This is a genomic window from Pseudomonas sp. H1_D04 (assembly GCF_054683855.1).
Window position 1 is genome coordinate 4,676,001 of the sequence record NZ_CP162826.1, and the last position, 112,518, is coordinate 4,788,518.

Sequence of the window (112,518 nt, forward strand, 5' to 3'; positions counted from 1 at the left end):
GCCGAGCCGATTCACGACATTGAAACCCTGTTCAACCCGAACGTGGTGAAGGTGGTCAGTGATGTGAATGGCCTGGCGTTGACCTTCAGCCGTTCCACCTTGCCCTGGGCGCGTGACGCCTTTGCCAAGAACCGAGACGTGTTGCCGGAGGGCGTACCGTACCGCCGGCATATCGGCATCTATGCCTACCGCGCAGGTTTCCTGCATGACTTCGTCAGTTGGGGGCCGTGCTGGTTGGAAAATACCGAATCCCTGGAACAACTGCGGGCCCTGTGGCACGGCGTGCGTATTCACGTAGGCGATGCGTTGGAAGCGCCGCCTGCCGGTGTCGATACCCCGGAAGACCTTGAGCGCGTCCGTCGCCTGCTGGGGGCCTGATGGAGGTTCTGTTTGTCTGCCTGGGCAATATCTGTCGCTCGCCCACCGCTGAAGGCGTCCTGCGCCATAAATTGCGCGAAGCCGGGCTGGCCGGGCAGGTCGAGGTTGCTTCTGCTGGCACCGGCGACTGGCATGTCGGTAACCCGCCGGACCAGCGCAGCCAGCGTGCAGCGTTGGTCCGCGGTTACGATTTGTCGGCCCAGCGTGCCCAGCAGGTCTCCCGTGCTGACTTTGCGCGTTACGACCTGATCCTGGCGATGGATAGCAGCAACCTGCGTAACCTCAAGGCGCTACAGTCAGGGCAGGGTAAGGCCGAACTGGATTTGTTTCTGCGCCGCTACCATTCGGAAGTGGACGACGTGCCAGACCCGTATTACGAGGGCGAGCAAGGCTTCGAGCGGGTGCTGGACCTGATCGAGCGGGCCTGTGATTTATTGGTGATCGAATTGAAGGGGCGGTTATGACCTTGCAAGTGCATGCGCAGGTTTCGCTCAAGCCATTCAACAGTTTTGGCATCGACGTGCGCGCCCGGCTTTATGCCGAGGCCCGCAGCGACGCCGATGTGCGAGAGGCATTGGCTTACGCTTCGGCCCAAGCGTTGCCCTTATTGGTGATTGGCGGTGGCAGCAATCTGCTGCTGACCCAGGACATACCTGCGTTGGTGCTACGTATGGCCACCCAGGGCATTCGCGTGCTGCACGATGACGGCGTGCATGTGGTGGTTGAAGCCGAAGCGGGCGAGGCGTGGCACCCATTTGTACTTTGGACATTGGCGGAGGGCTTTTGCGGTCTGGAGAATCTCAGTCTTATCCCTGGGACCGTTGGGGCTGCCCCCATGCAGAACATTGGCGCCTACGGTGTGGAGATCAAGGATGTATTTGCCGGCCTGACCGCACTGGATCGTCACACCGGTGAGCTACGGGACTTCAGCCTGCAAGAATGCAACTTTGCCTACCGTGACAGCCTGTTCAAGCACGAAACCGGACGCTGGTTGATCCTGCGGGTACGCTTTGCCCTGAGCCGCGTCAGCCACCTCAAACTCGACTACGGTCCGGTACAACAGCGCCTGGCAGGGCAGGGCATCACTGACGCGACGCCAAGCGATGTCAGTCGCGCGATTTGCAGCATTCGCAGCGAAAAATTGCCAGATCCGGCAGTACTGGGCAATGCCGGCAGCTTCTTCAAGAATCCGCTGGTGACCAGGGCATTGGCTGAAGAACTTCGAGCGCAGTATCCGGACCTGGTGGCCTACCCCCAGGGGGATAGGCACATGAAGCTTGCCGCCGGTTGGCTGATCGACAAGGCCGGCTGGAAGGGCTTTCGTGAGGGTGACGCGGGCGTGCACAAGCTGCAGGCGCTGGTGCTTGTCAACTATGGCAACGCCACAGGGCATGATATTGCGCACCTGGCCCAGCGTATCCAAAAGGATATCGTTGAGCGTTTCAAGGTCGAACTGGAAATGGAACCCAACCAGTACTGATGCCTTGCTGCTGATAAGTAAAAAATAAAAATGCCCCGTATCTTTCGATACGGGGCATTTTTTATTCGGCTAACAATCAGTCATCGCGGCTCATGATGCCGAAGATCTGCAACAGGCTGATAAACAGGTTGTAGATCGACACATACAGGCTAACAGTGGCCATGATGTAGTTGCGCTCACCGCCATGGATGATGGCGCTGGTCTGGAACAGGATGCACACCGAGGAGAACAGCACAAACCCCGCGCTGATCGCCAGTTGCAGGCCACTGATCTGGAAGAACATGCCTGCAACCACTGCCGCCAGCAACACGAAGAAGCCTGCGGTGATAAAGCCGCCCAGGAAGCTCATGTCCTTGCGGGTGATCAGCACGTAGGCCGACAGACCGCCAAATACCAGGGCCGTCATAGCAAACGCCGAGCTGACCACTTCCGCTCCGCCAGCCATGCCGAGGTAACGGTTGAGGATAGGGCCGAGGATGAAGCCCATGAAACCGGTCAAGGCAAACGCCGACACCAGGCCCCAGGCCGAGTCACGCAGCTTGTTGGTCAGGAAAAACAGACCATAGAAGCCAATCAGCACGACAAAGATATTCGGATAGCCGACGCGCATCTGCTGCGCTACGAACGCCATCACGCCGCTGAATGCGAGGGTAAGGGCGAGCAGGCCATAGGTGTTGCGCAACACGCGGCTGACTTCAAGCTGCTCAGCCTGCGCGTTACCATTCACTGCGTAATTCTGTTCGCGCATGGCGACACTCCTTCGGTTTTGAAACGTTCAGTCGCAAAGATCATAACAGACGCTCTGTAACAAGCGATGGCGAGAGTTTGACAGTGTGTTTCATTCGGGTATTATGGCGCCCGCTGAGACAGGATGACCTACTATAATCCTGTGACGCAAAAGGGAAATTGGCAGAGTGGTTGAATGCACCGGTCTTGAAAACCGGCGAACGTTAATAGCGTTCCCAGGGTTCGAATCCCTGGTTTCCCGCCAAGATTCAAACGAAAGCCCCCGCAAATGCGGGGCTTTCGTGTTTCTGGAGTTCTGGTTGCGGAAGACGGTTAGTCATAGGCATGCCTAAATTTGCCTATTCGAAGGATTTGAGGGTTGCATATCTCCTTCTGTAACCCGTTTGGTAACCGCCTGCTCACCGTGCACCAGTGGCTGACTCGGGTCGCCCATGTCGATAACTTTCGATGCTGTCTTGGGCCGTCTATCACGAAGTTGAAGCCACCACAGTGGCTTAGTAGCCGCGTTGTACCTCCTTTTTCTTCCTGACGCGTCGGTCCGGATTCACTCGCTCAGCATCCCCAATCAGGGGGCATGCTTAGTTTGGTCCCATAAATTGTCCCAATAATTTTGTGGCTTTTCTGAAGAGCTTTTACTCGTCATCTTTTTGTTTTTTTACTATTATCGCTCATCTGTGCACTCAAGGAAGAGAGGCTGAGCGCCTTGAGTCTGGTAGAAAATTTACACTCGATCACTGAATGAGTTATGACTTTTACCCAGAACCTAACGACTCAGCCAACCGTAATTACTTCTTGGTGAAACCGATGGATAAAATGTGTGGCATCGTTGTAGTGGTAGGACTTGCCCTCTCGGGATGCGCTACGAAAACTCCAGAAAAACCTAACGTGACTCCACCCCCTGCCGTGGTCCATGAAGCACCACCTGAAGTCGCCCATTCGACACCAGAAAATTGGACTGTGCGTTATGAAGCTGCACCTGCTGCGAACGCCAGTGCTGAATCCCCAGTCCATGCCTCTGCTGAAGCCGCTCAGTCAGAATCAGAAACAGACCTAAATCAAAATCGCGCTGAGCAATGCCGTAAAGAGCTGGATGTTTTAAAGGTTTACAACAAAGCGTCTTACGCCAAATATGAAGCGGAATACCAAGCCATTGCTGCCAAAACTGCTAAATACATGGAAATTAAAGACTCGTTAGGTCCCGATTTAAACTACATGGTTATGCCCGCTTATCAATTTCAAATTCGCGAGTTCTGCTTCCGAGTTAAAACTCGTCTCGTCGGAGCTTGTGCTTCGCCAAGCCAAATAATGACTCCACGTTAGGGGCGGTCTTTTTCCAGTAAAGGAAGCGCTGAAAAAGACTTCCGTCTCTGGTGAAGTACGTGCCTCACGGGACTCGAATGGTTGAGCGCCGATGAAGTATATGTTCTTCGCGGTTGCCGAATGCGCTGGCAAGCATAAGTAGATCCAGCATGGGCACTTCTTGGCCTAGAGAGGCTATGGGGTGTCCAAGAAGCGCTCGAATCCCTGGTTTCCCACCAAGATTCATACGAAAGCCCCGCAATGCGGGGCTTTTTTGGTTTTGGGATTTTGGAGTCAGGTGGGCAATACCTCTCACTGCCACACCCGCAGCCACTGTTAAAGGCAGTTTCTCATCTCAATCAGCAGAAAAGCTGAACCACCGAAAGCAGGCAAATCATCTGGGCAAACATCTGTGCTCGAATTGGATGCTTCATCGCCGTCACCTCGTAGGCAGTTGCTGGTGGTAGTGCCGTAGGCAATGTACATATATGCGCCAGAACGCTCGAAAATGGAAATGCAACCCTGGCTCGCCAACAACACATTCAACTGCTTCCAGAAGTATAGACCCTGTGACGAATTCGTCACGAAGCGCTCTGGCACACACTTCGAACACAATCTGCCGATATCGGTCGCACTTTTTTTGATTTCTCGGCTCTATCCTTGTCCCAGCCCCGCCGATTCCCCGCGAGGGCAGTAGAACAAGATCGGGTTTCGATGGATCGTACGTTTCCTCTTTCAATCATTCGTCGCCTACGCCGGCCACTGCTGTTGGTTGCGATGTTTGTACTCGGCGCCACTGGTTGCACCCAGCAACAGGGGCAGGACATTGCCAAGCAGTTCAGCAATGGAAAGCCCGATGAGTTCTTTCAAACCAGTGTCGATCGTATGGCGACCCTGGGCATGCGTGACAACCTGCAAAGTTTGTATTTACTGATGAGCAAGCTCTATCTGCGCAATCCCAGCCAGTGGCGACAGTCGGGTTACCCGGATGCGGTGAGTGCCGAGCGAGAGATTCGCCAGGCGATTGAGCAGCGACGACCGCTGCCCGCCTTGGGCGAGCGTCGCGATCTGGTCGCCTTGAGCTACTCCTTGAGCCCAGAGTTTCAGGGCGATCGAGTCGGTGCGTTTATCTATGCGATCGGCAGCATGCTGGTGACAGCCCATGGTGGACGCACCGAGTTCTACATAACCGACTCGATCAATCCACAGTTTGTCAGCAATGCCGCGCGCAATATCGAGAAGGCCACATGGCTGCTCAGCAAGCGCCAGGATGCGAATGGCGTGTTGCTGTTGTTTTCCAATGAGATATCGGAGGAGGGCAGCAACCTTAGTTTTGCGGTGGAATTTGGCAAGATCGTGGCGCGCCTCGATCTGCTGACACAGATGCTTGATGAACGATACCGGCGTATAGGTCTCAACTATGCGCAAAGCTTATTGCTGATGAATTTCCTGCCAGTACAGTGAGCTGCCAGCAGGCAACGCGGTAGCGTCAGCCCGATATGCACTACCCTAATCCTCGTGCAGGTAAGGTCTTTCTCTTTTGGCTGTAGGAAACAGCCTATCTTGCGCCCCCGTGCTTGAAACACCCCGACGTCGGCAATAGCCTCGGACTTTTCCGAAAAAGTGAGGCCCTACCTTGGGGAAGCGAAAAACGGTGTGGCCGACGGACCGCGAGATACGCCTGCGCTTTATCCTCTTTGCGGTGATCAACGCCGCGAGTATCGAGGGAGTTTCCGCCGAGTTGTTATTGCCTGCGCACAAACTGCTGCGTGACTCACCCACCGAGGCGCAGTTGATCGAGGCCCTTCGGGAAATACTGGCGGCTGATGAGATGTACGGGTTCAGGTTTGCGGTGGGATCCGAGGCAGACGATCTGATGCAGGCACTGGATAAGCCCGGCGATTAATCCATCTTCGTTGAGCGGAACAACTGAGGGGCAAGTGACTATTCGTCGGCCTATGCTTAAGCCGTAGGCCGCATGGCCGATGCAGTGATGACTACCCCAGGGACGCCGCCATGTTTAATCGCCGTTTGAAGAAGGATCTGCAGGACCGGGACGACGAGCTTTTCCAGTTACGACAGCTTGTTGCGCAGTATGACCGTGGCATGCTCTCCATATGCCTGGATGCCGACTTGCGGCTTACGGCCGTCAACGAGGATTTTGCCCGGGCTTTGGGCTACTCCCGCGAACAGTTGCAGGGTCGACTCCTGAGTGAAATTGTTCCGCCTTACGTCATGGATTTACCCTGTTTTCGTGACTTCAATGCAGCAATCGCCCGCTCAGAGCCGGTGAGTGACGATTACCGCTTCCTGCGCAGTGACGCCAGCCTGGCGTGGATCAACCTGACATGGTGCCCGATCAGAGGGCGTGACGGCCGGCTGTCGCAGATCCAGGGCTACGGCACCGAAGTCAGTCGCGCCATTGAGCAAGCCAAAGAAAACGAAGCGTTTATCAACGCGTTGATACGTTCGACGGCCGTCATCCAGTTCCGACTGGACGGAACGGTGGTCACCGCCAATACCCAGTTTCTTGACGCCATGGGCTACACGCTCGATCAGATCGTCGGCAAAAAACACAGTATGTTCTGCACCACGCAGGAGGCCGCTTCGAGCGGTTACGCCGCGTTCTGGCAAACCCTCAATCGCGGCGAATTTGTCGCCAGCCGCTTCAAACGCGTGGACAGCCGTGGCAACGAGGTGTGGCTCGAAGCTACCTACAACCCGGTGCACGATGCGGAAGGCAAGCTGTGCAAAGTGGTCAAGTTTGCCAGCGTGGTCACCGACCAGGTCTTGCGCGAGTCCGAGGTCAAGGCCGCCGCCGGCGTGGCCTACGAGGTGTCGCTGCAAACCGATGTCACGGCCGAACGTGGCGCCGCGGTGGTGCAGAACACTGTACAGACCATGCAAAACATTGCTCTGCAAATGCAATCCGCCACCGGGAGCATTGAGGCGTTGGGCAAACAATCGTTGCTGATCAGCGCGATTGTGCAGACCATCGGGGGCATCGCCGCGCAAACCAATCTGCTCGCGCTCAATGCCGCAATTGAGGCCGCCCGAGCGGGTGAACAGGGCCGTGGATTTGCGGTCGTAGCTGATGAGGTAAGGCAATTGGCCAGCCGTACCAGCACTGCAACCGAAGAGATCGTCAGCGTGGTCCAGCAGAACCAGCGCCTCGCCGACGAAGCCATCACAGAAATGTTCAGCAGTCGCGAGCAAGCTGAGCAAGGCCTGACACTGGCCAACCAGGCCGGCGCCGTCATCACCGAGATCCAGGGTGGCGCCAAGCAGGTGGTGAACGCGGTGGGGCGTTTTGCGAATGAGCTGCAATAGCCCAGGTATAGGGCTGCTTGGTTTTATTTGAGAATCAGGAGAGCGCTATCAAACCTTTAACCTCTGAAGAACTGGCGGTCATCGCCGAGATAGAAACGGCGTCCAATATTCTGCGGCTGACTACACGCCTGACGGATATGCGCTTCTCGGCGATCTCGAAAATGACCGATACCCATTGGGTGGCATGTGCGGTGTACGACGAGCTGCATTTTGGCGTGGAGGTCGGCTATGAATTGCAGCTTGAAGCCACGCTGTGCAACGGTCTGCGTGCTAATCCCACCCCCATCATCATCGAACACGCCAGCAAGGATCCGGTTTTCTGGCAAAACCCATTGCCCAGGGAGCATGGCTTCGAAAGCTATATCTCACTGCCGATTGTCTTCTCCGACGGCAGCGTCTTCGGAACCCTATGCGCGTTGGACGTACTCCCCAAAAAACTGGAAAACCCGCAAATGGTCGAGATACTCACCATCTTCACTCGCCTGATCAGCACCACGCTGGAATTGCAGTACAGCCGGACCTGATGCTGATGTTTCTGAGCCAGCGTTAGATCGTTTATTTCCTTAAGGTTGGTGGGTATTCCTGGTTCGAATATCCATCACATCGATTACGCTGTTTTGATTTACCAAACCGTTGTCATCACAGCGCAATCCCGGTCATCACATTACGTTTCGCTGTTGCGGTTGACTAAGCGGGCTGCGCAACACCCATTCCCGCTGCTCTGCCGTCGTCTTGTGCAGCGCTCCGGCATCACTAGAATCGGCGCCAGAACTTAGCCATTTCCTGTCGATTACGGAGTTTCGAACATGATGAACGCAATGCAGATGCCGATGAACACCGCCATGCCAATGATGCCGATGATGGGCATGCCGATGATGATGGCGACCATGAAGTGCGAAATGGCCGGTGACGCGATGATGTGCACCATGAAGCCTGCCGCCGGCATGGACATGGCTCAGTTCAAGACCAACGCCGAGATGATGGCGATGATGATGAACTGCGGCATGCCGATGATGATGCAGTGCGCCAATATGTCGATGATGTGCCTGTCGGCCGACGCCATGGCCATGATGGCGAGCATGAATATGCCGATGATGATGCCGATGGGCATGTCGATGCCGATGATGAAGTGCGTGATGGAATGCACGATGCAGGCCGATGGCATGCTGTGCAAAATGATGCCGATGCCGGGCATGAGCATGGCCATGATGGACAACTGCTGCATGCTCATGAACAAGTTGATGAGCGATTGCGCCATGCCGATGATGATGAGCTGCAACGGCATGCCAATGATGTGCTGCACCTGCTGACAGGTCCCGCGCAACCAAAAACGCCCCGAATAGTCGGGGCGTTTTGCATTCAGTCCAACCGTTCTGGGTAGGTGATCACCAGGAACGCCACCGCCTCGCTGTCCGCCGGGTTGCGGTAGCGGTGGGGCTGGTCGGCGTAGAACAGGATCGAATCGCCGGTAGACAGCAAGTAGCGCTCTTCATTGACGCTGACTTCCAATACGCCCTGGGCGACCACCAGGTTTTCCTGGATGCCTGGGCCATGGCCTGCGGACACTTCCTCACCCAGAGCGCGCAGGCGGATCTCGTAGAACTCCGACTGGCGCGCCGTATCGTAGGGGAACAACGCTCGACTGATAAACGCCCCATCGGCACTCACCAGGCGTTTGCTCTGTTGCGCCGGCAACACCTCGACCCCTTCGAATGCGCGGTCTTCCAGGAACGCCGCCACCGACACTTTCAATCCTTTGGCAATCTTGCACAGCACCTTGATCGACGGCACGCTGCGCCCGGATTCGATCTGCGCCAGCATCGCCCGGCTCACGCCACAGGCACGGGCCAGTCCGTCCAGTGACAAATGGCGCTTGCTGCGCAGGCGTTGCAGGTTATGTGCGACGCACAGGCTGATTACATCGTCGTCCGTAGTCGTTTTGGGTAGTGGGGCGGGAGGTTCGGGAAGCACATGCAGGAAATTCATCGGCCTACGCCCGGCGGGTATCGCTGGGCGTCGCAGCGTGGTTGGTAAACACCGCCAACCCTGCGCGTGCCGCGTACATCGTCCACATCAACTCAGCCGCTGCGCGGGCCTGGCGGCGTTTGCGGTGAAGGGTAAAGTCAATGACGTTCGCGGATGTTGGCATCAGGGTGATCTCGTAGGTGACTCAGTGGCTCCACAATAATGGTTAGTGGTTATTTCTTTAAATACTGAGTTTGCATGTGTTAATTCGTTTTTGGACTTAAAAAGAAAGCGGGTCCGAAGGTGTTGTGGGAAGGGTCTGGTCCATTAAAAAGGCGTGACTTGGTGATCATCGTTGGCTTCCCATCACTGTTCGCGTGACGGCCCAGCCGTCACGCCCCCGCATTTCAAGGACTCACCCATGCTGCTGCGCCAACCTCCATTCCTGTTTGCCGCCCTGACCTTAAGCTCGCTGGTGCATGCCGAAGACTTGCAGCTGGCACCGGTCGAAGTCACCACCGCTGAAGCCACGGCTGGAGAAGTCGCTCAGGCACAGCTCAAGAGCGTGCCCGGCGCCACCAATTACATCGACATGAGCAGCGTGCAGCAGGGGCGGGTGAGCACCAACGAAGATGTGTTCAAGTACCAGCCGGGGGTGTACGCCAAGGCGGCGAATAACGAAGGGGTGAAGCTGTCCATTCGCGGTTCGGGCCTCAACCGCAGCCCTGGCTCCCATGCGTCGGGGCTCTACGAGATGTTCGATGGGCTGCCGCTGACCGGCCCCGGCGGCACACCTTATGAGCTCAAGGATCCGTTATGGCAAAGCCGGGTCGAGGTGCTACGCGGCGCCAACGGTTTTGATCAGGGCGCCCTGGCGCTCGGTGGCGCGGTCAACTATGTGACCCGAACCGGCTACGACGCACCCAAGCTGCAGGTGCGCTATGAGGCGGGCAGTCGTGGCTACGCCCAGCGCGAGATCAGTTCGGGGCAGGTGCTGGGGGATGCGGACTACTACATCAGCCTGACTGACTCGGAATCCGACGGCTACCAGCGCCAAAGCGCGGCCACAGGCAAGGGCGTGGCTGCCAACTTCGGCTATCGCTTTAACCCGAATCTGGAAACCCGCTTTTATTTCCGTTACCGCGAAACCACCAACGACACACCCGGCAAACTCACCCGCGACCAGATCAGTCACGACCCGCGTGCCGCCAACAGCCTCAACGCCGCTCGCGACTCCAAGCGCCTGCAACCCGGCTCAACCTGGATCGCCAACAAGACCACCCTGCAACTGGACGACAACTCCCGCCTTGAAGTTGGCCTGGCGTATCACGATTACCCGATGGACCTGCGCGAGGGCACTATCCGTCTGAAAGTCGCCTACACCGACGTCAGCAGCACCCTCAATTACATCCGCCAGGACACGGTGTTCGGTCACGACAGCAAAACCACCCTAGGCCTGCGCACCACCCAGGCGATGCCCAATAACGGCGGTGCCGAGTATGTGCGCATTCCCGCTGGAAACACGGCCAGCTACGCCCCCGGCACCAAGACCCGCGACTACAGCTACCTCGGTTCCGACACCGTGTTGCATATCGGCAACGACCTGGAACTGATACCGGACCTGTGGCTGACCACCGGCCTGGCCGCCATCTACACCCGTCGCGAAACCCAGGTCAGCTATCCCGAAGGCCAGGCGCCGCTCAGCCAGCACGATTGGGACTACGCGCCTCGCATCGGGCTGCGTTACGACTTCAACCCGCAATTGCAGGTGTACGGCAACCTCAGCCGCTCGGTCGAGCCGCCGCACGCGTGGTCGATGATCTGGGGTTCCAACAAGTATTTCCCTGCGGGCAGCGGACCGGCCACCGGATTGGCGCGTGAAGGCGTCAGCCTGAAAAACCAGACCGCTACCACCCTGGAAGTCGGCGGTCGCGGTGAAGCGTGGCTCGGCCAGTGGGACCTGGCGCTTTACCGCTCCGAAGTGCGCCACGAACTACTCACTGTAGAAACTCAAGCCCAGACTTCAACCAGCAATGCCATCGTTGCCGAATCCAACGCCAGCCCCACCGTGCATCAAGGTGTGGAACTGGGCCTGCTCAGCCCGCTGTGGGATGGCGGCCGCAGCGGCAAGCTTGACCTGCGCCAGGCCTACACCTTCAGCGACTTCCATTACCGTGACGACGACCGCTTCGGTGGCAACACCTTGCCGGGCATCCCCAAGCACTACTATCAGGCGCAACTGCGCTACAGCCACCCGACCGGTTTCTACACCAGCCTCAACACCGAGCATTCATCAAAGGTGGCGGTGGACTACGCCAACTCCTACTACGCCGCGGCCTATACGATCGTCGGCGCAACGTTCGGCTACGACGCGCCAAAGCAGGATTGGCAAGCTTGGGTTGACCTGCGCAACCTCACTAACCGCCGTTACGCCAACACGGTCACGCCGGGCTATGACGACAAAGGCCTGGATGTTGCTCGGTCTACACCCGCGGATGGTCGTGGCATCTACACCGGCGTGTCGTGGAGCTGGCGCTAAGCGGACACACCTGTGGGAATGGGCTTTCAGAGAATGTGAGCCCGCTTGCCCCAACGCTGTTTTACTGGCATTGTTTGCGCAATTGGTAACACTTCCCATTTGAGAATTTTTTGCGCATGCATGACATTCCGGCCGCGCTGGGAGACTCAGCGCGTCAGCAGGCCTTTACGGCGATGTACCGCGAGCACCATGGTTGGTTGCATGGCTGGCTGCGCAGGAAACTCGGTTGCTCCCAGCACGCTGCCGACTTGGCACACGACGCATTCATCCGTGTCCTGATGCTGGCCGAGCCGCAAGCTATCAAGGAACCCCGGGCCTTCCTGGCCACCACGGCAGGGCGCCTGCTGATCGACGGCGCCCGTCGTCGGCGTATCGAAAAAGCCTATATGGAAGCGCTGGTCATCCAGTGCGAAGACGCCGGCATGCCCGACCCGGCGGCGATCCATGTTGCGCTACAAGCCTTGGAACGCATCGCCGAAATGCTCGCCGGTTTACCGACCAAGGCCCGCGAGGCGTTCCTGTTGAGTCGCCTCGATGGGTTGACCTACAGCGAAATCGCCGCACGCCTGGCGGTGTCCCCCAGCACCGTCAAAAACTACATTTCCAGCGCCCTGGTGCACTGCTATCACAGCCTGCACGCGGCGGATCCACTGACATGAACTCCGAACAGATCATCCAGCAAGCAGCGAATTGGCTGACGCGCCTGCACGATGAGGATGTCACCGACGCTGACCGTCAGGCCTTCACTACCTGGTGCGAGGCCGACCCGCGCCACGCCGTGGCCATCGACCGCATGCGCGCCTTATGGGGCAGCCTCGACAGCGTGCCGGCGCAACCGGCTCGCCTCGCCCTTAACCGCGCATTTGCCCCGCAACGGGCGCGCAGCGCACAGGTGCTGGGAGTGCTCGGCGTCGTGTTCTGCGGTTGGCTGAGCCTGGAGCACCTGCCGGTGTGGATGGCCGACCAGCGCACCGGCGTCGGCGAGCGCCGTCAGATCGCGCTCGAAGACGGCAGCCAGTTGCAGCTCAACAGCAACTCGGCGGTGGACGTGAAGTTCGACGGCCACCAGCGGGTGATCGAGCTGCTGCAAGGCGAACTCTGGGTAGACGTGGCCAAAGATGCGCAAAGGCCGTTCGTGGTACGAACCGACCAAGGCACGGCGACCGCACTGGGTACGCGTTACCTGGTCAAGCGTGCGCCGGACGGCACAACAGTGGTCACTGTGATCGAGTCCACCGTGGCGGTTAAAGGTGAGGTCGAGGAGGGCGTCAAGGTCACCGCCGGCCAGCGCTCCGTTCTCGACCATGGCCGCGCCACGCCTGCGCAGGCGATCGGCAATGCCGACCCGGACGCCTGGACTCGCGGCCTGCTCAAAGTCAACGACCAGCCGCTGAGCGAAGTACTGCAAACCCTGGCCAGCTACCGTCCCGGCATGGTGCGTTTCGACCCACAAGCGCTGCGCGACCTGCGCGTGTCTGGCGTGTTCAAGCTGGACGATACGGCGGCGGCCCTGTCGACCTTGGCGGATAACCTGCCGATCCAGGTGGAGTACTTCACCGACTTGCTGGTGGTGATCAAGCCCCGCTAGTGCTGGCGCAGGCGTTTGTACAAGGTATTGCGGCTCACCCCCAGTTCCCGCGCCAAGTGGGAAATATTCCCGCCGGCCGCCTTCAAACGTTGGGTCAGATCAATGCTGTCGTCCAGGTACTCACTGGTCGGCAGCGGCGGCGCCACGTTCAAATCCACAAAAAAATCATCCGGCAGATGCTCCGCCCGTATCGGTTGCTCCTCGGCCATCGCCAGCGCCACCTGCAAAACGCTGCTGACCTGGCGCAAATTCCCCGGCCATGGGTGCTGCTCGAATAACGCCAACACCTCAGCGCTCAAACCGGCCCATTGAGTGGGCTCGCGGTGTTGTTGCCACAGTTGCTGGAACAGCGCCTGCTTGTCGGTACGCTCACGCAAGGGTGGCAACTCCAGGGTCAGGCCGCCGATGCGGTAGTACAAATCCTCGCGAAAGCGCCCAGCTTGCACCAGCTCGCGCAGTGCGCGGTTGGTCGCCGATATGATGCGCAAATCCACCGGGAACAACTCGCTGCTGCCCACCGGTTGCACGCAACGCTCCTGCAACACGCGCAGCAGGCGCGCCTGGGTCGGCAGTGGCATATCACCGATCTCATCGAGAAACAGCGTGCCCTTGTCGGCCTTGCGGATCAGGCCAATGCTGCCTTTTTGATTGGCGCCGGTGAACGCGCCTTTTTCGTAGCCGAACAGTTCCGATTCCACCAGCTCAGCGGGAATCGCCGCACAGTTCACCGCGATAAACGCCTTCTGGCTGCGGGAGCTGGCCTGGTGCAGGGCTTTGACGAACACTTCTTTGCCCACGCCGGTTTCGCCGTGGATCAGCAGCGGGATATCTTTTTCCAGCAAACGCTCGGCCTGGCGCACTGCTTTTTCTACGCGAGCATCCCCAAAATGCAGGGTGTTGAGACCAATCGTCGCCTGTTTCGAAACCACAGGCTCAGTGAAGACGCGCGCCTGCACTGGCATCTGCTTGGGGCGTTTCAATAAGCACTGAAACCGATTGCGTCCCGCCGCTTGCAACGAAAACGGCAAGCCCTCCGGTTGGTTGAGTAACTCCAGCAGCGACACTTTGAACAAGCTGTCGATCATCACCCGCGACAGGCTGATGCCCAGCAGGTTATCGGCGCGGCGGTTGGCCGACAGCACCTGGCCACTTTCATCAAAGATCAGCAGGCCCGCCCATTGGCTGTCCAGGTTGCTCAGGCCGGTGTTGAAGGTCAGTTGGAAATGCTCACCACGAAATAGATTGAGGATCAGCCGGTTCTCAACGGTCTGGCTCATCATCTTGACCATGCCCAGAGTGTGGGAGGGCGGCAGATAACTGTCGCTGGACACATCCAACACCGCGATGATCTCGCGCTGAGCATCGAAGATTGGCGCCGCCGAGCCGGTCATGAAACGGTTGGCCTTGAGGAAATGTTCGTCGTGTTCGATATGCACCGCCTGGGCACAGGCCAGCGCGGTGCCGATGGCATTCGTACCGCTGGAGCGCTCCTGCCAACTGGCACCGGCGCTGAATCCACGGGCCAGCTTGGGCTCGATAAAGCGTTGGGTGCCCCACGAGGTCAACACCTGGCCCTGGTTGTCCGCCAGCATGATCAGGCAGTTGGAATTGCTCAGGATGTTTTCGTAATAGGGCAGGACTTCCTGGTGCGTGGTCTGCACCAGGGAATGCTGGCTTTCCAGCAGTTGGCTGATGCCCTCGGCCGGCAATTGATCGAAGCTGGGCGTGCTTTGGTGGTCCAGGCCGAAGGCGCGGCAACGGCGCCAGGAGTCTTGGATGATGGTGTCGTGCGCCAAGGGTTCGGCCATCGGGCGACCTTCTGTTTTTATTGTTTTTATGGGGCCCCGCAGGCGCGGGGGCCCCATTAGTGTTGTTCAGAACTGTTCATTGTCAACCCCCCGAGTGTTCAGTTGTTCAGCCCGATTGTTCACTCCCGAACATCCCATTCACTCCATTTCCTTGTGGATCAAGCACCTGCCGTTTTTGGCACGAAACTCGCTCTGACGACTGGCCAGATTCATTCCAATAATAAAAAGGTCGTGTCATGTCATTGACCCTGGAACATGTCTCCCGCGTCGTCGAAGGCCAAACCTGGATCGACGATGCCACCCTGCGTTTCGAACCCGGTTCCTTTAACGTGCTGCTCGGTCGCACCCTGTCCGGCAAGACCAGCCTGATGCGCTTGATGGCCGGCCTGGACAAACCCGACAGCGGTCGCATCCTGATGAACGGCGTCGACGTCACCCACAAGCCGGTGCGCCTGCGCAACGTGTCGATGGTGTATCAGCAGTTCATCAACTACCCGACCATGACCGTGTTCGAAAATATCGCCTCGCCGTTGCGCCAGGCCGGTGTGTCCAACGAGGTGATCCAGAGCAAGGTGCTGGAAACCGCCAGGATGCTGCGCATCGAGAAGTTCCTCCAGCGCCACCCGCTGGAGCTGTCCGGTGGCCAGCAGCAACGCACGGCCATGGCCCGCGCGCTGGTCAAGGATGCCGAACTGATCCTGTTCGACGAGCCGCTGGTGAACCTGGACTACAAACTACGCGAAGAGCTGCGCCAGGAAATGCGCGAGCTGTTCCAGGCCCGCCACACCATAGCGATTTACGCCACCACCGAACCCAACGAAGCCCTGGCCCTGGGTGGCACCACCACCATCCTGCACGAAGGCCGGGTGATCCAGAGCGGCAAGGCTGCGGAGGTCTACCACCAGCCACAGACGGTGCTCGCCGCCGAGCTGTTTTCCGAGCCACCGATCAACCTGATGCCTGGGCGTATTGCTGGCAACGAGGTGAGCTTCGCCAATTTTGTGCACTTCCCGCTGAACGTCGACCTGCGCCCCATCGGCGAGGGCGAATTCCGCTTTGGCGTGCGCCCCAGCCATATCAGCCTGGTGCCGAGCAACGACGACGATCTGGAGCTGGCGGTAACCGTAGAAGTCGCCGAGATCAGCGGCTCGGAAACCTTCCTGCATGTGCGCAGCGAACACTTCCTGTTGGTGCTGCACCTGCCGGGGGTACATGAGTACGACGTCGACGCGCCGATCCGCGTGTATATCCCCACCCATAAACTGTTTGTGTTCGATGGCCAGGGCCGTTTGGTCCAGGCCCCCGGGCGCCGTGTCGCGAGGGTTGCCTGATGGCCGAGATCCATTTGCAGAACCTGGCGCACAGCTATAACCCCGCGCCGACCGGACCCGAAGACTACGCGATTCGGGAAATGAACCACGTCTGGGAACAGGGTGGCGCCTACGCTTTGCTCGGCCCGTCGGGCTGCGGCAAGTCGACCCTGCTCAATATCATTTCCGGCCTGCTCAGCCCGTCCGAAGGCCAAGTGTTGTTTGACACGAAAGTGGTCAACGACCTCACGCCCGAGAAGCGCAACATCGCCCAGGTGTTCCAGTTCCCCGTGGTGTACGACACCATGACCGTGTTCGATAACCTGGCATTCCCGCTACGAAACCAGGGCATGGCTGAGGCGAAAATTCACAGCAAGGTGCAGGAAATCGCCGAAGTCCTTGACCTGCAAAACCTGCTGAGCAAGAAAGCGCGCAACCTCACCGCTGACGAAAAGCAGAAAGTCTCCATGGGCCGTGGCCTGGTGCGTGACGACGTGTCGGCCATCCTGTTCGATGAGCCGCTGACAGTGATCGACCCGCACCTCAAATGGAAACTGCGACGCAAGCTCAAGCAGATCCATGAGCAGTTCAACATCACCATGGTCTATGTCACCCATGACCAGTTGGAGGCTTCCACCTTTGCCGACAAGATCGCGGTGATGTATGGCGGGCAGATCGTGCAATTCGGCACGCCACGGCAATTGTTCGAGCGGCCTAGCCACACGTTTGTCGGCTATTTCATCGGCAGCCCTGGGATGAATCTGATCGAAGTGCAGGCCGAGGCGGGCGGGGTGCGGTTTGCCGGCACCCACTTGCCATTGCCCGAGGCGTTGCAACAACGCATCGCCAGCACGGACTACAAGAAATTGCAGGTGGGTATCCGCCCGGAATTTATCCACGTGTGGGACGAGTACAACCCCGACGCCATGCAGGCCGAAGTCACACATTTGGAAGACCTCGGCACCTACAAGATCATGACGCTCAAGCTTGATGGCGCCACCTTGAAAGTGCGTTTGGCCGAAGACAAACCGGTGCCCGAAGGCACGGCCTCCATCAGCTTTCCCGCGCAATGGCTGATGCTCTACGCCGATGATTACCTGCTGGAGGTGCTGCCATGAACAAGGTGCAGAACAACAAGGCCTGGTGGTTGGTGCTGCCGGTTTTCCTGCTGGTGGCGTTCAGCGCGGTGATCCCGATGATGACCGTGGTCAACTATTCGGTGCAGGACATTTTCGACCAATCCAGCCGCTATTTCGTCGGCGCCGATTGGTACAAGCAGGTATTGCTCGACCCGCGGCTGCACGACTCCCTGCTGCGCCAGTTCATCTATTCGGCCTGCGTGCTGTTGATCGAAATACCCCTGGGCATCGCCATCGCCCTGACCATGCCGACCAAGGGCCGTTGGTCGTCCCTGGTACTGATCGTGTTGGCGATCCCACTGCTGATCCCGTGGAACGTGGTGGGCACCATCTGGCAGATCTTCGGCCGTGCTGACATTGGCCTGCTGGGTTACAGCCTCAACGCCATGGGCATCAGCTACAACTACGCGGCCAATACGGCGGATGCCTGGGTGACCGTGCTGGTGATGGACGTATGGCACTGGACTTCACTGGTCGCCCTGCTGTGCTATTCGGGGTTGCGGGCGATTCCGGACGTGTACTACCAGGCCGCGCGGATTGATCGTGCATCGGCCTGGGCAGTCTTCCGACATATCCAACTGCCCAAGATGAAAAGCGTGCTGCTGATCGCGGTAATGCTGCGGTTTATGGACAGCTTCATGATCTACACCGAGCCCTTCGTCCTGACCGGCGGTGGACCGGGTAACGCCACCACTTTCCTGAGTCAGACGTTGACCCAGATGGCCGTAGGTCAATTCGACCTAGGCCCGGCGGCGGCGTTTTCCCTGGTGTATTTCCTGATCATCTTGTTGGTGTCCTGGCTGTTCTACACCGCCATGACCCACTCTGACGCCAACCGCTGAGGCCGCTGACATGAGCAAACGCAAGCTTATTCCGCTGCTGATCTACATCCTGTTCCTGCTGGTGCCGATCTACTGGCTGTTGAACATGTCCTTCAAGAGCAACACCGAAATCCTCGGCGGGCTCACGTTGTTTCCCCAGGATTTCACCCTGGCGAACTACAAGGTGATCTTCACCGACCCCAGTTGGTACACCGGCTACCTCAATTCGCTGTACTACGTAAGCCTGAACACGGTGATTTCCCTGAGCGTGGCGCTGCCGGCGGCGTATGCGTTCTCGCGCTATCGTTTCCTGGGGGATAAGCACCTGTTCTTCTGGCTGCTGACCAACCGCATGGCGCCGCCGGCGGTGTTCTTGCTGCCGTTCTTCCAGCTGTATTCGTCCATCGGTTTGTTCGACACGCACATCGCTGTAGCCCTGGCTCACTGCCTGTTTAACGTGCCGTTGGCGGTGTGGATCCTCGAAGGCTTCATGTCCGGCGTGCCCAAGGAAATCGACGAAACCGCCTACATCGACGGCTACTCGTTTCCGAAGTTCTTCGTGAAGATTTTTATCCCGTTGATCGGCTCCGGCATCGGTGTGACCGCGTTTTTCTGCTTCATGTTTTCCTGGGTCGAGCTGCTCCTGGCGCGCACCCTGACGTCGGTCAACGCCAAGCCCATCGCAGCGGTGATGACGCGCACGGTGTCGGCCTCGGGTATCGATTGGGGCGTGCTGGCAGCGGCGGGGGTGTTGACCATCCTGCCGGGCATGCTGGTGATCTGGTTTGTTCGCAACCACGTGGCCAAGGGCTTTGCCCTGGGCCGGGTCTGAGGAGTCGATGATGGAATGGATGGCCTGGACCACCCCCACTGCACTGTTCTTTGGCGGCATCGCCCTGATTCTGGCGGGCATGACCACTTGGGAACTGCGTTCGCCGAGCATCCCCCGGCGCGGTTTGTTACCGATCAGCACCACCCGTGGTGATCGCTTGTTTATCGGTCTTCTCGGCAGCGCCTACCTGCATTTGCTGGTTATCGGCGTTACCGACTGGAGCATCTGGGTGGCGTCCGCGCTCTCCCTGGTATGGCTGTTGAGTGTGATGCGTTGGGGTTGATGCCCTTATAAATAAACAACCTGGAGGTCTCTATGTTGAATAAGAACAATAAGCTGCGACATAGCATTTCATTGGCTGCCGTACTGGCCCTCAGCGGTTTGAGCGCCACGGCTTGGGCCGATGCGTACGAAGATGCCGCGAAAAAATGGATCGGCAGCGAGTTCAAACCGTCCACGCTCACGGCTGAGCAGCAGCTTGAGGAGCTCAAGTGGTTTATCAAGGCCTCGGAACCGTTCCGTGGGATGAAGATCAACGTGGTGTCGGAAACCCTCACCACCCACGAGTATGAATCCAAGGTGCTGGCCAAGGCCTTCAGTGAAATCACCGGGATCAAGCTGACCCACGACCTGCTTCAGGAAGGCGACGTGGTCGAGAAGCTGCAAACCCAGATGCAGTCGGACAAGAACATCTATGACGGCTGGGTCAACGATTCCGACTTGATCGGTACGCACTTTCGCTATGGCAAGACCGAATCCATCACCGACCTGATGGCCAACGAAGGCAAGGACTTCACCTCGCCGACCCTCGACCTCAAAGACTTTATCGGCCTGTCCTTCACCACCGCGCCGGACGGCAAGATCTACCAGCTGCCCGACCAGCAATTCGCCAACCTTTATTGGTTCCGCGCCGACTGGTTCGAGCGCCCGGAGCTCAAAGCCAAGTTCAAGGAGAAATACGGCTACGACCTCGGCGTGCCGGTGAACTGGTCGGCCTATGAAGACATCGCCAAATTCTTCAGCGAAGACGTGAAGGAAATCGACGGCAAGCGCATCTACGGGCACATGGACTACGGCAAGAAAGACCCGTCCCTGGGCTGGCGCTTCACCGATGCCTGGTTCTCCATGGCCGGCGGCGGCGACAAAGGCCTGCCCAACGGCTTGCCGGTGGACGAGTGGGGCATTCGCGTGGAGGACTGCCATCCGGTGGGCTCCAGCGTGACCCGCGGCGGCGACACCAACGGCCCGGCCGCTGTGTTTGCTACGCAGAAATATGTGGACTGGATGAAAGCCTATGCGCCACCGGAAGCGGCGGGCATGACCTTCTCCGAGTCGGGGCCGGTGCCGTCCCAAGGCAACATCGCCCAGCAGATCTTCTGGTACACCGCGTTCACCGCCGACATGGTCAAACCGGGCTTGCCGGTGGTGAATGCCGACGGCACGCCGAAATGGCGCATGGCGCCGTCGCCTGTGGGACCTTACTGGGAAAAGGGCATGAAGAAGGGCTATCAGGACGTAGGCTCCTGGACCTTCCTCAAATCCACGCCTGAGAAGCAAAACTCGCGGCCTGGCTCTACGCGCAGTTCGTGACCTCCAAAACCGTCTCGCTGAAAAAAACCATCGTGGGTTTGACGCCGATTCGTGAGTCCGACATCAACTCCCAGGCCATGACCGACATGGCCCCCAAACTCGGCGGTCTGGTGGAGTTCTACCGCAGCCCGGCGCGCACCGAGTGGTCACCGACCGGCACCAACGTGCCGGACTACCCACGTCTGGCGCAACTGTGGTGGAGCAACATCGCCTCGGCCGCCAGCGGCGAGAAAACCCCGCAACAGGCGCTGGACAACCTGGCCAAGGAGCAGGACGCGATCATGACGCGCCTGGAACGCTCCAAAGTGCAACCGGTGTGCGGCCCGAAAATGAACCCCGAACGTGACGCGCAATACTGGTTCGACCAACCGGGCGCACCGAAACCGAAACTGGCGAACGAGAAGCCAAAAGGCGAGACCGTGAGCTACGGCGACCTGCTCAAGTCGTGGGAGGCGGCGCGTAAATAACAGGTCTGCTGGATTTCTGTGACGAGGGAGCTTGCTCCCGGTGACTGCGCAGCCGCCTCATTTTTGGGGCGCTTCGCGGCCCAACGGGGGCGGCTCCCTCGCCACATCTATCAGTGCCTCTCGGCGCCATTCGAACCGAACTCCACGGCGGTCAGAACAACTGACCATCGCCGCTGATCCGTACCTTGCCAACCCCGATTGAATTTTCCGCATACCCGCAGGTTCTGCATTTTAGAAGCGTGTGGTTTTCAGCGCTTCTTGCGGGGCCTCCTTGTCGGGAGGCCTGGTTGTATCGGACTTTGCGGAAACTGCCATCATGACGCTACTTACAGCGCTGTCGGGCCAACCGGCCTCTATCACCCACCCGGTTCACGGTCAGTATCGCGGGGTTTACCAGCAGCTCTATCGCGAAGCCCCGGGCGCTGAAGAGGCTGCGCGGGCGTTTCTGCAAGGGCAATTGAGCCAGGTGCGCGAGGCGTCGTCCGAGCTGCCGCCATTGCCTGAAGAATTGTCGGCCTGGATCGAGCAGCGGTGTGCCGATGTCGCCCAGGCCTACGCCGGGTACTTGGAACAACGCCAGCAAGGCCATCCAAGGCGCTACTTCCAGAACAAAGCTCAGGCGTTGTATTTCCTGCAACGCGTGGCGCCGACCAAACAGGTCGACGGCGCCTGGCTCAACGGTTTGCTGCGCTATTGGCAGGACCCGCGGTTCGACGGCCTGCTCACCACCTACCTGGAAGAATTGGGCGACGGCGAAGCGGCGCAGAACCATGTGCTGATCTACCGCAAATTGCTCAGCGACCACGACACCGACAGCGACGCCGGCCTCGACGACGCCCACTACCAGCAGGGTGCTCTGCAGCTGGCGCTGGGACTGTGTGCCGAAGCGTTTTTGCCGGAAATCATCGGCTACAACCTCGGCTATGAGCAGCTACCGCTGCACCTGCTGATCACCGCCTACGAATTGAGCGAGCTGGGGATTGACCCGTATTACTTCACCCTCCACGTCACCATCGACAACGCCAGCAGTGGCCACGCGTGCAAGGCGGCGCAGTCGGTGCTCAGCCTGCTGCCGCTGGGGGAGGGCCGTGCGGAGTTCTACCGGCGCGTTGCCGAGGGTTATCGCCTCAACGATCTTGGCCCTGGCACGCTGGCGGTGATCGACGCGTTTGATCTGCACGACGAGGTGGTCGCCATGCTCGAACGCAAGCGCACCTTCGGCCAGCACATGCATTCGGACTACTGCCGCTTCGAGGGCAAGACTGTCAACCAGTGGCTGGCCCAGCCGGGCCAGGCCGGCGCGTTTCTCAAGGCGATGGAAGACAAGGGCTGGATCAAGCGCCACCAGGACCCGGCCGACAGCCGCTTCTGGCAATTGATCGAGGGCGCTGGCGCTGCGATGTTCGGTGTGTTCAGCGGCTATGAGAAACAGGTGCTGCATGACTGGATCGCCGGCGACTGGATCAGCGGCGAGCGCATCGCGCCCGTGCGGCCGGGCGCGGCAGCCGGACTTCCCGCGAGCACCATCGCCCGGCCGACCCGGATATTCAGGCGCTGGTGGATTCGTTGTGGAATTTGCCCGATGAGCAGCAGCTCACCGCACTGTTGCCCTGGCTCTCGGCACGCCGCCACTGCACGCCTGCCGGGTTGTATGCGACTCGCCGATTTATCCAACTGCGCGCACGTCTGCGCTAAGGAATTCACCCATGTCTGCGCAACAACTCGCTGATCGCGCCCTGCTGAACCTGGGCCGGGGCTTGAAGGAAAACGGCTACCGTTTCATCACGCCGACGCCGTTGACCCATGAACGGTTTTACCAGCGTCTGGGGACGCCGCTGGCGGTGGACCTGCGTGACGTGTTCGGCTGGTCCATGCCGTTTGATCACGGGCTGTTACCTGATGCCTTTCGCGAAGAATTGCAGCAAGCCGATGTAGTCGAGCAGCACGATTCGCTGTGGCGCAGCACGGTGCGGTGGTCGAGCCTGAGTGATCTGTTGTTCGCCCATTCGGCGTATCCCACCACACAGGCGGATGCGGTGTTTTTCGGGCCGGACAGTTACCGTTTCGCGCAACTGATCGAGGCTCATCTGCAGCAGCGTTTCGAGCCGATTAAGCGCGTGGTGGATATCGGCTGCGGCGCAGGTGTGGGCGCGCTGATGATCGCCCGCGCGCGGCCTGACGCTGAAGTGCTGGCGGTGGATATCAATCCGCGCGCCTTGCGCCTCACGGCGGTGAATGCCGAGTTGGCGGGGCTGGTCAACCTCAGCGCGTACCACAGTGATGTGCTGGGCAGCGTCCAAGGCGAGTTCGATTTGATCGTCGCCAACCCACCCTATATGAACGACGACCGCGAACGCGCCTATCGGCATGGCGGCGGGGCGCTGGGTGAGGAACTGTCGGTGCGTATTGTCGGCGAGTCCCTCCCACGCCTGGCCTTGGGCGGCAGTCTGGTGCTGTACACCGGGGTGGCGATCGTCGCCGGGGAAGACCCGTTCCTGAAGGCGGTCATGCCTTTATTGGGCAGCGATGCAGTGGGCTGGACCTATCGCGAACTTGACCCGGATGTGTTCGGCGAAGAACTCGACAAACCGGGGTATGAGCGCGTGGAGCGTATCGCCGTGGTCGCGCTCACCGTTACGCGCTTGTTCTGACGCCGCCCAAGGCAGTGTCGCCGACACGCACGCCTGTCTGCGGCAGATGGTGGACCGTCTTCTGGCCCAGCGTCGGGGTGACTGCTGATCAGCTGCCGGCCCGAGCTGAAAGGTCAGGCTGCCGCTTGCGGTTGCAGATGGAGCTCGCCGTCGACCTCCTTGACCAATCCGCTGGCAAGGAACAACGGTGCCACGCGCTTGTGCAGCTGTGGCTCGACAAATTCCTTGACCGTATCCAGTGCCAACACGCCACTGAGCGGCAACTCGGCCTTGGAGTACGACAACCATGCCTTCTTCAGCGCCATCAGCACATCACTGCCCGCTGTGGAGGCAAAGCGGCGTTGCGTCGGTTTACTGTCGAAGTTGAAAGTGTGCTGGAACTCATAGCCGCTTTCATCGCCACCGCTGGCACTGCAGCGGATGCAGGTGCACGGGCCGTCACCGAAGGCGCTGCGCAGGTAGGCGTTGAAGTCCACCACGGGCTTGAGTGACAGACGCTTATCCACCTCGAACAGGTCCCCAGTCATTTTTTCGTCAGTGTTCAACGTGCATTTCCTCGCGGGTCGGTGGCCGTTTTTCAAAGCGCGGCACAATAGCAGCCGTGCGAAGTGTGGAACAGCATTTCCACGCAGAGCGGGCTGGTGCCTGGCATGCTACGTGGGTTGATCACTGAAACTTGCGGGGAGGAGGGGACCCGATGAGTATGGGGCTCTACACAACTCCCAGAGGCTGACACAACTCCCTGAGCCTCACATAACTCCTATAGGCTGACACATGACCCTGTGGTGAGCGGGCTTGCCCCGCGTTGGGCTGCGCAGCAGCCCCAAAACCAGACGCTGGGTTCTAACAGAAAATCCCCACTTTTGCTGGCTGAGTACATATCCGTTGCTGCGGTAACGGCCGCCTAGGGTTCTGCTCTTACAGCAGGTCTTTTTTGTAAAGGCCGGAATGCCAGCCCAGCCAAAAGTAACCAAAAGGCCTTCGCCCCACCACTCGGCACCTCGCCTAGGCTCGGTGTGCCCGTAATCCGACATTGATTTGGGGGGCCGCCGCCACGCGCCGTCCATGGCTCGGGGGGTAAACCGGCATCCCTGCCGGTTTACCCCCCAAATCAATGTCGAATTCCGGCCATCGTGGTTGACGGGGCGATTTCAGATCAAAAGCAAGGCCGCGGCGGCCTTAGAGCCGACCGGGTTCTCAGCTCCAACTCCGTCCAAATGTGGGAGGGGGCTTGCTCCCGATGAGGGTGTGTCAGTTGATGCAGCTGTGACTGACCCACTGCTATCGGGAGCAAGCCCCCTCCCACAGTTTGATCTCCATAGATCAGACAGATAGGTCCTAGCCTGCAGTTCTGCTTTTGCTCTGCTTTTGCTCTGCTTTTGCTCTGCTTTTGCTCTGCTTTTGCTCTGGCTTTTACATCCTTTTCACTGACGAAGTCAGCGGTCTGTTGATCTGCGCTTTTGATTGTGTGAATCGCCCCCGCCCACATTCGACCTTCAGTGCCTGAGGCGTCACCGAAAGAACTCCCCCGGCGTCGCATCAAACTGCTGGCGAAACGCATTGATAAACGCCGACGTCGACTCATACCCACACCCCAGCGCCACATCCGTCACGCGCTCGCCTTGCTCCAGGGCGGGCAGGGCGCTCAGCAGGCGTAGGCGCTGGCGCCAGGCGCGGAAGGTCAGGCCGGTATCCTTCAAAAACAAGCGGCTGAGCGTCTTTTCGCTAAGCCCCAGTTTTTCGCTCCATTGCCCCAGTGTGGTCTGTTGCTCCGGGCGCAGGTTCAAGCTGCGGTAGATCTGTCGTAAACGTGGGTCGAGGGGCAGTGGCAGCATCAAGTCCACCTGGGGCGCGGCGGCGAGTTGGTCGAGTACCACTTGGGCCAGGCGCCCCTCGGGACCGTCCTCGGCATATTCCACCGGCAGCTCGCTGAAGCTGCGGATCAATTCGCGCAACAGGCTGCTCACCTCCAGCACGTGGCAACACTCCGAGGCCCAGGCGGTCACGCTGCAATCGAGGTACAGGCTGCGCATTTCGGTGTGGGGCGAGCTGAACACTCGGTGCGGCATGCCCGCCGGGATCCACACCGCCCGCTGCGGCGGCGCGACAAAGCGGCCGGCGCTGGTCTGGATCTCCAGCACGCCTGAAATCGCGTAAGACAATTGCACCCACGGGTGACTGTGGCGCCGGGTCAACGCGCGATTGGGCAAGGATTCGGTGCGCCCGTACACCGGCCGTGGCAGGCTGGACAGCCCGGGGATGCTGCGGCGCACCGTTTTGTCATGTCCTTTAGGCTGCATTTACTGGCTCATTGGCGTTAGTCGGTAACAAGCCGTTACGTTAGAGTCGCGGTGACGCTCTTGGCAACCCCTGGAAGATCCGCTTATGACACGCCCTCGTTTTCTGCCCGACAACTTCACCCTGACCCTGATCGCCACGGTGATCCTCGCTTCCTTGCTGCCCGCCAGCGGCCAGACCGCCGTAGCCTTCGGTTGGGTTACCAACCTGGCCATCGCGCTGCTGTTCTTCCTGCACGGCGCCAAGCTGTCGCGCCAGGCCATCGTTGCCGGGGCCGGCCACTGGCGCCTGCACTTGCTGGTGTTCAGCCTGACCTTCGTGCTGTTCCCCTTGTTGGGCCTGGCGCTCAAGCCGGTGCTGTCGCCGCTGATCGGCAAAGACCTGTACATGGGCATGCTTTACCTCTGCGCCTTGCCGGCCACCGTGCAATCGGCGATTGCCTTCACTTCGCTGGCGCGGGGCAATATCCCGGCGGCGATTTGCAGCGCGGCGGCGTCGAGCCTGTTCGGTATCTTCCTTACGCCGCTGCTGGTGACGTTATTGCTCAACGTGCACGGCGAAGGCAGCTCCACGGTCGATGCCATCCTGAAAATCAGCGTGCAACTGCTGCTGCCTTTTATCGCCGGGCAAATCGCGCGGCGCTGGATCGGCGAGTGGGTGGGCCGCAATAAGGCCTGGCTCAAATTCGTCGACCAAGGCTCGATCCTGCTGGTGGTCTACGGCGCATTCAGCGAAGCGGTCAACGAAGGCATCTGGCATCAGATCCCACTGTGGGAACTGGGCGGTCTGGTGGTGGCCTGCTGCGTGTTGCTGGCCTTGGTGCTGGTGGCGTCGAGCGTGCTGGGCAAAGCGTTTGGCTTCAATCAGGAAGACCGGATCACCATTTTGTTCTGCGGTTCGAAGAAGAGCCTGGCCACCGGCGTACCCATGGCACAAGTGCTGTTTGCCGGGGCGAGCATGGGGGTGTTGATTTTGCCGTTGATGCTGTTTCACCAGATCCAGTTGATGGTCTGCGCGGCGTTAGCGCAGCGGTATGCCAAGCGTCCTGAAAGCGTTCCGGAGTTGATGGCGCAGGTAGATCCTTGATTCAAACCGACGAATAACCTCAAGTTACTGCTCAGCCCGGCGACTTACTGCTTACTGGCCCAAGAAGGAGTGTCGGCATGAGCAGTAAAGGTATTTCGGTAATCGCAGGCCTCCTCGGCCTATGGGCAAGTATATGCGGCGCGGCGCAGTCCGTGGGGCAGGGCACCATCGCGTTCAGTGGCAGCATCGTCGAGCCAGGGTGTGCGACAAATGCGCGCAGTGGGCTGGTGACGGAAGGCAAGGGCTGTGTCGCTTCCGGTCGCGCCAATCGCTTCGACGTGCGCAGTTTGATGCCGGTGGCGGGTGTCGCCGTTCCCCGGCTATCGCCTGTTGCAGACAGCGGCCTTGGGCGTGATCACGATCAGCGGTATGTGCTGGTAGACAGCGCCGGCCAGCCGATTGTGTCGGGCAAGTACGTCGTCACTGTGACCACACCGTGACAAAACTGAGGGTGTCTTGAGGGGTATCGGCGTCAACAGCCAGCCGAGAAACCTATAGAATGCCAAGCGGCGGCGCTTGTCCTGGGTGGCCGTTTGATCATCGCCAGAGTACCTCGCCTTTCAATGAGCATTTCAGCCGCAACCCCCCAAGCCAACTGGCAACCGGTCATCGCCCTTGCGCTGGCCGCGTTTGTGTTCAATACCACCGAATTCGTACCGGTCGGCCTGCTGAGCGCCATTGGTGCCAGCTTCGACATGCCCGTGTCCAGCGTCGGCCTGATGCTCACCATCTACGCCTGGATCGTGTCCCTGACCTCACTGCCGGTGATGCTGCTGACCCGTAACGTCGAGCGGCGCAAATTGCTGATCGTGCTGTTCGGCATGTTTATCCTCAGCCATATCCTTTCCAGCGTGGCCAACAGTTTTGGCTTGTTGATGGTCAGCCGGATCGGCATTGCCTTGTCCCATGCGTTGTTCTGGTCGATCACCGCGTCCCTCGCGGTGCGCCTGGCGCCGGAGGGCAAACAGGTGCAAGCCCTCGGTTTGCTGGCCACCGGTACGTCGTTGGCGATGGTGTTGGGGATTCCTCTGGGGCGTCTGCTCGGCGAGGCCATGGGCTGGCGCACTACCTTCCTGGTGATCGGCGCTTTCGCTGCCGCTCTCGTGTTCTGGCTGGCGCGCACGTTGCCGCCGTTGCCGAGCCAGAACTCCGGCTCACTGCGCAGCCTGCCGCTGCTGTTCAAGCGCCCGGCGCTGGTGGCGCTTTACGTGCTCACTGCGCTCACGGTGACCGCGCAGTTCACCGCCTACAGCTACATCGAACCCTTCGTCGAAGGCGTGGCCGGGATGGATGGCAGCGCCGTGACCCTGATCCTGCTGGTCTTCGGCGGCGCGGGCATCATCGGCTCGTTGCTGTTCAGCCTGGTGCACCGCTTCAACCCGCACCTGTTTGTCGTCGGCGCGGTGTTTATCCTGGCCGCGTGCCTCACGCTGATGCTGCCCTTGAGCGGCGCCGAGTCGTACCTGGTGATCCTGAGCATTTTCTGGGGCATGGCGATCATGGGCTTCGGCCTGGCCATGCAATCCAAAGTGCTGGTACTGGCGCCGGACGCCACTGACGTAGCCATGGCGATGTTCTCCGGCATCTACAACATCGGCATTGGCGGCGGCGCCCTGATGGGCAGTTGGGTCGGCAGTCACTTCGGTTTCGCCTGGATTGGCGTGGCGGGGGGGATGCTGGCGGCGGTGGCGTTGATCGGGTATTGCCTGGCGATTCGCAGGTTCGGCACGGGTGTGGCACAAAGCTGATGCAGGAGCGAGCCAGCTCGCTCCTACAGGTTGACGGCGTTACAGCCCAGCCAACAGCGCCTCCAACTTCTCCTGATCCCGCGCAAACTGGCGAATGCCTTCGGCCAGTTTTTCGGTGGCCATTGCATCTTCATTCGACGCCCAGCGGAACTGCGCTTCGGTCAACGGTTGGCGCGCTTCACCGGCCGCCCCAGGTTGCAGCTTGCGCTCCAGCGGCCCGTTGTCTTCGGCAAGCTTTTGCAGCAAGTCCGGGCTGATGGTCAGGCGATCACAGCCGGCCAGTTGTTCGATCTGGCTGAGGGTACGGAAGCTGGCGCCCATCACCACGGTCGGGATGGCGTTGGCTTTGTAGTAGTTGTAGATGCGCGTCACCGACTGCACGCCTGGGTCTTCAGCCCCGGTGTAGTCCAGGCCTGTGCTCTTGCGGTACCAGTCGTAGATGCGGCCCACGAACGGCGAGATCAGGAACACGCCAGCGTCGGCGCAGGCCTGAGCCTGGGCGAAGGAGAACAGCAGGGTGAGGTTGGTCTGGATGCCGGATTTTTCCAGGCGTTCGGCGGTGCGGATGCCTTCCCAGGTGGAGGCCAGTTTGATCAGCACGCGGTCGCGGCCGACGCCGGCCTGGTCGTACAGGCCGATCAATTGGTTGGCCTTGGCCCACAGCGCGTCTTCATCGAAGGACAGGCGCGCGTCGACTTCGGTGGAGATGCGCCCCGGAATCACCTTGAGAATGCCGCAGCCCACCGACACCGCGAAGCGGTCACACGCCAGGCCTACATCGCCTTTGGATGACGACACCGCATTGCGCAGCAATTCGGCGTATTCCGGGATCGCAGCGGCTTTGAGCAGCAGCGACGGGTTAGTGGTGGCGTCGACAGGGCGCAGGCGGCTGATGGCTTCCAGGTCGCCGGTGTCGCAGACCACGGTGGTGAATTGCTTGAGTTGTTCGAGCTTGGACGTCATGAGCGGCTGTCTCCAAAAAATAGGTTATTGGTTGAGGGCCTGTGCGGTATCCAGGTCGGTGATCAGGATGTCCAGGTAGCCGCCCTTGAGCGCGCCGCGTATTGCCTGGACCTTGTTCAGCCCGCCGGCCAGGCCGAGCACGCGGTGGATTGAGCGCAGCTTGGGCAGTGCCACCGACACCACGAATTCTTCATCTTCTTCCAATACCGGCTTGCCCTGGGCATCGAAGTAGCGCAGGCAGATATCGCCCACCGCACCGCGCTCGGCCAGCAGGCGCAGCATGTCTTCGGTGTAGTAGTTGCCGCTGTTGCGCAGCAATTGCGAGGGCTCCAGGTCGCCGATACCGACGATCGCCAGGGTGATGCTGTCAAAGCGTTGCAGCACTTCCTTGACCTCTTCCATCTGCACGATGCGCTGCTTGCTCTGCACCGATTGCTCGATGCTTTGGGACGGCAGCAAATACGCCGGGCAGTTGAGCAGGGTGGCCAGGCGTTGGGTCAGCAGGGTGGCTTCGAACGCGCCTTTGTTGCCGACGCCACCGAGCAGTTGCACCACTTCCTCGGCGCCTTGCTTGCCCGACTGAGCATGCAGGTGGCCGACCATGGCGCGAATGGTGCTGCTCCACGATGAAATGCCGATATGGTCCTGGGGCGACAGGCTGGTTTCCAGGTAGTGCGCAGCGGCCGAGCCGATGGCTTGCTTGATGCTTTCGTCATTGCCGGGCTCGGTGGCTTCCACCACGATCACCCGGCGCACGCCGTAGCGACGTTGCAATTGGGTTTCCAGTTCCAGGTGCAGGCCTTGCAGGCGCATCACGCTGATCTTCACTACGCCTTCCTGCAGCGCCCGGCGCAGGGCGCGGCTGATAAAGGACTGGGACAGGTCCAGCTGCGTGGAGATTTCGGACTGCTTGAGCCCTTCTTCGTAATAGAGGCTCGCGATCTTGGTGATCAGGCGCTGTTCTTCGATCTGGCTCATGAAAGCCTCAGTTATTGACACAATGGCCGTGAGGATACCAAACCCTTACGACATGATCAGGCCGCCGTCGATATTGATCGCCTGGCCGGTCAGGTAGGCCGCGTCATCCGAGGCCAGGAACGCCACCAGACCCGCCACATCCGAGGGCTTGCCGGCACGGCGCAGGGGGATGTTCTTGACCCACTCGGCCATCAATTCACCCTTGCCGTAGCGTTTTTCGTCGGTGCTGAGGATCTCGCCCCACACGCGGTCGTTGTAGTCCCACATCTCGCTTTCGATGATGCCGGGGCAAAACGCGTTGACCGTGATGTTATGCGGCGCCAGTTCCAGGGACAGGCTTTGGGTGATGCCGATCACGCCCATTTTGCTGGCGGCGTAGTGCGGTGTGTAGATAAACCCCTGGCGACCTTGGCCGGACGAGGTATTGATCAACCGCCCGCTGCCTTGCTTGACCATGTACTTGGCCGCTTCCCTGCACCCCAGCCACACGCCGGTGGTGTTGACCTGTAGCACCTTGTCGAAATCAGCGCGGGGCATTTTGTCGTAGTGGTCGATGGTGATGATGCCGGCGTTCTGCACCGACACGTCGATGCTGCCGAAGCGGGCGTGGCCTTCGCGGTAGAGCTTCTCGATATCGCTTTCGTTGGTGACGTCGATGCCGAGGGCGAGGGCGCTCACGCCGTATTCCTGGGCCAGTTGGTCGGCGGTGAAGGTCACGCGCTCCAGGTCATTGGAGGCCAGCACCAGGTTGGCGCCTTCCTGGGCGAAGCGCTCGGCAATGCCGGCACCAATGCCACGGCAGGCGCCGGTGATCACGATGGTTTTACCGCTGAAACGTTGCGACATCACAAGACTCCTTACCAGCACACAAAGCCGCCATCGACCAACAGGTCGACACCGGTGCAGAAAGATGACGCCTGGCTGACCAGGAAAATCGCCGGGCCGACCATTTCTTCCACGCTGGCCATACGGCCCATGGGCGTGGTCTGTTCAAAGATCTTCACCTGGTCGGCGACTTCCGGGCGCGAGTTCATCGGCGTGGCGGTGTAGCCGGGGCTGATGCAGTTGACGCGCAGGCCCTTGTCGGCCCATTCCATCGCCAGGCTTTTGCTCAGATGAATCACCCCAGCCTTGGAGGTGTTGTAGTGCGCCTGCAACAGGCCACGGTTGACGATGCTGCCGGACATGGAGGCGATATTGACGATGGCACCTTTGCCACGCGGCAACATCACGGCGGCCTGGGCTTGGCAGCTGAGGAAGATGCCGGTGAGGTTGATGTCCAGTGTGGTTTGCCAGCGTTGCAGTTCGAGGTCTTCGGCGGCCTGGGCGTTGGCGATGCCGGCGCAGTTGACGGCGACGCTGAGTGGGCCGAGTTCTTGTTCGGTTTGCGCGACGGCTGCATCCAGGGCGGCGCGCTCGGTGACGGTACCGCTCAACGCCAAGGCGCGCCGGCCCAGCGCCTGGATGCGCTCGACCGTGCTGGCAATACCGGGGCTGCCCGGAAGATCAAAGCAGGCAACATCTGCGCCGGCTTCGGCCAGCCCGACAGCGATGGCTTGGCCGATGCCGCTGCCGGCGCCGGTGACAAAGGCCACTTGGCCCTGAAGACTGAAAAGCTGCATGGATAACTCCGTTATTTGAAATCACAGTGGACCCGTGTGGGAGGGGGCTTGCTCCCGATAGCAGTGGTTCAGTGACAGATGCATCTACTGACACTCCTCATCGGGGGCAAGCCCCCTCCCACATTTGATCGCCATTGTTTGTGAGGACCTGGTTCCTAGGCGGTGGCCATTTCCATCACCGACACCGGTGTGGCCTCGCCACGCTCCAGAATCCCCATCTGCCGGCCTCGGCTCATCACCATCACCCGATGGGACAAGCCCAGCACTTCATCCAGGTCGGAACTGACCACGATCACCGCCATGCCCTTGGCGGCCAAATCCGCGATCACTTCATAGATCGCCGCCCGTGCACCCACGTCGATGCCGCGTGTTGGCTCATCCAGAATGAACACCTTGGGGTTGCGTGCCAGCCACTTGGCGATGATCACCTTCTGCTGGTTGCCGCCGGACAAACTGGAAATCCGCGACTGCGGCGAACCTTTCACGCCGAGCCGCGCCACCGCCGTTCGGGCGAATTCACGCAGCGGGGCAGGGAGCACCCAACCGCGTTTGTCCAGCAGGTCGGTGTTGCCGTAGACCAGGTTGTCTTCGATGCGATGTTCCACGACTACGCCTTGCTGCTTGCGGTCTTCAGGTACCAGCACTACACCGGCCTGAATCGCTTCAAACGGGGTGCGCAGCTGGCGCACTTCACCGTCCAGCACCATCTGGCCCTTGATGTCCTGGGCCGCACCGGCAATGGTGCGCACCAGCTCCGTACGCCCGGCGCCGACCACGCCGGCAATGCCGAACACTTCGCCGGCACGCACGCTGAAGTCGATGCCATGCAAGGCGAATTCGCGGCAGGTCAGGTCTTTGACCTGCAACATCACCTGCTCCTGCGGCGCCTGCAGCGCGGGGAAAATCCGCTCCAGGCTGCGCCCGACCATCTGCTCCACCAGCTCGCGCACCGGCACTTGCGCGGTGGCATGCAGGGCGATCTGACGACCGTCGCGCAGCACCAGCACGCGGTCGGCGATGCGCGCGATTTCTTCCAGGCGATGGCTGATATAGATAAACGACACGCCTTCTGCTTTCAGCCGTTCCACCTGCTTGAACAGCAACTCGGTTTCTTCAGCGCCCAGCGCTGCTGTGGGTTCATCGAGAATCAGCAAGCTGGCCTTCAAGGTCAGCGCCTTGGCGATTTCCACCAATTGCTGGGCCGCCACACTCAGGCCTTCGACCTTGCGCGACGCCGGCACGTTGAGCCCCAGGCGTTCCAGTTGGATCTGCGCCTGGGCCTCGATGTAGTCGCGATCGACCCGCCCGTAACGCATGGGCAGGCGACCGACGAAGATGTTCTCGGCGATCGACAGTTGCGGCAGCAGACGGATTTCCTGGTGGATCAGGCCGATACCTGCGCCCAGTGCCGCACCCGGCGAGGCGGGTGCATACGGAGCGCCGAGCCAGGTCATGCTGCCGCCAGCTTCGGGTTGCACGAGGCCTGCGATGATCGACGACAAGGTCGACTTACCGGCACCGTTTTCACCGAGCAGGGCCAGCACTTCACCGCGGCGAATATCCACATTGACCTGGGACAACACCTGCACCGGGCCGTAGGCCTTGCTGATATTGCGCAGGCACAGCACCGTATCGGCGCTGCTATCCAGAGCTGCTGCTTGCATGACGACCTCCAAGGCTTACGGGTGCTGTTGCAGGAACGGCGCGACGTTTTCTTTGGTGGTCAGCACGGTGGGCAGCAGTTGCTCCTTGGGCACGGCCTTGCCGGCTTTGAGATCAATCGCCGAGGCCACGGCCAGGCGCCCCATTTTCTGGGTCTGCTGAGTCATGGTGGCATTGAGCACGCCGCTTTCGACGGCCTTGAGCCCGGCGACGTCGCCGTCAAAACCGACGACCACGACCTTGTGATCCAGGTTGCCGACCTTCACCGCTTGGGCAGCGCCCAGGGCCATCGCATCGGCGCGGCCAAAGAATACGGTGATATTCGGATCACGCTGGAGCAGGTCCTGGGCCACGGCGAAGCCTTTGTCCTGAGCCCATTCGGCGGGTTGCTGGGCCACGACCTTGAGGTCCGGGAAGGCTTTCAGACCCTCCTCGAAACCCTTGGCGCGATCATTCTCCGGCGTGGTGCCGAGTTGGCCTTGCAGGATCGCAATGCGGCCTTTGCCGTCGGTGATCTTGCCCACGTACTCGGCCAGGGTCTTGGCGCCGGCCACGCTGTCGCTGGCGATAAAGGTGTCGCCTGGTGCGTCGGGGGCGTTGCGGTCCACGGCGATCACCGGGATGCCCGCGGCCTTGGCGGCTTTGACGGGCACACCGGCGGCGGTAGCACCGGCGGGGATGTAGATCAGCACGTCGATCTGGCGGGTGATCAGGTCTTCAATCTGGCTGACCTGGGTCGAGGAGTTGCCTTGGGCGTCCACGGTGATCACCTTGATCCCCTTGGCCTTGCCCTCGGCTTCCACCGATTGCTTGATCTGGTTGAAGAAGTCGGCCTGCAGGTTGGCCACGGCCAGGCCGATGGTCAGGTCCTTGGCCCAGGTGGTGCCGGCAGCGGTAAGGGTCGCGGCCGCCAGAGCAGTGGCGATAAGCAGTTTCTTGGGGCTGAACATGTCGGTGACTCCTGGTTTTATTGTTGGAGGGTGTCAACTGTCGAACAGGTTTAACGGGCAGTACTGGAACGGCGTCGCAGGGTGTCGATGGTTACGGCGAGGGCGATGACCACGCCGATCACCACTTGTTGAATAAACGGGGAAACGCCCAGCAGGTTGAGGCCATTGCGCAACACGCCAATGATCAGCACACCCACCAGGGTGCCGCCGATGCTGCCGACGCCGCCGCTGAGGCTGGCCCCGCCAATCACCACGGCGGCAATAGCGTCCAGTTCCAGGCTGAGGCCGGCACTGGGTTGGGAAGAGTCGAGGCGCGCCGCCAGGGTCACGGCGGCGATGCCGGCCAGCGCGCCGCTGATGGCGTACACCCACAAGGTAATCGCACGCACCTTGATGCCGGAAAGGCGCGCCACTTCAGGGCTGCCGCCCATGGCGTAGAGGTTGCGGCCGCCGGCACGAAAGCGCAGGAACACCCACGCCACCAGCAGCATCACCAGAAACAGCCCGACGGTTGCCGAGAGAAAGCCGAAGTGCCGCACCGTGGCCAGGCTGGTGAACCACTCCGGGTATCCGACGATCTGCCGGCCTTCGGTGAGGATATTCGCCAGGCCACGGGCCACCGACATCATGGTCAGTGTGGCAATAAAGGGCGGCAGCTTGGCGTAGGTGATCAACGCGCCGGACACCAGCCCGGCGAGCATCCCGGTGGCAATCGAGATCGGAATCGCGAAGCCCAGCGGCACTGCCTGATCCTGGTAGAGCCAGCCGAGCATCATCATCGAGAAGGCCAGCACCGAGCCTACCGACAGGTCGATGCCGCCGATGACGATCACCGCTGTCATGCCGATCGCCAGGATGCCCAGCACCGTGACCTGATCGAGGATGTTCAGGCCATTGCGCAAGGAGAAGAAGAATTCGGAACTGAAGGAGAAGACCAGCACCAGCAGCACCAGCCCGATCAACGGGCCGCCGATGTTGCTGGGCAGCAGTTTCACAATACGTGGGCGGGGTGGCGGCTTGAGTTCGGCCGGGTGCTGGACAATAGCTTTGGCGTCCACAGTGTTCTCCTGATTTATTTTTTTTGGAGTGCTTTCAGGTCGCTTGAATATTTATGCGTGCCTGACTGTTAATTCAGATTCCAGTGACACCGTGGCAAAGTCAAGCGCTTAATTTTTCAGGTATGCCTCTAAACCGGCGCTTTCACCACGGCCAAAGCCACGGGATAGACCAGCCCGTGTGGGATTTTGCCCGTTTGTCCGAGGGATGTTTCTTCTATTTATTTCGTTTTTCCGTGGATCGCTCACTTGACCGCGCGGACGATCAGCGTCTAAATAGAAATATATTGTCACTGCTGAATAAATATTCAAACACAGCTTTGGACACTTTCACCTCACGTGGTCAGCCCCACAGGAGCCGCTGCATGAATGCCTTCCAGTACGACGCCCACCAGATCAAGGAACAGGCCCGCCTGATCCGCCGCCATGTGATCCACCTCAACGCCGATTCACCGGCGGGCGGTCACACCGGAGCGGACCTGTCGGAAACCGACATCCTCGCCACTCTGTACTTCCGCATCCTCAATACCGGCCCGGAACGCACTGAAGACCCTGATCGCGATATCTATATCCAGAGCAAGGGCCATGGCGTGGGTGGTTTGTATTGCTGCCTGGCACAGGCGGGCTATATCCCTACTGAATGGTTGCCCACTTACCAGCACTTCAATTCCCATTTGCCCGGCCATCCGGTACGCCAGAAAACCCCCGGCATCGAACTCAACACCGGCGCCCTTGGCCACGGCTTGCCAGTGGCAGTGGGGCTGGCATTGGCGGCAAAGATGTCCGGCAGCAAAAAACGCATCTACGTGCTGACCGGCGACGGCGAACTGGCCGAAGGCTCCAACTGGGAAGCCGCCATGGCGGCAGCCAAGTACGGGTTGGATAACCTGTTTGTGATCGTCGACAAGAACAAACTGCAACTGGCCGGCCTGACCGCCGAGATCATGCCGCTCGACCCACTGGACGTGAAATGGGCCGCCTTCGGCTTCACCGTCAGCCAATGCGATGGCAACGACGTGGGCCAGTTGATCGAAACCCTGGAAACCATGCAGACCCAAACCGGCGCGCCCCAGGTGCTGATCGCCCACACCATCAAAGGCAAGGGCGTGTCGTTTATCGAAGCCCGCCCTGAATGGCACCACCGCGTGCCCAAGGGCGATGAAATCAATGCAGCACTGGAGGAGTTGAACCATGGCGAGTGAACATTTGGCGAGTGTCATGGTGCAGGCCTTTATTGATGCAGTCGACGCCGGGTTGGACGTTGTGCCAGTGGTCAGCGATTCCACGTCGACGGCCAAGATCGGTCCGTTTGTGCAGCGCTTTCCAGAGCGGTTGATCAATGTCGGGATTGCCGAGCAGTCCTTGGTCAGCGTCGCGGCGGGGCTGGCGCTGGGCGGCAAGATTGCAGCCACCTGCAATGCGGCGCCGTTTCTAATCTCTCGCGCCAATGAGCAGATCAAGGTGGACGTCTGCTACAACCAGGCCAATGTGAAAATGTTCGGTCTGAACGCCGGTACCAGCTATGGCCCGTTGGCCAGCACCCACCACAGCCTTGACGATATTTCTGTGATGCGCGGCTTCGGCAATGTGCAGATTTTTGCCCCGGCGGATGCCGTCGAGTGCCGGCAGATCGTCGATTACGCGCTGCGTTACCACGGCCCGGTGTATATCCGTCTCGATGGTAAAGCCTTGCCGGATGTTCACGGTGCCGACTACCAATTCAAACCCGGCCAGGTAGATATCCTGCGCCAGGGCGCGGACGTTAGCATCGTGGCCCTGGGCTCGGTGGTGCATGAAGCGGTGGATGCGGCGGCCTTGCTGGCGGAGCAGGGCATCCAGGCGCAGGTGATCAACCTGTCGTCGATCCGGCCCTTGCAGCGTGATGTGTTGCTCAGCGCCTTGAGCGGCACCCGCGCCGTCATCAGCGTGGAAGAACACAACGTTAACGGCGGCGTCGGCAGCCTGGTCGCTGAAGTGCTGGCTGAAGCCGGGCTGGGCATTCCATTGATCCGCCTGGGTATCGGCGATGGCGAATACGCCGCCGCCGGCGCCCGCGAACCGACCCGCGCCTTGCATAACATCGACGCGGCTGGGATCGTGGCGGCTGCCACTCGGTTGCGGTGAAATCAATGAATAACAACACCCCGCTGATCCTTGCGATAGATGAAGGCACCAGCAACGCCAAGGCGGTGCTGGTCAACGAACTGGGCCAGGTGATCGCGCGCGGTTCGCGGCCCTTGAGCATCAGCCATCCCCAGGCCGGGTTTTCCGAGCAGGACCCGCTGCTGATCTGGCAAAACACGTTGGCTGCGATTGAAGAGTGCCTGGCCCAGCTAGATCGGCCGATCACTGCGCTCGCGATCAGCAACCAGCGCGAATCGGTGGTGGCTTGGGATAGGCATACCGGTGAGCCATTGTCGCCGTGCATCAGTTGGCAGTGCCGACGCTCTACGGCGTTATGCACGCAACTGCATGCGCAGGGTCATGAAGCGCTGATCCTGGAAAAGACCGGGCTGGCGTTGGACCCGATGTTCTCGGCGGGCAAATTTCGCTGGATTCTCGACAACCTGGACAATGGTCACGCCCGCGCCGCTGCGGGTGATATTTGCCTGGGCACGGTCGACAGCTGGCTGTTGTGGCAACTCAGCGGCGGTCAGGTGTTCGCCACTGACTATTCCAACGCCGCACGCACTCAGTTGTTCAACCTGCACTCCTGCGCCTGGGATCCTGAACTTTTGGCGCTGTTCGGCATTCCTGCTGCGGCCTTGGCGCCGATCCAGCCGAGCGCCGGGTTCTTCGCCGAAACCGTCGCCGTGGGCGGCTTGCCCGCCGGTATCCCGGTGATGTCGATGATTGGCGACTCCCATGCCGCGCTGTACGGGCAGGGCGGTTTTGCGCCGGGTCTGGTCAAGGCCACCCTCGGCACCGGTTCGTCCTTGATGACGCCCATGAGCGGCCCGATTGCGTCCACCCATGGCTTGTCCACCACATTGGCCTGGCATGACGGCAGCCAACCCACCTTCGGCATGGAGGGCAATATCGTCCATACCGGCGCTGCCGTGCAGTGGGCGTCGCGCCTGGTGGCTGGCGAATCCCTGGATGCCTTGACCGAACAGGCTGCGCAACTGCCGGATAACGGCGGTGTGTATTTTGTCCCGGCGCTGTCGGGCCTCGGCGCACCGCACTGGAAGGCCGACGCCCGTGGGCTGATCTGCGGGTTGACCGAAGCCACGTCCGGCGCGCACATCCTGCGCGCCTCGCTGGAATCCATCGGCTATCAGATTCGCGATGTGTTTGAGGCGATGCAACAAGACATCGGCAGTCCTTTGAAGGAGCTGTGGGTGGACGGCGGCGCCACGCGCAATCGCTGGCTGATGCAGTTCCTTGCCAACCTGCTGCAACGCCCGGTGGTGCGCAGCCTGTCGCCGGAGGTGTCGGCGCTGGGCGCAGCGCACCTGGCGGGACGGGCGTTGGGCGTGTGGGTGAGTGATACGGCGCTGGGGCAGTTGGAGCGCCAGCGCGAGCGGTTTGAGCCGCAGGAAGACCCCGCAATGGCAGGGCGTTATGCAGAGTGGAAAAAGGCTTTAGCCCGAACACTCCTCTAACGGCATATGCAAACCCACTGTGGGAGGGGCGGTGCGACGATTCGACTTGCCGCCGATGAGCATAGGGATCTACATAACGTTGACTCAACACTGAACGTCCGGCAGATAGGGCTGTTGTGGCGAGCGGGCTTGTCCCGCGTTGGGCTGCGTAGCAGCCCCAAAACCAGCCTCAACAGAGTGTCTGATACACCGCATTCTTCTTGACTGGGGCTGCTTTGCAGCCCAACGCGGGACAAGCCCGCTCGCCACAGGGATATTTGTCAGCGTCTGAAAAGTTGTTTAGATACCCATGGTTATCGGGGGCAAGTCGAATCGTCGCACCGCCCCTCCCACATTTAGATCACACCAGCCTTCAAGGCCTCCAGGTCTGCACATCCTTGGCATCCACGGCCTTGGGCAATAACCCCGCCTTGAAGAACGCATCGGCAATCTTCTGCTGCTCACCCAACTGATCCACCGTCACCGGCTGCACCTGATAACTGCGGTGCGCGTTCGCCGCTTCCACCGTGGCCACGTCCAGGTTGCCCCACAGCGGGCCGAGCACTTTCGCCGCTTCTTGCGGATGGGCTTTCACCCACTTGCCGGTTTTTTCCAATTCCCCATACACCACCTTCAACACTTCTGGGTGCGCCTTGGCGTAGGGCGTGCCGGTCAGGTAATAGCGCTTGTAACTGGCGAGTCCTGCGCCATCGGCCAGGGTGCGGGTCGGCAGTTGGCGCTGCACGCTGGTGAGGAAGGGTTCCCAGGTGACCCAGGCGTCGACTTTGTTGTTCTCGAACGCCGCGCGGCCATCGGCTGGCGACAGGTAAGCCGGTTCGATATCCGAGAACGCCAGGCCAGCTTTATTTAGGGCTGCGATCAACAAATAGTGAGTGCCGGCAGCCTTGGTCACCGCGATTTTCTTGCCCTTCAAGTCCGCCAACTGTTGGATCGGCGAGTCCTTACGCACCACGATGGCCTGGGCCGAAGGCGAGGGCGCTTCCTGGGCGAAGTAGGTGAGTTTGGCCTGGGCCGCCTGGGCGAAGATCGGCACGGTGTCGGCCACGTCGGCGCTGATGTCGACGTTGCCGACGTTCAGCGCCTCCAGCAGCGGCAGGCCGCTGGGGAATTCGTGCCAGCTCACGGCGATGTTGTCAGCCTTGAGGGCTTTCTCAAGGGTGCCTTGGGTCTTCAGCAGGGTGATCAGCGTGGAGGATTTCTGGTAGCCGATGCGCACGGTTTCCTGGGCTTGCGCACCAAAGGCAACGGAAAAGGCCAGCAATCCTAATACAGCGGCGAGGGGACGACGAAGGGACATGGTGGGCTCGATCTTCAACGAAATAGCCCTGAGCTTAATGATCTAAAAACCATTCGATAAATACTCTTTCGATCTGAGCTTAGGATGCTTTCAGCCGCTTCCTGCCCGCTGGAACAGCTGGGCCATGGGCGGGTGCGCGGCTTCGATCATCAAGTAATACACCTCCGTTTCGCTGCCGCCGCGCGCCGAATGGGGTCGGTGGTGTGGCTCAGTCCACGCAGATCGCCCGGCCCAGCTTGCCTTTCTCTACCGTCGCCGAGCAGCCGAAGTGGCCGTTATCTACCTGGCACGCGCCGGTCACCGGGCCGTTGCCGGACTGGGTGGTAACACTGGTCTGGCACTCGCCTTCACACTGACTGGAGTCGGTGCACGCCTTGCCTGCGTCCTTATATGGCGTGATGCACTTCCAGCTTTGCAGCTTGCCGACTTGCTTCATGGTGCCGCCGCCTGCCAGGCAGGTGGACGCTGCAGCGTCCTGAGCGGGCGGGGTCGTGGTGCATGCCGATACCAGCAGTAAAGCGGCCAGGCCAATCATTAATTTCATGCAAAGTCCTCGTGAAGTGAGCGCAGCGGTGCAGTGTACGGGCATATGGACTACTTTGATTGACGAGCGATCCCCACCCGGTAATGACTCATGCACACGTTATGGAAGCGGTATGTGGCCCTGCTGGAAAATGACCTGAGCACTCAGATCTTCGACAATGTTAAAAACCTGCTGGTGTGCGCGCTGCTGTTCGCGGCGGGCACCAATACGCTGCTCGGGCAACGTGAACTCTTTATTGGCATGTTCGCGTCAAACGTGGCGGGCTGGGGGCTGATCATCCTGTCCACGGTGTTGATGCTGTTGAACGTCAGCGATGGCATTCGCCGGCTGGCCCAGTTGCGTTATCACCTGGCATTGCAGCTGTTACTGATCCTGGTTTATCTGGTGGTGGCCGAGCGGGTTGTGGAGATTGTGTGGGGCTTCCGCGCCCATTGAAGTATCCTCCGCACCCCGCTTTCCACTGATTCAAAGACAGATGACAGGACAAGACATGCAGGCGCTGCTGGAGTCGATCCTCGACGAAGTGCGCCCACTGATCGGCCTCGGCAAAGTCGCCGACTACATTCCCGCGCTGGCCGATGTACCGGCCAACCAACTGGGCATCGCCGTGTATGGCAACGACGGTTCGGCCTACCGCGCCGGAGATGCCGATACGCTGTTCTCGGTGCAGAGCATTTCCAAGGTGTTCAGCCTGGTGCAGGCCATCGACCATGGCGGCGAATCCATCTGGGAACGCTTGGGCCACGAGCCGTCGGGGCAACCGTTCAACTCGTTGGTGCAACTGGAGTTCGAACGCGGTCGCCCGCGTAACCCCTTCATCAATGCCGGTGCGCTGGTGATCTGCGACATCAACCAATCACGCTTTGCCGTGCCCATTCTGTCGATGCGCGACTTCGTACGGCGCCTGTCGGGCAACCCGCAGATCCTGGTCAACAGCGTCGTCGCCGACTCCGAAGCCCAGCACGGCGCGCGCAACGCGGCCATGGCCTACCTGATGAAATCCTTCGGCAACTTCCACAATGACGTGGATGCGGTGCTGCATAGCTACTTCAACTACTGCGCCTTACAGATGAGCTGCCTGGACTTGGCCAAGGCGTTCAGCTTCCTCGCCAACGAGGGCACGAGTGCCCACAGCGGCGAACAGATCCTCACGGCGCGCCAGACCAAGCAAGTCAACTCGATCATGGCCACCAGTGGGCTGTATGACGAGGCGGGGAATTTTGCTTATCGCGTGGGCTTGCCGGGCAAGAGCGGGGTCGGCGGCGGCATTGTCGCGGTGGTGCCGGGGCAATTTACCGTGTGCGTGTGGTCGCCGGAGTTGAACGCGGCGGGGAACTCACTGGCGGGGATCAAGGCGTTGGAGTTGTTGAGTGAGCGGATTGGGTGGTCGGTGTTTTGAGAGCGTTCCCACGCGCGTGGGAACGATGATCTGGATGTCATGCCGCTGGAGGGGCGTCATCCAATGCTACGCTGCCGCCGCAGCCCAGGAATTTTCCCTTTTCTCAGATGGATGTCTGTATGGCCTATGAACTCCATATCGCCCGTGTCGAAAGCAATGCAATAACGCCTGAAGAATGGCGTGACGTGTGTGCCGGTGACCCGTCCCTCCTGTTGCAGGACGAAGTGACTGCCGTTAATCCCACGACAGGAGCGACGATCTCCATCAGCGGTAACCAAACGGCGTACTGGACCTCTCCCACCACGCAGCAGGATTACTATTTCGATTATCGCCGTGGCCAAATTTCGTTTGTATACAGCGATGAGAGCATCGTGAAAGCCAAGGCGATCGCCCTGGCCCTCGCCGCTGAAATTCGAGGCGATGAGGGGGAGAAATACTGATACGCCTAGGCTTTACGTGGCTTCACGAATAGGTCGATCAGCAGGTACAGCGCGCCGACAGTAATTGCGATATCCGCAATATTGAATACCCCGGTATGCGCTGGCCCGACGTTCAGGACCATGTAGTCAACCACATGGCCGTCGCGAAACACCCGGTCGATCAGGTTGGCGATGCCACCCAAGGCGATGGCGTACAGCGGCAAGACTTTACGCAGCGGCTGGTTCCAGTTGGAGAGGGACCACCCCATCGCCCAGGCCACCACAACGGCTACGCCGACGATAAAGATCAGTTGTTTGACCTGTGGTGGCAAAGCGGCGCCCAGGCTCAGGAATGCGCCAGGGTTGAGGCTTAGCTCCAACGCAAAGTTGATCGGGTTTGAGCCGATTTTGAAGCTGTTGGCCTGCAGTGAAACCAGGGCCCAGAGTTTCACAAGCTGGTCCATAGCAATGAAGATGATGCCGGCGAGGAGGGCGAAGCTGCGGCCTCGCAATAGGGGCGACGTGCTCAAGCGGTAACTTCCTGTTTCAGGGCGGTCGATAAGGCGGCTGAAGATAGCTCAGGCGCTCTATCCCGTCCATCTTCACGCCGCCGGGCAGGCTGTGTTCAACGCCTTAAGTTCAGGACTCAGTACCTTTGTGTAAATTGCCGACAATTGCAGTGCATGCGGTCATCTGTGAATTCCAATGTGGGAGGGGGCTTGCCCCCAATTACGGTGTGTCAGTCACTGCTGCTGTGACTGATGTACTGCAATCGGGGGCAAGCCCCCTCCCACATTGGATGTTCAGTGTCTTGGAACTCGGTATCCGCCCAAACAAAAAATGCGCCCCTGAGGGCGCATTTTTTTGTTCGGTCAGCTATCGCCTATCAGGCAATCGCATCCCAGGCTCGATCACCGTGCTCGTCCTTGATTCGAGTCGGCAAGCCCATCACGTCCAGCGCCTTCAGGAACGGCTCAGCCGGCAGTTCCTCGACGTTGGCCATGTGTTTCACATCCCACTCGCCACGGGCTACCAGCAGCGCTGCGGCTACCGGTGGAACGCCTGCGGTGTAGGAGATGCCCTGGCTGTCGGTTTCAACGTAGGCTTCTTCGTGATCCGCTACGTTGTAGATGAACATCTCGCGCGGCTGGCCGTCCTTGGTGCCTTTGACCAGGTCGCCGATGCAGGTCTTGCCGGTGTAGCCCGGAGCCAGCGAAGACGGGTCGGGCAGCACGGCCTTGACCACTTTCAACGGCACCACTTCCAGGCCTTCGGCGGTGGTGACCGGCTTCTCGGAGAGCAGGCCGAGGTTTTTCAGCACGGTGAACACGTTGATGTAGTGTTCGCCGAAGCTCATCCAGAAACGCACGTTGGGCACGTCGAGGTTTTTCGACAGCGAGTGCACTTCATCGTGGCCGGTGAGGTAGAGGTTCTGCGAACCCACGACCGGCAGGTCGTCGGTGCGTTTGACTTCGAACATGGTGTTGCTGGTCCACTGGCTGTTCTGCCAGCTCCACACCTGCCCGGTGAATTCGCGGAAGTTGATTTCCGGATCGAAATTGGTGGCGAAGTATTTGCCATGGGAGCCGGCATTGACGTCGAGGATGTCGATCGAATCAATGCGGTCGAAATGCTGTTGCTGCGCCAGCGCGGCATACGCGTTGACGACACCCGGGTCGAAGCCCACGCCAAGGATGGCGGTGATGTTCTTCTGTTTGCACTCTTCCAGGTGATTCCATTCGTAGTTGCCGTACCACGGCGGGGTCTCGCAGACCTTGCCCGGCTCTTCGTGGATGGCGGTGTCGAGGTACGCAACGCCCGTGTCGATGCAGGCACGCAGTACCGACATGTTGAGGAACGCGGAACCCACGTTGATGACGATCTGCGATTCAGTCTCGCGGATCAGGGCCTTGGTCGCTTCCACGTCCAGGGCGTTCAGCGCGAAGGCCTGGATGTCGGCGGGAACCTTGAGGCTACCCTTGGCCTTGACGCTGTCGATGATGGCCTGGCATTTGGAGATGTTGCGCGACGCGATAGCAATACGACCGAGTTCGTCGTTGTGCTGCGCGCACTTGTGGGCCACCACCTTGGCGACACCTCCTGCACCAATGATAAGAACGTTCTTTTTCAATTGCTTTATTTCTCCTATATCTGCCAGCTTACGAAAGGCTGGACAGGTAGTCGTCGTAACCAAATTCACGAACCACTTCGACTGTACCGTCGAGTTGTTTCACTACGATGGACGGCATTTTCAGGCCGTTGAACCAATTTTTCTTGACCATGGTGTAGCCCGCGGTGTCGATGAACGACAGCCGATCGCCGATGGCCAGCGGACGATCAAATTGATACTCGCCGAAGATGTCCCCGGCCAGGCAGGATTTGCCGCACACCATGTAGGTGTGTTCACCGTCGCTCGGCGCCAGCTTAGCGTTGAGGCGATAGATCAGCAGGTCCAGCAGGTGGGCTTCGATGGAGCTGTCCACGACGGCGAGGTTTTTGCCGTTGTAGAGGGTGTCGAGCACGGTGACTTCCAGGGAGGCGCTGTTGGTGATCGCCGCTTCGCCGGGTTCCAGGTAGACCTGCACGTCGTACTTTTGCGAGAACGCCTTGAGGCGTTGGCAGAAGGCGTCGATGGCATAGCCTTCACCGGTGAAGTGGATGCCGCCGCCGAGGCTGACCCAGTTGACCTTGTGCAGCAGCGCGCCGAAGCGTTCTTCGATGGTGTTCAGCATCTGGTCGAACAGGTTGAAATCGCCGTTCTCGCAGTTGTTGTGGAACATGAAGCCGGAGATCTGCTCGATCACGCCTTCGATCTTCACCGGGTCCCATTCGCCCAGGCGGCTGAATGGACGCGCCGGGTCAGCCAGCAGGTAGTCGGAGCTGCTCACCTGCGGGTTGACGCGCAGGCCACGGGTCTTGCCTTCGCTACGTTCGGCAAAACGCTGCAGCTGGCTGATGGAGTTGAAGATGATCTTGTCGCAGTTATCGAGCATCTCTTCGATTTCATCGTCGGCCCAGGCCACGCTGTAGGCGTGCGCCTCACCTTCGAACTTCTGGCGACCGAGCTTCAACTCATACAGCGACGACGAGGTGGTGCCGTCCATGTATTCCTGCATCAGGTCGAACACCGACCAGGTGGCAAAGCACTTGAGCGCCAGCAGGGCCTTGGCGCCGGACTGCTCGCGCACGTAAGCAATCTTCTGCATGTTGACCAGAAGCTTCTGTTTATCGATGAGGTAGTACGGCGTTTTGATCATTTTTGAGAGCCTGCGGCGGTGCCTGCCAAAAAAGGACACGCATTGTGCCCGCACTTGGATTGAATCGAAAGGTTAGCCGGCGGATTTTGCTGCGCCGCTTTTAATCTGACCTGCCAATGTGACAGCTCGTGGGTATGATCAGCCACTCGGGTGACGACACAACGTTGGGATGACGAGAGGTGAGAATGGACGCATGGACACTGCACTGGCTGGAAGCTTCGGGCTCCCTGGCCACGCATCGCAAGGCATTGATGCAAGCGTTCGATGTCGCCTACCGGGGGATTTCCCAAGTGATGCCACCACCACGCTTGGATGTACTGATTCAACGGCTGCCCGGCGAAACCATCCCGGAGTTGGGCCTGGTTGGTCGCGCTTATCGCAGCACGATGTTCTCCCTGACCCTGGACCCCGATAACCCAAATTTCGCCACGAGCCTCGAAGGCGGCGCAATGAGTCGACATGTGGTGCATGAGGTGCATCATTGCCTGCGCATGGCTGGGCCGGGGTATGGCTGGACGCTGGGGGAGGCGCTGGTCAGCGAAGGCCTGGCAGGCAGGTTTGTACAGCATGTGCTGGGCAGCGAAGCCGAGGCGTGGGAGAGGGCGTTCAGCCTTGAAGCGCTCAGGCGTTTTCCTGCACACCTTAGCGAGCTTGAGGCGACGTACTACGATCACAGCGCCTGGTTTTTTGGCACCGGCGACAAGCCTCGATGGCTGGGGTATGCCTTGGGTTATCAGATGGTCGGATTATGGTTGGCGTCGGTAGGAGCGCCTGATGCAGATACGTGGCTCAACGTTTCAGCCAAAGACATCCTGGCGATCGCGGCTGAGGAGGGCCTGGTGATTCGTGCCTGACGAGGACCGACGGACAAACTCAGCAGGTTTGCCTGCTTTCAGCGCGGTCGCACGTAGACACCTTCCTATCCAACACCGCGCAAATTTGTAGCAGCTGTCGAGCCCCGGCGAGGCAGCGTCCGCCGCGACTCGAGTCTGAATCGGCAGCGCGCCTGACGCAGCCTCGCTTGCAGCTCGGCAACTGCTACATGCGATCACCTGACATTAAAGCGTGTCGGGGCTTGGCTGACATCAAACCGTCATCTCCCCACCACCTTCCTGCCACATTCCCCCGTTACTGTCCTCGCCAATGAGATCGATCTCAAGCGAGTAAACATGACTGACCTGAAAGACGTTGCGCGGCTGGCTGGCGTATCCCGCGCGACCGCCGCCCGCACTTTTGCCTCTCCCGAGCAGGTGCGCCCGGCGACCCGTGAGCAGGTGTTCGCCGCCGCCCGTGAGTTGGGGTTTCGGCCCAACCTGCTCGGCCGCCAACTGCGCCTGCAAACCACCCAGTTGATCGGCGTGGTAGTGCCCAACCTGCTCAACCCGGTGTTCGCCGAGCAGTTCCAGGCCATGGAGCGTGCCGCGCGGTTGCGTGGCTACAGCCTGGTGCTGGCGACCACCGACTACAGCAGCGAGCGCGAGTGCATTGTGGTGGAAGAACTGCTGCGCCAGCGCGTCGATGGCCTGGTGCTGACGGTCACCGATGCCGAAAGCAACAGCGTGCTCAGCAGCCTGAATACCGAACAAACCCCGTTCGTGCTGGCCTATCACCAACCGAGCAACCCCAACTACAGTGCCGTGTCGGTGGACAACCGCGCGGGCATGGCCTTGGCCACGCGCTACTTGCTGGAGGCCGGTCATCGACGCATCAGCATGGTCGCCGGCCCCGCCTTGCAGTCCGACCGCGCACGCCTGCGCTATGCCGGTTACTGCGACGCGATGAAGGAATACGGCCTCAAAAGCCGCGCGGTGATCGAAATGCCCGCGCATACCCAGGCCGAATTCGCCGCCATCCAGCCGTACCTCAACGGCCCCGACGCCCCCAGCGCGCTGGTGTGTTCCAACGATTTCCTGGCTATCAGCCTGATCGCCGAGCTGCGCCGCAATGCCTGGAATGTACCCGGGCAGTTGTCGGTGATGGGCTTTGACGGCATCGCCCTCGGCACCCAGATGCACCCGACCCTGTGCAGCGTGGTGCAGCCCATCGCGCTGCTGGCCAGCACGGTGATTGACCAACTGCTGGCGCAGATCGCCGGGAATGCCCCGGTTTCCCATTGCCTGCCTTGCCATATCCGGCCGGGCGAAAGTACCCAACCCTTTGAGGAGTCCCTTGATGCGCGCATTCAGTAAAACCCTGGCAGCCGTGCTGCTGTGCGGTGTGGCCAGCCTGGCCCAGGCCGCCGAAACGGCTATTTGCTACAACTGCCCGCCGGACTGGGCCGACTGGGGCACCCAGCTCAAGGCCATCGCTGCCGACACGGGTGTGCAGGTGCCGCTGGACAACAAGAACTCCGGCCAGTCCCTGGCGCAACTGGTGGCCGAAAAGGCCGCGCCGGTCGCGGACGTGGTGTATTACGGCGTGACCTTCGGCTTGCAGGCGCAAAAGGCCGGTGTGGTCGATGGCTACAAACCCAAGGGCTGGGAGCAGATCCCCGCCGGGTTGAAAGACCCCGCCGGCCAGTGGTTTGCGATCCACTCCGGCACCTTGGGCATCATGGTCAACGTCGATGCATTGGGTGGCTTGCCGGTGCCGCAAAGCTGGACCGACCTGCTCAAGCCTGAATACAAAGGCATGGTCGGCTACCTGGACCCGTCCAGCGCCTTCGTCGGTTATGTCTCTGCCGTGGCGATCAACCGCGCAATGGGCGGCGACCTGGACAACTTCGCCCCGGCCATCGACTACTTCCAGAAGCTGGCGAAAAACGCCCCCATCGTGCCCAAGCAGACCGCCTATGCGCGGGTGCTGTCCGGCGAGTTGCCGATCCTGGTGGACTACGACTTCAACGCCTACCGCGCCCGCTACAAAGACAGCGCCAACGTCGCCTTCGTGATCCCCAAGGAAGGCAGCATCAGCGTGCCCTATGTGATGAGCCTGGTGGCCAACGCGCCGCACCGCGCCAATGGCGAGAAGGTGCTGGACTTCGTGCTGTCGGACCAAGGCCAGGCACTCTGGGCCAAGGCTTACTTGCGCCCGGTACGCCCGGTGAACATGCCGGCCGACGTCGCCGCGCAGTTCCTGCCCGACAGCGATTACGCCCGCGCCGGCGTGGTGGACTATCAGAAAATGGCCGCTGTGCAGGAAGCCTTCGCCGCCCGTTACCTGAACGAGGTCAAGTAAGTGGCTGCATCGGCAAAACAGGCGGCCTGGGCGCTGGCCCCGGCCTTTGCGGTGCTGTTCGCATTCTGGCTGTTGCCGCTGGCGCACTTGATGGTGCTCGGCGCCGAAAGCCGCGACAGCCTCGGCAGCGGCTATTGGCAGGTGCTCAGTAGCGCGCAGTACCTGGGCAGCCTGGCGCAGACTTGCGTGCTGGCGATCGTGGTGACGTTCACCGCGTTGTTGATCGGTGGCATCAGCGGCGTATTCCTTGCGCGCCAGCAGTTTTTCGGGCGCTCGGCGTTGGTGGCCTTGCTCACGTTTCCCCTGGCGTTTCCCGGGGTGGTGGTGGGCTTTCTGGTGATCCTGTTGGCCGGGCGCCAGGGGTTGCTGGCGTCCCTGGGCCTGCAAGTGGCCGGTGAGCGCTGGATCTTTGCCTACTCGCTGGCCGGGCTGTTTGTCGGCTACCTGTACTTCTCGATTCCCCGGGTGATCCTCACGGTGATGGCCGCGTGCGAAAGCCTCGACCGCAGCCTGGAAGAAGCGGCGCATTCGCTGGGGGCAGGGCACTGGCGGGTGGTGTGCGACGTGATCGTGCCGGGCCTGGCGCCAGCGTTGGCGTCCTGCGGCGCGATTTGCTTCGCCACGTCCATGGGCGCCTTCGGCACCGCGTTCACCTTGGGCACGCGCCTGAATGTGACCCCGGTGGCGATCTACAACGTGTTCACCAACTACGCCAACTTTGCCGTCGCCGCCGCGTTGTCGGTGGTGCTCGGCGCGGTGACCTGGGCGGTGTTATTGCTCACGCGGCGCCTGGTGAAAAATGCGGGGACGGTCTTGTGAAACGCTCATCTCTGTTTGTGATTCAACTGCTGTTCACCTTGCTGGTGTGCGCGTTCATGTTGGTGCCGGTGCTGATGTCGTTGCTGGCCGGGTTGACGCGCAATTTCTTCGTCGGCCTGTCCAGCGGCCTGACCTTCGACTGGCTGATCCAGGTCTGGCAGGCCTATTCGCCCACCGTATGGCTGTCGTTGCAATTGGCGCTGGCGTGCGCGGTGTGTGTCTGCGTGATCGGCGTGCCGGCGGCGTATGCGCTGGTGCGCATGAACAACCGCTTCAGCCGTGCCTTCGAAGAACTGATGGTGTTGCCGGTGGCGATGCCGGGGTTGGCCAGTGCGCTGGCGTTGCTGCTCACCTACGGCCAGTTCGGCACGTTTCGCAGCAGTTGGCTGTTCATCCTGGTGGGCCATGTGCTGTTCACTTTGCCGTTCCTGGTACGTCCGGTGATGGCGGTGATGCAACGCCAGCAACTGCCGGTGCTGGAAGAGGCGGCGGCTAGTTTGGGCGCCGGGCCGATCAAGCGCTTTTTCAGCGTGGTGGTGCCCAACTGCCGGGCGGGGATTCTGGCCGGCGTGCTGATGGTGGTGACCTTGTCGTTGGGCGAATTCAACCTGACCTGGATGCTCCACACACCCATGACCAAGACATTGCCCGTGGGCCTGGCCGACAGCTACGCCTCGGCGCGCCTGGAAATCGCCAGCGCCTACACCCTTATCTTTTTGCTGATGATCGTGCCGCTGCTGATTGCGTTGCAGGCCATCAGCGCTCGTTTGTCCCGTGGAGAGCGTCGATGACCGCTATCACTATTCGCCTGCAAGGCTGTCGCAAGGCGTTCGCCGACGGCACCGTGGCTGTGCATGATCTGAACCTGACCGTTGAAGGCGGTGAAACCCTGGCGATCCTCGGCCCGTCCGGCTGCGGCAAGACCACCACCTTGCGCCTGATTGCCGGCCTGGAACGCCCGGATGTGGGTCAGGTTTTTTTCGGCACCGACGACGTCACCCGCCTGCCCATCGAGCGCCGCGACGTGGGCATGGTGTTCCAGAACTACGCGTTGTTTCCCAACCTCGATGTGGCCGGCAATATCGTCTACGGCTTGAAGATTCGCGGCATGGCGCCGCTTGCGCGGAACAAGCGCTGCGAGGAATTACTGGAGCTGGTGGGCCTGCAACAGCATGGCAAGCGCAGCATCCACGAATTGTCCGGTGGCCAGCGTCAACGCGTGGCCTTGGCCCGTGCCTTGGCGCCGCGCCCTAAAGTGCTGTTGCTGGACGAACCGCTGGCCGCCCTGGATGCGCAATTGCGCGAGCGCTTGCGCAGCGAGCTGAATGAACTGCTGCGCGGCCTCGGTATCACCTCGGTATTTGTCACCCACGATCAGGGCGAAGCCATGGCCCTGGGCGATCGTATCCTGGTGATGGAGCACGGCCGCGTCGCGCAATTGGCCAGCCCACGGGAGATCTACCAGAAACCGGCCAATGCGTTCGTCGCTGGTTTTGTCGGCAACCTCAATGCCTTTGCCGTTACCTCGCGAACAGCCCATGGCCTGAAAGTCTGCGGCGGCGAATTGCCGTGGCAGGCCGCCGACGTGCCTAACACGGTGTACTGCCGCCCCGAACACCTGCGGGTGATGGAGAGCGAAGGGCACTTGCACGGCTATCTATTGGCGCAGTTTTTCCAGGGCGCACAAAGCCGCCTGCTGGTGGATGTAGGCGGCCCGCAACCGCTGCTGGTGGACAGCAGCGACAACCACCTGTACGCCGTCGGCGCGCCGATCGCCCTGGCGATTGCGCCGCACATGTTGTTCACCCTGAATGCGTGAGAGTTTGCTTGTGAATCGTCCGTTTCTTGTTGCGCAAATCAGCGACCTGCACCTTAAAGCCGGCCAGCGCCTGACGTATGGGGTGGTCGATACTTTGGGCGCGCTGCGCCGTGCCGTCGACCATTTGAACGCCAGCCAACCCCGGCCCGATATCGTGGTGGTCAGCGGTGACCTGGTGGACTTCGGCCGCGCCGATGAATACGCCGTGCTGCACCCCGAACTCGCGCGCCTGCACATGCCGTGCTACCTGGTGCCCGGCAACCACGACACACGCGGTCCGTTGCTTGAGGCATTCCGTGATCACGCTTATTTGCCGTCGTCGGCAGAGGGGCCGTTGGACTGGGTGGTGGACGAGCATCCGCTGCGCTTGATCGGCCTGGACTCGACTATCCCCGGTGGGCATGGCGGCCAGCTACTGGACAGCCAATTGCACTGGTTGGACGCGCAACTGGCACGACGCCCGGACGCGCCGACGTTGCTGATCCTGCACCATCCGCCGTTTATCAGCGGCATCGGCCATATGGACCGCGAAGCTTTTATCAACGCCGCCGCACTGGAGCGCGTCGTGGCGCGCCACCCGCAAGTGGAACGCCTGCTGTGCGGGCACCTGCACCGGCCGATGCAGCGACGCTTTGGCGGCAGCTTGAGTTGTGTGTGCCCCGGCACCTCCCATCAGATTGTGCTGGACCTGCAAGACGCCGCGCCCGCGCATTTCAACCTGGAACCGGCGGGGTATTTGTTGCATCGCTGGGATGCGCAACACGGCTTGATCAGCCACAACGGCGTGTTCGGGGATTACCCGGGGCCGTACCCGTTTTATGACGCTCATGGATTGATTGACTGAGGTTTACGGAGGTTTCACTTCACTCAACTAGCTAACAACTAAGTAACTGAACAACCGTTAATGCCCCGGCCAACGTCACGTTTGGCCGACGGTATCCTGCTGCCCATTTTTTGCGCCCGGAACTTGGATTCCGCGCCGGAGTTCGTCCTGATGAAAGCCACGTTGAATGTATTAAGTGTATTGACCGGCAGCCTGGGCATTGCTCTGAGCCCCTTGGCGTCTGCTGACTTTTTGAGCGACAGCAAAGCCAACTTGAGCATGCGTAACTTCTACTTCAATAACGACAACCGCGACGGCACGGCGGCACCGTCGAAGACCGAAGAGTGGGGCCAGGCCTTTATCCTCAACTACCAGTCGGGCTTCACTGACGGCACCGTCGGTTTTGGCCTGGACGCCATCGGCATGCTCGGCGTGACCCTCGACAGCAGCGCCGCGCGCCATGTCGGCAGCTCGATGATCCCCACCGAAGACGGCAAGGCCACGGATAACTGGGCCCGTGGCGGCGCGACCGCCAAGGCACGCTTTGCCAAGACCGAAGCGCGCTACGGCTACCTGCGCCCGAACCTGCCGATCCTGGTGAGCAACGACGGCCGCCTGTTGCCGCAGTCGTTCGAAGGCGGGCAAGTCACCAGCAAGGACATCGACAACCTGACCCTGGTCGGCGGTCAGCTTGAGCACACCACCGGTCGCGGTTCCAGCGACCGCAGTGGCCTGGCCGCGGCGGGCGGTACCCAGGAAAGCAATAAATTCACCTACGCCGGCGCGGACTACCAACTGACCAAGGACCTGATGGTCCAGTACTACTACGCCAACCTCGAAGACTATTACCAGCAACACTTCGCCGGGTTGATCCACGTATTGCCGTTGGGCGAATACGGCTCATTGAAAACCGACCTGCGCTACTTCAAGACCAGCTCCGACGGCAAAAACAGCAGTGCTGCCGGCCGTGCCGAGGGCTACAAGCTGGGCGGCTATACCAAGAACGGCAACGGTGAAATCGACAACAACACCTGGAGCGCCGCGTTCATCTACTCCCTGGGCCCGCACGCGATCACCGCCGGCTACCAGCAAGTCTCGGACGACAGTAACTTCGCCCAACTCAACCAGGGCGGCCTGGTGAACAAAGGGGAGGGCGGTGCCAGCCTGTACCTCTACACCGACCGTACCGTGCAGACCTTCATCCAGGCCGGTGAGCGCACCGCCTTTGCCCAGTACGCCTACGACTTCGCGTCGCTGGGTGTACCCGGCCTGAAGGCCTCGGTGATGTACCTTAAGGGCGACCACATTCTTACCGCCAGCGGCAACGACGCCAGCGAGTGGGAGCGGGACATCTCGTTGGATTACGTGGTGCAGAGCGGCACGTTCAAGAACGTCGGGTTCGGCTGGCGTAACGGCGTGTCACGCAGTGAAGTGGCGCGGGACCAGGACCAGAATCGGGTGTTTGTGAGTTATTCGATTCCGTTGATGTAGTACAGCTGAGCGCCTCACCTCTGTAGGCGCGAGTGGGCGCTCAGTGATCGTGCATGCGTTGCGGTGTCATCGCTGATCTGATGAAAACCGCAGCGCAGATAAAATGCTGCGGCTTCGGGTGTATCGGTAGATAAGCGCACGTCGTGGAATTTCAGCGTGGCGTAATCCAGCAGTGCTTGAACCAAGGCCTTACCCACGTCTCGCCCTCGCATTTGGGGAGTCACGTATACCCGGCGCAGCCGGCCCACGGTTGAGCCGGCGTAGGGATCACGGGAAACGCCGCCGACTGCAATCAGTTGCTCCTGGTAAAACACGCCCAAAAGGTACTCGCCCGGTTGTTCGAACCGATTGGCGCCTGTTTCCCACTCTGTGATCAGGCGCGTGAGGAACCTGAACCCTTCGGCAATGGCTTGCGCTTCCAGCGTGTGGATCTCGTCTGGGAGTTCTTCCAGTCTACGTATCGAAGGGGCTTCGCTGGAGGGCTTCATAGGGACTCTCTGTGTGGGCATTGAGCGTTCGACCTCATAGCTGATTGCGCCCCAAAGACAACTGCCTTGGGTAATGACATCCCTGTAGGGACCTATCCGAAATAGCGTGGCGGGCACTGTACCTGTGGCGAGGGAGGCGTGCTCAAACCACCCGGTTTCTGCCCGCGGCCTTGGCCTCATACAAACACATGTCCGCGCGTTTGAGCAGTGCCAGGGAGTCACGGTCCGAAGGCTCGGCCACGCCCACGCCGATGCTTACGGTCAGACGGCCTACGGTGGGAAACACTGCCGCCTCGACGGCCGCGCGGATTTTTTCGGCGACCACGTCGGGGCTGTCCGGCGCTTCGACTTCCGGCAGCAGCACGGCGAATTCTTCCCCGCCATAACGCGCCACAAAGTCAGTGGCGCGCGTCGTACTTTCTATCAGCGCGGCGAGTTGGCACAGCACATCATCGCCAATGGCGTGGCCGTAGGTGTCGTTGACGCGCTTGAAGTAATCGGCATCGATCAGCAGCAGGGCGAAGGTGCGGCCGGTACGCTGGAACAGCAGGCTGTTCTCGGCGAGTTTTTCATCGAAGCGGCGACGGTTGAACACGCCGGTGAGGGCATCGTGGGTGGCCAGTTTCAGCAGTTCGGCGTTGGCCTGGGTGAGGTCGGCGGTGCGTTGGGCGACAGTGGCTTCCAGGGAGGCGTTGGCTTCCTGCAGCTGGCGTTCCTTGGCCAGCAGCGCTTGGGTCATGCCGGTAAGCGAACGGCCCAGTTGGGCGATTTCCAGTACCGAGTGCTCCTGTGGAAACACGGCGCCGGGCTGGTGCTCCTGGACTTGCTTGGCGGATTTGGCCAGTTGTTCGATAGGGCGACTGAGGGAGGAGGCCAGGTAATACGCCGCGACCATAAACGCCACGGCGGCGAGTACACCGAGTATCAGCAGTTTGTAGAGCAGCGTGCGCGCCGGTTGCAGGGCCACATCCAACGGCTGGCGCACCATGATGTACCAAGTCATTTTTGCGTTGGAGGGGCTGGGCACCGCGACCGAAGCGGTCACAAAACCGTCCGCCGTGGACCAGCCGGAAGGCGTGACCAGCTTGTCTTTAGGCATCTGCTCGCCGGCCAGCAGTTCGGGATAAAGTACCTTGCCGTCGAAGTCGACAATCAGCGCCTCGATATCAGGGATGGCGTCCTTCTGCATCACTGCCGAATCGACGATTTGCGTCACCCAGCGCCAGTGCGCATGGGCCCCCAGCACGCCGATGGTCTCGCCCTTGGCGTTATGGATAGGCTCGGCGAAATCAATAAAACGCAACAGCTCGCCGTTGGCCGCCCCTGGCAGCAACTTGGCCAGCAGCACCGCCTCATGGGGATCGCCGGTGTACTCGCCAAGCAGACCGGCCTGGAACCATGGGCGCTGGCTGACAGATTGATTCACCAGCAGCCCATTCACCGCCTGGCGCACACGGCCGTCGGCATCGGCGACGCCCATCCACGCGTACTCGGCGCGAGACTGGGTACGCAGCTCCATCAGCGTGAGGATGTCCGGCTCGTTCAAGTCACCCTTGCGAAACAGCGGCGCTTTGCTGAGCAGGGTCACTTCCAGCTGACGCTCGCGCAGTTGCACGGCCAACAGCGCAGCCGTGGAGCGCGCTGTGCTCAACAAAGCAACGCCGCTGGCCTGCTTCATCTGCCCAGTTGCGATGTGCCCCACATAAAAGCCCACGCTCAGCAAGGTGAGCAGGGATAAACCGGCAAACCATAAGGTCAGGTGACTGCGCAGGCTGGCTTTGATCATGGGTGCTCATTTGAATGTATTGTTTGCGAGCATAGTACCCGCAATGAATGAGTGCCGTGTCGGCTAAAGGCAAGCTTCAACATGAGCGAAACTTGTGCTGATCTAAAATAGAATGAGTTTGTCTCACTATGATCAATTCCCGACAATGACTGCCATACATAACGACATTGGAGTTGTAAGTCATGGCTGTCGCTCATTCCCTGGGATTTCCGCGCATTGGACGCGATCGTGAACTTAAAAAAGCGCAGGAAGCGTTCTGGAAGGGTGAGCTCGACGAGGACGGCCTGCGCGCCGTTGGCCGTGACCTGCGCAAGACCCATTGGGCGTTGCAGAAACAGGCCGGTATTGAGTTGCTGCCCGCTGGCGATTTCGCCTGGTACGACCAGGTGCTGACTCACTCGCTGATGTTTGGCGTGATCCCTGAGCGCTTTCGCCCGGCGGATGGCAAGGCCACCCTGCAAACCCTGTTCGGTATGGCGCGGGGTGTCAGCGACAACTGCTGCGGCGGTGCCCACGCCCAGGAAATGACCAAGTGGTTCGATACCAACTACCACTACTTGGTGCCTGAATTCAGCGTCGACCAGCACTTCCATCTGGGCTGGGATCAACTCTTCGAAGAAGTGCAGGAAGCTCTCGAACTGGGCCACAACGTCAAGCCGGTGGTGATTGGCCCGTTGACGTACCTGTGGCTGGGCAAGGCCAAGGGCGGCGACTTCGACAAGCTTGATCTGCTGGAGCGCCTGCTGCCGTTGTATGGCCAGATCTTCCAACGCCTGGCGGACCTGGGCGTGGAATGGGTACAGATCGACGAGCCGATCCTGGTGCTCGACCTGCCACAAGAGTGGAAAAACGCTTTCGAACGCGCCTATAACCTGATCCAGCGCGACCCATTGAAAAAGCTAGTGGCGACCTACTTCGGTGGTCTGGAAGAGAACCTCGGCCTGGCCGCGAACCTGCCAGTGGATGGCCTGCACATTGACCTGATACGGGCGCCGGAGCAGTACCCGACCATCCTCGACCGGCTGCCGGCGTACAAGGTGCTGTCCCTGGGGGTAGTGAACGGACGCAATGTATGGCGCTGCGACCTGGAAAACGCCCTGGCGACCTTGCAGCATGCTCATGAAAAACTCGGTGATCGCCTTTGGGTGGCGCCGTCCTGCTCGCTGCTGCACAGCCCGGTGGACCTGGGCCGTGAAGACAAGCTGGATGCCGAGTTGAAAAGCTGGTTGGCCTTCGCTGTGCAGAAGTGCGCCGAAGTGGCGGTGCTGGCCCAGGCGGTCAACCAACCTGAAGCGCCCAACGTGCTTGCTGCTCTGACGCACAGCCGCACGGTGCAGGCCGCACGCGCCGCTTCGCCAAGAATCCACAAACCGGCCGTCCAGGCACGTGTTGCCGCCATTACTGCCAAGGACAGTCAGCGCCACTCGCTGTTTGCCCAGCGTATCGAGCAACAGCGCGCTGGCCTCAAACTGCCGTTGTTCCCGACCACCACCATCGGTTCGTTCCCGCAAACAGCCTCGATTCGCCTGGCGCGCCAGTCATACAAGGCTGGCAAGTTGAGCGAGGCCGAATACGTCGAAGCGATGCACAGCGAAATCAGGCACGCCGTCGAAGTGCAGGAAAACCTCGGCCTGGATGTGCTGGTGCATGGTGAAGCTGAACGTAACGACATGGTCGAGTACTTCGCCGAGCAACTGGATGGCTACGTGTTCACGCGCTTTGGCTGGGTCCAGAGCTACGGTTCGCGTTGCGTGAAACCAGCCGTAATTTTCGGCGACCTTAGCCGTCCGAAGGCGATGACCGTGGAGTGGATCCGCTATGCCCAAGGCCTGACCCACAAGGTCATGAAAGGCATGCTGACCGGTCCGGTGACCATGCTGATGTGGTCGTTCCCCCGCGAAGACGTGAGCCGTGAAGTGCAGGCCCGCCAACTGGCCCTGGCGATTCGTGATGAAGTGGTGGATTTGGAAACCGCTGGCATCAAGATCGTGCAGATCGACGAAGCCGCGTTTCGCGAAGGCCTGCCGTTGCGCCAGGCACAGTGGCAGCACTACCTGGATTGGGCCACCGAAGTGTTCCGCCTGTGCGCCTCTGGCGTGCGTGACGACACCCAGATCCATACCCACATGTGCTACAGCGAGTTCAACGATGTGATCGAGTCCATCGCAGCGATGGATGCCGATGTGATCACCATCGAAACCTCACGTTCGGACATGGAGTTACTGGACGCGTTTGAAGCCTTCGCCTACCCGAATGACATCGGCCCGGGAGTCTACGACATCCACTCGCCACGGGTGCCCGATGCATCGGAAATGGCTAACCTGCTGCGCAAGGCAGCCAAGCGGATCCCGGCCGAGCGGTTGTGGGTGAACCCGGATTGCGGCTTGAAGACGCGTGGCTGGCCGGAGACTGAGGCGGCGCTGATTCATATGGTCACTGCGGCGCGTCAACTGCGAGCGGAATTGGCGTAACGCGGTTAAAAATGTGGGGCGAGGTTTGCTTTCGATGGCGGTTTGTTGGTGTGCATATCCGTTTCTGCGGTCACGGCTGGTATTGGTTCCGCCCTTACGGCGGGTCACTTTGGAAAAGCCCCAAAGTAACCAAAGGGCTCTTGCCCCAACACTCGGCACCTCGCCTAGGCTCGGTGTGCCCTCACTCCGGCTTGAATCCGTGGGCCGCCGCGATGGGCCATCCATGGCCCAGCGCGGCTAACCCGGCGTCCTGCCGGGTTACCCACGGATTCAAGCCTGCGTTCGGCCAGCGTGTTTGACGGGGCGCCTGAGATCAAGATCAAAAGCGCAGATCAAAAGAACGCTGACTTCGTCAGCGAAAAGGATGTAAGAGCAAAGGCAAAGGCAAAGGCAAAAGCAAAAACAGAGCAAAAACAGAGCAAAAGCAGATCAAAGATAGGGTGAGGCCTATCTGATATGGGGAGATCAAAATGTGGGAGGGGGCTTGCTCCCGATGGCAGTGGAACAGTCACAGCTGCATCAACTGACACACCCTCATCGGGAGCAAGCCCCCTCCCACATTTGGACGGAGTTCGGCTTAAGAATCCGGTCGCCGTAAGGGCGAAACCGTAAGCCGCCGTTATCGCAGCAACGGATATGTACTCAGCCAGCATCCTGACTCGGAGATATCGAAGTCAGGGCCTGTAGCATCGCCACACTGCCCCTCCCACAATTAAATATACGCTCAGAGGTATTTGAGCCACGCCAGATCCCTTCGACGCGCCTTCAGCCCGGCAAACCAGCGCACTGGTACGTAAAGCGCCAGCGGCAGCAACAGGGCCGCCAGCCATACGGCACCGATGCTGTCGAACCCGAAGTAGTTGCCATGGTTGAGGCCGAACGCCGCCACACACGCTACATACAGCACTTTCAGCACGTACAGGTGCAGCAGGTAAAAGAACATCGGCGCTGCACCAAACACGGCCAATACTCCGATCCAACGTTTATGCCCCGCGCGCTCAAACGCCAACAGCAACAACAGTCCAATCCCCAAGGTCAACGCCAGGAACAACAACGAAGGCGGGTACTTGGTCACGTTGAAAAAGCTCATCACCGTTTGCACGCCGCTCTCGTACGTCTGCCAAGGCTTCTCGCCGTAGCCGTTGACCGCACGCAACATCACAAACCCCATCAACGAACCCGCACCGGCCAGCAACAGATGGCGCTGGCGCGCTGCAGGCACGGTGGCATTGGCGAACCACGGACCGATGCTGTAGCCCAGTGCAATCACACCGATCCACGGCAACACCGGATAGGTAGTGCGCAAGCGCAGGTCGGCGGACACGTCGATCCAACTGCGTTCATGCAGGATTGCCCACAGATTCTGCAGCGCCGAACCTGGAGCAAAGTGCACGCCATCCAGCAGGTTGTGCCCGCCGATGATCACCAGCGCCACGATGATCAGCAGCGGGCGCGGCAGCCACACGAGGGCGGCGAGGGCGATCATGCTGATGCCAATCGCCCAGATTACTTGCATGTAGATCACGCTCGGTGGGAGCTGGAAGGTCCAGGCAAAGTTGACCAGGGTGAATTCCAGCACCACCAGGAACAACCCGCGCTTGAACAGGAACGCCGACACATCGCGGCGGCCTTGGTATTTCTGGCCGTACAAAAACGCGGATAACCCCGTGAGCAAGACAAACACCGGCGCGCACAGGTGGGCGAGGGTGCGGCTGATAAACAGCGCAGGTTCGGTGTTGTCGATGCTCATCGGGTCGCCGACCTGACGGTGCAGCAGGAAGGTTTCGCGAACGTGGTCGAGCAGCATGAACAGGATCACCAGGCCGCGCAGGGCGTCGATGGAGAGCAGGCGTTGACGGAGGGGAACAGCATCGGTCATGGGTGTGGTCGCAGGGCTGGGTGGAAAGTGGATGTTATCCTATAACATTAAATTGCACATTGCTGAGGTCCGTCGCCCAGACTAGAATGCGATCAATTCTTAATTACTCCGTGGCCTTGATGCCGGTGACTCGCATGTCGTCCCCCCTCAACCTGCCTATTCAGGCGCTGTACTGCGAACACCACGGATGGTTGTACCGCTGGCTCGACCGCAAACTGGGCAATGCCAGTGATGCGGCCGACCTGGCTCACGACACCTTCGTGCGGTTGCTGAGTCGCCAGAGCTGCGCCGGTTTTGGCAGCGAGCCACGGGCGTTGCTCACTCATATTGCCAAGGGCCTGATGATCGACAGTTGGCGTCGTCAGGAGGTCGAACGCGCCTACCTGGAAACCATCGCCCACTTGCCCGAGCAGCAAGTGCCATCGCCGGAAACCCGCTGGCTGATTCTCGAAGCGCTGTACCGTATCGAAGCCATGCTGCGCGACTTGCCCGAGAAAACCCGCCAGGCGTTCCTGATGTCGCAGCTCGATGGCCTGACGTACCAGCAGATTGCCGATGAGTTGAAGGTGTCGCTGGTGTCGGTCAAACGCTATATGCGCGATGCTTTCCTCGCCTGCCTGAGCGTGGCATGAAACCGTCGATTGACCCGCTGATCCTGGGCGAAGCCGCCGACTGGATGGTGCAGTTGCAGTCCGGCAGCGCGACCGACGAAGACCACCGCGCCATCGCCCAATGGCAAGGCCGCAGCGCCCAGCACGCGCAGGCCTGGCAGCGTGCGCAGGCGATTCTGGGGGACTTCAACAGCGTGCCGAGTGCGATTGCCGGCGACACCCTCAAGCGTATCGGCCGCAAAAAATCCCTTGGCCGGCGCCAGGCATTGGGGTTGTTGCTGCTGGCAGGTCCGGCGACGTGGCTGGCCTTGCAGCAAAAGCCCTGGCAGTCGTGGGCGGCCGACCAGCGCACCGCCATCGGCGAGCAACGCAATTTGACCTTGCCTGACGGTACGCGGCTGCTGATCAACACCGCCAGCTCGTTGAATATCGGCTTCACCGATCAGGTACGGCGCATTGAACTGCTGCAAGGCGAAGTGATGATCACCACCGCCAAGGACCCTGCGCCAAGCCATCGTCCGTTTATCGTACAAACCCGCCACGGCACCGCCCGTGCGCTGGGCACGCACTTCAGCGTGCGTGTCGGTGAGCACAGCAGCCGCGTGGCCGTGATCGAAGGCGCGGTGGAGATGCTGCCGGTCCACGCCGACCGTGGGTTGATCCTCAAGGCCGGTGAGCAGAGCGCATTTGGCAACGACAGCGTGGCGGCGGTTGGGCCGCTGGATGTCAGCGCCATGACTTGGGAGAACGGCATGCTGCTGGCCCAGCATATGCGCCTGGCGGATTTGCTCGACGAACTGGGGCGCTACCGTGCCGGCGTGTTGCGTTGCCACTCCGGTGTGGCGGGGTTGACCGTTTCCGGCGCATTCCCCCTGCGTGATACGGATGCCAGCCTGCGCCTGTTGCAGGAAACCCTGCCGGTGACCGTCAGCCGCTTGACCGGCTACTGGGTCACCGTCGAGCCGCGTTGAAACTTCTTTCAGATTCGCTGATACCTTTTTCGTTGTCGTCCGGTGTAGGGGAGAACCCTCAACGTTGCACCGCGCCGACAGGAACGCCCATGAACGCCAGACTGCATCTCGTTTGCCCCCGTCCCCTCAAGGCGCTGAGCCTGGCTGTTGCGCTTGCCACTCTCGCTCCGCTGTACAGCGCCATGGCAGCAGAGACAGTAGCGGGCGCCGCGCGCAGCTATGCCCTCGCGCCGGGGCCCTTGGGCAATGTGTTGGCGCAGTTCGCGGCGTTATCCGGTGTGCCGCTGTCGTTTGATTCCGCGCTGCTCAATGACCAACAGAGTTCGGGCCTGCAAGGCAGCTACACTGCGCAATCGGGTTTCATGCAACTGCTCCAGGGCAGCGGCTACACCGTGCAAAGCACCGGCAGCGGCGGCTACACCGTGGTCCCCGAGGCCACTGGCGACGTGCTGCAACTGGGCGCCACCACCATCAGCGCCGAAACGAGTGGGGCAGAGGTGGACACCTATGGCGGTGGCCAGGTAGCGCGTTCGGCGCGCCTGGGGGTGTTGGGCAATCGCTCGATCAATGACGTGCCGTTCAGCGTGGTCAGCTACACCTCCAAAACCATCGCCGACCAACAGGCGCGCACCGTGGGTGACGTGTTGCTCAACGACGCGTCGGTGCGCCAGTCCTCCGGGTTCGGTAACTTCTCCCAAGTGTTTACCATCCGCGGCCTGCCACTGAACACCGATGACATTGCTTTCAACGGCCTCTATGGCGTGCTGCCCCGGCAGATCGTCACCACCGAGGCCCTGGAGCGTGTGGAGTTGTTCAAAGGCCCCAACGCCTTCGTCAACGGCGTATCGCCGGCGGGCAGCGGGATTGGCGGCAGCGTCAACCTGGTGCCCAAGCGCGCCGAAGACACCGCGACCCGCAGCATCAGCCTCGACACCACCACCGACGGCCAGGCCGGTGGGCACCTCGACCTGGGCCAGCGCTTTGGCGAAGACAACCGTTTCGGTGCGCGGGTCAACCTGGCCAAACACGGCGGTGACACGGCCATCGAGGATGAATTCAAAAGCTCACAACTCATCGCCATCGCCCTGGATTACCGTGGCGAGCGCCTGCGCATGTCCACCGATTTCGGCTACCAGAAAGAGCGCATCAACAGCGGCCGCTCGGTGGTCTACCCCACAGGTACCCAAGTGCCGAAGGCGCCATCGGCGAAACACAACTACGCCCAGGACTGGAGCTGGTCGGAGTTGGAAGACACCTACGGCATGTTCAATGCCGAGTACGACCTCAATGACAACTGGACGGCTTACGTGGGCGGCGGCGCCAAGCACACGCGGGAGAATGGTCAGTATTCGTCGTTGTATGTGGGCAACAACGGTGCCGGGCAAGTGGGCTTTTTGTATTCGCCCCATGATGAGGACAACAAGAGTGCCATGGCCGGTTTGAACGGGCACTTCAGCACTGGGCCGGTGACCCATCAGATGAACGTCGGTTTGTCGGGAGTCTGGGGCGAACAGCGTTCGGCGTTTGAAGCGATCCTGCGGGGCAATCGCAAGCCCGGCGATCTGTACAACCCGACCCAGATAGCGCGCCCGACCGTCACCTATTTCGGCAGCGATGTGCACGACCCACGCATCGTTGGCAAAAACCGCATCAAGAGTGCTGCGGTGTCCGACACCTTGGGCTTTATCGACGATCGCGTATTGCTGACGTTGGGCGTGCGCCGCCAGACCATCGAAGTGGACGCCTGGAACACCACCACCGGCGTGCGCAGTGCCAACTATGCCGAGTCGATCACCACGCCGGTTTATGGCCTGGTGGTCAAGCCTTGGGAGCATGTGGCGTTCTACGCCAACCGAATCGAAGGCTTGGCCCAAGGTCCGACGGCGCCGCTGACCAACGTCACCAATCCCGGCGAAGTCTTTGCGCCCAGCCGCAGCAAACAGACCGAAGCCGGGGTCAAGTTCGATTGGGACAGCTATGGCGCTACCCTCGGCGTCTACCGCATCGAACAGCCGAACAGTGCGACCAACACCAACGCCAATGGCACCCATACCTTCAGCGTCGACGGTCAGCAGATCAACAAAGGTGTGGAGCTCAACGTCTTCGGCGAACCCCTCGACGGCCTGCGCGTGCTGGCCGGTGCGACCTGGATGAACACCGAGTTGAAGCGCACTGCCAACGGCCTCACTGACGGCAATCGCGCCGCCGGTGTGCCGCGTTTTCAGTTCAACGTGGGCACCGATTGGGACATTCCGGGCATCCAGGGCGCTGCGGTTAACGCACGGCTGCTGCGCACCGGCGGCGAGTACGTCAACGCTGACAACACACTCAGCATTCCGGCCTGGACCCGTGTTGACCTCGGTGCGCGTTATGGCTTCAAGGCCGACGACAAGTTCATCACCTTGCGCGCCAACGTCGAGAATGTCGCGAACAAGGCGTACTGGGCGTCGGCGTCGACCGCCAATAACTACCTGACCCAGGGCGAGCCACGCACGGTGAAGCTATCGGCAACGGTGGACTTCTAAAGGGTAAACACGGTCCACTGTCGAACGTGTTTGGGGGGGCGCCAGACGCCTGACGCCCACCCAATACCGATCTATAAAGGACGTGTAGGCACCCACCGGCAGCCCTACACGGGCGAGGTCGATATTCAGGCGTTTTAAGCAGTATTCCCGCCAGGAATGCCCCCATAAAAACCCTGCATTGTCTTTATCCGCGCACATCTCGTAGCGTGAGGGCTCATTCAAGGAGATTGCCCATGAGCCAGAGCCCGTTGCGCCTATACGTTGATTCGCTGTTCACCAGCCCCTACGCGATGTCGGTGTTCGTCACCCTGCGGGAAAAGGGCCTGGCCTTCGAACTGGTTACCCTGGACCTGGATGCCGCGCAAAACCAGACCGCCGATTTCGCCCGGCTGTCTGTGACCCAACGGGTGCCAACCCTGGTGGAAGGTGACTTTGCGTTGTCGGAATCTTCGGCGATCACCGAGTATCTGGAAGAGGCCTACTCTGGGACAGCGGTGTACCCCGCCGATCCAAAGCAGCGGGCGAGGGCGCGGCAGGTACAAGCGTGGTTGCGCAGTGATTTGCTGCCAATTCGTCAGGAGCGTTCCACGCTGGTGGTGTTCTACGGCCAGCAGATGCCGCCGTTGTCACCCGTGGCCGAAGCGGCCGCCAAGCGGTTGATCACTGGGGCGCAGGCGTTATTGGCGGGTAACCCGACGAACCTGTTCGGTGAGTGGTCGATTGCTGATGTGGATCTGGCGATCATGCTCAACCGCCTGATCCTCAACGGCGACCGCGTACCGGCTGAGTTGGTGGCGTATGCCCAGCGTCAGTGGCAGCGGCCGTCGGTGCAGGAATGGGTCAATCAGCAACGTCCTGCGCTGTAGCGTTTGCGGTGATGTGTTCCACACGCCGATCCAGGTCTTCCCAATCGGCCATGCCCAGCACCCGCGTGGTGTTCAAGCCGCGCAGGTAACCGCGCAGTTGTTGGGCGCTGGCACAGACTTGATCGGCGTCGGCGTTGATGTCCTGCAGCACGGTTTCATAGTCGACCAGGTAATCGGCGACCCGCTCGCGAAATTCCGGCAAGACGGCTTCACGGATGCGGTCGAAGGTTTTCTGGTGGGGCTTCATGGCGGCTCCTTATCGGTTTTATCGCAACACTATCGCTTCAGATAATAGTCACCATCACGCAACGCAAGTTCTGTTTTCGCACGGAAAGCGCAAAATCCCTTCATCGAGACGCTGTTCAAGGAAATGCGCGATGAGGACGATTATTCAGCTTGGTCTAATGATTCTGATGCTGGGTACGGTGGCAGTGAGCAACGCGGCCATCGCTGGCGAACTGCGTACAGGCCATTTGCTACCCATCGCCGGTAGCGTAAACTCCCTGCAGCACACGCAGTCAGTAGGTGTGTTGTTGAGCGACAATACTCGCGACAACCTCAGCTATCTGGAACGCTACCACGATATGGCCTTGAATGGCGCCAAGGATGCCCTCGACGGGCGTATCCGCCAGGCGTTCGTCAACAGCTCCGACCCGGAGTTGGCCATTGATTGGTTGATGAGTTCGCTGCAGGGCGCCTTTTTGTCGGTGACCGTCTACGACAACCTGGATGCCTTGGTGCAGGCTCATCCCGATGTAGTGGTGATGCTCGATACCCATAATCAACTGCTCACCCAGCGTAACGATCAGGTCGAGGCGCGCTTTATTGCGCGGTTCTATGACGCCGACCTGCAATACATCGCCAAGGCCGAAGGCTCGGTGCACAAACAGGTGCCGTCGGTGTGGGTCCGTGACAAAGACGCGCCGGAAATTGCCGCGCAGATCGAGCAGCAGCGGGATGTGCAGTTGGATGCTTTGAAGCAGTTTGATGCGTCGCTCAAGGCGCTGGTACGTGCCGGTTGATGTGAACGTTTATATTCAATATCAGGATTTTTTCATGCGCTCTTTTTTTGTACCGGCTACGGCTCTGTTGATGGCCGGCTGTGTCTCTGCCCCAAACACTCCAACTTTGACCCTGCAAACCAGCAAAGGCCCTGACGCCTATTTCCAATGCGTCTTGCCCAAGCTGGAAAAACACGGGATTACGTCGACCGTGACCCAGAACTCGCGCCACGCCCGCGCGGTGTTGACCAGTAAGATTGCGGCCGACGATGTGCTGGAAGCCTACAAGGCTGGAGAGGGCGCCAAGGTGTTCCTGTATGAGCGCAAGCCGCTGGCATCGGCGTTAACGCCGTCGCGACTGGAATTGGCGGCGCAGGAATGTAAGTAGCACACACATCCAATGTGGGAGGGAGCTTGCTGTGGTGAGCAGGCTTGCCCTGCGCTGGTCTGCGAAGCCGCCCCTCCCCACAGGTTGATGTGTACTCGACCTAGGCTTTGGCTTCGTTGCTGAAACTGTTGACGGTCTTGACCAGCCCTTGAGCCGCCAACGCCACCAATTCACCGCCTTTCTCCACCGTCGCCAGCGCCGGGTCCGAGCCCATGCGTCCATCGGGGAAGCGTGCACGGAAGTCCAGGGCTTCGCGGATCGGACCGGTGTTGGCGATCTGCGGCGAATAGTCGGCCGACTTGATCGAGTCCGGATACGCCCACTGCGTCACCGCGATCTCTGACGGCGTGGCATGACTGCCGTGGCCTACCGGGAATTGGCGGTGGGCCAGGTCACTGACGCCTTCCAGGTCCCACCAGTTCACCAGCTTCAGGGCGAAGCCGGCGGGTCGACGGGCAAAACTGGCTTCGGCGTACAGCTCGGAAAACGCCGCCTCGATGGTTGCGATATTCCCGCCATGGCCGTTGAGGAACAGGATCTTGTCGAAACCATGCCCGGCCAGCGAACGCACCCAATCGCCAATCGCGGCGATAAAGGTGGAAGGGCGTAAGGAAATGGTGCCGGGGAAACCCAGGTGATGCTGGGCCATACCGATATTGAAGGTCGGCCCGATCAGGATGTCGGCGTTTTTTTGCGCCTCAACGGCGATGATTTCCGGACACATCCAGTCGGTGCCCAGCAGACCGGTCGGGCCGTGCTGCTCGTTGGAGCCGATGGGGATCACCACCGTGCGACTGCGCTCCAGAAACTGCCCGATCTCGATCCAGGTCGATTGGTGTAGAAGCATTGAACGCTCTCTTTTATCTGTGGGGACAGGCTAACCGCCACGGATTGTACGACTACTTGCCACCTGTTGGGGTTTGCAATTGAGGTACGTCGAGGACTTCAACCAGCGCTGGTCGGGGTACCACGAAAACATAAACTGCCCGTCCTTGAGTTTATCCACCACCTGGCGTGCCACCTGTGGGCGCACCGCCGGGCAACCCTGGCTGCGGCCGATACGGCCTTCGCGCTTGCTCCACAGCGGGCTTACGTAGTCGGCGGCGTGAATCACGATGGCGCGATCACGGGCCTGGTCATTGAACCCCGGCTCCAAGCCGTCCATGCGCAGCGAGTAACCGTGGGTGCCCAGGTAACTTTCCTGGGTGCGGAACAGGCCCAGGCTGGATTGATGGCTGCCTTCGGTGTTGGAGAACTGGGTGGCGAAGTTCTCCCCGGACTTGGCGCCGTGGGCCACCAGATCGCGCAGCACCAGGGTTTTCTTACGCAGGTCGAAGATCCACAGCCGACGGGCGGTCGACGGCTGAGAATAGTCAATCACGGCCAGGCGCTCGGAGCGTTCCTCGCCATTGCTGACCGCGCACTGCATCGCGCTCAGGGCACTTTTCAGCACAGTGGGATTGAGTTCTGGAGCCGAGCGCGCCAGGCTGCTATACAAGGAAGGAGGGTTGCCATTGGCGGCGAGCGCAGAATTGCTCAATACAGCCAAACTCAAGGCGATCCCCAGGCGATACATAAAAGTCAGCATCTACAGTACATCTCCCCCACTGTGGATTGGAGCCAAGCCATTGTTCAAAAAACACGCATGTTACTTGAGCATTTGCCTGCTCGTTGCACCATTGGTCGCCACAGCGGATGCGCTGCCGGTGGAACCGCTGCCGGTCACGACCCCCGCGCCGGTGGACCTGGCCCCGTTGCAACAAGCCCTGGCGCAGTTGCCCAGTGGTTGCCCAGGCCTGGCGCCGCAGATCGACGCGCCAGCCCTTGCGCGCCTGCAAGCGTTCTATCAGCAGCAAGGCGATGCACCGTTATGGTCGGACGAGACGCGCCGCCAAGCACTCCAAACACAATTGCTGATGCTCGCCGACGATGGCCTGGATCCCACCCACTATAGTCTGCCCGCGCCGCACGCCACGCAAAACGTACTGTGCAGCGATATCGACAGCAGCCAACACTACCTGCAAGCCCTCCAGGACTTGCACTTCGGTCGGCTGCAGCAATCGCGCTTCGAACCGCTGTGGCATTCCCAGCCTCCCACCCGCGATCCCAACACCGACGTGCTGGCCTTTGCCGCCATCGGCTTGAATGACATGGCGCAAGCGTTCGACCAGGCACGCCCCAGCGCAGATTTGTACCGCAGCCTGCGCAATGCCTATTCCACGGTGCGCCAGCAGCCATTGCCCCATTGGGAGGCGGTTGGCAGCGGCCCGTTGTTGCGTCCCGGCATGGAAGACCCACGTGTTCCGGAACTGGCGCGGCGGCTCTACAGCGGTGGTTATCTGCCCAGCGAACCGAAGGGCGCCGGCAAGCAATACCGTCCTGAGTTAGTCACGGCGGTGAAGGCTTTCCAGGTCAGCCACTCCTTGCAATCGGACGGTGTGATCGGCGCCGGCACCGTGGCCGAACTCAACATCAGCCCGGCCATGCGCCGCGAGCAACTGCGCATCAACCTTGAACGCTTCCGCTGGCTGGCCCAGGACCTGGAGCCCGAAGGCGTGCTGGTCAACGTCGCCGCCGCGCAATTGAGCGTGTACCAGAGCGGCATCCCGGTGTGGCAAACCCGCCTGCAAGTGGGCCGCGCCGAACGCCAGACGCCGCTGCTCAAATCCCGCATTACCCGGCTGACGCTCAACCCCACCTGGACGATCCCGCCGACCATCATGCGTGAGGATAAACTCCCGGCCATCCGCCTGAACCCTGAATACCTGCGCCAGCAAAACCTGCAAGTGCTCGACGCCGAAGGCCACCCGCTGGCGCCCGAGCAGATCGACTGGGCGCGCCCCGGCAATATCCTGCTGCGCCAGGAAGCCGGGCCGCGCAACCCGTTGGGCAAGATCGTGATGCGCTTTCCCAACCCGTACTCGGTGTACCTGCACGACACCCCGAGCCAGCCGCTGTTCACCAAAGGCCCTCGCGCATTTAGCTCCGGTTGCGTGCGGGTGGAACAACCGTTGTTGCTGCGCGATCTGCTGGTCAGCCCGGCCGAACGCGCGCGCACCGATGAACTGCTGGCCACTGGCGTGACCCATGAATTCAGGCTGTCCACACCGGTGCCGGTGTTGCTTGGTTACTGGACGGTCGAAGTCGACCGCCAGGGTGGGTTGGTCTACGCGCCGGATATTTACGCGCGGGACCTGGTGTTGATGAAGGCGATGGGCAGCGTGCTCTAGTCCCCGGTCAGTGCTCTTTCTGTGGTGAGCGGGCTTGTCCCGCGCTGGGCTGCGCAGCAGCCTCAAAACCTGCCACAACCCCAGCGTTTTGTGCCGTTTCAGGGGACCAGGTGCGATCAAACAGTGGCGCCAGCGCCACCTGATGACTGATGCCAATCACTGTGCATTCAGGCAATTGCTCACGCACCAGCACCAATAGGGCATGCGCACTGGCTTCATCCAGCTGATTGGTCGCTTCATCCAGGTACAACGTATCCGGCGCATACAGCAGCGCGCGCGCCAGACCGATGCGCTGTTGTTCACCGCCCGACAGTTCCCGCGCCCATTCACGTTGTTCGTCCAGGCGATTTACCAACCCCGGCAACCCCACCTGTAGCAGCACGGCAACCAAGCGCACGCCACTCGGCACTTCAACCGCAGGGTAAGCCAGCAACTGACGCAGCGGCATGCTCGGCAGATAAGGCTTCTGCGGCAGCAAAAGGCTGCGCCCTGGCGGCAATTGCCAGCCGCCCCGGCAATACGGCCAGATGCCCTGCAAGGTGCGCAGCAACGTGGATTTGCCGATACCACTGCGGCCGGCAATCAACAGCCACTCCCCCTGAGCCACTTGTACTGACACATCGCCCAGCAGCAGGCCCGCGTCAGGACGCAGTACATCCAGGCCGCTGACGCACAGGCAGTCGCCAATCACCGGTGCCTGGGCCTGGCAGCGGCTGGCGGCGATGGCGTGTTCAAACTGCCCCAGCCGTTCCACCGCCGAACTCCAGCGCATCAACTTCGGGTACAGCTTGATAAACCAACTGAGGGAGCCTTGCACCGCGCCAAACGCGCTGCGGATCTGCATCAACCCGCCTAACGTGATGGTCTTGGCCAGAAACGCGGGCAGGGCGGCAAACACCGGAATGATCAGGCTGACCCGTTCATAGCTGACGGTAAACAGGCTGAGGTTACGCTCGCGGCCCATCAGTTGCCGCCAGTTGTGCGCAATCGCCTGGAAACGCTCAGCCAGGTGCGCGCGCTCCACCGCCTCGCCCCGGTACAGGGCGATCTGTTCGGCGTGTTCACGCTTGCGCAGCAGGCTGGCACGAAAGTCAGCTTCATAGTGCTGGCGGTCCACGTTCAGGCGGTGCAGCGGACGGCCGACCCAGTGGGTGATCAAGCTGCCGGCCAGGGTGTAGAGCACCACAATCCACACCAGGTAGCCCGACAGTGTGATGCTGTATTCGCCGACGCTGAACGTCTGCACCCCCGACAGTTGCCAGAGAATGCTCATGAAAGCACCGACCTGGGCCATGTTGATGATGAACGAAGCCACCAACTCCACACTCAGGTCGGCAACGATATCCACGTCCTCGCTGATGCGCTGGTCGGGGTTGTCCGGCTCGCCGTTCAGGCCCAGGCGGTAGAAGGCCTGGTCAGCGAGCCAGGCATGGGTGAACTGCTCGGTCATGGCCTGGCGCCAACGCAGCACCAAGGCTTTGCGCACCCAGTCCAGGGCGACGACGATCAGCACATAGGCGCCGAGGTAAATCACGTAGCGGCCCATCAGCGCGTACAGCGCAGGCGTGTCGAATGCGCCGAGGGTGTCGTAGAAGCTTTTGCTCCAGGCGTTGATCAAGACATTGATCTGTACGATCAACAGGCCCATGCCGATGATGCTGACCAGCATCAGCCAGCCCAGCCACTGCGAGCCCTGGCGCCAGAACGGCGCGGCCAGGCGGTAGAACGTACGCAGGCTCTTCAAGGGGCATCCACCTTTGGCAGGACGCGCAGCAGCACTTGGTTATTCGCCGGGAACAACTGGTTGGCCAAGGGTTTGAGCAATTCCAGGCGCAGGCCTTCCGGCAAACGGGTCTGGCGGCTCAGGTAGCGCGGGTCTTGCCATTGGCGTTCGCTGAGCAACAGGCGGCGCCATTGGGTGGTGGGATCGAGCAAGCGCTTTCGCTCCTGACGGCGCAGTTCCATGCGTTCGTCAGTGACCCATTTCGCATCCACCGAACGGCCTAACTGCGCCAGAGTCTGCTGGGCCAGCGCCCACAGTTCGTCGGCGCGTTGGGGGTCGCAGGTGAAGCTCAACTGGCTTTCGATGCGCTGGGTGTCGGGGTTCAGTTCGCTGTCGAAGCGCAGGCGGTAGACGCCGGACGCCTCGCCACGCAGGCGTTGCTTGAGCTGCTGGTTGGCCAGTTCACGCAGGGCTGCGACACGGGCCGCCGCTTCGGGCGTCCATGGCTGTTCGCTGAAGCTGTTGGCTTCGAGTACCACGCGAGGTTCCAGGGCTACGGCGATGTCGGCGCGGCGTTGACCGGGTTTTTGCAGGGCAGGGCGGCTGGGTTGGGCAACGCCGCGCGGGATATTGGCCAGTTGCTCGACCACGGCTTTTGCCAGGTGCGCCGGATCCATGTCCGCCATCAGGTAGTAGGTGACCGGGGCCTGCTTGAGCTGCTGCCAGTCCTCATTCAGGGTGCTTGATTGCAATGCCTCCAAGGCGTGTTGATCCGGGGCTTGCCAGGTGTCGACGCCGTAGCGCAGTTCACGTCGGGCGGCGGCGATGGCGTCGGGTCGGGTGCTCACGCGGGTCAGCAGATCATCGCGGGCAGCGCTGAACAGTTCGTCATCGATCGGCGCGCCCACCTGGCTCTGGCGATAGCTTTGCAGCAGTGTGGTCAGGGCGACAATCGAGGCGTTTGAGCGGGCGCTTAATTGCAGGCGCGTAGCACTTTGTTCAAGGCTCAAGGTTGCCTTGTGCTGTTTACGCCACGCCTCCAATCCTGGCGCGCCACTCTGGTTGCCCAGTTGCGCCGCCATTTGCAGGCGCCAGGCGGGTACGTCGCGGCGCTCGTAACCGGCGGACGATTCGGCTTGCAGTCGCCATTGGCCGTCTTCGGCATTGCGGCGCAGCCAGACCAGGCGATCACCGTTGCTCAGTTGCCAGTGCTCGACCTGTTCAGCGGTAAAGCTGCGTTTGCCCAGCACCGAACCGGGTGCACCAGCCGATGGCAGTGTGAAGGTGGCAGCAAGCGGTGCCACCGGCGGGGCCGACTGCGGCGCTGCCAGTGATGAGAGGGCAATGGACGCGCGCAACTGTTGCACATCGTCCACCTTCGGAAGGCGCACCACACGGTTGCCCGGCGCGGTGAATTGCAGCACTTGGTCGGGGCTGTTCAGCCAACGGTTCAGGCGGGCATTGAGTGCTGCGAGGTCGATGGTGTCCAGCGCGTTAAGCGTGCGCTGGGCTATCTGATGCGGCGCGACGACGGGGCGGTTCTGCACGGCGGCATCGTTGAGCGAGGTCACCCATTGCTCGAAGGTGCGCGACTCATCCTTGGCCAGCATGGCGTCTGCCAATAAGCGGATTTTGCTCCGTTCCCGGTCCAGATCCTGCGCAGTCAACCCGTGTTGGCGCACACGCTCCAACTCGGTCAGCAGCTGCCTCAGGGCATCGTCATGATGAGCACCGTCAACACCGGCCGCGACGCCCAGTACGCTGGAATACTCGCCGATCAAGGTCTTCTGTGCGGTAAGGCTGCGCACGCCGGTTGGCAGGGGTTGGCGGCGTAACTGGGCCAACAACGCCGACAGGGCCATGCGGTCGACCAAACGCTCGCGGCTGGCTTCGGCCGTGATGCCACGGCTGTCCGGTTCGTGCAGGCGAAACAGCAGGGACACTTGGTTGCTGCCGGTTTGCGGGTCTTGCAGGCGGAAGATTTTGAGCTGGTTATCGAGAGGCAGTTCGCGGTGTTCACGTTCCGGTAGTGCCTTGGCGGCCGGGGCGCCGAAGGCCTGCTGGATCTGCTGCGTCAACTGCTGTGGCTCGAAGTCGCCGACCACCGACAACACCATGTTATTGGGTACATACCAACGCTGTTGAAAGCGCCGCAAGGCACCGAGCGACGCTTCGCGGATCGCCGTTTCATTGCCGATGGTGCGGTGTTGTGGGTAACGCGAACCCACCCTTTGAGTGGCCGCGCGTTGGTCATTCATGCGTTGGGCCACGCCAAGGCCGCCGCGCCATTCTTCGATGACGATGGGGCGTTCGCGCTCAAGGTCTGCGGCGTTGTAATCACCCGCGAACACCAGTTGCGCAAGCTTTTCCAAGGCTATGGGTGTTTGCGTGGTACCGGCCATGGGGCTGAGCAGGTACTGGGTGCGGTCATAGCTGGTCATGGCGTTGTAGTTGCGGCCCTGCACCCAACCCAACGCGGTCATCTGCGCACGCAGGTCGCTGGCTTGGCCCGCGCGGCTGCGGAAGGTCAGGTGTTCGAGCATATGGGCCACGCCCACCTGGTCGTCGTCTTCATCCACCGAGCCGGCGCGCACGGTCAGGCGCAGGTCCAGGCGGCCGGTTTGGGTGCTGTCCTGCACCAAGCGGTATTCCAAGCCATTGGCCAGTTGGCCGCGCACCACCTGGGGCGCCCACGGCAGCGGTTCTTGGGTGACGGGCGATGCGCAGGCGCACAGCAGCAGTGGGCCGAGCAGGCCTGCAAGTAACTTATTCATCAAGGGTTCCAGGCTAATCAGGTGGCTGGTTAGAAGCGGTAGCCGACTTCGAGCCAATATTGGCGGCCGACTTCATAGGTGACGGTCGAGCTGCCACTGCCGACGATCTCGTTGACGTGGTCGGTGACGTTGGTGATGTCCACCGTGGCGAACAGCGCCTGCTCCTTGCCCGTGGGGATTTCCCAACTGATGCGCATGTCCCACGTGGGGGCGGCCTTGACAGTCGCGGCGTCGTACACCGCCAGGTCATCGCCGTCGACGGTCACGGTTTTACTGGTGCTGACGATCTGTTCGTAGGGGCCGCGATAGCGCAGGAAGTTACTGACGGTGAGGTTCCACTGCGGGATCTCGGTGATGGTGGTCAGGCGGGCTGTCCAGGGGCGATTGAAGTCGCTGGCAGGCAGGTCGCTATAGGCCATGCGCTTGCCGTCGTAGATCACGTCAGCATCGGCGAATTCATCGGCGTCGATACCTGACTCGTAAGTGCCGTAGGCGTCTTTGGTGCGTGACCAGTCAAAGGCTGCTTGCACGCTGGTGCGGGTGCCTTGCCAATTGAATTCCCCTTTGGGGGTGATGGTCAGGCTGATGTTATCGCTCTCGCTGGAAGCTTGGTTGGTGTAGGTGTAGTAGATGCTGTCATAGCCGGCTTGTGCTCCCAGGCCCAGCACGCGAGAGGAGGCCTTGACGATTTTGTCCTTGCCTTCGCGGTGCACGTACTTGAGGCGAAAGTCGGTGTCGAGCCAAACCTGATCAAGCCCCAGGGTCCATTCGTCATCGTAGGGGACCTTGAGGTCGGTCAGCTTGTTCAGGTTTTCCACTTGAGTGGAACGCCACGCGCCGTCTTGGGTGGTGCGGGTGTAGAGCGTGTTAAAACCCTGGCGACCGTCGGCCAGGCGGTATTTGAACAGGTTGCGGCCGTAGTAGCGGTTGACGCCGAATACCAGCACGGTACTGCGGTCACCGAAGAAGTCGTAGTCACCGGCAAAACGTGGGGCCAGGTTCTGTTGTTGCATGTAGTCGTCGCCTTCCAGGCGTAACCCCGGACGCAGGCCGAGCTTGCCGATCTGCATCGCGTCTTCGACGAACACTGCGTATTTGTTTTCCGTCAGGTCGATCTTGCCGGCGCCGTACTCCAGGCGCGTACCGGCCCACTGGCGGGTGGACCCGTTGAGCAGCGTACCGATGGAACACAGGTTGTCGTTGTTGGCGCAGGTGGCAATGCTGTCGCGCTTGTTGATGGTGGCGGAGGTGGCCATTTTTTCCCGCTCCCAGGTCGCTTGGGTGCGGGTCAGTTGCAGACCGGTGACCACTTTGTGTTCGGTGCCCGCCCAGTTGAAGGCCTGCCAGTCAGCCTTGAGTTTGTAGTCGATGCTGCTCTGGGTCTGGTCCAGGTTGCCATAGGCACCCTCGCCACTACGGGAGTTGGTAGTTTCCGGGCGACCCCAGTCTTTGGTCGTGGAGTAGAACCAGGCGATCGCGTCATTGGATTCGGAGCGGCGCGAGCTGTTGAGGTCGCTGACCGCCAGCGTGTGCGACCAGCGCGCTGTGTCGCCTTCCCATACGGCTTTGACCGAGCCCTGCCAGCCGCCGTTGATGTTGGTGAAATCAGCGTTGCGGTAGTTTTCGCGGAAATAGGTGTTTTCCTGGGGCGCCTGGATAAATGAACCGTCGAGGCTGAGCCTGTCGTTGACGTTCCAGTAGGACTTGACCATGTAGTTGTCGAGTTGACGCGTCTGGTCCCGAGTGTTCTCGCCGGTGGGGCTGTTGTAGCCCCCGGTGTAGGTGTTCAACGGAATGACCGAGCGCTTTTGCGAGAAGCTCAGGATGCCGCCGAAGTCTTCGGTCAGGTGGCCTTCGAGTCTGCCGCGCAGCGTCGTCTTCTCGAACTCGGGCTGGTATTGCTCGTTGGATGCGTTGTCGAAGTTAGCTTGGTCTTTTTCGGTGATGTGGTAACTCGTCCAAGCCGATCGGCTCATGGAATAGGAGAATTTACCGTGCAGCGCCTGCGTGGGCCGACGGGTGATAGCGTCGACTACACCACCGTTGAATCCCCCATATTCGGCGGGCACGTTGCTGTCGTAGACCGTCACTTCCTGCAGCAGGTCGGCGTCCAGGGCGATGCCGTGGGAGCGACTCGGTGCTGCATCGAACTGACGGGTTTCGCCGTAGCCGTGGGCGCCGGGGTCGAGGTCGTTGTTGATCGAGATACCGTCGATCATGAAGTTGTTCTGGTAGAACTTGGCACCGTTGATGCTGATGTCCGCCGGGTCGATTTCTCCGGGGGTCTTGGAACTCTGCTGCGCACCGCTGAACTGCACGCTGGGGTGCATTTGCAGCAGCGTGGTGATGTCACCATTGGCGCCGGGGAAGGCCTGGATCGCCTTTTGATCAATAACGGTGGCGCCCTGGAACGAGTTTTCCTGGGTGAAACCCAGCACCACCGTGCTGTCCAGCATTAAGGGTTCACCGGCAGCGGCATTGGGCAGGCGATGGAATACCAGCGCGCCATCCTGATAGCCCCAGCCGATGCCGGTCCCTTGCAACAGGTAAGCGAGGGCAGCGTCGTTGCTCATGTCGCCATTCACACCGGGGGAACTCACGCCCTTGAGCAGCTGCGGGTCAACGCTCACTTGCTTGCCGCTCTGTAGGCCGAAGGCGATCAAGGCGCCGGCCAGCGGCTGCGGCGGGATGTTGAACACGTGGCCCGAGGCGGGCGCATCGGGTTGCGCCAGGGCCAGCGGCAGCGGGCCAAACGCGCAGCAAAGCCCGAGCACGCTGGCGGCAGCACCTTTTTTCAGGCGCAGCGGCCACGTGCCCGGCGTACCGAACGGGTGAAGGGTGTGTGTCATGCAAAGATCCCCGCGCCGGCACAAAAAACCGGCCAGTCAATGAATACGAATAAATCTCAATTGCTGCGCGCGGGACAGAAGACGGGACAGCGCGGGGGATTTTCAGAAAAAAGCTGAATTATTTTTAAATGCCGGGAAATTACTTGCTCAACACCAGCAGCCACGGGCTGTAGGCGCTGACTTTTGCGCCGTAGGGTTGCAGCACGGCCTGCAGCGCCGCCTTGGGTTTGCGCAGGTCGTAAACCCCCGTGACCCGCTGCGCACCCAGTTGCTTATCGCGCAGCACAATGATGGCGGGTGTATAGCGGCGCAGTTGTTCTAGTACCTCGTTGATCGGCAGGTCATCGGCAATCAACTGGCCCTGACGCCAGGAAGCAGCCTGGCTGGGGGAAAAACTGCCGAGTTCGGCGCGTCCGGCGCGCAAGGTGAGGCGTTGCCCCGGCACGAGGCTGGCGAGGGGGCGGCGGCCTTGCGCATCGGTGACATTGACCGAGCCTTGTTGCACGGCGACGCTCGGATCATCCGGCGTGGCATTGACGTTGAACGCGGTGCCGGTCACGGTCACGCGCAATGTCGTGGTCAATACATGAAAGGGTTTGCTCTTGTCCGGCGTCACCTTGAAAAACGCCTGGCCGGTCAGCAATCGCACATCGCGGTGATTGTCGGCGATGTCCACGGCAATCGCCGAATGGCTGTCGAGTTGCACCACGCTGCCGTCACTGAGGGTGATGTCGCGGGTTTCCCCAGCGCCGGTGCGGTAATCGGCTTGCCAGCGCAGCAGCAGGCTCGGCGCCAACGCCACCACCAGACACGCCGCGATGGCAGCGGCGACCCAGCGTCGAACCCGGCGCGGGCGGGCGGTGTAACGCTGCAGTGGCGCTGCTGGCTGTGGCCAATGTTCTGCGCTGACCGGCGCTACATGCCCAGTCAACTGCCATACGCGTTCAGCCTTGCGATAGGCCTTGGCATTGGCCTCGCTGGCTGCGCACCAATCGGCCACTTGCCCACGCAGGTCCGCATCCAGCGGGGCCTGTTGCACGCGCATCAGCCAGTCCAGGGCCTGGTCGCGGCGGGTGTTGGCGCTATCCTCGGTGGGCATGAATGGCGTATCTCCGCAGGCAAAAAACGGCGGGCAGGATCCCATGGATTCGCCCTTCACCGCAAAAGACGCATCAGCAGAGTTTTTTTTCAGAAAAGTTTCGGTGCGCTCAGTCATCGTCCACCTCCAGGCAGTCCATGCAGTGGCGCAGCGCGTCGTGAACCAGTTGATGCACCAATGCAGTCGACACGCCCAAAGCGGCGGCTACCTGTTGCAACGTGAACCCGCCCAGCCGATGCATTTCAAAAGCGCGGCGGGTGCGCTCGGGCAATTGGGCCAAGGCGCGCGAGATGGCTTCCAATTCATTCTGGCTGCTCACTTCACGCTCAGGGGAGGCGCTGCTGGAGGGCAAGTCGTTGAGCAATTCGTCGCCACCGGGCTGCACCCGCTCGGTGGCGGTGCGACGCGTCAAGTCCAGGGCAAGGTTGCGCACGATGCGGTACAGGTAGCTGGCCGGGTGGCGGATATCGGCCTGCTCATCCTGGCCGCTGAAACGCAACCAGGCTTCCTGCACCACGTCCTCGGCGCGCGCGCGGCAGCCCACGATGGGCGTGGCATAGTCCAGCAGCGCGGCCCGGTGGGTCAGGTAAAGCTGGAGTTTTTCATCCGCCAAGAGAGTCAGCTGCCTGCGCGCGACTGTGCCGCGTGGCACAGACTGGGAAGTGAGAGGGCGCGGAGTTTAGCGGTGGTTGATAATGGTTATCAACAACTTGATCGCTTTTGTTGCGCGGCAATCAACGGCGCAAGTGCTTGAGGAGCTTTTCAACAGCCTGCGCCGCATCGATCTGGGCGGTGTCGACCGTCAATGGCGCGTCATCCCAAGGTTCGTATTCATGAACCAATACCGACTGCCAGCTCGGCGCAATTAGCCCTGGAATATCGCTCTCACGGCTTTCGACGCGGCGTTGGTGCTCACGCGTATCAGAGCAAACGATTTGGATATCGACCAACGCCACCCCCGCCGTTGCGGCAGTTGCTCGCCACGCCGCGCGGCTTTCCTGCACCGGGTTCACGCAGTCGGCGACCACCGTATGCCCCAACTGCAAGTTGCTCAAGCCCAGAGCGTTCGCCACGCCATAGCCGCTGGCGCCCGGCACCACAGCTGCATCGCGAAGCGCTTGCTCGATGACATCGATGCGCAGGTAAACCGCATTGAACCGGCGTGCCAGTTCGCGGGCAATCGTGGTCTTGCCGGTGCCGGGCAAGCCGCTGAAGACGATAAGCATGGTTCGGTCCTTCGATAGGTCACAGGGGCGGGTTCAGGGTATCCTCCACTTCCTCCACAGGTCGACCCCAGGACACTCCATGCCCTTGCAGTTCGTAAAAATGCACGCCCATGGCGATGACTTCATCATCGTCGACCGCCGTGGCCTGGACGACCCGATCACCCCACAGATCGCCCGCCGCCTGGGCAATCGCCACACTGGCATCGGCTTCAATCAACTGGCCGTGGTGCTTGATTGCGAAGATGCCGTCGCGCGTATCAAGTTCTGGAACCCCAACGGCACAGCGCTGCAAACCTGCGGGAGCGCCACCCGAGGCGTGGCCGACCGTTTGATGCATGAAATCGGCGGCGATTCGGTTGTGCTGCGCACTGACCGTGGCCTGCTGACCTGCGTGCGCGAGTCGGGGCGGCGGGTGTCGGTGAACATGGGCGAGCCGTCGTTGGACTGGGCATCAGTGCCGCTGGCCGAGGCCATGGATACGGGCGCCTTGCCGATCGACGGCAGCCCGGCGGCGTGCAGCATGGGCAATCCCCATTGCACGTTTTTTGTCGACGACATCAACGCCATTGATGTGGCCGCAGTAGGTCCGGCGTTGGAGCTTCATCCGTTGTTCCCGGCCAGGACCAATGTGCATTTTGTGCAGGTGCTGGACCGTGGGCATATCCGCCTGCGCATCTGGGAGCGTGGCGGTGGCGTGCCGTTGGGTTCCGGTTCGTGCTGTTGCGGGGCGGTGGTCAATGGCATCCGGCGCGGCTTGCTGGATGCCACGGTGCAGGTGCAGTGCGATGGCGGCACGGTCACCGTGCACTGGGCGGGCGAGGGCGGCGTGGTGTTGACCGGCAGTGTCGAGCCGATCATGCAGGGCAGTGTCTATCTGTCCTGAAACTTCACCGTAAACGTGGTGCCGGCGTTGGCGCAGGAACTCACCGCCACATCGCCGCCATGCACTTTGGCCAGCTCGCGCACGATATACAGCCCCAGGCCCACACTGCGTACGTCACTGCCCTGGTCGGTGCCGCGGGTCATGGGCTCGAACAGCCCGGTCAGCAAGGCTTCGGGAATTGCCGGGCCGTGGTTGTGCACGGCGACTTCACACGCGCCATCACCCAGGTTCGAGGTGATGGTGATGGGCAGCAGCGGGTCGCCATAAGCCACGCTGTTGGCCACCAGGTTGCCGATGATCTGCTGCACACGGTCTGCGTCCAGACACGCGCCGCCACTGCCTTTGGCCTGATGCTCCAACGTCGCTTTGGGGAATGCCACACGCAGCTCATCCACCGTGCGATGAATCACGTCATGCAGGTCCAGCGGCGCCGCCTTGATGCTGATGCCCTGGCCGACCCGGGCCTGGGTGAAGTCCAACAGGTCGGCAATCATGCGTTGGGCGCGTTCGGATGATTGGCCGATATGCCCAAGTAGCTGGCGTTCTTTGGCGGTGCGCTCGCCACGGTTGAGAAAGTCCGACGCCATGCGGATCGCCGTAAGGGGGTTTTTCAGGTCATGGCTGACAATCGCAACCATCTGCTCGGCAAACAGTGCGCGGCGCTGGGCAATGGCGTAGGCCTCGCTCAGTTCGGCCTGTGCCTGGTGCAGCGCCAGTTCGGTAGCGGTCTTTTCCTGCAGCAGCGCTTCGGCCAGGTTGCGCGCGTTGAGCAACTCGCGCTCGTACTTGTCCCGGTCGGTGGTGCCGAACAACGCCAGGTCGTGCACTACAGCGCCGGCCTGTTCGCGTTTGTTGCCGTTGAGCAGCACGGTCACCTTGTGCCCGTCGTGGTGCAGCATGTCCAACTTCACTTCGGTGACGCTGCCGTGCATGCGCAGCATCGGCGCCAGGTGGGTCTGGTGGAAGATCCGCCCGCCTATGGTCAGCAGGTCCTGGAAGCGATGGCCGCACAACTCGGCATTGCTGAACCCCAACCAATCACTGAAGCGCGCGTTGGCTTGCAGGATCGTGCCGTCTTCCGAGGTGACGGCCAGGGCGCAGGCGGCGCTGTCGAACAGCTCAGTGGGCACGGGAAACCGCCCAAGGCGCGAGGAATGTGTCCATGGCCGCCGCGCAGGCTTGCGGCGCGCTCATGTGGGGGCAGTGGCCGACGTTAGCCACCAGGCAATAGGTGCTGTTGGGCAACACGCGGTGCAGGTATTCGCCCACGGCCACGGGGGCAATCAGGTCGTCGCTCGATTGCAGGATCAACACCGGGGTGGTCAGGCCGATCACGTCCTGGCGGTTGTCGGACATGAAGGTGACGCGCGCGAATTGCTTGGCGATGTCCGGTTCGGTGCGGCAGAAACTGTCGGTCAGTTCGTCACTCAGCGCTGGTTGCCCAGGCGCGCCCATGATCACCGGGGCCATGGCGCTGGACCAACCGAGGTAGTTGCTGTCGAGGGTGTCGAGCAGGTCGTCGATATCGCTGCGCTTGAAGCCGCCTACGTAGTCATCGATATCGATATAGCGCGGTGAGGGACCGATCATCACATGGGCAGCGACACGGCCGGGGCTCAGGCGATCGGCGAGGGTGCCGATCATCGCGCTGACCGAGTGCCCCACCAGAATCACCGGGCCTTCGGCATAGGCGTCGATGATCTCGTTGAGGTCGCGGGCGTAGCCTTCCAGCACGTTGTATTTGGTCTTGTCGAAGGCGCTCAGGTCAGACAGACCGGCGCCCACCAAGTCATACATCACCACGCGAAAGCGGTCTTCAAACTGCGGTGCCAAGTATTTCCACATGGCCTGGTTGCAGCCGAATCCATGGGAAAACACCAGGGTCGAAGCCCCACGGCCCATCACAGTAACGTTGTTGCGGTGGCGTAGGTCCATGTGGGTCCCGAAATTATGGCGTATTGCTATATACGCGGCAGTTTAGATAGTCATCGGCGTGGGGTCACGCGTTATAGCGCTGATAAGGTAAAGTCGGCGCCTTCAGGAAGAAACTTCAGGTAACAAACATGATGCGGTGGTTACGGCAATCTCTCTCGATTCTGCTGGTAGTGGTGTTCACCAGCCCGTTAATCAGCGCCCAGGCTGACACCTCGCCGATTGGCATCGCCCTTGACCAGCGGGTGATCGACCTCACCAACACCCTCGACACCAGCACCACCACTCGTCTGAAAGAGCAGCTCGCCGCCCTCGAACAACGCAAAGGCGCCCAGGTGGCGGTGTTGCTGGTGCCCTCCACTGGCGAGGCGAGCATCGAGGATTACGCCAACCAACTGTTCCGCGCCTGGAAACTGGGGCGCAAGGACGTCAACGACGGCATCCTGCTGGTGGTGGCCAAGGCTGATCGCAAGGTGCGTATCGAAGTGGGCTACGGCCTGGAAGGCACCGTCACCGACCTGTTGGCCCACCGCATCATTGAGGAGCACATCACGCCGGCGTTTCGTCGGGGCGACTACGTGGGCGGCATCAGCCAAGGCGTGGACGATCTGGTCGTGCTGGTGGACGGCGGAGAGTTGCCTCAGGTGACAGCCCCCGGCGTTGCGCCCGAGGCCATCGCGGTGTTGCTCGCGTTTATCGTTGGTGCGATTGGCGGCGTGCTGATGGCCGCGCGCAAGCTGGGTTGGCGTGGGGCGTTAATCGCCACGGCCGCCGTCACTGTGTTGCTGGTGGTGTTCGCCGGTGGCCGGGAATGGCCGGTGTATCTGCTGGTATTGCCGCTGAGCATCCTGATTGGCGGCGCCACCTTCGGCGCATTGTGGCTGGCGCGCACGGCGTTCTACTGCGTGATGGGGGGGCTGGCCTATGTCGTCGGTGTGGTGATAGCCAACCGGTTTGTAGAGGTCAGTTATGTCCATTGGCTGGTCTGGCCGTTTGGCGGGGCGGTAGTGCTGGGCTTATACCTTGGGTTGTACTTCGTCATCAAAGCATCCTTGAAAAAGAGCCCGCGCTTTTTCCTCCTGCGCGCGTTGGCGGTCACGGCTGTCTACGTTGCCGCAGGGATGCTGCTGGGGCACGGTTACCAGGGCTGGATCGTGGCGATCCCCGTGGCCTCCTTCGTGGCGTTTATTGTGTTTGTGCAGAGCATTGCCAGTTCCGGGGCGGGTTCGAGCCGGAGCTCCGGTTCAAGCTCCAGCTCTAGTGGCTCCAGCTCCAGCTCTAGCTCCAGCTCCAGTGGCTCCAGCTCCAGCAATTCCTCGGGGGGCGGCGGTTCCAGTGGCGGCGGCGGGGCTTCGGGGAGTTGGTAAGCCTGACGAGGCCCTGACCGTTACAGCTGTTTAGAGAGAAAAACGCGGCTGCTGCCTTGGGGCGCGCAGGGTATTGCCCCAAACCGCACCCATCCATTTTTCTCGTAAAACCCCGGCGCCTGAAAGCTGATGGTGTACAGCACCGCATTCAGGCAGCCCCGACGCCGAGCTTCGTCTTCAAAAGCTTGCAGCAACTGGCTGCCGAGGCCCGTGCCACGCAGGGAGTCGGGCAGGTGAAACAGGTCAAGGAAGGCCATGCCGAACGCTGTTCTACCCGTAATGCCTCCCAAGACTTCCAGGGTGTGCGGGTCTCTGATCAACACCGTCAAAGGGCGCCGGTCATGGTAACCGGCGGCCTGTTCGTTGAAGGCGGCCAGGCCGCTACTCAGGATGCGTTCGGCGTCGGGGTTGGGTTGGTCGCTGATTTCAATCTGAGCATGCTGCATCGCGATGGCGTCCTTGTTGTGCCTAACCTTGGCGCTGGCCCGTGGTTCAGTTGGGCGAGGCGTCTGATGAGTGTTCGGGTGATGCTTGTCCTGTTTTGTTTCCAGAGGGCGTTGCAGTGTCTGTTGCCGGCGCCGACTTCCTGGGTGTGCGAATCGCGTTGCTGCTTTGAGTGAGCACACAGTAGTCGGAATGTTCCGGCCACTCCTTGAGCGTTTTGTTGATCAGGCGGGTTGGGCACAAAAGCAGCACATCGCCGAAGGAAAACAGTGGGAATGCCGATACCACCGGTTGTCCACGCAAGGTCTCGACATTGCCCCACACTGAGCTGTCGAAGTCTTCCTTGGCGTAGGTTTTCGTCAGCAGGAACCTGGCCTCGACCACGGTGTGCGCGTCCATGACACGTGCTGCCGCGTAAACGATTGTCGCAGGGCTCCCCGGCGAAATACCAATCACCATGCTCCCGGTAATGAGCACTGCCAGCAGGCACAGGCCCAGGCGCTTGAACAGGTCAGCCTTGCTGACATAGAACACCACCACGGGCGTTAGCGTGACGCTGGCGGCGAACATCGAGATGAACATCAACTGCCTGACGGCTTCTGGCGTGTCCTCGCCCGTATAGGCTTTCAGTACAAGGCTGGCAGGAAACACCGCGGAAATCACTGTACTGACCAGCAACAATGCCACCATCAACATGAACCAGCAGCGTAGGGACCAGCTATTGGCATTGCTGGGGCTCGCCATGGTTGCGCATGTGTCGACCGCGACCCTGAATGTCTTGGTCGCCAACAGGGTGCCTAGTGACACAACGAGCCAGAGCAGTGTCCAGCCGAGTTTTTCCCCGTCACTCAATGCAGGTCCTTCAAAGATCTGCCACAGCAATAGCAGGATGCCTGTCAGCACAGGCAGCAGAAGCAGCCCCACCAACCGGTTCTGCAGAGAGGTGATGTCATTGAACAAGGACACCGTGAGCCCGAACAGTACTGTGGTTGAGAGCAGAATCAGCAGATATACGCCAAGCATGCCGATCACTGTTGCCAACCAGGGGATCAGCGCGGACTTTGCCTCAATCGCGGCAGCCATCACATCCGGCCGGCCAATCGCAGTGGCATAGGTCGACAGCGTATAAAACCCCAGCAAGGTGCCCATCCCGGCGAAAATAACGCTAAGGGGCGCCCAGTAGGTCAGGACCCGTTTGAGGTTTTTTTTCAGGGCTTGTTGAAAGGTCAGCGGTCTTGCGTGAATCACGTCGTGGTTCCTTCACGGGTGGTCGATGGTCAGGGTTCAAGGATGGCTGAGGCGCATCACCATCTCATGCCACGCCATCCCGCCGTGATCCGAAGGCGAAGGCCGAACATAGGTGTAACCCAGCCGCGCATACAACGGCACATGCCGCTCCTTGCACATCAGGTGAATGGTCCGTTTGCCTAGCGTCTCCATGCGCTGCACAAACTCGCTCATCAACACCGTGGAATAGCCGTTGCCCTGATGCGCGGGGTCGACCACCACCGACATGATCACCACATTGGGCGCCTCGGGTGCATGCCCCACCAACTCCTTGAATGCCTCGTCCGACATCACCACTTCATGGGCGCAGCCACTGTTGATAAATCCCACCACCTCGCCATCGGCTTCAAGAATCAGGAAGCCTTGCGGGTACAACGCAATGCGCGTGGCGATCTTCTCCAGGGTCGCGGCTTCGTCGCCTTCGTAGGCAGTGATTTCTATCTCAAAGCAACGGGCAGCGTCGGCGGGGAGGGCGTTGCGCAGGGTGAGGGCGGGCATGCAGGTTCCTGGGGCATTGATTGAAAGGCCACATGATAGATACAAACCCGCCACGTGGAACAGTCTACGGTGTATGTCGCGACATCCTGACTGTTGCACTGCCCCCAGCATCGCGCCACTCGATCGCGCTAATATAAAAAACCACGTCTGGCTCCAAGGTATCGATCAGGCCTTGAAGTCACCAACACGCATAAAGGAAGGACCCTGTGCTGGAAATAAAACGCGCCACCCCCGAAGACGCCAACGCCGCTTTTGACATCCGCCGCGAAGCCATCCGCAGCCAATGCATCGGTGCCTACACCGCTGAGCAAATGGCGCTCTGGACTCGCGGCAGTGCCGACGATGGTTACAGCACGTTGATGAAAAAACCGTTTTACCTCGGCTGGGTAAACGATGAACCGGTCGCCACCGGCATGCTCGACCTCGACAACAATGAAGTGGGCGCGTTGTTTGTACTGCCGCAGTTCACCGGGCGTGGGTACGGCAAGGCGATGCTGGATCATCTTGAGGCGCTTGCGCGGGAACTGGAGTTAGCAGAGGTGGTGCTGGATGCGACGTTGAATGCGGCGAGTTTCTATCGGGCATGCGGCTATGTGGGGGAGCAGCCGGCGATCTACCGCTCGCCGTCGGGGCTGGAGTTGGCGTGTATACCGATGACTAAGCGGATTGAATGAGCAGCGCTACCCAATGAGGGGCTTACTGGCGATAGCGGTGGTTCAGGCAACAAGGCTCTCGACACTGTCCTTGCCCCTCATCAGGTACGGAAGGCCGCGCGCAGCCGCTCTATAACCGCGTCAACCGAATCTCCATGAACCTGCGGCGGCACCCGACTTTCCCCAAATTCGCGCCACACAAACAGCGTCAACTCGGCGCCGTCGGTCTGCGCCTGCGCATGGCCGGGCGCGGCAAAGCTATGCAGCAATCGATAACGCTCATCCCGCCAGAACGCATCTTCCACCCAGTCATACACCGGGATGAAATGAAAATGCAGCGGGAACCCAGGCATATGCCCGTAGCGGCTGATGTACAGCCACTTGGGTTCGAGTTGCGCCTCCATGACCCGCTGGGTCCTGGCCAGTAACCCACCCAGTTCAGCCAGTGCGGCTTCCGGCATGTCGGCCAGGGAATGAATACGCGCCTTGGCGCCCAGCATCAGGTAGCCCGGCAGTTTTGACGCCAGGTGATGGTTGAGCTGCCAGTGCTCGGTCTCAAGCAGGATGTAAGCAGGGTCGATCTGCATCAGCGCGCATCCACGGGAACAAGACCGGCAGGATAACAAGCGTCGCCACCTGTATCCCACAAAAGCATGGGATCTGTGTCTGTCGCCTACCGTTGCAGGCCGATAGCCTCCCTCCACCATCACTCACGACTGAGCCCCCCATGAACCTCACCGCTGTCCCCTTTGGCACCACCGACTGGTCCGCCATCGACCCCGTCGTTTACCCCGGCGTTACCGGCCATGCGCTGTGGCGCACCTGCCATTTCGGAAACACTCGTGTACGCATGGTGGAGTACACCCCCGGCTACCTGGCCGATCACTGGTGCAAACGCGGGCATGTGTTGTTGTGCCTGGAAGGCGAGTTGGAAACGGAGTTGGAAGACGGCCGTCAGTTCACGCTGACGGCCGGGATGAGTTACCAGGTAGGTAATGACATGGAAGCGCATCGCTCATCGACGAGCGTTGGGGCGAAGCTGTTTATCGTGGATTGATGCAGCACGGTCAGTGCATCTTGCTGTGGTCCATATGGCTATGGTCCACACCATCCAAACCACGTGCTGGCGCGGTCACTTCGACGGTCTGCTGTTCACCCTTGGCGTTTTCCACCGTCAGGGTCAGCGGTACTTGGTCGCCTTCCTTGATCTGCCCGGTCAGGCCCATCAGCATCACGTGGTAGCCATTCGGGTCGAGTGTGACGGCCTTGCCTGCGGGCAAGGCCACTGCGTCTACCGGGCCCATGCGCATGACGTCGTCTTTCATGCTCATTTCATGGATCTGCACGTCCTTTGCCACCGGCGATGCCACACGCAGTAACTTGCTGTCGCTGTCGGCCGTGACGGTCATGAACGCGCCGCTGGACGGCTGGCCCTGCACCGTGGCGCGCACCCAGGCGTCGGTCACTTGCACCTGGGCGCTGGCGTGGGCGGCGAAACCCAAGAGGGCGAGGCCGAAGGTGAAGCGCTTGAGGTGTTGAACGGCAGTCATTAGCAGACCTCCATGACGGTGAGCAGGTCTTCTGCGCACTCTTTTGCGGTAAGGGATGCTTGCAGGCCCAGGCGCAGGTTGCCGCGCGTGTCGAAGACGAAACTGGTGGCCGTGTGGGACAGCGTGTAGGTGTCGCCGGCGGGGATCTTTTCATAAAAGATCCCGAACTCCTTGGCGGCCACGGCGATTTCTTCGGGGGTGCCGTACAGCGCTTCGAAGCTCGGATCGAAGGCCTTGACGTACTTGTCGAGAATCTCCGGTGTGTCGCGTTCCGGGTCGAGGGTGATAAAGATCACCTGCATGATCTCGCCGTCGCGGCCCATCAGCTTCTTGGCTTGGGCGGCGCGGGCGAGGGTGGTCGGGCACACGGCCGGGCACTGGGTGAAGCCGAAGAACACCACCGGCATCAGGCCACGGTAGGAGCTGAGGGTGACGGTGTCGCCCTCGGTGTTCTTGAGCTTGAAGGTGCGGCCCATGATCTTGTCGCTCAGGTCCTTGCCGTACTTGAAGTTCAACCTGGGGCTGTTGTCACAACCGGTCAGCAGGCCCAGACCCAGCAGGCCCATGCCGGTCAGGACCTTGCGGCGGGTGAATAACGTACTCATCAACTGTGCATCCTGTGAAACGCCTGCATTGCTCTGGATCTACACATCAGGCTTTGAAAAGGAGTAAACGAGGAGGGCGCCAAGTCTACCAACCCTGGCGATGGCACGTAATCTGCGACGTTCTGCCACAGGGGGCCGCCGTATTTCATCCCTTTGCGGCTTCGGTGGTAGAGTCGCCGCCATGAAATCGAGCCACCCCGACCGTTCGCCAATCGTCTGGACCCTGTACTTCTGCGTACTGATGAACCTGTTCGTGTGCGGTTTGGGCCATGGCCAGATGATGGGCCAGGAGCTCAATGGGATCGGCGGCGCGTTCTGTTCGGTGGACGGTAAGCAGGCGCCACTTTCCGACAAAGGGTTGGGCACCCCGTCTTCCAGCAACATCTCGAACTACTTTGCCTGCCCGGTGTGCGCCTCGCTGACGGTCGCCCTGGTGTTCCTGATTGGACTGGCGTGGCTGTTGGGCCTCGGACAAACCCCGCGCCCGGCCCATGAACAACGCAACAAGGCGCCGCCGCGCCATGCCTGGCCCTCGGCCAATCCCCGCGCTTCCCCCGCATTCTGACGTGTGCCTTGGGCTTCCTGTGACCAGGAGGCGTTCTATCGTCACGACTGTGAGTGCATTTCATGAACCAACAATTGCCTGCAGGCGCCAGTCGCCTGGTCAGCAAGGCGTCCCGTCGCCTGCGCGCGGAACCGGCGCGGGCTGAATACCCGAGTAACTCCCGCTGCTTCGTGCACCTGGATGCACGCCTTTTGCCCTACTGGCACACCCTGTTCGATATCTGCCCAGCCCTGCTCAAGCTCGACCCGCCCGAGGGCTTGAACCTGTTCCGCAGCTTTATGACCTGGGCCTATCGCAACCAGCCCGCGCAGGATTGGACCTACCACCTGAATGTGTGCCGCTGGTTGCTGGGCTCGCCGTATCGCCAGCACATCGACGATGAACCCATCGAAGCGTTCATGGCGGCCGCCGCAGCGTGTTGGGTCCACACCGATACCAGCCACGCGCAGGGGGTAGTCCTGGCCTGGCAATCGATGACGGTGTTCGATTGCAAGCAAGCGATATTCGCCGACGCTGCACCCTCAACCTTGCCACCCTCGCCATGGGATTTCGCCTGGTGCCCGTTGAACGCCCAAGGACGCTTCAACGGCTGGTTGCCTGTGCCTTGATCGGTATCAAGGCGCGTGCGTATTGCGTTGGCACTAAATGGTGCAGCACATCGCAACGTCGGTGGCGTGGCCCGGAACAGCGCTCGCTGACTGACAGGCTGCGCTGCCGATTACGGTTGAGCTGTCAGCTGCCGGTGCGTGGTTTTGGCTGACGGTCTTTGTCTTCATCATCGCGGTCATCAGCCTTGGGAGTTTTGTCCGGCTGTTTGACGGTGTCCTGGCTTTTTTTGCCGCTGTCGGCCGGGCTGCTCGGGTACGTGCCGGGTGGCAGCGCGGAGCCTGCAGCCCCGTCGCCCGCAACAGCATTGGCTGCAGGTGTCGGGTTGTCGCCGAAAGCGGCGAGGGCGGGTTGGCCTGAAAGAGCCGTCAGGCAGAGTGCAAGCACGATCCTTTGTCTATTCGTCATGATTCAATCCTCTTGATTCATCGAACACACCCGTGGACTTGTCCACGGGTCGACGGGTGCGTCACGCAGCCATTGGCTTGTCCGCCATCGCCTTCTTATGCGCGGCCTTCATGGCTTGCATTTGTGCACCCAGTTCTTCCAACAGAGCTTTGCCCAGCAGTTTCTTCGCTTGAGGAAACATCTCGGTTTCCTCTTCTTCTATGTGGTGTTCCAGCAGTTCCTTGACCACCTTCACCCGACCGGAAAACTCGGTGGTGGACGGCTCCGTCTGCTTCAGGTCAGGCAGCACCAGCGAGTCGACGGTGCGATGCTCTTCCTTGGCTTCGTGGTACATGATGTCCTGCTCCTTGCCGCCGGCTTTTCGGAACGCCGGGTACAGAATCTCTTCTTCAAGCTTGGTGTGCAGGCTGATTTCCATTTCGAGTTTAGCCAGCAACTCGGTGCGCTTTTTAACCCCGCGTTCGGTGGATTCGCTCAGTTGGGTCAACAATGCTTTAACACGTTCATGGTCGGCTTTGAGCAGGTCGATGGCATTCATGATGAAACCTCACAGTCAGGGTACGGGCGCGTCGAGGTGCGCGCGTTGTCTGGTAGGAAATTGCATAAGTCAGACCATCATGGATGATCGGTTAAACGTCATCCGAATCAATAAGTTGAGATTGATTTTAGAAAACCTGTGTCGTGCAGCTTGCATGGTCGGTCCCCAACCAGGTTGCATTAAACCCGCTTCTACCTGCGCACTGGACAGACGGAGGTGGCTCGGCATGTGCCGCAACCATTGGGCGAGAGCGCCCTGGCGTAATTTCGATGGAACCCTTGGGGGGAATGCTTGACCTAACCCATAGACCTCAGGAGGTGAATCATGGAAATAAATTATGTCTGGATCGGTTTGGCGGTGGTTCTGCTGCTCTTGGAATTGTGGGCAATTAACGTCGTATTGCGCAGTACCGGTGGCTGGGAGACCAAGGGGCTGTGGCTGGTGATCCTGATCTTTGTGCCGTTGCTGGGCCTGATTGCGTGGGCGATGTTCGGGCCCAAACGCGAGATGCCGGAACACCGCAAGAGCTGACGCCTAAGGCCGTTAGCAAACAGGCGCCCTATGGGCGCCTGTTTACGTTCAGGTGCCGGATATCAGCCAGCCAGCGCCTTGGCAATCGCCTCATTGAACGCCGGCAAATCGTCGGGTGTACGGGATGTGATCAAGGTCCATCCATTGGCGTTGCATTGCTTGACCTCGGCGTCGACCCAACCGGCAGCGCCGGCGTTTTCCAGGTCGATGCGGACGCTTTTGTAGGAGGTCAACGTCTTGCCTTTGATTACGCCCGCGTCGATCAGCGTCCACGGCCCATGACAAATGGCCGCAATGGTTTTGCCGTCGGCGGCGAAGTCCTTGATCAAGCGCAGCGCCGCTGCGTCCTGGCGCAGGGTGTCGGCGTTCACGGTACCGCCGGGGATCACCAGCGCATCAAAATCGCTGCTCTGCACATCCGACAGTTGCACCTCGGATTCCACGGTCCTGTCCTTTTCGGTATCACCGACAAACGTTTGGGTGCTGCCGCCCTTGCTGGAAGCGTGGGTCACCGTCGCGCCAAAACCGCGCAGCGCTTCCAGGGGCTTGAGCAACTCGTCGCGCTCGATGCCGGTGTTGGAGGTGATGATGAGGATTTTCTTTCCGTTGAGTTGCGAGGTCATGGTCGAGTGTCTCCTGGGTGAAGGGGGTTAATGGTCGTGTCTGGCCTGTCGCTTCCTGGCCATTTCAGCTTCGCCGATACCTGACTGTTGAGGGCGCGCGTGGGCAAAAGGTTTAAATTTTTTTGCGCCGATTTCTACGCTGAAATTTCCTTGAACTATCGAAATACCCAGGGCTCTGCTTCACACAGGACGCGATTTTTTGTGCGCCCTTAATTGCTTGGAGAGATACCGTGGCCGCTCCCATAACTGCCGTTAAAACGCCTGACCGTATGAGCTCGCTAGAGGCACGGAAAAGTGCAGACTCAGCCGCCACGGCTGATCGCAAGCGGGGTCAATAAGCATGGCGCGCGCGATTACCGCTGCTGAATTGGGGATCGAACTCAAGCCTGACGACGACAGCGGTTTGTTCAAGTGGTTTATCGCCAGTTTCCTGATGGGCAAGCGAATCCAGGCACCCATTGCCGCACAGGCATACAGGGTGATTGTGGAGCAGCAGGGGTACGACACTGCCCGCAAGTTGCAGCACTGTACGTCGCGAGAGTTGGTGGCAATGCTGGGGCGTGCCCATTACGTTCGCTACGACGAATCTACTGCGCAGCGGCTGCTGGACCTCAGCGCGAAGCTGAACGCCGATTACGGGGGCAAGATCACTCACGTACGTCTCGCCAGTGCAGACCGCAAGGCGTTTGAGAACCGCTTGGCCGAGTTCGATGGCGTAGGCCCCAAGACCATCGAGATTTTCATGCGCGATGCGGCGGCGGTGCTGTTTTGACGGGATTGTTGTACGTCGGCTGTGCGGGCTGGAGCTTGCCGCGTGAGCACTGGCCGGCGTTCAGCGACGCGGGCACGCATTTGCAGCGCTACGCGTCGCGCTTTAACGCGGTGGAGATCAACAGCTCGTTCTATCGTCCACACCTGCCGAAAACGTACGCACGTTGGGGCCAATCCGTGCCGTCTGCGTTTCGTTTTTCGGTGAAAGTGCCCAAGCGTATTACCCACGAGTTGGGCCTGCAGCGTTGTGAAGCTGCGCTGGATGAGTTTCTCGAACAGTGCGCGCCTCTGCGTGAACACCTGGGCTGCCTGCTGGTGCAACTGCCTCCCTCATTGAGCTATGAACCCTCCAGTGCCAGCGCCTTTTTCATGGCTGTTCGCCGATGTTTTGCCGGCAATGTGGTGCTTGAGCCGCGCCACGCCAGTTGGCTGGCAGCTGAGGCGATGTTGCAGGATTTGCACATAGGACGGGTGGCAGTCGACCCACCCGTGATCGACGCCACGCCCACCTGCGCGGGATGGCAAGGCGTGCGCTATTGGCGCCTGCACGGATCACCGCGCATCTATCACAGCGCCTATGGCCCGGAGCGTGTACTCGGGTTCGCAAGGCACCTGAGCCGGTCGGCCGCAGACGGCGTTCCTACCTGGTGCATTTTCGACAACACCGCCAGCGGCCATGCGGTGGCCGATGCCCTGTACCTACTCGACCTCAACCCGCAACACTTCCAACCCTAGCTGCTCGTACGCCTCCACACTCGGCACATGCCACTCGGTAATCAACGTGTGAATCCGGCTGCACGGCGCCACCACAAACGGCTCCACCGCGCCGAGTTTGTCCGCCATGGTCACCGCGACCACCTGGGAAGCGCTGTCGAGCAAGGCTTGCTTGACCGCCACTTCATCAAAGTGCAGCGAGCTGATGCCTACTTGCGGATGCAATGCGCATACGCCGGTAAACAACAGGTCGGCCTTGATGCTCTGGATCAGGCGTACGGCTTCGTGGCCGCCGGTGGACAGCGTGGCCGGGTTGAGTTGGCCGCCGGCCAGAATCACGGTCACATTGGGATGGTCGGCCAAGGCAATGGCGATCATCGGTGAGGTTGTGACCACCGTCAGCCGGATCGCGCGCGGCAATGACTGGGCGATCTGCAGCGTGGTCGAGCCGGAATCGAACAGCACAATCTGGCCGTCTTCCACCCTCTGTGCGGCCAACTGCGCGAGTTGGCGTTTGGCGTCATTGGTCTCGCCGACCCGGGTGAAAAAATCTTTGCCTGTGTCCTTGGGCCGAGGCAGGGCGCCGCCGTGTACGCGCTGCAACAGGCCGGCGGCGGCGAGTTCGCCGAGGTCACGACGGATGGTGTCCTGAGACACCGCAAAGTGTTCCACCAGTTCCGAGGCGGTGACTTTGCCGTCGCGCTCCAGCAGCAACAGAATCTTCTGTTTGCGGAGGGAAGGCAGGTCGATGGCTTGATGAGTGTCGTGCATGTTTTTGCGCTTTTTTGCGGGTTTGTGCGAGATTAGTCGCCCGTAGATATAAACGCAATCACTGGTTGAGCGACCGTGGGGCGGCTACTCTCTGCGCTCAGTTCAGGGAGAGGTGACCTAGATGTCGTTGATCACAACCATCGAAGATTTACGCAAGCTGGCGCAAAAACGTGTCCCAAGGATGTTCTACGATTATGCCGATTCCGGCTCCTGGACTGAGAGCACCTACCGGGCGAATGAAAGCGATTTTGCCCGGATCAAATTCCGCCAGCGGGTGGCGCGCAACATTGATGAGCGATCGATCCGCACCGCTATGATCGGCCAGGACATGGCCATGCCCGTGGCCCTGGCTCCGACCGGCCTGGCGGGTATGCAGCATGCCGATGGCGAGATTCTCACCGCCCGCGCTGCCGCCAGGTTCGGCCTGCGCTACACCTTGTCGACCATGAGCATCTGCTCCCTTGAAGACATCGCCGAACAGGTGGGCCAGCCGTTCTGGTTCCAACTGTATGTGATGCGTGACCGTGGCTTCGTCGAGCAACTGATCGAACGCGCCAAGGCCGCTGGCGTGGATGCGCTAGTGCTGACCCTGGACTTGCAGATCCTGGGGCAACGGCACAAGGACCTGATCAACGGCCTGTCTGCGCCGCCCAAACTGACCCTGCCGAATATCCTCAATATGGCGACCAAACCGCGTTGGGTGATGGGCATGCTCGGCACCCAACGGCGCGGTTTCGGCAATATCGTCGGGCATGTGAAGGGTGTGGCGGACATGAGTTCGCTGTCGTCCTGGACCGCCCAGCAATTCGACCCGCGACTGAGCTGGGACGATGTGGCGTGGATCAAGAAATGCTGGGGCGGCAAGTTGATCATCAAGGGCATCCTCGATGTCGAAGACGCGCGCCTGGCGGCTGATTCCGGTGCGGATGCCTTGGTGGTGAGCAACCACGGTGGCCGTCAGTTGGACGGCGCGCCGTCGAGCATCAGCCAGTTGCCGGCGATTGTCGACGCGGTAGGCGAGCGTATCGAGGTGTGGCTCGATGGCGGTATTCGTTCCGGCCAGGACGTACTCAAGGCGATGGCGCTCGGCGCTAAAGGCACCATGATCGGTCGTGCGCATTTGTATGGTTTGGGTGCGATGGGTGAGACGGGGGTGACCAAGGCACTTGACATCATCGCCCGTGAATTGGACGTGTCGATGGCTCTGTGTGGCTATAACGATATACGCGATGTGAACCGTGAGATTTTGCTGCCGGGGACCTTTCCCGAAAGCATTGTTTGAGCAAAAAAATCGTAAAAATACGAAAAGAGTTGTCCACGAAAACCGTGGGTATCTCTGTGGATAACTTTGCAAGACCCCGGCGGGTATGGCGATTTAGCCCGCGGTCAATATTTGATCAACTTTCAGCGAGGCCCAGTATGGGCAGGGTTTGCGCTTGACAGCCAAGCGCGAACCCAGTGCCGAAAAGCTGTTTTATGACTCGCCCTTGCGCTCCGCGGAGTGCGTGACAACGTGGGCGGGCATCTTGGCCTGCATCAAGTTGTCGAGAGCCTGGCGATAACTGCGACCGGCCAGACTCATGCTGTTGTTATGGCTGGCGCCGGGCACCAGCAACAGCCGCTTGGGTTCCTGGGCAGCTTCAAACAATTGCTGGCTGAAGCGTGGCGGCACGTAGCGGTCGTCGAGGCCATGCACCACCAGCAACGGCATATGGATGTCGGCAATCTTGTCGATGGAATCAAACTTTTGCGACAGCAACCAGCGCACCGGCAACGACGTGTTGGCCACCGCCGTCGCCACGTCTGCCAGGGAGGTAAAGGTGGATTCGATCACCAGGCCGCGCACCGGCCGAGGCGTTTGCTTGCCCAGTTCGGCAGCCAGGTCGATGGCGACTGCGCCACCGAGGGAATGCCCGTAGATCAGGCGCTTGCTCGGGTCGGGTTGCAGCACTTGGAAACGTTCCCAGGCGATACGCGCATCTTCGTACACGGTGGTTTCCGACGGCAGCTCGCCGCGGCTTTGGCCAAAGCCGCGATAGTCGATGGCCAGAACCGAATAGCCGAGGGCATGCAATTGCTCGATGCGGAACAATTGCCCGGTGAGGTTCCAGCGTACGCCATGCAGGTAGAGGATCGCTGGCGCGTCCTTTTTGTCCGCCGGGTACCACCAACCATGAATGTTCTGCCCCGACTTAAAACTGGCGGGCTTGAGTTCAAATTCCTGCACCGCCTTGGGCAAGCCGCTGTACCAACTGGCGGTGCCCGGTTCGATGCGAAACACCAGTTCGCGCTCCTTGTGTTGCAGCACGCTGCACCCCACCGGCAGGCCGACGATCAACAACGCCATGCACAGCAGGGGCAACCAGCGCAGGCTCAGGCGCGATAGAAAACGAGAGGGCATGAAGATTCCTGAACAAAGGTGAAGCTGGGGTTTTACCAGATGGCCTACACAGGCAGGTATAAATTCGACGGCCGCCCACGGCGATTGCTTGCAAAGTGTTACAGCATTGAACAACCCGTACACCGGTTGTTAGGGTAGGCGGCCGAACAGGAGAGCAAGCACATGGATTTCACAGGTAAAACCGCCATCGTCACCGGCGGTGCGCGGGGGTTGGGACTCAGTTATGCACGGGCACTGGCCCTGGGCGGTGCCCGGGTGGTGATCAGCGATATCGGCGCCGACAAGGTGGGCGCCGGCAACGATACCTCGGTGGTCCAGGCGGCGGCAGAAGCCTTGCAGGCCGAAGGGCTCGCGGTGATCGGACATGGCGGTGACTTGTCCACCAACGAGGGCTGTCAGCAACTGGTTGCGTACGCCATCGAGGCATTCGGTCAACTCGATATCCTTATTCACAACGCCGGTTGGGTGGGTTACCAGAACATCCAAGACCTGGATGCCGCGTTCCTGCAGCGGGCCATGGACATCAACCTCTACGCGCCACTTTGGCTGTGCAAGCACGCGTGGCCGCACCTTCTGCGCTCAACCGCGCCACGGATTATCCTCACCACGTCCGACCGCGCCATGTACGCACAATACGAGCAGACCGGCCTGGTGGCCTACAGCGCTGGCAAGATGGCGCAACTGGGAATCATGAACGCGCTGAGCCATGAGGGCGCCGAGGCCGGCATCCGGGTCAATGCGATCTCGCCGGTGGCCAAGACGCGGATGTGGGGCGTGACCGAGGAACCTGACGAACTCAAGCCGGATTGGGTAACCCCGGGGGTATTGTTTCTCGCCTCCACGCTGTGCGAGGACACGGGCTACATCCTGCGGGCCAGCAACGGTCAATTCACCGCAACGCGCTTCACTGAGAATCCCGGGGTGGACTACCCGCGCAACCTGGCGCGGATCAACGCCGGCAGTGCTGAAGAAGTCGCGGCCGCGTGGCCTCGCATCAAACAAGCGTGAACCCCCGATTACTCCTTGGAACAAAGAGCCCGACCATGGACAACAGCCCCGTTCGCATCACCGCTGAAGAGACCCTCTCGGACAACTGGTACCTGCTGAAAAAATACAGCTTCGACCTGCGTCGTCGCGACGGCAGTTGGCAAGCTCAGACCCGCGAGGTGTACGACCGAGGCAATGGCGCGACCATCCTGCTGTACAACCGCGCGCAACGCACCGTGTTGCTGATTCGCCAGTTCCGCATGCCCACCTTCGTCAATGACTACCACGGTTACCTGATCGAAGCGGCGGCGGGCTTGCTGGACAATGCCAGCCCCGAGGAGCGTATTCGCCTGGAAGCCGAGGAAGAGACCGGTTATCGCGTGGGGCAGGTTGAGAAGGTCTACGCGGCGTTCATGAGCCCAGGCTCGGTCACTGAGCGGATTCACTTTTTTATCGGCGAATACCAGCCGGGGGATCGGGTCAGTGGTGGCGGTGGCCTGGAAGAGGAGGGCGAGGACATCGAGGTGCTGGAACTGGGCTTCGAGCAGGCCCTGGCGATGGTGCAGAGCGGCGAGATCGCCGACGGCAAGACCATCATGCTGCTGCAGCACCTGGAGTTGCGTATGTTGAAAGAAGGCTGGTGACTTAAACAGCACGTACATTCAATTTTCCCACCCCCCATCCGCGGCAAACTCCCCTCATCGCTGACATTTCAAGGCAGAGGGGCACACCATGGACCCAGCACCACAGACGGGACCCGACGAAGTCGTCACCCTGGTCGTCAAACACTTGATCAAGCAAGGCCAGGAAGCCAACTACGAAGCCTGGCTGCGCCGCATCGTGCGCATCGCCGGCGAGCGCCCAGGGCACTTGGGTGTCGACGTGGTGCGCAGCAAACAGAACAACCTGGCGCTATTCACTTGCGTATTGCGCTACCGCTCCACCGACGACCTGGAAACCTGGCTCGACTCCCCCGAGCGTAAAACCCTGATTGTCGAAGCCTCGCCGATGCTGGCCGATGGCGACAAGACCGAGATCGGTGCGGTCAACGAATTCTGGTTCGCGCCCCTGGCCGACAGCGCCGCCAAGCCGCCGCGCTGGAAACAGGCGGTCGTCAGCCTGTTTGTGATTTTGCCGCAGACCTTGCTGTTGCCGTTTATCTGGGGGCCCATCCTGCGTCTGCACCCGTTCCTGTCCAACTACGTGGTCTCCACCTTCCTGGTCACCCTGACCATCGTGCTGCTGGTGGTGTACCTGCTGATGCCGGCGGCTACCCGCCTGTTCGCACCCTGGCTTGAAGCCTCTGTAAAGGAAACCCTATGAACGCCGATCTGATTCTGTTCAATGGCCAGTTCCACACCGTGGACCGTGAAAACCCGCGCGCAACCGCCGTCGCCATCAGCCAGGGCCGCTTTGTCGCCGTCGGCACCGATGGCGAGGCCATGGCCCTGCGTGGCAGCGGCACCCAGGTCATCGACCTCAAGGGCCGCACCGTGATTCCCGGCCTCAATGACTCCCACCTGCACCTGATCCGTGGCGGGCTGAACTACAACCTCGAACTACGCTGGGAAGGCGTGCCGTCCCTGGCCGATGCACTGCGCATGCTCAAGGACCAGGCCGACCGCACGCCCACGCCGCAATGGGTGCGCGTGGTGGGCGGCTGGAACGAATTCCAGTTCGCCGAAAAACGCATGCCGACCCTGGAAGAGCTCAACCAGGCCGCGCCGGACACGCCGGTGTTTGTGCTGCACCTGTATGACCGCGCCTTGCTCAACCGCGCCGCGTTGCGCGTGGCCGGCTACACCAAAGACACGCCGAACCCGCCGGGCGGCGAGATCGTGCGCGACAGCAACGGCAACCCCACCGGCATGCTGGTGGCGCGGCCCAACGCGATGATTCTGTATTCGACCCTGGCCAAGGGCCCGAAACTGCCGCTGGAATACCAGGTCAACTCCACGCGCCAGTTCATGCGTGAACTCAATCGCCTGGGCCTCACCAGCGCCATCGACGCTGGCGGCGGTTTCCAGAACTACCCCGATGACTACGCGGTGATCGAGCAACTGGCCAAGGACGAACAGCTGACGGTGCGCATCGCCTACAACCTGTTCACCCAGAAGCCCAAGGAAGAACTCAGCGACTTCAAGAACTGGACCGGCAGCGTCACCCTGCATCAGGGCGATGACTACCTGCGCCATAACGGCGCCGGCGAGATGCTGGTGTTCTCGGCGGCGGACTTTGAGGACTTTCTGGAGCCGCGCCCGGATCTGCCCCTGACCATGGAGCAGGAGCTGGAACCGGTGGTGCGCCACCTGGTGGAACAACGCTGGCCGTTCCGCTTGCATGCCACCTATGACGAGTCCATCTCGCGCATGCTCGACGTGTTCGAAAAGGTCAACCGCGACATCCCGTTCAATGGGCTGCCGTGGTTTTTCGACCACGCCGAGACCATCACCCCGAAAAATATCGAGCGCGTTCGAGCCCTCGGCGGCGGCATTGCGATCCAGGACCGCATGGCGTTCCAGGGTGAGTATTTTGTCGAGCGCTACGGTGCCAAGGCTGCCGAAGCCACGCCGCCGATCAAGCGCATGCTCGCCGAAGGCGTGCCAGTAGGGGCGGGCACCGACGCCACACGGGTGTCGAGCTACAACCCTTGGACCTCGCTGTACTGGATGGTCAGCGGCCGTACCGTCGGTGGCCTGGAACTGCACGCCGAAGGTCTGCCGCGCCTCACCGCGCTGGAGTTGTTCACCCATGGCAGCGCCTGGTTCTCGTCCGAGCAGGGCAAGAAAGGCCAGATCAAGGTCGGCCAATTGGCGGACGTCGCCGCGCTGTCAGCGGACTTCTTCAGTGTCGATGAAGAAGCCATCAAGTGGATCGAGTCAGTGCTCACCGTGGTGGGCGGCAAGGTCGTGTACGGCGCCGGCGACTTCGAAGACTACGCACCGCCGCGCGTGCCGGTGCTGCCGGACTGGTCGCCGGTGGTCAAGGTGCCGGGTCACTGGCGTCCAAGTTCACCTTTGCAAGCTCAAGTACACCAATGCAGCGGAGAGTGCGGCGTGCATTCCCACAGCCATGAGAAAGCCCGTCTTTCCAGCGTGCCGGTCAGCGACTTCCAGGGTTTCTGGGGTGCGTTCGGCTGCTCGTGTTTTGCCTTTTAAACCCCCAAAGGAGTTAACCCATGACTTACAAGCGCTTGAACAAAGATGACGCCGTCGTACTGTTGGTCGACCACCAGACGGGCCTGATCTCCCTGGTACAGGATTTCTCCCCCAATGAATTCAAGAACAACGTACTGGCCCTGGCCGACGTGGCGAAGTTCTTCAACCTGCCGACCATCCTGACCACCAGTTTTGAAGGCGGTCCTAACGGCCCACTGGTGCCAGAACTCAAGGCACTGTTCCCGGACGCGCCGTACATCGCCCGTCCTGGCCAGATCAACGCCTGGGACAACGAAGATTTCGTCAAGGCGGTCAAGGCCACCGGCCGCAAGCAGATCATCATTGCCGGTGTAGTGACGGACGTGTGCGTAGCGTTCCCGACCCTGTGTGCCCTCGCTGAAGGCTTCGAAGTGTTCGTCGTCACCGATGCTTCCGGGACCTTCAATGAAACCGTGCAACAAGCCGCCTGGGCGCGCATGACCGCCGCCGGCGCCCAACTGGTGAACTGGTTCTCCGTGGCCTGCGAGCTGCAAGTGGACTGGCGCAACGACATGGAAGGCCTGGCCAACCTGCTGTCGCCGCGCATCCCCAACTACCGCAACCTGATGAACAGCTACTCGGCGTTTACTGCCAAGTAACCGTTTTTCAAGCCTGTAGGTGATCAATGTGGGAGGGGGCTTGCCCCCGATAGCGGTGCCTCAGTCAAAGCTATTGAGACTGACACACCGCAATCGGGAGCAAGCCCCCTCCCACATTTGATTTGTGGTGTTGCGACCATCCAGTTATAAATCAGCCCATCGTCCACCGAGAAGCGACAATGAACCCCTTCGAAGACATGCGCCTGTTTTGCCAGGTCATGGAATCCGGCAGCTTCACCGCTGCCGCCGAACAATTGGGCCTGTCCAAGCAATTCGTCAGCCGCCGCCTGATCCAGCTGGAAGATCGCCTCGGCGTGCGCCTGCTCAACCGCTCGACGCGCCGGCTGGATGTCACGCCCCTGGGCCAGAGCTACTACGAATCCGCCTTGCGCCTGCTCGGTGAAGTCGAGCAAGTGGAGCAGGGCATCGCCGGCCAGAACAGCGAACCGCGCGGCACCATTCGCCTCAGTGCGCCGTTGTCGTTTGCCATGGCGCACCTGGGTTGCCTGTTACCGTTGTTTTTGCAGCGCCATCCCCAAGTGTCGGTGGAGGTCGACCTCAGCGATCGCCCCGTGGACCTGATCGGCGAAGGCTACGACCTGGTGTTGCGCATCGGCACCCTGGAAGACTCCACCCTGATCGCCCGCCGTATCGCCAGCATCCAGCGGGTGTATTGCGCCAGCCCCGACTACCTGGCTCTGCGCGGCACACCCTTGCAACCCGATGATCTGGCTCAACACGACTGCCTGCCTTACGGCCATGGCCGTCAAGTTCAATGGCGCTTCAAGGGCAAGGTGCAGGCGCTGAATGTCAGCGGTCGCATGCGCGTGAATAACGGTGAGCTGTTGCGTGACACCGCCATCGCCGGGCTGGGCGTCACTTATCTGCCGACCTTTATCGTTGGCGACGCGTTGAAGGACGGTCGCCTGATCACCATTCTCGACGACTTCGCCCCCGAAGCCCTGACCTTGTCGGCGGTCTATCCCCAACATCGGCAAAGCTCGCGGCCGGTGCAGGCGTTGGTGGAGTTCCTGCGCGAGCGCCTGGCTAGCGGCTGTTGAACAACTGGCGGATCAGGTTCGGGGTGCTGCCAGTCCAGCGCTTGAATGAGCGTCTAAAGTTCGCCGCATCATTGAAGTTCAGGTACGCCGCCACTTCATCATTGCTGTAGCCCTTGACCTGGTACAGGTGCAGCGCCACCTGTTTGCGTACCCGGTCCACTTGCTGCTGAAAGCCGGTGTGGTGTTTGTGCAGTTTGCGCTTGAGGGTCGCCGGACTCATGGCGAAGGCCTGGGCCGCCTGTTCCAGGCTCGGCGGTTGGCGCACCTGCTCGCGCAAATAGTCGTAGAGGCAATCGAGAAAACTGCCGGCAAAGCCCAAATGTTCGATCTGTTCGCGAGCCTGCTGGCGCGCGACCTGGCCGGCGGTAGCCGAAGCCCCGGGCCAGGCGCGGGTGAGGTGTTCGCGGGGGATGCACATCATGTCCAGCGGGCGCTCGAAGCGCGTCTCTTCGCCCAGATGCACCCAATACTGCTCGACATAACGCGGCTCGGCATGGCTGAAACTGCACACCCACGGCAGACGCTCGCCGCTGAGCCATTGGCTCATGGCAACCAGCGACGTCATGCTCGCTTCCAGCAGAAACCGCCACTGCTCGCCAGCGCCGCAACTGTCCAGCCAATACAGGTAGGCGTGGTGCTCATCCAGCTCCACTTGCAGGGTGACCAACGGGCTGAGCAGCACCTGTTGCTGAATAAGGATCTCCAGCGCCTGATGCAGATTCTGTGCATGGCCCAAGGCATGGCTGGCTGCGCCGTAATAGCCGGGCAGCAAGCGCTGGCCCAACAGAAAACTGCTGTCGTCGGCATCCAGCAGCTTTCGACTGTTACCGATCAGTGCCAGGAATTGCTGCGGGCTCAAGCGCGCCGTTCCGGCCAGGATGTCCTCGTGGAACAGCCCGGTGCCGCGCAGCAAACGATGGCTGTCGATGTCACGGGACAGGGCCAGGTCAATCAGCGTGGCCGGTTGGTTGTGCCCTGGTATGAAGCGGCTGTCGGCCTCATACCAGTTGGTTTTCACCGCCATCTCAGGCGCTTTTCGCGAGAGGTTGCTTGGCCCTGGCCAACGCCAGGTTCAGGCGCTTGAGCAGGTCATGGGGCGGCTCGTCCAGGGCCATTACTACCGCTGTGGTCGCCGCCAGTTGCAGGCGTTCGCCCTGTTGCCGGGTTTTGTGGGCCAGGCCATGTACCGCTTGCTGCAACTCCAGCGCGAGCTCTTTGGCCTGGCGCTCGCCGGTGTTGGGCAGCAGCACCACAAAGCGGTCACCGGCCAGTCGACAAAGCAAGTCCTGGCGGCGCAGATTGAGCAACAACAAATGGCTGAGGGCCTGGAGCACGGCGTCACCTTCGGCATGCCCGTAGGCCTGGTTAATGGCAGCGAAGTTGTCCAGGTCCAGGGCCAGCAGTGACAGCGGTTGTTGCTGTTCGCGGCTGTCGTGCAGGCTGTCGGCCAATTGGCGCTTGAGGTAGTCGGCACCGGCCAGGGGCGTGAGTTTGTCGAACAGCCGGTGCTCGCGAAACAGCCGTTCGCGCTTTTCCATCTGCGCGCTGATCGCCAGTTGTTCGCGGTGCCAGTGGTAGATGCCGATGGTCAGCAGAATCATGCCCACTGGCATCGGGCCGGATTCCAGCCAGTGGTCCCAGGTGATGCTGTCAGGCAGGCGGATAAACTCATCGAGGCTGTCGATCCACCACGAAAAGAAGATGCACGACAGCCCCAGCGCCAGGTAATTGGTGACGCGCCCGGCGGGGCGGCTTTTAAGCACCAGGCCCAGCCACACCAGGGCGAGCAGGGCGGAACCGCCTTCGCCGAAAATATCCAGCCAGACCCACTCGCTGACGCTTTTCAACTCGCCGCAGGCCAGGTGCAGGATCAGCCCGGCGTTGGCGGCAATGAGCAAGAGCGCGAGTTTCCAGCGATGAGGTTTGAGCACGGAAAACATGGCCGCGGGTCCTTGGGCGAATGAGCGATGGGCGCCAGCACAGCAGATGGATGTGACGGTTGGATGACGGCGTGGGAGGGTCGAATCAGCTCACCTCAAACACACTGGAGATCAAGAAATGTGGGAGGGGGCTTGCTCCCGATGGCGGTGTATCAGTCAACAGATAGGCCTGCTGACCCACCGCTATCGGGGGCACGCCCCCTCCCACAGGGGATCTCCACAGGTCATATCAGCTCATTCCACGTCCGGGTTCGGGCAAAACCCACGGTTTACGGGCCTCGCCGCCAACTCCTGTCACAGAACCGTCATCCCCCACCCCTAGCTTGCCCTCCCAGTTGCCGGGCCATTTGCTTGGCGCCAACGGATTCTTGGGGAGGATTTCATGTACAAGCGCACCGGGCTCGTCAGCTTCACGCTCACCGCCTTGGCCCTGGCGATTGCCAGCGAACGGTTGAGCGCCGCCGAGGCCACCACCACCGAGCATGTCGAAGTGGTCGGCCAGGCCGCTGCCATCGATCAAGCGCTTAAAGAGCAGCGCAGCTCTGACAGCATCAAAAGCGTGGTGCATGCCGACGGCGTGGCCCAGTTGCCGGATGAAAACGTCGCAGAAGCGGTGCAGCGTTTGCCCGGCATCAGCGTCGAGCGCGATCAGGGCGAAGGGCGATTTGTCAGCGTGCGTGGCCTCGGTCCGGACCTCAACAGCGTAACCATCAACGGCACCCTGGTGCCCGCCCCGGAAAGCGCGCGCCGCGCCGTGGCCCTCGATGTGCTGCCGTCAGAACTGGTGCAGTCGCTGTCGGTGATCAAGACCCTCACCCCGGACATGGACGCTAACTCCCTCGGTGGCACCGTCGACGTGCAGAGCCTGTCGGCCTTTGACCACAAAGGCCTGTTCTACACCGGCAGCACCGAAGCCAGTTACGACAAGAATACGAGTCAGACCAGCCCCAAATTCTCCGGCGCGGCGAGCAACCGCTTCAGCCTCGGCGACGGCATCGACAACTTTGGCGTAGCCGCAGCCCTAAGCTGGCAGAAGCGTGATTTTGGCTCGGACAACGTCGAAACAGGCGGTGCCTGGGACTTCACCGACGGCGCCAAACTCAACGAATTCGAACAGCGTGATTACGACATCAGCCGCGAACGCGCCGGCGGTGGACTGAACTTCGACTATAAGCCCGATGACCTCAGCAGCTACTACCTGCGCACCCTCTACAGCCGCTACAAAGACACCGAAACCCGCAACTCCACCAGCATTGAATTTGCCGACCCCCAAGCCGCTGGTGAACTGGGCGACGCTGAAGCCAAGCGCAAGCTGAAGAACCGTGAGGAAACCCAGGAAATCCAGTCCTACGTGTTCGGCGGCGAGCGCATGCTTGGCCTGTGGACCCTCAGCGGTCAGGCCGGCTACAGCCAATCGAGCGAAGACAGCCCGGCGCACATCGCCGGAGCCACCTTCGACGGCGGCGACTTTGCCAACAGCGGTTTCTACGACAAGGACAAGCCACGGCCAATCATCGGTGCCGGTTTCTACGACCCAAGCAACTTCACGCTCGACAAAGTTGATTGGGAAAAACAGAACACCAAGGACACCGAGAAAAACCTGCGCCTGGACCTGGCCCGCGACTACGACCTGAGCGGCTATGCGTCCCAGGTCAAATTCGGTGGCAAGGTGAGTCGCCGTAATAAGGACAATGACCTGGAGGCCTGGGTCTACAAGGACTTCGACACCCTTGGCTACACCGCCGACCAGCTCAACCTGACCCAGTTCCAGAAGGGCAGTGTCGACTATCGCTTGGGCAACTACGGGCCAGGCATCAGCGCCAGCGGCATCAAGCAACTGATCGGCAGCCTCAATGCAGCGGACTTTTATGACGAGACCGAGTCCCGGGTCAACGACTTCACCATTCGCGAAGACATCAACGCCGGCTACCTGATGAACACCATCGACATCGACGACTGGCGCTTTATCGCCGGCCTGCGCTACGAAGGCACCGAGTTCGAAGCCAAGGGCACCGGCGCCACCGATGGCGTGTTCACTGCCACCGAGACCAAGCGCCAGTATCACCACTGGCTGCCGGGTCTGCATGCGCGCTACCAGATCGACAAAAACACCCAGGTGCGCGCGGCCTGGACCAAGTCCGTGGTGCGCCCGACCTTCGGCCAACTGGCGCCGGGTTTTGTGATCGACGATGACGAAGCCACCTTTGGCAACCCGGACCTCAAGCCCCTGGAATCGAGCAACCTCGACCTTGGCATCGAGCACTTCATGGGCCGCGCCGGCACCGTCTCGGCGTTCGTGTTTTACAAAGACATCAAGAACTTCGTCTACAACACCGACGTGGCCGGCACCGGCGCCTGGACCAACTTCTCCGAGGCCCACACCTACGCCAACGGCGACAGCGCCAAGCTCTATGGCCTGGAACTGGCCTACTCGCAGAAATTCGACTGGCTGCCCGCGCCCTGGAACGGTCTGCTGATCGGCGCCAACAGCACCTTCAGCCGCTCTAGCGCGGATATCGAAGGCTTCGACGCCGCCAGCGGCACGAACCGCAAACGCAACATCAGCCTGCCGAACCAATCAGACACCGTCGGCAACCTGATGCTCGGTTGGGAAGACGACAAGCTCAGCCTGCGCCTGTCCGCCAACTACAAATCGGCCTACCTGTATGAACTGGCCTCGATCAACGACAAGGCCCACGACCTGCATGTGGACGCGCAGACCTTCGTCGATTTCAGCGCGCGCTACTCGCTGACCAAGAACCTGCAAGTCAGCTTCGAGGCCCAGAACCTCACCGATGAGTCGTACTTCGTCTACACCGGCCACCGCAGCTACAACGGCCAATACGAAGAGTACGGCCCGACCTACAAGCTCGGCCTGACCTTCACCCATTTCTAAATCACACCTCGATTCCAATGTGGGAGGGCGCTTGCTCCCGATAGCGGTGGTTCAGTGAATACATCTGCTGACTGACACACCCTCATCGGGAGCAAGACCCCTCCCACATGGGAACTCCATTGTTTTCGAAGGATTTGTTTGTACATGAGAATCTCCACGTTGTACTTGCTGATATCGGTGTTGACCTGCACTCATGCACTGGCTGCCGACCTGACCCTGACGCCTTGGGCGACATCCCTGAACGCCGAAGCAGTGGCTTTCCTCCCCAGCACCCCCGAGCGCCTGGCCGCCAGCACCCGCGACGGCCTGCAACTGCTCGACGCCAAAGGCACTGAACTGACCCGGTTCAAAGGCAACTTCAGCAGCCTCGACACCCGCACCGCAGGCGCCCAGGTACTGGTCGCCAGCCTCGACAATGATCGTCAACAAGCGCTGTTGATCATCCTCGACGCCGCCAGCAAAACCTGGGGCAAACCGCTGTACCTGCCGGCCCGCGATTACCCGGTGAACGGCCTGTGCCTGTACCGCGATTCAGCGGCCAGCCTGTTTGTGTTTTTGGTGGGTGAGGAGGGCAAGGGCGAGCAATGGTTGGTGGGCAATGGCGCGACGCTGCTGACTGAACCCCAGCGTGTGCGCGGTTTGCCGCTGCCACCATCGGCGCAGTTCTGCCAGGTGGACGACGGGACGAATCAACTGATAGTCAATGAAGAAAATGTCGGCTGGTGGGCCTACCCGGCGCACCCGGAAGCGGACGTGAAACGCACCCCGGTGGCGGTGTTCGATAATCCCAAGCGTGAAGCCGGTGCCGTCGCCCTGGTGCCGGGTGGCGTGGTCGCGCTCGATCCAAAGACTGCGCAACTTCACCTGTTCCAAAGGACGGGCGAGCGCTGGGTGGAACAGCCGAGCCTGAGCTTGCCTGGCCTGAAAGAACCCGAGCAATTGAGCGTCAACGGCCAACAGCTGCTGGTACGCGACGACGACAGCGGCACGCTCTACCAGGGCAAGCTCAACTGGCAGGCCAAGTCTGTAGCGGCAGATCCTGTACTGCCGGAAGTCGCCGCCGTGCGCCAAACCGACCCAGTCGGCCGCCAGGGTGATGCGGCGGATGATCCGGCGATCTGGATTCACCCCGACACCCCGGCCAAAAGCCGCGTGCTTGGCACCAACAAAAAACAAGGCCTGTTGGCCTATGACCTTGACGGCAAGCTGTTGCAGGAATTGGCGGTCGGGCGCCTGAACAACGTCGACGTCCGCCCCAACTTCATGCTGGGCGCCCAGACCGTGGATCTGGCCGTCGCCAGCAATCGTGATCACAACAGCCTCAGCGTATTCAGCGTCGACCGTCAGAGCGGCGAGTTGCGCGAAGCCGGTGAAGTGCCTACGCCGCTCAAGGAAATCTATGGCATCTGCCTGTATCAGCCCGCCAGCGGCGAGATCTATGCCATCGCCAACGGCAAGGACGGCACCTTCCTGCAATACCGCCTGAGCGCCCCGGATGGCCGTGTGCAAGGTGAGCTGGTGCGCCAGTTCAAGGTCGACAGCCAGCCTGAAGGCTGCGTGGCCGACGACCAGCGCCAGCGCTTGTTTATCGGCGAAGAAGACGTGGGGGTGTGGGCGGTGGACGCTCGTGCCGATCAACCGGCCACCCTCACTAGCGTGATCAAGGTCGGCCCGCAGTTGCACGCGGACGTCGAGGGCCTGGCGCTGTATCAGAGCGACAAACGCGACTATTTGGTGATCTCAAGCCAAGGCAACGACAGCTACCTGGTGGTGGATGCCGAGCCGCCGTTTGCGATTCACGGTGGGTTTCGCGTCGGCCTCAATGCCGCCGCCGGTATCGACGGCGCCTCGGAAACCGATGGCTTGGAGGTCACCGCCATCAACCTGGGCGGGCCTTGGAGCCAAGGCATGCTGGTGGTGCAGGACGGCCGCAAGCGCATGCCCGAGCAAACCCAGAATTTTAAATTCGTACCGTGGGCTGACGTGACCCGTGCGCTGAAATTGCCGTGAACCGTCATCACCCCGTCATCACTTTTTAATCGAATAGGACATCACCATGCACGCGACGATGGAACATATGACGATCTGGGGCCTTATCAGTGACGCCAGCCTGTTGGTCAAGGCGGTCATGATCACCTTGCTGCTGGCGTCGTTGCTTAGCTGGTACCTGATCATCCAGCGCGGCAGCGTACTGCGCCGCCTGGAGCGCCAGTTGAATGGCTTCGTGCAGCGCTTTCGCGCAGCGTCGGACTTGCAACCGCTGTACCGCGAAACCGTGCAGGCGGGCGAGGGCGGGATTGCGCCGATCTTTATTGCCGGCGTCCAGGAATACCAGCACCTGCACAGCCATGGCCCTGCGGTGCTCGAAGGTGTTGAGCGGGCCTTGCAGGTGGCGATCACCGAGCAGGAAATCGAACTGGAAAAGGGCCTGCAATTTCTCGCGACCGTGGGTTCGGTCAGCCCGTACATCGGTTTGTTTGGCACGGTGTGGGGGATCATGAATTCCTTTATCGGTTTGTCCCAAGTGCAACAGGCCACGTTGTCGACAGTGGCGCCGGGCATTGCCGAAGCGCTGATCGCCACAGCCATCGGCCTGTTTGCAGCCATCCCGGCGGTGATCGCCTATAACCGCTTCGCGGCGCGTGGCCAGACGCTGCTCACCCGTTACTACGCGTTTGGCAATGAGCTGCAAGTGCGCCTGCACCGCACCCTGCGCGGTGCGCCGATCAACCTGGCCGTGGCCGCCTGAAAGGAGCAACTCCCATGTTAGTCAGGCCGCAACGCAAGCACGGGCCCAAGGCCGAAATGAACGTGGTGCCGTATATCGACGTGATGCTGGTGCTGCTGGTGATCTTCATGGTCACCGCGCCAATGCTGACCCAGGGCGTGAAGATCGAGCTGCCCAAGGTCGCCGCCGAGGCGCTGGCCACCGATACCCGCCAGCAGATCCTGACGCTGTCGGTAAAGGCCGATGGCGGCTACTACTGGAACCTCGGCGGCGAGCTCGACACCCAGCACCAGACCGACAGTGCCGTGAGCCTGGACGAAATGGGCGCCAAGGTCATGCAGGTGGTAGCGGCACGCAGCGACACCCAGGTGTACATCCGCGCCGATGACAACGCCGGCTACGGACGTGTGGTTGCAGCCATGGCGGTGTTGCAAAAAGGCGGTGTCAGCAACCTGGGGCTGGTGACCGAGGCCCCGCAATGACGGCGATGATCATGCACAGTCCGACGCTTGTGATGGAACCCAGGGATACCTCCGGCGTGTGGCGAAACAGCTTCGCCGCCAGCCTGGCGGTGGCGCTGCACGTGGGCGTGTTGGCGGCGTTGATGGTGGGCTGGTCGACGGAAAAACCGATGTTGGAGGCACCTCGGGTGATGCACACGCAGTTGGTCATGCTGCCGCCTGCGCCGGTGGCAGTACCAGAACCGGTGGTTGCTGCACCGGCACCTGCGCCGCCGGAGCCGGTGGTGATTCCGGTACCGGTGAAACCTGCGGTCGACCCCCGAATCCAGGCGCAAAAACTGGAGAAAGCCGCCCTGGCGCGTAAACGCGTCGAAGAAAAGAAAATCGAGCAACAACAGGAACGCCTGGCCACCGAACAACGCACCCGCGAGCTGGAACTACAGCGCCAGGCCCAGGAGCGATTGGCTGCGGAAAAAGCCCGCGTCGCCACACCTGCGCCTGCAGCGGCACCGGCCTTTGACAGCCGCCAATACCAGCCCCTGAGCAAGGAAGCGCCGGACTACCCCGAGCGTGCTCTGGACAAGAACATCGAAGGCGATTGCACCCTGGAGTACAGCGTCAACACTCAAGGCCGCGTGGAAAATCCCAAGGTGTTGGAC

The 112,518-nt window shown here is 60.8% G+C and carries 109 protein-coding genes, 1 tRNA gene and 2 pseudogenes (2 of these 112 running past the window's edge); 67 read left to right on the forward strand and 45 right to left on the reverse strand.

Annotated elements, in window-relative coordinates; genetic code table 11:
* The 3 genes in view from kdsB to murB are tightly spaced (each overlapping or abutting the next) and all read left to right on the forward strand, a layout consistent with a single transcriptional unit that may run on beyond the window.
* A protein-coding gene (gene kdsB / locus AB4N82_RS21715) for a 3-deoxy-manno-octulosonate cytidylyltransferase (RefSeq protein ID WP_032889641.1) crosses the window boundary here: on the forward strand, positions 1–378 show its 3' end. 387 nt of this gene lie to the left of the window's left edge; only the last 378 of its 765 coding nucleotides appear in the window; its start codon lies off the left edge, out of view; the stop codon is at positions 376–378.
* Entirely contained in the window at positions 378–842 is a 465-nt protein-coding gene (locus AB4N82_RS21720) for a low molecular weight protein-tyrosine-phosphatase (protein WP_095184458.1), read from the forward strand. Before kdsB ends, AB4N82_RS21720 begins: the two co-directional genes overlap by 1 nt.
* On the forward strand, positions 839–1,858 hold the full coding sequence (gene murB, locus AB4N82_RS21725; protein ID WP_122680659.1) for a UDP-N-acetylmuramate dehydrogenase: 1,020 nt from the start codon (positions 839–841) through the stop codon (positions 1,856–1,858). Before AB4N82_RS21720 ends, murB begins: the two co-directional genes overlap by 4 nt.
* A gap of 76 nt (positions 1,859–1,934) precedes the next feature.
* Here murB and AB4N82_RS21730 read toward each other — a convergent pair whose 3' ends face one another.
* Entirely contained in the window at positions 1,935–2,606 is a 672-nt protein-coding gene (locus tag AB4N82_RS21730) for a Bax inhibitor-1/YccA family protein (RefSeq protein ID WP_003174664.1), read from the reverse strand.
* A 152-nt stretch (positions 2,607–2,758) separates the two neighbouring features.
* Between AB4N82_RS21730 and AB4N82_RS21735 the strand changes: the two genes are divergently transcribed.
* The 7 genes from AB4N82_RS21735 to AB4N82_RS21765 all read left to right on the forward strand — a co-directional run bounded on the left by AB4N82_RS21735 (position 2,759) and on the right by AB4N82_RS21765 (position 8,544).
* Positions 2,759–2,849: transfer RNA gene (locus tag AB4N82_RS21735), tRNA-Ser, on the forward strand.
* Positions 2,850–3,343: 494 nt separating this feature from the next.
* Positions 3,344–3,925, forward strand: a complete 582-nt coding sequence (locus AB4N82_RS21740; protein ID WP_460102962.1) for a hypothetical protein — start codon at positions 3,344–3,346, stop codon at positions 3,923–3,925.
* A gap of 693 nt (positions 3,926–4,618) precedes the next feature.
* Positions 4,619–5,368, forward strand: coding sequence for a hypothetical protein (locus AB4N82_RS21745; protein ID WP_032889588.1), 750 nt, complete (start codon positions 4,619–4,621; stop codon positions 5,366–5,368).
* A gap of 172 nt (positions 5,369–5,540) precedes the next feature.
* Positions 5,541–5,810: a hypothetical protein gene (locus AB4N82_RS21750; RefSeq protein WP_032889587.1), complete on the forward strand. Its 270-nt coding sequence runs from the start codon at positions 5,541–5,543 to the stop codon at positions 5,808–5,810.
* Positions 5,811–5,920: 110 nt separating this feature from the next.
* Positions 5,921–7,234: a methyl-accepting chemotaxis protein gene (locus AB4N82_RS21755; RefSeq protein ID WP_032889586.1), complete on the forward strand. Its 1,314-nt coding sequence runs from the start codon at positions 5,921–5,923 to the stop codon at positions 7,232–7,234.
* Between the two features lie 17 nt (positions 7,235–7,251).
* Positions 7,252–7,758 carry a GAF domain-containing protein gene (locus AB4N82_RS21760; RefSeq protein WP_241089485.1) on the forward strand — a complete coding sequence of 169 codons (507 nt, stop codon included), beginning with the start codon at positions 7,252–7,254 and terminating at the stop codon, positions 7,756–7,758.
* Between the two features lie 282 nt (positions 7,759–8,040).
* Entirely contained in the window at positions 8,041–8,544 is a 504-nt protein-coding gene (locus AB4N82_RS21765) for a hypothetical protein (protein ID WP_164440486.1), read from the forward strand.
* Positions 8,545–8,593: 49 nt separating this feature from the next.
* Here AB4N82_RS21765 and AB4N82_RS21770 read toward each other — a convergent pair whose 3' ends face one another.
* The gene (locus tag AB4N82_RS21770) at positions 8,594–9,220 is read right to left on the reverse strand and encodes a helix-turn-helix domain-containing protein (RefSeq protein WP_032889585.1); all 627 of its coding nucleotides are present in this window, start codon (positions 9,218–9,220) and stop codon (positions 8,594–8,596) included.
* 4 nt (positions 9,221–9,224) lie between these two features.
* Positions 9,225–9,383 carry a hypothetical protein gene (locus AB4N82_RS21775; RefSeq protein ID WP_163033225.1) on the reverse strand — a complete coding sequence of 53 codons (159 nt, stop codon included), beginning with the start codon at positions 9,381–9,383 and terminating at the stop codon, positions 9,225–9,227.
* Positions 9,384–9,620: 237 nt separating this feature from the next.
* On the opposite strand from AB4N82_RS21775, the gene AB4N82_RS21780 reads away from it, so the two are divergent.
* The 3 genes from AB4N82_RS21780 to AB4N82_RS21790 all read left to right on the forward strand — a co-directional run bounded on the left by AB4N82_RS21780 (position 9,621) and on the right by AB4N82_RS21790 (position 13,326).
* Entirely contained in the window at positions 9,621–11,738 is a 2,118-nt protein-coding gene (locus AB4N82_RS21780; protein ID WP_122765459.1) for a TonB-dependent receptor family protein, read from the forward strand.
* Between the two features lie 116 nt (positions 11,739–11,854).
* On the forward strand, positions 11,855–12,397 hold the full coding sequence (locus AB4N82_RS21785) for a sigma-70 family RNA polymerase sigma factor (protein ID WP_122765458.1): 543 nt from the start codon (positions 11,855–11,857) through the stop codon (positions 12,395–12,397).
* Entirely contained in the window at positions 12,394–13,326 is a 933-nt protein-coding gene (locus AB4N82_RS21790; RefSeq protein ID WP_095184462.1) for a FecR family protein, read from the forward strand. The genes AB4N82_RS21785 and AB4N82_RS21790 overlap by 4 nt, the downstream gene beginning before the upstream one ends.
* Here the strand turns inward: AB4N82_RS21790 and AB4N82_RS21795 are convergent.
* Positions 13,323–15,134, reverse strand: coding sequence for a sigma-54-dependent Fis family transcriptional regulator (locus AB4N82_RS21795; protein WP_099601322.1), 1,812 nt, complete (start codon positions 15,132–15,134; stop codon positions 13,323–13,325). The genes AB4N82_RS21790 and AB4N82_RS21795 overlap by 4 nt on opposite strands.
* 236 nt (positions 15,135–15,370) lie before the next feature.
* Between AB4N82_RS21795 and AB4N82_RS21800 the strand changes: the two genes are divergently transcribed.
* The 8 genes and pseudogenes from AB4N82_RS21800 to AB4N82_RS21835 all read left to right on the forward strand — a co-directional run bounded on the left by AB4N82_RS21800 (position 15,371) and on the right by AB4N82_RS21835 (position 23,944).
* A complete protein-coding gene (locus tag AB4N82_RS21800) occupies positions 15,371–16,465 on the forward strand; it encodes an ABC transporter ATP-binding protein (protein ID WP_032889580.1) in 1,095 nt (364 codons plus the stop codon).
* On the forward strand, positions 16,465–17,562 hold the full coding sequence (locus AB4N82_RS21805) for an ABC transporter ATP-binding protein (protein ID WP_095184464.1): 1,098 nt from the start codon (positions 16,465–16,467) through the stop codon (positions 17,560–17,562). Before AB4N82_RS21800 ends, AB4N82_RS21805 begins: the two co-directional genes overlap by 1 nt.
* Positions 17,559–18,425: a carbohydrate ABC transporter permease gene (locus AB4N82_RS21810; protein ID WP_032889576.1), complete on the forward strand. Its 867-nt coding sequence runs from the start codon at positions 17,559–17,561 to the stop codon at positions 18,423–18,425. The genes AB4N82_RS21805 and AB4N82_RS21810 overlap by 4 nt, the downstream gene beginning before the upstream one ends.
* 10 nt (positions 18,426–18,435) lie before the next feature.
* Complete coding sequence (locus tag AB4N82_RS21815; protein ID WP_003232361.1) at positions 18,436–19,236, forward strand: carbohydrate ABC transporter permease; 801 nt, start codon at positions 18,436–18,438, stop codon at positions 19,234–19,236.
* Positions 19,237–19,246: 10 nt separating this feature from the next.
* The gene (locus AB4N82_RS21820; RefSeq protein ID WP_014718862.1) at positions 19,247–19,519 is read left to right on the forward strand and encodes a DUF2160 domain-containing protein; all 273 of its coding nucleotides are present in this window, start codon (positions 19,247–19,249) and stop codon (positions 19,517–19,519) included.
* A gap of 32 nt (positions 19,520–19,551) precedes the next feature.
* Positions 19,552–21,293, forward strand: a pseudogene (locus AB4N82_RS21825) (ABC transporter substrate-binding protein).
* 316 nt (positions 21,294–21,609) lie between these two features.
* Positions 21,610–22,988, forward strand: a pseudogene (locus AB4N82_RS21830) (iron-containing redox enzyme family protein).
* An 11-nt stretch (positions 22,989–22,999) separates the two neighbouring features.
* Positions 23,000–23,944 carry a methyltransferase gene (locus AB4N82_RS21835; RefSeq protein ID WP_122765455.1) on the forward strand — a complete coding sequence of 315 codons (945 nt, stop codon included), beginning with the start codon at positions 23,000–23,002 and terminating at the stop codon, positions 23,942–23,944.
* 113 nt (positions 23,945–24,057) lie between these two features.
* On the opposite strand, the gene AB4N82_RS21840 is transcribed toward AB4N82_RS21835, so the two are convergent.
* Both AB4N82_RS21840 and AB4N82_RS21845 read right to left on the reverse strand, forming a co-directional pair.
* Positions 24,058–24,489, reverse strand: coding sequence for a hypothetical protein (locus tag AB4N82_RS21840; protein ID WP_095184467.1), 432 nt, complete (start codon positions 24,487–24,489; stop codon positions 24,058–24,060).
* Positions 24,490–25,455: 966 nt separating this feature from the next.
* Positions 25,456–26,244, reverse strand: a complete 789-nt coding sequence (locus AB4N82_RS21845) for an AraC family transcriptional regulator (protein ID WP_122764131.1) — start codon at positions 26,242–26,244, stop codon at positions 25,456–25,458.
* Positions 26,245–26,329: 85 nt separating this feature from the next.
* On the opposite strand from AB4N82_RS21845, the gene AB4N82_RS21850 reads away from it, so the two are divergent.
* From AB4N82_RS21850 to AB4N82_RS21860, 3 genes are all read left to right on the forward strand, one after another.
* Positions 26,330–27,328 (forward strand): bile acid:sodium symporter family protein, encoded by a 999-nt coding sequence (locus AB4N82_RS21850; RefSeq protein WP_099602696.1) that lies wholly within the window; start codon positions 26,330–26,332, stop codon positions 27,326–27,328.
* 77 nt (positions 27,329–27,405) lie between these two features.
* The gene (locus AB4N82_RS21855; RefSeq protein ID WP_122764132.1) at positions 27,406–27,768 is read left to right on the forward strand and encodes a type 1 fimbrial protein; all 363 of its coding nucleotides are present in this window, start codon (positions 27,406–27,408) and stop codon (positions 27,766–27,768) included.
* Positions 27,769–27,891: 123 nt separating this feature from the next.
* Positions 27,892–29,076, forward strand: a complete 1,185-nt coding sequence (locus AB4N82_RS21860; RefSeq protein WP_032889558.1) for a sugar transporter — start codon at positions 27,892–27,894, stop codon at positions 29,074–29,076.
* 39 nt (positions 29,077–29,115) lie between these two features.
* On the opposite strand, the gene tal is transcribed toward AB4N82_RS21860, so the two are convergent.
* The 7 genes from tal to AB4N82_RS21895 form a co-directional block, all read right to left on the reverse strand.
* Positions 29,116–30,039, reverse strand: coding sequence for a transaldolase (tal, locus tag AB4N82_RS21865; protein ID WP_122764133.1), 924 nt, complete (start codon positions 30,037–30,039; stop codon positions 29,116–29,118).
* A gap of 24 nt (positions 30,040–30,063) precedes the next feature.
* Positions 30,064–31,017 carry a sugar-binding transcriptional regulator gene (locus tag AB4N82_RS21870; RefSeq protein WP_032889554.1) on the reverse strand — a complete coding sequence of 318 codons (954 nt, stop codon included), beginning with the start codon at positions 31,015–31,017 and terminating at the stop codon, positions 30,064–30,066.
* Between the two features lie 45 nt (positions 31,018–31,062).
* Positions 31,063–31,863: an SDR family oxidoreductase gene (locus AB4N82_RS21875; RefSeq protein ID WP_122681258.1), complete on the reverse strand. Its 801-nt coding sequence runs from the start codon at positions 31,861–31,863 to the stop codon at positions 31,063–31,065.
* A gap of 11 nt (positions 31,864–31,874) precedes the next feature.
* Complete coding sequence (locus AB4N82_RS21880) at positions 31,875–32,654, reverse strand: SDR family oxidoreductase (RefSeq protein WP_256226794.1); 780 nt, start codon at positions 32,652–32,654, stop codon at positions 31,875–31,877.
* 140 nt (positions 32,655–32,794) lie between these two features.
* The gene (locus AB4N82_RS21885) at positions 32,795–34,303 is read right to left on the reverse strand and encodes a sugar ABC transporter ATP-binding protein (protein WP_122764134.1); all 1,509 of its coding nucleotides are present in this window, start codon (positions 34,301–34,303) and stop codon (positions 32,795–32,797) included.
* Positions 34,304–34,318: 15 nt separating this feature from the next.
* The gene (locus AB4N82_RS21890; RefSeq protein WP_032889545.1) at positions 34,319–35,251 is read right to left on the reverse strand and encodes a sugar ABC transporter substrate-binding protein; all 933 of its coding nucleotides are present in this window, start codon (positions 35,249–35,251) and stop codon (positions 34,319–34,321) included.
* A 50-nt stretch (positions 35,252–35,301) separates the two neighbouring features.
* Positions 35,302–36,309, reverse strand: a complete 1,008-nt coding sequence (locus AB4N82_RS21895; protein ID WP_050442857.1) for an ABC transporter permease — start codon at positions 36,307–36,309, stop codon at positions 35,302–35,304.
* A 362-nt stretch (positions 36,310–36,671) separates the two neighbouring features.
* On the opposite strand from AB4N82_RS21895, the gene AB4N82_RS21900 reads away from it, so the two are divergent.
* Genes AB4N82_RS21900 through AB4N82_RS21910 form a run of 3 tightly spaced genes read left to right on the forward strand, consistent with a single transcriptional unit; the run spans position 36,672 to position 39,911 of the window.
* Positions 36,672–37,508 carry a transketolase gene (locus AB4N82_RS21900; RefSeq protein ID WP_460102984.1) on the forward strand — a complete coding sequence of 279 codons (837 nt, stop codon included), beginning with the start codon at positions 36,672–36,674 and terminating at the stop codon, positions 37,506–37,508.
* Complete coding sequence (locus AB4N82_RS21905) at positions 37,498–38,430, forward strand: transketolase family protein (RefSeq protein ID WP_122764135.1); 933 nt, start codon at positions 37,498–37,500, stop codon at positions 38,428–38,430. The genes AB4N82_RS21900 and AB4N82_RS21905 overlap by 11 nt, the downstream gene beginning before the upstream one ends.
* 5 nt (positions 38,431–38,435) lie before the next feature.
* Entirely contained in the window at positions 38,436–39,911 is a 1,476-nt protein-coding gene (locus AB4N82_RS21910; protein WP_122764136.1) for an FGGY family carbohydrate kinase, read from the forward strand.
* Between the two features lie 352 nt (positions 39,912–40,263).
* Here the strand turns inward: AB4N82_RS21910 and AB4N82_RS21915 are convergent, their stop codons facing one another.
* Both AB4N82_RS21915 and AB4N82_RS21920 read right to left on the reverse strand, forming a co-directional pair.
* Entirely contained in the window at positions 40,264–41,208 is a 945-nt protein-coding gene (locus AB4N82_RS21915; protein WP_095184478.1) for an aliphatic sulfonate ABC transporter substrate-binding protein, read from the reverse strand.
* A gap of 208 nt (positions 41,209–41,416) precedes the next feature.
* Complete coding sequence (locus tag AB4N82_RS21920; protein ID WP_032889532.1) at positions 41,417–41,752, reverse strand: hypothetical protein; 336 nt, start codon at positions 41,750–41,752, stop codon at positions 41,417–41,419.
* A gap of 90 nt (positions 41,753–41,842) precedes the next feature.
* Between AB4N82_RS21920 and AB4N82_RS21925 the strand changes: the two genes are divergently transcribed.
* The 3 genes from AB4N82_RS21925 (at position 41,843) to AB4N82_RS21935 (ending at position 43,591) form a co-directional block, all read left to right on the forward strand.
* Positions 41,843–42,187, forward strand: coding sequence for a hypothetical protein (locus AB4N82_RS21925; RefSeq protein ID WP_122764137.1), 345 nt, complete (start codon positions 41,843–41,845; stop codon positions 42,185–42,187).
* A gap of 55 nt (positions 42,188–42,242) precedes the next feature.
* Positions 42,243–43,151, forward strand: a complete 909-nt coding sequence (gene glsB / locus AB4N82_RS21930) for a glutaminase B (RefSeq protein WP_032889526.1) — start codon at positions 42,243–42,245, stop codon at positions 43,149–43,151.
* A gap of 119 nt (positions 43,152–43,270) precedes the next feature.
* Complete coding sequence (locus tag AB4N82_RS21935) at positions 43,271–43,591, forward strand: hypothetical protein (RefSeq protein WP_233896829.1); 321 nt, start codon at positions 43,271–43,273, stop codon at positions 43,589–43,591.
* Positions 43,592–43,596: 5 nt separating this feature from the next.
* On the opposite strand, the gene lspA is transcribed toward AB4N82_RS21935, so the two are convergent.
* From lspA to AB4N82_RS21950, 3 genes are all read right to left on the reverse strand, one after another.
* Positions 43,597–44,100, reverse strand: coding sequence for a signal peptidase II (gene lspA, locus AB4N82_RS21940; RefSeq protein ID WP_122764138.1), 504 nt, complete (start codon positions 44,098–44,100; stop codon positions 43,597–43,599).
* Between the two features lie 356 nt (positions 44,101–44,456).
* Positions 44,457–45,701 (reverse strand): saccharopine dehydrogenase family protein, encoded by a 1,245-nt coding sequence (locus tag AB4N82_RS21945; protein ID WP_032889518.1) that lies wholly within the window; start codon positions 45,699–45,701, stop codon positions 44,457–44,459.
* Between the two features lie 28 nt (positions 45,702–45,729).
* Entirely contained in the window at positions 45,730–46,827 is a 1,098-nt protein-coding gene (locus AB4N82_RS21950; RefSeq protein WP_074847089.1) for a carboxynorspermidine decarboxylase, read from the reverse strand.
* A gap of 185 nt (positions 46,828–47,012) precedes the next feature.
* On the opposite strand from AB4N82_RS21950, the gene AB4N82_RS21955 reads away from it, so the two are divergent.
* The 8 genes from AB4N82_RS21955 (at position 47,013) to AB4N82_RS21990 (ending at position 54,956) form a co-directional block, all read left to right on the forward strand.
* Positions 47,013–47,681 (forward strand): DUF2268 domain-containing putative Zn-dependent protease, encoded by a 669-nt coding sequence (locus AB4N82_RS21955; protein WP_099602703.1) that lies wholly within the window; start codon positions 47,013–47,015, stop codon positions 47,679–47,681.
* 315 nt (positions 47,682–47,996) lie between these two features.
* Complete coding sequence (locus AB4N82_RS21960; RefSeq protein WP_032889511.1) at positions 47,997–49,016, forward strand: LacI family DNA-binding transcriptional regulator; 1,020 nt, start codon at positions 47,997–47,999, stop codon at positions 49,014–49,016.
* On the forward strand, positions 49,000–50,004 hold the full coding sequence (locus tag AB4N82_RS21965; protein ID WP_122764139.1) for an ABC transporter substrate-binding protein: 1,005 nt from the start codon (positions 49,000–49,002) through the stop codon (positions 50,002–50,004). Before AB4N82_RS21960 ends, AB4N82_RS21965 begins: the two co-directional genes overlap by 17 nt.
* Positions 50,005–50,823, forward strand: a complete 819-nt coding sequence (locus AB4N82_RS21970) for an ABC transporter permease (protein WP_122753951.1) — start codon at positions 50,005–50,007, stop codon at positions 50,821–50,823.
* Positions 50,820–51,614: an ABC transporter permease gene (locus AB4N82_RS21975; protein WP_099602706.1), complete on the forward strand. Its 795-nt coding sequence runs from the start codon at positions 50,820–50,822 to the stop codon at positions 51,612–51,614. Before AB4N82_RS21970 ends, AB4N82_RS21975 begins: the two co-directional genes overlap by 4 nt.
* Positions 51,611–52,642 carry an ABC transporter ATP-binding protein gene (locus AB4N82_RS21980; RefSeq protein WP_032889503.1) on the forward strand — a complete coding sequence of 344 codons (1,032 nt, stop codon included), beginning with the start codon at positions 51,611–51,613 and terminating at the stop codon, positions 52,640–52,642. Before AB4N82_RS21975 ends, AB4N82_RS21980 begins: the two co-directional genes overlap by 4 nt.
* 10 nt (positions 52,643–52,652) lie before the next feature.
* Positions 52,653–53,486 carry a metallophosphoesterase gene (locus tag AB4N82_RS21985; protein WP_122764168.1) on the forward strand — a complete coding sequence of 278 codons (834 nt, stop codon included), beginning with the start codon at positions 52,653–52,655 and terminating at the stop codon, positions 53,484–53,486.
* Positions 53,487–53,636: 150 nt separating this feature from the next.
* Positions 53,637–54,956: an OprD family porin gene (locus tag AB4N82_RS21990; protein ID WP_032890006.1), complete on the forward strand. Its 1,320-nt coding sequence runs from the start codon at positions 53,637–53,639 to the stop codon at positions 54,954–54,956.
* A gap of 14 nt (positions 54,957–54,970) precedes the next feature.
* On the opposite strand, the gene AB4N82_RS21995 is transcribed toward AB4N82_RS21990, so the two are convergent.
* Positions 54,971–55,444, reverse strand: a complete 474-nt coding sequence (locus AB4N82_RS21995; protein ID WP_099602707.1) for a GNAT family N-acetyltransferase — start codon at positions 55,442–55,444, stop codon at positions 54,971–54,973.
* Between the two features lie 142 nt (positions 55,445–55,586).
* Positions 55,587–57,230, reverse strand: coding sequence for a sensor domain-containing diguanylate cyclase (locus AB4N82_RS22000; RefSeq protein WP_122756504.1), 1,644 nt, complete (start codon positions 57,228–57,230; stop codon positions 55,587–55,589).
* A gap of 182 nt (positions 57,231–57,412) precedes the next feature.
* On the opposite strand from AB4N82_RS22000, the gene metE reads away from it, so the two are divergent.
* A complete protein-coding gene (gene metE / locus AB4N82_RS22005; protein ID WP_032889497.1) occupies positions 57,413–59,701 on the forward strand; it encodes a 5-methyltetrahydropteroyltriglutamate--homocysteine S-methyltransferase in 2,289 nt (762 codons plus the stop codon).
* 724 nt (positions 59,702–60,425) lie between these two features.
* Here the strand turns inward: metE and AB4N82_RS22010 are convergent.
* Entirely contained in the window at positions 60,426–61,580 is a 1,155-nt protein-coding gene (locus AB4N82_RS22010; RefSeq protein WP_122764141.1) for a DUF1624 domain-containing protein, read from the reverse strand.
* A 134-nt stretch (positions 61,581–61,714) separates the two neighbouring features.
* Here AB4N82_RS22010 and AB4N82_RS22015 point away from each other — a divergent pair, with 134 nt between their 5' ends.
* The 4 genes from AB4N82_RS22015 (at position 61,715) to yfcF (ending at position 66,553) form a co-directional block, all read left to right on the forward strand.
* Complete coding sequence (locus AB4N82_RS22015) at positions 61,715–62,212, forward strand: sigma-70 family RNA polymerase sigma factor (protein WP_095184486.1); 498 nt, start codon at positions 61,715–61,717, stop codon at positions 62,210–62,212.
* Entirely contained in the window at positions 62,209–63,162 is a 954-nt protein-coding gene (locus AB4N82_RS22020) for a FecR domain-containing protein (protein WP_122764142.1), read from the forward strand. The genes AB4N82_RS22015 and AB4N82_RS22020 overlap by 4 nt, the downstream gene beginning before the upstream one ends.
* 89 nt (positions 63,163–63,251) lie before the next feature.
* Positions 63,252–65,687 (forward strand): TonB-dependent siderophore receptor, encoded by a 2,436-nt coding sequence (locus AB4N82_RS22025; protein ID WP_122764143.1) that lies wholly within the window; start codon positions 63,252–63,254, stop codon positions 65,685–65,687.
* A 233-nt stretch (positions 65,688–65,920) separates the two neighbouring features.
* Positions 65,921–66,553, forward strand: coding sequence for a glutathione transferase (gene yfcF / locus AB4N82_RS22030; protein ID WP_122764144.1), 633 nt, complete (start codon positions 65,921–65,923; stop codon positions 66,551–66,553).
* Here yfcF and AB4N82_RS22035 read toward each other — a convergent pair.
* Positions 66,528–66,800 (reverse strand): hypothetical protein, encoded by a 273-nt coding sequence (locus AB4N82_RS22035; protein ID WP_032889487.1) that lies wholly within the window; start codon positions 66,798–66,800, stop codon positions 66,528–66,530. The two genes, yfcF and AB4N82_RS22035, sit on opposite strands and share 26 nt — an antisense overlap.
* Positions 66,801–66,930: 130 nt before the next feature.
* On the opposite strand from AB4N82_RS22035, the gene AB4N82_RS22040 reads away from it, so the two are divergent.
* Both AB4N82_RS22040 and AB4N82_RS22045 read left to right on the forward strand, forming a co-directional pair.
* Complete coding sequence (locus AB4N82_RS22040; RefSeq protein WP_032889485.1) at positions 66,931–67,575, forward strand: hypothetical protein; 645 nt, start codon at positions 66,931–66,933, stop codon at positions 67,573–67,575.
* Positions 67,576–67,609: 34 nt separating this feature from the next.
* Positions 67,610–67,942: a hypothetical protein gene (locus AB4N82_RS22045; RefSeq protein WP_095185009.1), complete on the forward strand. Its 333-nt coding sequence runs from the start codon at positions 67,610–67,612 to the stop codon at positions 67,940–67,942.
* Between the two features lie 100 nt (positions 67,943–68,042).
* Here the strand turns inward: AB4N82_RS22045 and AB4N82_RS22050 are convergent, their stop codons facing one another.
* Together AB4N82_RS22050 and AB4N82_RS22055 are read right to left on the reverse strand one after the other, a co-directional pair.
* On the reverse strand, positions 68,043–68,789 hold the full coding sequence (locus AB4N82_RS22050) for a creatininase family protein (RefSeq protein WP_099602230.1): 747 nt from the start codon (positions 68,787–68,789) through the stop codon (positions 68,043–68,045).
* 30 nt (positions 68,790–68,819) lie between these two features.
* Positions 68,820–69,530, reverse strand: a complete 711-nt coding sequence (locus tag AB4N82_RS22055) for a murein L,D-transpeptidase catalytic domain family protein (protein WP_032889480.1) — start codon at positions 69,528–69,530, stop codon at positions 68,820–68,822.
* A gap of 40 nt (positions 69,531–69,570) precedes the next feature.
* Between AB4N82_RS22055 and AB4N82_RS22060 the strand changes: the two genes are divergently transcribed.
* A complete protein-coding gene (locus AB4N82_RS22060; RefSeq protein ID WP_460103011.1) occupies positions 69,571–71,172 on the forward strand; it encodes a L,D-transpeptidase family protein in 1,602 nt (533 codons plus the stop codon).
* Between the two features lie 7 nt (positions 71,173–71,179).
* Here the strand turns inward: AB4N82_RS22060 and AB4N82_RS22065 are convergent, their stop codons facing one another.
* The 6 genes from AB4N82_RS22065 to AB4N82_RS22090 all read right to left on the reverse strand — a co-directional run bounded on the left by AB4N82_RS22065 (position 71,180) and on the right by AB4N82_RS22090 (position 80,843).
* Positions 71,180–72,916, reverse strand: coding sequence for an ABC transporter ATP-binding protein/permease (locus AB4N82_RS22065; RefSeq protein WP_122764145.1), 1,737 nt, complete (start codon positions 72,914–72,916; stop codon positions 71,180–71,182).
* Entirely contained in the window at positions 72,913–75,669 is a 2,757-nt protein-coding gene (locus AB4N82_RS22070; RefSeq protein WP_122764146.1) for a M16 family metallopeptidase, read from the reverse strand. Before AB4N82_RS22070 ends, AB4N82_RS22065 begins: the two co-directional genes overlap by 4 nt.
* Positions 75,670–75,698: 29 nt before the next feature.
* The gene (locus tag AB4N82_RS22075; protein WP_122764147.1) at positions 75,699–78,518 is read right to left on the reverse strand and encodes a TonB-dependent receptor plug domain-containing protein; all 2,820 of its coding nucleotides are present in this window, start codon (positions 78,516–78,518) and stop codon (positions 75,699–75,701) included.
* 139 nt (positions 78,519–78,657) lie between these two features.
* The gene (locus AB4N82_RS22080) at positions 78,658–79,617 is read right to left on the reverse strand and encodes a FecR family protein (protein WP_122764169.1); all 960 of its coding nucleotides are present in this window, start codon (positions 79,615–79,617) and stop codon (positions 78,658–78,660) included.
* A 109-nt stretch (positions 79,618–79,726) separates the two neighbouring features.
* Positions 79,727–80,230: a sigma-70 family RNA polymerase sigma factor gene (locus tag AB4N82_RS22085; RefSeq protein WP_032889474.1), complete on the reverse strand. Its 504-nt coding sequence runs from the start codon at positions 80,228–80,230 to the stop codon at positions 79,727–79,729.
* A 121-nt stretch (positions 80,231–80,351) separates the two neighbouring features.
* Complete coding sequence (locus AB4N82_RS22090; protein WP_122681818.1) at positions 80,352–80,843, reverse strand: P-loop nucleotide/nucleoside kinase family protein; 492 nt, start codon at positions 80,841–80,843, stop codon at positions 80,352–80,354.
* Positions 80,844–80,922: 79 nt separating this feature from the next.
* Between AB4N82_RS22090 and dapF the strand changes: the two genes are divergently transcribed.
* Positions 80,923–81,726, forward strand: a complete 804-nt coding sequence (gene dapF / locus AB4N82_RS22095) for a diaminopimelate epimerase (protein ID WP_122764148.1) — start codon at positions 80,923–80,925, stop codon at positions 81,724–81,726.
* Here dapF and AB4N82_RS22100 read toward each other — a convergent pair.
* Positions 81,714–82,856 carry a PAS domain-containing sensor histidine kinase gene (locus AB4N82_RS22100; protein ID WP_095184496.1) on the reverse strand — a complete coding sequence of 381 codons (1,143 nt, stop codon included), beginning with the start codon at positions 82,854–82,856 and terminating at the stop codon, positions 81,714–81,716. The two genes, dapF and AB4N82_RS22100, sit on opposite strands and share 13 nt — an antisense overlap.
* Positions 82,846–83,661: an alpha/beta fold hydrolase gene (locus AB4N82_RS22105; RefSeq protein WP_099602237.1), complete on the reverse strand. Its 816-nt coding sequence runs from the start codon at positions 83,659–83,661 to the stop codon at positions 82,846–82,848. The genes AB4N82_RS22100 and AB4N82_RS22105 overlap by 11 nt, the downstream gene beginning before the upstream one ends.
* Positions 83,662–83,789: 128 nt before the next feature.
* Between AB4N82_RS22105 and AB4N82_RS22110 the strand changes: the two genes are divergently transcribed.
* Positions 83,790–85,025, forward strand: a complete 1,236-nt coding sequence (locus AB4N82_RS22110; RefSeq protein ID WP_460103021.1) for a TPM domain-containing protein — start codon at positions 83,790–83,792, stop codon at positions 85,023–85,025.
* A gap of 20 nt (positions 85,026–85,045) precedes the next feature.
* Here AB4N82_RS22110 and AB4N82_RS22115 read toward each other — a convergent pair whose 3' ends face one another.
* The 3 genes from AB4N82_RS22115 to AB4N82_RS22125 are packed head-to-tail and all read right to left on the reverse strand — an operon-like array spanning position 85,046 to position 87,254.
* Positions 85,046–85,471 (reverse strand): GNAT family N-acetyltransferase, encoded by a 426-nt coding sequence (locus AB4N82_RS22115; RefSeq protein ID WP_460103024.1) that lies wholly within the window; start codon positions 85,469–85,471, stop codon positions 85,046–85,048.
* 46 nt (positions 85,472–85,517) lie between these two features.
* Complete coding sequence (locus tag AB4N82_RS22120) at positions 85,518–86,717, reverse strand: hypothetical protein (protein WP_122764151.1); 1,200 nt, start codon at positions 86,715–86,717, stop codon at positions 85,518–85,520.
* A 36-nt stretch (positions 86,718–86,753) separates the two neighbouring features.
* A complete protein-coding gene (locus AB4N82_RS22125; protein WP_122764152.1) occupies positions 86,754–87,254 on the reverse strand; it encodes a GNAT family N-acetyltransferase in 501 nt (166 codons plus the stop codon).
* A 206-nt stretch (positions 87,255–87,460) separates the two neighbouring features.
* Between AB4N82_RS22125 and AB4N82_RS22130 the strand changes: the two genes are divergently transcribed.
* Positions 87,461–87,928, forward strand: coding sequence for a GNAT family N-acetyltransferase (locus AB4N82_RS22130; protein ID WP_122764153.1), 468 nt, complete (start codon positions 87,461–87,463; stop codon positions 87,926–87,928).
* 80 nt (positions 87,929–88,008) lie between these two features.
* Here the strand turns inward: AB4N82_RS22130 and AB4N82_RS22135 are convergent, their stop codons facing one another.
* The gene (locus tag AB4N82_RS22135; RefSeq protein ID WP_032889455.1) at positions 88,009–88,494 is read right to left on the reverse strand and encodes a hydrolase; all 486 of its coding nucleotides are present in this window, start codon (positions 88,492–88,494) and stop codon (positions 88,009–88,011) included.
* Between the two features lie 140 nt (positions 88,495–88,634).
* On the opposite strand from AB4N82_RS22135, the gene AB4N82_RS22140 reads away from it, so the two are divergent.
* Positions 88,635–88,964 (forward strand): DHCW motif cupin fold protein, encoded by a 330-nt coding sequence (locus AB4N82_RS22140; RefSeq protein ID WP_122764154.1) that lies wholly within the window; start codon positions 88,635–88,637, stop codon positions 88,962–88,964.
* Positions 88,965–88,974: 10 nt separating this feature from the next.
* Here the strand turns inward: AB4N82_RS22140 and AB4N82_RS22145 are convergent, their stop codons facing one another.
* Positions 88,975–89,457, reverse strand: coding sequence for a copper chaperone PCu(A)C (locus tag AB4N82_RS22145; protein ID WP_095184506.1), 483 nt, complete (start codon positions 89,455–89,457; stop codon positions 88,975–88,977).
* Positions 89,457–90,062: an SCO family protein gene (locus AB4N82_RS22150; RefSeq protein WP_032889449.1), complete on the reverse strand. Its 606-nt coding sequence runs from the start codon at positions 90,060–90,062 to the stop codon at positions 89,457–89,459. The genes AB4N82_RS22145 and AB4N82_RS22150 overlap by 1 nt, the downstream gene beginning before the upstream one ends.
* Before the next feature lie 181 nt (positions 90,063–90,243).
* Here AB4N82_RS22150 and AB4N82_RS22155 point away from each other — a divergent pair, with 181 nt between their 5' ends.
* Entirely contained in the window at positions 90,244–90,627 is a 384-nt protein-coding gene (locus AB4N82_RS22155; protein WP_122752814.1) for a DUF2946 domain-containing protein, read from the forward strand.
* Between the two features lie 62 nt (positions 90,628–90,689).
* A complete protein-coding gene (locus tag AB4N82_RS22160) occupies positions 90,690–91,235 on the forward strand; it encodes a putative natural product biosynthesis protein (RefSeq protein WP_122764156.1) in 546 nt (181 codons plus the stop codon).
* 124 nt (positions 91,236–91,359) lie between these two features.
* Here AB4N82_RS22160 and AB4N82_RS22165 read toward each other — a convergent pair whose 3' ends face one another.
* Both AB4N82_RS22165 and AB4N82_RS22170 read right to left on the reverse strand, forming a co-directional pair.
* Positions 91,360–91,641 (reverse strand): hypothetical protein, encoded by a 282-nt coding sequence (locus tag AB4N82_RS22165; protein ID WP_122681829.1) that lies wholly within the window; start codon positions 91,639–91,641, stop codon positions 91,360–91,362.
* Positions 91,642–91,702: 61 nt separating this feature from the next.
* A complete protein-coding gene (locus AB4N82_RS22170; RefSeq protein WP_122681830.1) occupies positions 91,703–92,179 on the reverse strand; it encodes a hemerythrin domain-containing protein in 477 nt (158 codons plus the stop codon).
* Positions 92,180–92,503: 324 nt separating this feature from the next.
* Here AB4N82_RS22170 and AB4N82_RS22175 point away from each other — a divergent pair, with 324 nt between their 5' ends.
* Positions 92,504–92,710: a PLDc N-terminal domain-containing protein gene (locus AB4N82_RS22175; protein ID WP_032889439.1), complete on the forward strand. Its 207-nt coding sequence runs from the start codon at positions 92,504–92,506 to the stop codon at positions 92,708–92,710.
* Positions 92,711–92,772: 62 nt separating this feature from the next.
* On the opposite strand, the gene AB4N82_RS22180 is transcribed toward AB4N82_RS22175, so the two are convergent.
* Positions 92,773–93,333, reverse strand: coding sequence for a type 1 glutamine amidotransferase domain-containing protein (locus AB4N82_RS22180; protein ID WP_032889437.1), 561 nt, complete (start codon positions 93,331–93,333; stop codon positions 92,773–92,775).
* A 340-nt stretch (positions 93,334–93,673) separates the two neighbouring features.
* Here AB4N82_RS22180 and AB4N82_RS22185 point away from each other — a divergent pair, with 340 nt between their 5' ends.
* Together AB4N82_RS22185 and AB4N82_RS22190 are read left to right on the forward strand one after the other, a co-directional pair.
* On the forward strand, positions 93,674–94,105 hold the full coding sequence (locus tag AB4N82_RS22185; RefSeq protein ID WP_122764157.1) for a DNA methylase: 432 nt from the start codon (positions 93,674–93,676) through the stop codon (positions 94,103–94,105).
* Entirely contained in the window at positions 94,102–94,839 is a 738-nt protein-coding gene (locus AB4N82_RS22190; protein WP_241089547.1) for a DUF72 domain-containing protein, read from the forward strand. The genes AB4N82_RS22185 and AB4N82_RS22190 overlap by 4 nt, the downstream gene beginning before the upstream one ends.
* Here the strand turns inward: AB4N82_RS22190 and AB4N82_RS22195 are convergent.
* Positions 94,804–95,589: a DeoR/GlpR family DNA-binding transcription regulator gene (locus AB4N82_RS22195; RefSeq protein ID WP_032889432.1), complete on the reverse strand. Its 786-nt coding sequence runs from the start codon at positions 95,587–95,589 to the stop codon at positions 94,804–94,806. The genes AB4N82_RS22190 and AB4N82_RS22195 overlap by 36 nt on opposite strands.
* 121 nt (positions 95,590–95,710) lie before the next feature.
* On the opposite strand from AB4N82_RS22195, the gene AB4N82_RS22200 reads away from it, so the two are divergent.
* Positions 95,711–96,871, forward strand: coding sequence for an alpha-hydroxy acid oxidase (locus AB4N82_RS22200; protein ID WP_460103038.1), 1,161 nt, complete (start codon positions 95,711–95,713; stop codon positions 96,869–96,871).
* A gap of 192 nt (positions 96,872–97,063) precedes the next feature.
* Here AB4N82_RS22200 and AB4N82_RS22205 read toward each other — a convergent pair whose 3' ends face one another.
* On the reverse strand, positions 97,064–97,990 hold the full coding sequence (locus AB4N82_RS22205) for an alpha/beta hydrolase (protein WP_032889428.1): 927 nt from the start codon (positions 97,988–97,990) through the stop codon (positions 97,064–97,066).
* Positions 97,991–98,152: 162 nt separating this feature from the next.
* Between AB4N82_RS22205 and AB4N82_RS22210 the strand changes: the two genes are divergently transcribed.
* The 6 genes from AB4N82_RS22210 (at position 98,153) to AB4N82_RS22235 (ending at position 103,834) form a co-directional block, all read left to right on the forward strand.
* The gene (locus AB4N82_RS22210) at positions 98,153–98,998 is read left to right on the forward strand and encodes an SDR family NAD(P)-dependent oxidoreductase (protein WP_122764160.1); all 846 of its coding nucleotides are present in this window, start codon (positions 98,153–98,155) and stop codon (positions 98,996–98,998) included.
* A gap of 35 nt (positions 98,999–99,033) precedes the next feature.
* Positions 99,034–99,621, forward strand: a complete 588-nt coding sequence (locus tag AB4N82_RS22215; RefSeq protein ID WP_032889423.1) for an NUDIX domain-containing protein — start codon at positions 99,034–99,036, stop codon at positions 99,619–99,621.
* A gap of 88 nt (positions 99,622–99,709) precedes the next feature.
* Entirely contained in the window at positions 99,710–100,300 is a 591-nt protein-coding gene (locus AB4N82_RS22220) for an antibiotic biosynthesis monooxygenase (protein ID WP_032889421.1), read from the forward strand.
* Positions 100,297–102,135: an amidohydrolase gene (locus AB4N82_RS22225; RefSeq protein WP_460103043.1), complete on the forward strand. Its 1,839-nt coding sequence runs from the start codon at positions 100,297–100,299 to the stop codon at positions 102,133–102,135. Before AB4N82_RS22220 ends, AB4N82_RS22225 begins: the two co-directional genes overlap by 4 nt.
* A gap of 20 nt (positions 102,136–102,155) precedes the next feature.
* Complete coding sequence (gene ycaC, locus AB4N82_RS22230; protein ID WP_032889415.1) at positions 102,156–102,773, forward strand: isochorismate family cysteine hydrolase YcaC; 618 nt, start codon at positions 102,156–102,158, stop codon at positions 102,771–102,773.
* 179 nt (positions 102,774–102,952) lie between these two features.
* On the forward strand, positions 102,953–103,834 hold the full coding sequence (locus AB4N82_RS22235; RefSeq protein WP_095184514.1) for a LysR family transcriptional regulator: 882 nt from the start codon (positions 102,953–102,955) through the stop codon (positions 103,832–103,834).
* Here the strand turns inward: AB4N82_RS22235 and AB4N82_RS22240 are convergent.
* On the reverse strand, positions 103,821–104,858 hold the full coding sequence (locus tag AB4N82_RS22240; protein WP_095184515.1) for an AraC family transcriptional regulator: 1,038 nt from the start codon (positions 104,856–104,858) through the stop codon (positions 103,821–103,823). The two genes, AB4N82_RS22235 and AB4N82_RS22240, sit on opposite strands and share 14 nt — an antisense overlap.
* A 1-nt stretch (position 104,859) precedes the next feature.
* Positions 104,860–105,774, reverse strand: a complete 915-nt coding sequence (locus AB4N82_RS22245) for a GGDEF domain-containing protein (RefSeq protein WP_122764161.1) — start codon at positions 105,772–105,774, stop codon at positions 104,860–104,862.
* Between the two features lie 382 nt (positions 105,775–106,156).
* Here AB4N82_RS22245 and AB4N82_RS22250 point away from each other — a divergent pair, with 382 nt between their 5' ends.
* From AB4N82_RS22250 to AB4N82_RS22270, 5 genes are all read left to right on the forward strand, one after another.
* Entirely contained in the window at positions 106,157–108,670 is a 2,514-nt protein-coding gene (locus AB4N82_RS22250) for a TonB-dependent receptor (protein ID WP_122764163.1), read from the forward strand.
* A gap of 144 nt (positions 108,671–108,814) precedes the next feature.
* On the forward strand, positions 108,815–110,680 hold the full coding sequence (locus tag AB4N82_RS22255) for a phytase (RefSeq protein ID WP_122764164.1): 1,866 nt from the start codon (positions 108,815–108,817) through the stop codon (positions 110,678–110,680).
* A gap of 46 nt (positions 110,681–110,726) precedes the next feature.
* Positions 110,727–111,419, forward strand: coding sequence for a protein TolQ (tolQ, locus tag AB4N82_RS22260; protein ID WP_122764165.1), 693 nt, complete (start codon positions 110,727–110,729; stop codon positions 111,417–111,419).
* A 14-nt stretch (positions 111,420–111,433) separates the two neighbouring features.
* On the forward strand, positions 111,434–111,880 hold the full coding sequence (gene tolR, locus AB4N82_RS22265) for a protein TolR (protein WP_032889397.1): 447 nt from the start codon (positions 111,434–111,436) through the stop codon (positions 111,878–111,880).
* Positions 111,877–112,518: the 5' portion of an energy transducer TonB gene (locus AB4N82_RS22270; protein WP_122764166.1), read on the forward strand. It continues 132 nt past the right edge of the window; only the first 642 of its 774 coding nucleotides appear in the window; the start codon lies at positions 111,877–111,879; the stop codon falls past the right edge of the window. The genes tolR and AB4N82_RS22270 overlap by 4 nt, the downstream gene beginning before the upstream one ends.

Bases quoted from the DNA above. Each gene is read 5' to 3' on its own strand.
- AB4N82_RS21950 (WP_074847089.1), bottom strand. From the start codon at position 46,827: ATGATCAAAACGCCGTACTACCTCATCGATAAACAGAAGCTTCTGGTC.
- AB4N82_RS21800 (WP_032889580.1), top strand. From the start codon at position 15,371: ATGTCATTGACCCTGGAACATGTCTCCCGCGTCGTCGAAGGCCAAACC.
- AB4N82_RS22080 (WP_122764169.1), bottom strand. From the start codon at position 79,617: ATGCCCACCGAGGATAGCGCCAACACCCGCCGCGACCAGGCCCTGGAC.
- AB4N82_RS21780 (WP_122765459.1), top strand. From the start codon at position 9,621: ATGCTGCTGCGCCAACCTCCATTCCTGTTTGCCGCCCTGACCTTAAGC.
- AB4N82_RS22045 (WP_095185009.1), top strand. From the start codon at position 67,610: ATGCGCTCTTTTTTTGTACCGGCTACGGCTCTGTTGATGGCCGGCTGT.
- yfcF (WP_122764144.1), top strand. From the start codon at position 65,921: ATGAGCCAGAGCCCGTTGCGCCTATACGTTGATTCGCTGTTCACCAGC.
- AB4N82_RS22180 (WP_032889437.1), bottom strand. From the start codon at position 93,333: ATGACCTCGCAACTCAACGGAAAGAAAATCCTCATCATCACCTCCAAC.
- AB4N82_RS22245 (WP_122764161.1), bottom strand. From the start codon at position 105,774: ATGTTTTCCGTGCTCAAACCTCATCGCTGGAAACTCGCGCTCTTGCTC.
- tolR (WP_032889397.1), top strand. From the start codon at position 111,434: ATGTTAGTCAGGCCGCAACGCAAGCACGGGCCCAAGGCCGAAATGAAC.
- AB4N82_RS22160 (WP_122764156.1), top strand. From the start codon at position 90,690: ATGAACCAACAATTGCCTGCAGGCGCCAGTCGCCTGGTCAGCAAGGCG.
- AB4N82_RS21885 (WP_122764134.1), bottom strand. From the start codon at position 34,303: ATGCAAGCAGCAGCTCTGGATAGCAGCGCCGATACGGTGCTGTGCCTG.
- AB4N82_RS22150 (WP_032889449.1), bottom strand. From the start codon at position 90,062: ATGAGTACGTTATTCACCCGCCGCAAGGTCCTGACCGGCATGGGCCTG.
- AB4N82_RS22240 (WP_095184515.1), bottom strand. From the start codon at position 104,858: ATGGCGGTGAAAACCAACTGGTATGAGGCCGACAGCCGCTTCATACCA.
- AB4N82_RS21770 (WP_032889585.1), bottom strand. From the start codon at position 9,220: ATGAATTTCCTGCATGTGCTTCCCGAACCTCCCGCCCCACTACCCAAA.
- AB4N82_RS22020 (WP_122764142.1), top strand. From the start codon at position 62,209: ATGAAACCGTCGATTGACCCGCTGATCCTGGGCGAAGCCGCCGACTGG.
- AB4N82_RS21935 (WP_233896829.1), top strand. From the start codon at position 43,271: ATGGCCTATGAACTCCATATCGCCCGTGTCGAAAGCAATGCAATAACG.
- AB4N82_RS22145 (WP_095184506.1), bottom strand. From the start codon at position 89,457: ATGACTGCCGTTCAACACCTCAAGCGCTTCACCTTCGGCCTCGCCCTC.
- metE (WP_032889497.1), top strand. From the start codon at position 57,413: ATGGCTGTCGCTCATTCCCTGGGATTTCCGCGCATTGGACGCGATCGT.
- AB4N82_RS21990 (WP_032890006.1), top strand. From the start codon at position 53,637: ATGAAAGCCACGTTGAATGTATTAAGTGTATTGACCGGCAGCCTGGGC.
- AB4N82_RS22140 (WP_122764154.1), top strand. From the start codon at position 88,635: ATGAACCTCACCGCTGTCCCCTTTGGCACCACCGACTGGTCCGCCATC.
- tolQ (WP_122764165.1), top strand. From the start codon at position 110,727: ATGCACGCGACGATGGAACATATGACGATCTGGGGCCTTATCAGTGAC.
- AB4N82_RS22105 (WP_099602237.1), bottom strand. From the start codon at position 83,661: ATGGACCTACGCCACCGCAACAACGTTACTGTGATGGGCCGTGGGGCT.
- AB4N82_RS22040 (WP_032889485.1), top strand. From the start codon at position 66,931: ATGAGGACGATTATTCAGCTTGGTCTAATGATTCTGATGCTGGGTACG.
- AB4N82_RS22115 (WP_460103024.1), bottom strand. From the start codon at position 85,471: ATGCAGCATGCTCAGATTGAAATCAGCGACCAACCCAACCCCGACGCC.
- AB4N82_RS21730 (WP_003174664.1), bottom strand. From the start codon at position 2,606: ATGCGCGAACAGAATTACGCAGTGAATGGTAACGCGCAGGCTGAGCAG.
- AB4N82_RS22135 (WP_032889455.1), bottom strand. From the start codon at position 88,494: ATGCAGATCGACCCTGCTTACATCCTGCTTGAGACCGAGCACTGGCAG.
- AB4N82_RS21810 (WP_032889576.1), top strand. From the start codon at position 17,559: ATGAACAAGGTGCAGAACAACAAGGCCTGGTGGTTGGTGCTGCCGGTT.
- AB4N82_RS22220 (WP_032889421.1), top strand. From the start codon at position 99,710: ATGGACCCAGCACCACAGACGGGACCCGACGAAGTCGTCACCCTGGTC.
- AB4N82_RS22185 (WP_122764157.1), top strand. From the start codon at position 93,674: ATGGCGCGCGCGATTACCGCTGCTGAATTGGGGATCGAACTCAAGCCT.
- AB4N82_RS21915 (WP_095184478.1), bottom strand. From the start codon at position 41,208: ATGTCCCTTCGTCGTCCCCTCGCCGCTGTATTAGGATTGCTGGCCTTT.
- AB4N82_RS21955 (WP_099602703.1), top strand. From the start codon at position 47,013: ATGGACGCATGGACACTGCACTGGCTGGAAGCTTCGGGCTCCCTGGCC.
- AB4N82_RS22195 (WP_032889432.1), bottom strand. From the start codon at position 95,589: ATGCACGACACTCATCAAGCCATCGACCTGCCTTCCCTCCGCAAACAG.
- AB4N82_RS21910 (WP_122764136.1), top strand. From the start codon at position 38,436: ATGAATAACAACACCCCGCTGATCCTTGCGATAGATGAAGGCACCAGC.
- AB4N82_RS22055 (WP_032889480.1), bottom strand. From the start codon at position 69,530: ATGCTGACTTTTATGTATCGCCTGGGGATCGCCTTGAGTTTGGCTGTA.
- AB4N82_RS21905 (WP_122764135.1), top strand. From the start codon at position 37,498: ATGGCGAGTGAACATTTGGCGAGTGTCATGGTGCAGGCCTTTATTGAT.
- AB4N82_RS21965 (WP_122764139.1), top strand. From the start codon at position 49,000: ATGCGCGCATTCAGTAAAACCCTGGCAGCCGTGCTGCTGTGCGGTGTG.
- AB4N82_RS21805 (WP_095184464.1), top strand. From the start codon at position 16,465: ATGGCCGAGATCCATTTGCAGAACCTGGCGCACAGCTATAACCCCGCG.
- AB4N82_RS21860 (WP_032889558.1), top strand. From the start codon at position 27,892: ATGAGCATTTCAGCCGCAACCCCCCAAGCCAACTGGCAACCGGTCATC.
- AB4N82_RS22250 (WP_122764163.1), top strand. From the start codon at position 106,157: ATGTACAAGCGCACCGGGCTCGTCAGCTTCACGCTCACCGCCTTGGCC.
- AB4N82_RS21795 (WP_099601322.1), bottom strand. From the start codon at position 15,134: ATGGCCGAACCCTTGGCGCACGACACCATCATCCAAGACTCCTGGCGC.
- dapF (WP_122764148.1), top strand. From the start codon at position 80,923: ATGCCCTTGCAGTTCGTAAAAATGCACGCCCATGGCGATGACTTCATC.
- AB4N82_RS21875 (WP_122681258.1), bottom strand. From the start codon at position 31,863: ATGTCGCAACGTTTCAGCGGTAAAACCATCGTGATCACCGGCGCCTGC.
- AB4N82_RS21900 (WP_460102984.1), top strand. From the start codon at position 36,672: ATGAATGCCTTCCAGTACGACGCCCACCAGATCAAGGAACAGGCCCGC.
- AB4N82_RS22110 (WP_460103021.1), top strand. From the start codon at position 83,790: ATGATGCGGTGGTTACGGCAATCTCTCTCGATTCTGCTGGTAGTGGTG.
- AB4N82_RS21890 (WP_032889545.1), bottom strand. From the start codon at position 35,251: ATGTTCAGCCCCAAGAAACTGCTTATCGCCACTGCTCTGGCGGCCGCG.
- AB4N82_RS22070 (WP_122764146.1), bottom strand. From the start codon at position 75,669: ATGAATAAGTTACTTGCAGGCCTGCTCGGCCCACTGCTGCTGTGCGCC.
- AB4N82_RS21960 (WP_032889511.1), top strand. From the start codon at position 47,997: ATGACTGACCTGAAAGACGTTGCGCGGCTGGCTGGCGTATCCCGCGCG.
- AB4N82_RS21925 (WP_122764137.1), top strand. From the start codon at position 41,843: ATGCACACGTTATGGAAGCGGTATGTGGCCCTGCTGGAAAATGACCTG.
- AB4N82_RS22225 (WP_460103043.1), top strand. From the start codon at position 100,297: ATGAACGCCGATCTGATTCTGTTCAATGGCCAGTTCCACACCGTGGAC.
- AB4N82_RS22000 (WP_122756504.1), bottom strand. From the start codon at position 57,230: ATGATCAAAGCCAGCCTGCGCAGTCACCTGACCTTATGGTTTGCCGGT.
- AB4N82_RS22170 (WP_122681830.1), bottom strand. From the start codon at position 92,179: ATGAATGCCATCGACCTGCTCAAAGCCGACCATGAACGTGTTAAAGCA.
- AB4N82_RS21855 (WP_122764132.1), top strand. From the start codon at position 27,406: ATGAGCAGTAAAGGTATTTCGGTAATCGCAGGCCTCCTCGGCCTATGG.
- ycaC (WP_032889415.1), top strand. From the start codon at position 102,156: ATGACTTACAAGCGCTTGAACAAAGATGACGCCGTCGTACTGTTGGTC.
- AB4N82_RS21755 (WP_032889586.1), top strand. From the start codon at position 5,921: ATGTTTAATCGCCGTTTGAAGAAGGATCTGCAGGACCGGGACGACGAG.
- AB4N82_RS21775 (WP_163033225.1), bottom strand. From the start codon at position 9,383: ATGCCAACATCCGCGAACGTCATTGACTTTACCCTTCACCGCAAACGC.
- AB4N82_RS21980 (WP_032889503.1), top strand. From the start codon at position 51,611: ATGACCGCTATCACTATTCGCCTGCAAGGCTGTCGCAAGGCGTTCGCC.
- AB4N82_RS22155 (WP_122752814.1), top strand. From the start codon at position 90,244: ATGAAATCGAGCCACCCCGACCGTTCGCCAATCGTCTGGACCCTGTAC.
- AB4N82_RS22255 (WP_122764164.1), top strand. From the start codon at position 108,815: ATGAGAATCTCCACGTTGTACTTGCTGATATCGGTGTTGACCTGCACT.
- AB4N82_RS21845 (WP_122764131.1), bottom strand. From the start codon at position 26,244: ATGCAGCCTAAAGGACATGACAAAACGGTGCGCCGCAGCATCCCCGGG.
- AB4N82_RS21920 (WP_032889532.1), bottom strand. From the start codon at position 41,752: ATGAAATTAATGATTGGCCTGGCCGCTTTACTGCTGGTATCGGCATGC.
- AB4N82_RS22215 (WP_032889423.1), top strand. From the start codon at position 99,034: ATGGACAACAGCCCCGTTCGCATCACCGCTGAAGAGACCCTCTCGGAC.
- AB4N82_RS22090 (WP_122681818.1), bottom strand. From the start codon at position 80,843: ATGCTTATCGTCTTCAGCGGCTTGCCCGGCACCGGCAAGACCACGATT.
- AB4N82_RS22025 (WP_122764143.1), top strand. From the start codon at position 63,252: ATGAACGCCAGACTGCATCTCGTTTGCCCCCGTCCCCTCAAGGCGCTG.
- AB4N82_RS22205 (WP_032889428.1), bottom strand. From the start codon at position 97,990: ATGCCCTCTCGTTTTCTATCGCGCCTGAGCCTGCGCTGGTTGCCCCTG.
- AB4N82_RS22235 (WP_095184514.1), top strand. From the start codon at position 102,953: ATGAACCCCTTCGAAGACATGCGCCTGTTTTGCCAGGTCATGGAATCC.
- AB4N82_RS22175 (WP_032889439.1), top strand. From the start codon at position 92,504: ATGGAAATAAATTATGTCTGGATCGGTTTGGCGGTGGTTCTGCTGCTC.
- AB4N82_RS21745 (WP_032889588.1), top strand. From the start codon at position 4,619: ATGGATCGTACGTTTCCTCTTTCAATCATTCGTCGCCTACGCCGGCCA.
- AB4N82_RS21815 (WP_003232361.1), top strand. From the start codon at position 18,436: ATGAGCAAACGCAAGCTTATTCCGCTGCTGATCTACATCCTGTTCCTG.
- AB4N82_RS22050 (WP_099602230.1), bottom strand. From the start codon at position 68,789: ATGCTTCTACACCAATCGACCTGGATCGAGATCGGGCAGTTTCTGGAG.
- AB4N82_RS21820 (WP_014718862.1), top strand. From the start codon at position 19,247: ATGGAATGGATGGCCTGGACCACCCCCACTGCACTGTTCTTTGGCGGC.
- AB4N82_RS21765 (WP_164440486.1), top strand. From the start codon at position 8,041: ATGATGAACGCAATGCAGATGCCGATGAACACCGCCATGCCAATGATG.
- AB4N82_RS22165 (WP_122681829.1), bottom strand. From the start codon at position 91,641: ATGACGAATAGACAAAGGATCGTGCTTGCACTCTGCCTGACGGCTCTT.
- AB4N82_RS21850 (WP_099602696.1), top strand. From the start codon at position 26,330: ATGACACGCCCTCGTTTTCTGCCCGACAACTTCACCCTGACCCTGATC.
- AB4N82_RS22015 (WP_095184486.1), top strand. From the start codon at position 61,715: ATGTCGTCCCCCCTCAACCTGCCTATTCAGGCGCTGTACTGCGAACAC.
- AB4N82_RS21835 (WP_122765455.1), top strand. From the start codon at position 23,000: ATGTCTGCGCAACAACTCGCTGATCGCGCCCTGCTGAACCTGGGCCGG.
- AB4N82_RS22075 (WP_122764147.1), bottom strand. From the start codon at position 78,518: ATGACACACACCCTTCACCCGTTCGGTACGCCGGGCACGTGGCCGCTG.
- AB4N82_RS22200 (WP_460103038.1), top strand. From the start codon at position 95,711: ATGTCGTTGATCACAACCATCGAAGATTTACGCAAGCTGGCGCAAAAA.
- AB4N82_RS21870 (WP_032889554.1), bottom strand. From the start codon at position 31,017: ATGAGCCAGATCGAAGAACAGCGCCTGATCACCAAGATCGCGAGCCTC.
- AB4N82_RS22010 (WP_122764141.1), bottom strand. From the start codon at position 61,580: ATGACCGATGCTGTTCCCCTCCGTCAACGCCTGCTCTCCATCGACGCC.
- AB4N82_RS22210 (WP_122764160.1), top strand. From the start codon at position 98,153: ATGGATTTCACAGGTAAAACCGCCATCGTCACCGGCGGTGCGCGGGGG.
- AB4N82_RS21995 (WP_099602707.1), bottom strand. From the start codon at position 55,444: ATGAAGCCCTCCAGCGAAGCCCCTTCGATACGTAGACTGGAAGAACTC.
- glsB (WP_032889526.1), top strand. From the start codon at position 42,243: ATGCAGGCGCTGCTGGAGTCGATCCTCGACGAAGTGCGCCCACTGATC.
- AB4N82_RS22125 (WP_122764152.1), bottom strand. From the start codon at position 87,254: ATGCCCGCCCTCACCCTGCGCAACGCCCTCCCCGCCGACGCTGCCCGT.
- AB4N82_RS21790 (WP_095184462.1), top strand. From the start codon at position 12,394: ATGAACTCCGAACAGATCATCCAGCAAGCAGCGAATTGGCTGACGCGC.
- tal (WP_122764133.1), bottom strand. From the start codon at position 30,039: ATGACGTCCAAGCTCGAACAACTCAAGCAATTCACCACCGTGGTCTGC.
- AB4N82_RS21785 (WP_122765458.1), top strand. From the start codon at position 11,855: ATGCATGACATTCCGGCCGCGCTGGGAGACTCAGCGCGTCAGCAGGCC.
- AB4N82_RS21720 (WP_095184458.1), top strand. From the start codon at position 378: ATGGAGGTTCTGTTTGTCTGCCTGGGCAATATCTGTCGCTCGCCCACC.
- murB (WP_122680659.1), top strand. From the start codon at position 839: ATGACCTTGCAAGTGCATGCGCAGGTTTCGCTCAAGCCATTCAACAGT.
- AB4N82_RS21740 (WP_460102962.1), top strand. From the start codon at position 3,344: ATGAGTTATGACTTTTACCCAGAACCTAACGACTCAGCCAACCGTAAT.
- AB4N82_RS22035 (WP_032889487.1), bottom strand. From the start codon at position 66,800: ATGAAGCCCCACCAGAAAACCTTCGACCGCATCCGTGAAGCCGTCTTG.